115 protein-coding genes, 2 tRNA genes and 1 pseudogene (1 of these 118 only partly in view) are annotated in these 110,505 nt (G+C 64.3%); 71 read left to right on the forward strand and 47 right to left on the reverse strand.

The window, feature by feature from the left end; translation table 11 throughout:
- Positions 1–119: 119 nt before the first annotated feature.
- Positions 120–701, forward strand: a complete 582-nt coding sequence (locus tag H7F53_RS08435; RefSeq protein WP_185679064.1) for a hypothetical protein — start codon at positions 120–122, stop codon at positions 699–701.
- Positions 702–711: 10 nt separating this feature from the next.
- Here the strand turns inward: H7F53_RS08435 and H7F53_RS08440 are convergent, their stop codons facing one another.
- Complete coding sequence (locus H7F53_RS08440; RefSeq protein ID WP_185679065.1) at positions 712–1,545, reverse strand: hypothetical protein; 834 nt, start codon at positions 1,543–1,545, stop codon at positions 712–714.
- A gap of 178 nt (positions 1,546–1,723) precedes the next feature.
- Between H7F53_RS08440 and H7F53_RS08445 the strand changes: the two genes are divergently transcribed.
- Positions 1,724–3,181: a hypothetical protein gene (locus H7F53_RS08445; RefSeq protein ID WP_185679066.1), complete on the forward strand. Its 1,458-nt coding sequence runs from the start codon at positions 1,724–1,726 to the stop codon at positions 3,179–3,181.
- 229 nt (positions 3,182–3,410) lie between these two features.
- Here the strand turns inward: H7F53_RS08445 and H7F53_RS08450 are convergent.
- Positions 3,411–3,486 (reverse strand) — tRNA-Thr (locus H7F53_RS08450).
- Positions 3,487–3,574: 88 nt separating this feature from the next.
- The gene (locus tag H7F53_RS08455) at positions 3,575–5,389 is read right to left on the reverse strand and encodes a hypothetical protein (RefSeq protein ID WP_185679067.1); all 1,815 of its coding nucleotides are present in this window, start codon (positions 5,387–5,389) and stop codon (positions 3,575–3,577) included.
- A gap of 212 nt (positions 5,390–5,601) precedes the next feature.
- Between H7F53_RS08455 and H7F53_RS08460 the strand changes: the two genes are divergently transcribed.
- Both H7F53_RS08460 and H7F53_RS08465 read left to right on the forward strand, forming a co-directional pair.
- Positions 5,602–5,808 carry a DUF3606 domain-containing protein gene (locus tag H7F53_RS08460; protein ID WP_185679068.1) on the forward strand — a complete coding sequence of 69 codons (207 nt, stop codon included), beginning with the start codon at positions 5,602–5,604 and terminating at the stop codon, positions 5,806–5,808.
- A gap of 145 nt (positions 5,809–5,953) precedes the next feature.
- Positions 5,954–6,289: a DUF983 domain-containing protein gene (locus H7F53_RS08465; RefSeq protein ID WP_185679215.1), complete on the forward strand. Its 336-nt coding sequence runs from the start codon at positions 5,954–5,956 to the stop codon at positions 6,287–6,289.
- Positions 6,290–6,321: 32 nt separating this feature from the next.
- On the opposite strand, the gene H7F53_RS08470 is transcribed toward H7F53_RS08465, so the two are convergent.
- On the reverse strand, positions 6,322–6,765 hold the full coding sequence (locus H7F53_RS08470) for a MarR family winged helix-turn-helix transcriptional regulator (protein ID WP_185679069.1): 444 nt from the start codon (positions 6,763–6,765) through the stop codon (positions 6,322–6,324).
- A 116-nt stretch (positions 6,766–6,881) separates the two neighbouring features.
- Here H7F53_RS08470 and H7F53_RS08475 point away from each other — a divergent pair, with 116 nt between their 5' ends.
- Positions 6,882–7,874, forward strand: a complete 993-nt coding sequence (locus H7F53_RS08475) for an aldo/keto reductase (RefSeq protein ID WP_185679070.1) — start codon at positions 6,882–6,884, stop codon at positions 7,872–7,874.
- A gap of 13 nt (positions 7,875–7,887) precedes the next feature.
- Here the strand turns inward: H7F53_RS08475 and purU are convergent, their stop codons facing one another.
- Complete coding sequence (purU, locus tag H7F53_RS08480; protein ID WP_185679071.1) at positions 7,888–8,739, reverse strand: formyltetrahydrofolate deformylase; 852 nt, start codon at positions 8,737–8,739, stop codon at positions 7,888–7,890.
- Between the two features lie 178 nt (positions 8,740–8,917).
- Here purU and H7F53_RS08485 point away from each other — a divergent pair, with 178 nt between their 5' ends.
- Positions 8,918–11,113 (forward strand): RNA degradosome polyphosphate kinase, encoded by a 2,196-nt coding sequence (locus H7F53_RS08485; RefSeq protein ID WP_185679072.1) that lies wholly within the window; start codon positions 8,918–8,920, stop codon positions 11,111–11,113.
- A 28-nt stretch (positions 11,114–11,141) separates the two neighbouring features.
- On the forward strand, positions 11,142–12,680 hold the full coding sequence (locus H7F53_RS08490) for a Ppx/GppA phosphatase family protein (protein WP_246438780.1): 1,539 nt from the start codon (positions 11,142–11,144) through the stop codon (positions 12,678–12,680).
- Positions 12,681–12,722: 42 nt separating this feature from the next.
- On the opposite strand, the gene H7F53_RS08495 is transcribed toward H7F53_RS08490, so the two are convergent.
- The 3 genes from H7F53_RS08495 to H7F53_RS08505 form a co-directional block, all read right to left on the reverse strand.
- Positions 12,723–13,676, reverse strand: a complete 954-nt coding sequence (locus tag H7F53_RS08495; protein WP_185679073.1) for a bifunctional helix-turn-helix transcriptional regulator/GNAT family N-acetyltransferase — start codon at positions 13,674–13,676, stop codon at positions 12,723–12,725.
- A gap of 185 nt (positions 13,677–13,861) precedes the next feature.
- Entirely contained in the window at positions 13,862–14,044 is a 183-nt protein-coding gene (locus H7F53_RS08500; RefSeq protein ID WP_185679074.1) for a hypothetical protein, read from the reverse strand.
- A gap of 145 nt (positions 14,045–14,189) precedes the next feature.
- Complete coding sequence (locus H7F53_RS08505; RefSeq protein WP_185679075.1) at positions 14,190–15,482, reverse strand: NupC/NupG family nucleoside CNT transporter; 1,293 nt, start codon at positions 15,480–15,482, stop codon at positions 14,190–14,192.
- A gap of 128 nt (positions 15,483–15,610) precedes the next feature.
- Between H7F53_RS08505 and H7F53_RS08510 the strand changes: the two genes are divergently transcribed.
- The 6 genes from H7F53_RS08510 to H7F53_RS08535 all read left to right on the forward strand — a co-directional run bounded on the left by H7F53_RS08510 (position 15,611) and on the right by H7F53_RS08535 (position 20,223).
- Positions 15,611–16,282, forward strand: coding sequence for a queuosine precursor transporter (locus tag H7F53_RS08510; RefSeq protein WP_185679076.1), 672 nt, complete (start codon positions 15,611–15,613; stop codon positions 16,280–16,282).
- Positions 16,283–16,318: 36 nt separating this feature from the next.
- On the forward strand, positions 16,319–17,239 hold the full coding sequence (gene argB / locus H7F53_RS08515) for an acetylglutamate kinase (protein WP_185679077.1): 921 nt from the start codon (positions 16,319–16,321) through the stop codon (positions 17,237–17,239).
- A 352-nt stretch (positions 17,240–17,591) separates the two neighbouring features.
- Complete coding sequence (locus H7F53_RS08520) at positions 17,592–17,885, forward strand: YggT family protein (protein WP_185679078.1); 294 nt, start codon at positions 17,592–17,594, stop codon at positions 17,883–17,885.
- Positions 17,882–18,775: a bifunctional methylenetetrahydrofolate dehydrogenase/methenyltetrahydrofolate cyclohydrolase FolD gene (gene folD / locus H7F53_RS08525; RefSeq protein ID WP_185679079.1), complete on the forward strand. Its 894-nt coding sequence runs from the start codon at positions 17,882–17,884 to the stop codon at positions 18,773–18,775. Before H7F53_RS08520 ends, folD begins: the two co-directional genes overlap by 4 nt.
- 8 nt (positions 18,776–18,783) lie before the next feature.
- Positions 18,784–19,590 carry a hypothetical protein gene (locus H7F53_RS08530; RefSeq protein WP_343061990.1) on the forward strand — a complete coding sequence of 269 codons (807 nt, stop codon included), beginning with the start codon at positions 18,784–18,786 and terminating at the stop codon, positions 19,588–19,590.
- Positions 19,591–19,599: 9 nt separating this feature from the next.
- On the forward strand, positions 19,600–20,223 hold the full coding sequence (locus tag H7F53_RS08535) for a MarC family protein (RefSeq protein WP_185679080.1): 624 nt from the start codon (positions 19,600–19,602) through the stop codon (positions 20,221–20,223).
- A 67-nt stretch (positions 20,224–20,290) separates the two neighbouring features.
- On the opposite strand, the gene H7F53_RS08540 is transcribed toward H7F53_RS08535, so the two are convergent.
- A complete protein-coding gene (locus H7F53_RS08540) occupies positions 20,291–20,905 on the reverse strand; it encodes an LON peptidase substrate-binding domain-containing protein (RefSeq protein WP_185679081.1) in 615 nt (204 codons plus the stop codon).
- 17 nt (positions 20,906–20,922) lie between these two features.
- A complete protein-coding gene (locus tag H7F53_RS08545; protein WP_185679218.1) occupies positions 20,923–21,822 on the reverse strand; it encodes a tetratricopeptide repeat protein in 900 nt (299 codons plus the stop codon).
- A gap of 220 nt (positions 21,823–22,042) precedes the next feature.
- Between H7F53_RS08545 and H7F53_RS08550 the strand changes: the two genes are divergently transcribed.
- Positions 22,043–22,117: transfer RNA gene (locus tag H7F53_RS08550), tRNA-Gly, on the forward strand.
- Between the two features lie 250 nt (positions 22,118–22,367).
- Here H7F53_RS08550 and H7F53_RS08555 read toward each other — a convergent pair.
- Both H7F53_RS08555 and H7F53_RS08560 read right to left on the reverse strand, forming a co-directional pair.
- Entirely contained in the window at positions 22,368–22,760 is a 393-nt protein-coding gene (locus tag H7F53_RS08555) for a PIN-like domain-containing protein (protein ID WP_118072619.1), read from the reverse strand.
- Complete coding sequence (locus tag H7F53_RS08560; protein ID WP_185679082.1) at positions 22,757–23,440, reverse strand: hypothetical protein; 684 nt, start codon at positions 23,438–23,440, stop codon at positions 22,757–22,759. Before H7F53_RS08560 ends, H7F53_RS08555 begins: the two co-directional genes overlap by 4 nt.
- A gap of 600 nt (positions 23,441–24,040) precedes the next feature.
- On the opposite strand from H7F53_RS08560, the gene H7F53_RS08565 reads away from it, so the two are divergent.
- From H7F53_RS08565 to H7F53_RS08580, 4 genes are all read left to right on the forward strand, one after another.
- Positions 24,041–24,979, forward strand: a complete 939-nt coding sequence (locus H7F53_RS08565) for an ArdC family protein (protein ID WP_185679083.1) — start codon at positions 24,041–24,043, stop codon at positions 24,977–24,979.
- Between the two features lie 156 nt (positions 24,980–25,135).
- Positions 25,136–27,277: a ParB/RepB/Spo0J family partition protein gene (locus H7F53_RS08570; protein ID WP_185679084.1), complete on the forward strand. Its 2,142-nt coding sequence runs from the start codon at positions 25,136–25,138 to the stop codon at positions 27,275–27,277.
- Positions 27,274–27,855 (forward strand): hypothetical protein, encoded by a 582-nt coding sequence (locus H7F53_RS08575; RefSeq protein ID WP_185679085.1) that lies wholly within the window; start codon positions 27,274–27,276, stop codon positions 27,853–27,855. Before H7F53_RS08570 ends, H7F53_RS08575 begins: the two co-directional genes overlap by 4 nt.
- A complete protein-coding gene (locus tag H7F53_RS08580; protein WP_221773659.1) occupies positions 27,855–28,679 on the forward strand; it encodes a DUF7007 domain-containing protein in 825 nt (274 codons plus the stop codon). Before H7F53_RS08575 ends, H7F53_RS08580 begins: the two co-directional genes overlap by 1 nt.
- Before the next feature lie 29 nt (positions 28,680–28,708).
- On the opposite strand, the gene H7F53_RS08585 is transcribed toward H7F53_RS08580, so the two are convergent.
- From H7F53_RS08585 to H7F53_RS08605, 5 genes are all read right to left on the reverse strand, one after another.
- On the reverse strand, positions 28,709–28,945 hold the full coding sequence (locus H7F53_RS08585) for a thioredoxin family protein (protein WP_185679087.1): 237 nt from the start codon (positions 28,943–28,945) through the stop codon (positions 28,709–28,711).
- 17 nt (positions 28,946–28,962) lie between these two features.
- The gene (locus H7F53_RS08590) at positions 28,963–29,985 is read right to left on the reverse strand and encodes a permease (protein WP_221773660.1); all 1,023 of its coding nucleotides are present in this window, start codon (positions 29,983–29,985) and stop codon (positions 28,963–28,965) included.
- Positions 29,986–30,094: 109 nt separating this feature from the next.
- The gene (locus tag H7F53_RS08595) at positions 30,095–31,177 is read right to left on the reverse strand and encodes an ArsO family NAD(P)H-dependent flavin-containing monooxygenase (protein ID WP_185679088.1); all 1,083 of its coding nucleotides are present in this window, start codon (positions 31,175–31,177) and stop codon (positions 30,095–30,097) included.
- Position 31,178: 1 nt separating this feature from the next.
- Entirely contained in the window at positions 31,179–31,493 is a 315-nt protein-coding gene (locus H7F53_RS08600; protein WP_185679089.1) for an ArsR/SmtB family transcription factor, read from the reverse strand.
- A gap of 78 nt (positions 31,494–31,571) precedes the next feature.
- On the reverse strand, positions 31,572–31,829 hold the full coding sequence (locus tag H7F53_RS08605; RefSeq protein WP_185679090.1) for an alkaline phosphatase: 258 nt from the start codon (positions 31,827–31,829) through the stop codon (positions 31,572–31,574).
- Between the two features lie 17 nt (positions 31,830–31,846).
- Here H7F53_RS08605 and H7F53_RS08610 point away from each other — a divergent pair, with 17 nt between their 5' ends.
- From H7F53_RS08610 to H7F53_RS08645, 8 genes are all read left to right on the forward strand, one after another.
- Entirely contained in the window at positions 31,847–32,194 is a 348-nt protein-coding gene (locus tag H7F53_RS08610) for an ArsR/SmtB family transcription factor (RefSeq protein ID WP_185679091.1), read from the forward strand.
- Between the two features lie 23 nt (positions 32,195–32,217).
- Entirely contained in the window at positions 32,218–32,733 is a 516-nt protein-coding gene (locus H7F53_RS08615; RefSeq protein WP_185679092.1) for an arsenate reductase ArsC, read from the forward strand.
- On the forward strand, positions 32,730–33,158 hold the full coding sequence (gene arsC / locus H7F53_RS08620) for an arsenate reductase (glutaredoxin) (protein ID WP_185679093.1): 429 nt from the start codon (positions 32,730–32,732) through the stop codon (positions 33,156–33,158). Before H7F53_RS08615 ends, arsC begins: the two co-directional genes overlap by 4 nt.
- A gap of 12 nt (positions 33,159–33,170) precedes the next feature.
- On the forward strand, positions 33,171–34,244 hold the full coding sequence (gene arsB / locus H7F53_RS08625) for an ACR3 family arsenite efflux transporter (protein ID WP_185679094.1): 1,074 nt from the start codon (positions 33,171–33,173) through the stop codon (positions 34,242–34,244).
- Positions 34,241–34,999 (forward strand): arsenical resistance protein ArsH, encoded by a 759-nt coding sequence (arsH, locus tag H7F53_RS08630; protein ID WP_185679095.1) that lies wholly within the window; start codon positions 34,241–34,243, stop codon positions 34,997–34,999. The genes arsB and arsH overlap by 4 nt, the downstream gene beginning before the upstream one ends.
- A 256-nt stretch (positions 35,000–35,255) precedes the next feature.
- Positions 35,256–39,635, forward strand: coding sequence for a strawberry notch-like NTP hydrolase domain-containing protein (locus H7F53_RS08635; protein WP_185679096.1), 4,380 nt, complete (start codon positions 35,256–35,258; stop codon positions 39,633–39,635).
- Positions 39,636–39,710: 75 nt separating this feature from the next.
- Complete coding sequence (locus tag H7F53_RS08640; RefSeq protein ID WP_185679097.1) at positions 39,711–40,748, forward strand: DUF7146 domain-containing protein; 1,038 nt, start codon at positions 39,711–39,713, stop codon at positions 40,746–40,748.
- A gap of 334 nt (positions 40,749–41,082) precedes the next feature.
- Entirely contained in the window at positions 41,083–42,012 is a 930-nt protein-coding gene (locus H7F53_RS08645) for a DUF2493 domain-containing protein (protein WP_185679098.1), read from the forward strand.
- A 68-nt stretch (positions 42,013–42,080) separates the two neighbouring features.
- On the opposite strand, the gene H7F53_RS08650 is transcribed toward H7F53_RS08645, so the two are convergent.
- The 9 genes from H7F53_RS08650 to H7F53_RS08690 form a co-directional block, all read right to left on the reverse strand.
- The gene (locus H7F53_RS08650; RefSeq protein WP_162895895.1) at positions 42,081–42,356 is read right to left on the reverse strand and encodes an energy transducer TonB family protein; all 276 of its coding nucleotides are present in this window, start codon (positions 42,354–42,356) and stop codon (positions 42,081–42,083) included.
- Positions 42,357–42,802: 446 nt separating this feature from the next.
- A complete protein-coding gene (locus H7F53_RS08655; RefSeq protein ID WP_185679099.1) occupies positions 42,803–44,953 on the reverse strand; it encodes a TonB-dependent receptor plug domain-containing protein in 2,151 nt (716 codons plus the stop codon).
- Positions 44,954–44,997: 44 nt separating this feature from the next.
- The gene (locus H7F53_RS08660) at positions 44,998–45,627 is read right to left on the reverse strand and encodes an SCO family protein (RefSeq protein ID WP_185679100.1); all 630 of its coding nucleotides are present in this window, start codon (positions 45,625–45,627) and stop codon (positions 44,998–45,000) included.
- Positions 45,614–46,105 carry a copper chaperone PCu(A)C gene (locus tag H7F53_RS08665; RefSeq protein ID WP_118072630.1) on the reverse strand — a complete coding sequence of 164 codons (492 nt, stop codon included), beginning with the start codon at positions 46,103–46,105 and terminating at the stop codon, positions 45,614–45,616. The genes H7F53_RS08660 and H7F53_RS08665 overlap by 14 nt, the downstream gene beginning before the upstream one ends.
- Entirely contained in the window at positions 46,102–46,299 is a 198-nt protein-coding gene (locus tag H7F53_RS08670; RefSeq protein ID WP_185679101.1) for a hypothetical protein, read from the reverse strand. The genes H7F53_RS08665 and H7F53_RS08670 overlap by 4 nt, the downstream gene beginning before the upstream one ends.
- Before the next feature lie 3 nt (positions 46,300–46,302).
- Positions 46,303–46,833 carry a DUF2244 domain-containing protein gene (locus H7F53_RS08675; protein ID WP_168903923.1) on the reverse strand — a complete coding sequence of 177 codons (531 nt, stop codon included), beginning with the start codon at positions 46,831–46,833 and terminating at the stop codon, positions 46,303–46,305.
- A gap of 77 nt (positions 46,834–46,910) precedes the next feature.
- Positions 46,911–47,315, reverse strand: a complete 405-nt coding sequence (locus H7F53_RS08680) for a DUF2946 family protein (RefSeq protein ID WP_168903924.1) — start codon at positions 47,313–47,315, stop codon at positions 46,911–46,913.
- A gap of 26 nt (positions 47,316–47,341) precedes the next feature.
- Positions 47,342–47,515 carry a hypothetical protein gene (locus tag H7F53_RS08685; protein WP_185679102.1) on the reverse strand — a complete coding sequence of 58 codons (174 nt, stop codon included), beginning with the start codon at positions 47,513–47,515 and terminating at the stop codon, positions 47,342–47,344.
- Between the two features lie 85 nt (positions 47,516–47,600).
- Positions 47,601–48,716: a Fic family protein gene (locus tag H7F53_RS08690; protein WP_185679103.1), complete on the reverse strand. Its 1,116-nt coding sequence runs from the start codon at positions 48,714–48,716 to the stop codon at positions 47,601–47,603.
- 545 nt (positions 48,717–49,261) lie between these two features.
- Between H7F53_RS08690 and H7F53_RS08695 the strand changes: the two genes are divergently transcribed.
- The 3 genes from H7F53_RS08695 (at position 49,262) to H7F53_RS08705 (ending at position 50,893) form a co-directional block, all read left to right on the forward strand.
- A complete protein-coding gene (locus H7F53_RS08695) occupies positions 49,262–49,420 on the forward strand; it encodes a hypothetical protein (RefSeq protein WP_162895896.1) in 159 nt (52 codons plus the stop codon).
- 144 nt (positions 49,421–49,564) lie between these two features.
- Positions 49,565–49,972: a hypothetical protein gene (locus tag H7F53_RS08700; RefSeq protein ID WP_185679104.1), complete on the forward strand. Its 408-nt coding sequence runs from the start codon at positions 49,565–49,567 to the stop codon at positions 49,970–49,972.
- Positions 49,973–50,569: 597 nt separating this feature from the next.
- A complete protein-coding gene (locus tag H7F53_RS08705) occupies positions 50,570–50,893 on the forward strand; it encodes a DUF736 domain-containing protein (RefSeq protein WP_168903927.1) in 324 nt (107 codons plus the stop codon).
- Between the two features lie 42 nt (positions 50,894–50,935).
- Here the strand turns inward: H7F53_RS08705 and H7F53_RS08710 are convergent, their stop codons facing one another.
- A complete protein-coding gene (locus H7F53_RS08710; RefSeq protein ID WP_185679105.1) occupies positions 50,936–51,172 on the reverse strand; it encodes a helix-turn-helix domain-containing protein in 237 nt (78 codons plus the stop codon).
- 214 nt (positions 51,173–51,386) lie between these two features.
- On the opposite strand from H7F53_RS08710, the gene H7F53_RS08715 reads away from it, so the two are divergent.
- The 10 genes from H7F53_RS08715 to H7F53_RS08755 all read left to right on the forward strand — a co-directional run bounded on the left by H7F53_RS08715 (position 51,387) and on the right by H7F53_RS08755 (position 58,161).
- The gene (locus tag H7F53_RS08715) at positions 51,387–51,653 is read left to right on the forward strand and encodes a DNA -binding domain-containing protein (RefSeq protein ID WP_185679220.1); all 267 of its coding nucleotides are present in this window, start codon (positions 51,387–51,389) and stop codon (positions 51,651–51,653) included.
- A gap of 163 nt (positions 51,654–51,816) precedes the next feature.
- Positions 51,817–52,110 (forward strand): transcriptional regulator domain-containing protein, encoded by a 294-nt coding sequence (locus tag H7F53_RS17580; protein WP_221773663.1) that lies wholly within the window; start codon positions 51,817–51,819, stop codon positions 52,108–52,110.
- A gap of 19 nt (positions 52,111–52,129) precedes the next feature.
- The gene (locus H7F53_RS17650) at positions 52,130–52,594 is read left to right on the forward strand and encodes a DNA -binding domain-containing protein (protein ID WP_185679106.1); all 465 of its coding nucleotides are present in this window, start codon (positions 52,130–52,132) and stop codon (positions 52,592–52,594) included.
- 126 nt (positions 52,595–52,720) lie between these two features.
- Positions 52,721–52,993 (forward strand): helix-turn-helix transcriptional regulator, encoded by a 273-nt coding sequence (locus H7F53_RS08725; RefSeq protein WP_185679107.1) that lies wholly within the window; start codon positions 52,721–52,723, stop codon positions 52,991–52,993.
- A gap of 9 nt (positions 52,994–53,002) precedes the next feature.
- Entirely contained in the window at positions 53,003–53,881 is an 879-nt protein-coding gene (locus H7F53_RS08730) for a replication initiator protein A (RefSeq protein WP_185679108.1), read from the forward strand.
- A gap of 146 nt (positions 53,882–54,027) precedes the next feature.
- Entirely contained in the window at positions 54,028–54,567 is a 540-nt protein-coding gene (locus tag H7F53_RS08735; RefSeq protein WP_185679221.1) for a DUF2840 domain-containing protein, read from the forward strand.
- Positions 54,564–55,139, forward strand: a complete 576-nt coding sequence (locus tag H7F53_RS08740) for a S26 family signal peptidase (RefSeq protein WP_185679109.1) — start codon at positions 54,564–54,566, stop codon at positions 55,137–55,139. The genes H7F53_RS08735 and H7F53_RS08740 overlap by 4 nt, the downstream gene beginning before the upstream one ends.
- Entirely contained in the window at positions 55,140–55,472 is a 333-nt protein-coding gene (locus tag H7F53_RS08745) for a DUF736 domain-containing protein (RefSeq protein WP_185679110.1), read from the forward strand.
- 81 nt (positions 55,473–55,553) lie between these two features.
- Positions 55,554–56,177, forward strand: a complete 624-nt coding sequence (locus H7F53_RS08750; RefSeq protein WP_425498159.1) for a lytic transglycosylase domain-containing protein — start codon at positions 55,554–55,556, stop codon at positions 56,175–56,177.
- A 244-nt stretch (positions 56,178–56,421) separates the two neighbouring features.
- Complete coding sequence (locus H7F53_RS08755) at positions 56,422–58,161, forward strand: relaxase/mobilization nuclease domain-containing protein (protein ID WP_185679222.1); 1,740 nt, start codon at positions 56,422–56,424, stop codon at positions 58,159–58,161.
- Positions 58,162–58,365: 204 nt separating this feature from the next.
- Here the strand turns inward: H7F53_RS08755 and H7F53_RS08760 are convergent, their stop codons facing one another.
- From H7F53_RS08760 to H7F53_RS17985, 5 genes and pseudogenes are all read right to left on the reverse strand, one after another.
- Positions 58,366–59,304, reverse strand: a complete 939-nt coding sequence (locus tag H7F53_RS08760) for a hypothetical protein (RefSeq protein ID WP_185679112.1) — start codon at positions 59,302–59,304, stop codon at positions 58,366–58,368.
- 1 nt (position 59,305) lies between these two features.
- On the reverse strand, positions 59,306–61,294 hold the full coding sequence (locus H7F53_RS08765; protein ID WP_185679113.1) for an ORC-CDC6 family AAA ATPase: 1,989 nt from the start codon (positions 61,292–61,294) through the stop codon (positions 59,306–59,308).
- 8 nt (positions 61,295–61,302) lie between these two features.
- Complete coding sequence (locus H7F53_RS08770) at positions 61,303–62,310, reverse strand: phosphoribosyltransferase-like protein (protein WP_185679114.1); 1,008 nt, start codon at positions 62,308–62,310, stop codon at positions 61,303–61,305.
- A gap of 7 nt (positions 62,311–62,317) precedes the next feature.
- Positions 62,318–62,983: a hypothetical protein gene (locus tag H7F53_RS17655; protein WP_246438781.1), complete on the reverse strand. Its 666-nt coding sequence runs from the start codon at positions 62,981–62,983 to the stop codon at positions 62,318–62,320.
- Between the two features lie 357 nt (positions 62,984–63,340).
- Positions 63,341–63,520: pseudogene (locus H7F53_RS17985) on the reverse strand (hypothetical protein); the annotation flags it as partial.
- Here H7F53_RS17985 and H7F53_RS17660 point away from each other — a divergent pair.
- The gene (locus tag H7F53_RS17660; protein ID WP_246438782.1) at positions 63,485–63,628 is read left to right on the forward strand and encodes a hypothetical protein; all 144 of its coding nucleotides are present in this window, start codon (positions 63,485–63,487) and stop codon (positions 63,626–63,628) included. The pseudogene H7F53_RS17985 and the gene H7F53_RS17660 overlap by 36 nt on opposite strands.
- Positions 63,629–64,004: 376 nt before the next feature.
- Here H7F53_RS17660 and H7F53_RS08780 read toward each other — a convergent pair whose 3' ends face one another.
- The gene (locus H7F53_RS08780; protein WP_185679116.1) at positions 64,005–65,396 is read right to left on the reverse strand and encodes a DUF4365 domain-containing protein; all 1,392 of its coding nucleotides are present in this window, start codon (positions 65,394–65,396) and stop codon (positions 64,005–64,007) included.
- Between the two features lie 306 nt (positions 65,397–65,702).
- Between H7F53_RS08780 and H7F53_RS08785 the strand changes: the two genes are divergently transcribed.
- From H7F53_RS08785 to H7F53_RS08865, 17 genes are all read left to right on the forward strand, one after another.
- Positions 65,703–67,688, forward strand: a complete 1,986-nt coding sequence (locus H7F53_RS08785; protein ID WP_185679117.1) for a conjugal transfer protein TraG — start codon at positions 65,703–65,705, stop codon at positions 67,686–67,688.
- On the forward strand, positions 67,685–68,068 hold the full coding sequence (locus H7F53_RS08790) for a CopG family transcriptional regulator (RefSeq protein WP_118072663.1): 384 nt from the start codon (positions 67,685–67,687) through the stop codon (positions 68,066–68,068). The genes H7F53_RS08785 and H7F53_RS08790 overlap by 4 nt, the downstream gene beginning before the upstream one ends.
- A gap of 59 nt (positions 68,069–68,127) precedes the next feature.
- Positions 68,128–70,851 (forward strand): class I SAM-dependent DNA methyltransferase, encoded by a 2,724-nt coding sequence (locus H7F53_RS08795; RefSeq protein ID WP_185679118.1) that lies wholly within the window; start codon positions 68,128–68,130, stop codon positions 70,849–70,851.
- Between the two features lie 146 nt (positions 70,852–70,997).
- A complete protein-coding gene (locus H7F53_RS08800; RefSeq protein ID WP_185679119.1) occupies positions 70,998–72,134 on the forward strand; it encodes a Fic family protein in 1,137 nt (378 codons plus the stop codon).
- 4 nt (positions 72,135–72,138) lie between these two features.
- Positions 72,139–74,199: a DEAD/DEAH box helicase gene (locus H7F53_RS08805; RefSeq protein WP_185679120.1), complete on the forward strand. Its 2,061-nt coding sequence runs from the start codon at positions 72,139–72,141 to the stop codon at positions 74,197–74,199.
- Positions 74,192–75,382 (forward strand): GIY-YIG nuclease family protein, encoded by a 1,191-nt coding sequence (locus H7F53_RS08810; RefSeq protein WP_185679121.1) that lies wholly within the window; start codon positions 74,192–74,194, stop codon positions 75,380–75,382. The genes H7F53_RS08805 and H7F53_RS08810 overlap by 8 nt, the downstream gene beginning before the upstream one ends.
- 137 nt (positions 75,383–75,519) lie before the next feature.
- Positions 75,520–76,503 carry a P-type conjugative transfer ATPase TrbB gene (trbB, locus tag H7F53_RS08815; protein ID WP_185679122.1) on the forward strand — a complete coding sequence of 328 codons (984 nt, stop codon included), beginning with the start codon at positions 75,520–75,522 and terminating at the stop codon, positions 76,501–76,503.
- Positions 76,500–76,832, forward strand: a complete 333-nt coding sequence (locus H7F53_RS08820) for a TrbC/VirB2 family type IV secretion system protein (RefSeq protein ID WP_185679123.1) — start codon at positions 76,500–76,502, stop codon at positions 76,830–76,832. Before trbB ends, H7F53_RS08820 begins: the two co-directional genes overlap by 4 nt.
- Complete coding sequence (locus H7F53_RS08825; protein ID WP_168903945.1) at positions 76,832–77,107, forward strand: VirB3 family type IV secretion system protein; 276 nt, start codon at positions 76,832–76,834, stop codon at positions 77,105–77,107. Before H7F53_RS08820 ends, H7F53_RS08825 begins: the two co-directional genes overlap by 1 nt.
- Positions 77,108–77,113: 6 nt before the next feature.
- A complete protein-coding gene (gene trbE, locus H7F53_RS08830) occupies positions 77,114–79,579 on the forward strand; it encodes a conjugal transfer protein TrbE (RefSeq protein WP_185679124.1) in 2,466 nt (821 codons plus the stop codon).
- Positions 79,580–79,584: 5 nt separating this feature from the next.
- A complete protein-coding gene (gene trbJ / locus H7F53_RS08835) occupies positions 79,585–80,361 on the forward strand; it encodes a P-type conjugative transfer protein TrbJ (protein WP_185679125.1) in 777 nt (258 codons plus the stop codon).
- Between the two features lie 5 nt (positions 80,362–80,366).
- Positions 80,367–80,687, forward strand: coding sequence for a putative entry exclusion protein TrbK-alt (gene trbK-alt, locus H7F53_RS08840; RefSeq protein WP_168903948.1), 321 nt, complete (start codon positions 80,367–80,369; stop codon positions 80,685–80,687).
- Between the two features lies 1 nt (position 80,688).
- Positions 80,689–82,005 carry a P-type conjugative transfer protein TrbL gene (trbL, locus tag H7F53_RS08845; protein ID WP_168903949.1) on the forward strand — a complete coding sequence of 439 codons (1,317 nt, stop codon included), beginning with the start codon at positions 80,689–80,691 and terminating at the stop codon, positions 82,003–82,005.
- 3 nt (positions 82,006–82,008) lie between these two features.
- Positions 82,009–82,692: a conjugal transfer protein TrbF gene (gene trbF / locus H7F53_RS08850; RefSeq protein WP_118072670.1), complete on the forward strand. Its 684-nt coding sequence runs from the start codon at positions 82,009–82,011 to the stop codon at positions 82,690–82,692.
- Positions 82,689–83,720, forward strand: coding sequence for a P-type conjugative transfer protein TrbG (trbG, locus tag H7F53_RS08855; protein WP_168903950.1), 1,032 nt, complete (start codon positions 82,689–82,691; stop codon positions 83,718–83,720). Before trbF ends, trbG begins: the two co-directional genes overlap by 4 nt.
- Positions 83,717–84,913: a TraB/TrbI/VirB10 family type IV secretion system protein gene (locus H7F53_RS08860; RefSeq protein WP_168903951.1), complete on the forward strand. Its 1,197-nt coding sequence runs from the start codon at positions 83,717–83,719 to the stop codon at positions 84,911–84,913. Before trbG ends, H7F53_RS08860 begins: the two co-directional genes overlap by 4 nt.
- Positions 84,910–85,134, forward strand: coding sequence for a DUF2274 domain-containing protein (locus H7F53_RS08865; RefSeq protein ID WP_168903952.1), 225 nt, complete (start codon positions 84,910–84,912; stop codon positions 85,132–85,134). Before H7F53_RS08860 ends, H7F53_RS08865 begins: the two co-directional genes overlap by 4 nt.
- Here H7F53_RS08865 and H7F53_RS08870 read toward each other — a convergent pair.
- From H7F53_RS08870 to H7F53_RS08905, 8 genes are all read right to left on the reverse strand, one after another.
- Positions 85,122–86,018 carry a LysR substrate-binding domain-containing protein gene (locus H7F53_RS08870; RefSeq protein ID WP_185679126.1) on the reverse strand — a complete coding sequence of 299 codons (897 nt, stop codon included), beginning with the start codon at positions 86,016–86,018 and terminating at the stop codon, positions 85,122–85,124. The two genes, H7F53_RS08865 and H7F53_RS08870, sit on opposite strands and share 13 nt — an antisense overlap.
- 131 nt (positions 86,019–86,149) lie before the next feature.
- Positions 86,150–86,929, reverse strand: coding sequence for a sulfite exporter TauE/SafE family protein (locus H7F53_RS08875; RefSeq protein ID WP_185679127.1), 780 nt, complete (start codon positions 86,927–86,929; stop codon positions 86,150–86,152).
- Positions 86,930–86,933: 4 nt separating this feature from the next.
- Positions 86,934–87,851, reverse strand: a complete 918-nt coding sequence (locus H7F53_RS08880) for an MBL fold metallo-hydrolase (RefSeq protein WP_185679128.1) — start codon at positions 87,849–87,851, stop codon at positions 86,934–86,936.
- A 62-nt stretch (positions 87,852–87,913) separates the two neighbouring features.
- The gene (locus tag H7F53_RS08885; protein ID WP_118072676.1) at positions 87,914–88,561 is read right to left on the reverse strand and encodes a peroxiredoxin; all 648 of its coding nucleotides are present in this window, start codon (positions 88,559–88,561) and stop codon (positions 87,914–87,916) included.
- A 171-nt stretch (positions 88,562–88,732) separates the two neighbouring features.
- Positions 88,733–89,458 carry an ATP-binding cassette domain-containing protein gene (locus H7F53_RS08890; RefSeq protein WP_185679129.1) on the reverse strand — a complete coding sequence of 242 codons (726 nt, stop codon included), beginning with the start codon at positions 89,456–89,458 and terminating at the stop codon, positions 88,733–88,735.
- A complete protein-coding gene (locus H7F53_RS08895; protein ID WP_185679130.1) occupies positions 89,451–90,653 on the reverse strand; it encodes an ABC transporter permease in 1,203 nt (400 codons plus the stop codon). Before H7F53_RS08895 ends, H7F53_RS08890 begins: the two co-directional genes overlap by 8 nt.
- The gene (locus H7F53_RS08900) at positions 90,650–91,831 is read right to left on the reverse strand and encodes an efflux RND transporter periplasmic adaptor subunit (protein WP_185679131.1); all 1,182 of its coding nucleotides are present in this window, start codon (positions 91,829–91,831) and stop codon (positions 90,650–90,652) included. The genes H7F53_RS08895 and H7F53_RS08900 overlap by 4 nt, the downstream gene beginning before the upstream one ends.
- Entirely contained in the window at positions 91,822–92,427 is a 606-nt protein-coding gene (locus H7F53_RS08905) for a TetR/AcrR family transcriptional regulator (RefSeq protein ID WP_185679132.1), read from the reverse strand. The genes H7F53_RS08900 and H7F53_RS08905 overlap by 10 nt, the downstream gene beginning before the upstream one ends.
- 89 nt (positions 92,428–92,516) lie before the next feature.
- Here H7F53_RS08905 and H7F53_RS08910 point away from each other — a divergent pair, with 89 nt between their 5' ends.
- From H7F53_RS08910 to H7F53_RS08925, 4 genes are read left to right on the forward strand one after another with little or no spacing between them, the layout of a single operon-like run.
- Positions 92,517–93,383 (forward strand): class I SAM-dependent methyltransferase, encoded by an 867-nt coding sequence (locus tag H7F53_RS08910; RefSeq protein ID WP_185679133.1) that lies wholly within the window; start codon positions 92,517–92,519, stop codon positions 93,381–93,383.
- The gene (locus H7F53_RS08915) at positions 93,376–94,137 is read left to right on the forward strand and encodes a hypothetical protein (RefSeq protein WP_185679134.1); all 762 of its coding nucleotides are present in this window, start codon (positions 93,376–93,378) and stop codon (positions 94,135–94,137) included. Before H7F53_RS08910 ends, H7F53_RS08915 begins: the two co-directional genes overlap by 8 nt.
- A gap of 30 nt (positions 94,138–94,167) precedes the next feature.
- Positions 94,168–94,638: a potassium channel family protein gene (locus H7F53_RS08920; protein ID WP_118072680.1), complete on the forward strand. Its 471-nt coding sequence runs from the start codon at positions 94,168–94,170 to the stop codon at positions 94,636–94,638.
- 36 nt (positions 94,639–94,674) lie between these two features.
- The gene (locus tag H7F53_RS08925; protein WP_246438784.1) at positions 94,675–95,169 is read left to right on the forward strand and encodes a ferritin-like domain-containing protein; all 495 of its coding nucleotides are present in this window, start codon (positions 94,675–94,677) and stop codon (positions 95,167–95,169) included.
- Positions 95,170–95,297: 128 nt separating this feature from the next.
- Here the strand turns inward: H7F53_RS08925 and H7F53_RS08930 are convergent, their stop codons facing one another.
- Positions 95,298–96,125, reverse strand: coding sequence for a TlpA disulfide reductase family protein (locus H7F53_RS08930; protein ID WP_185679135.1), 828 nt, complete (start codon positions 96,123–96,125; stop codon positions 95,298–95,300).
- A gap of 148 nt (positions 96,126–96,273) precedes the next feature.
- Between H7F53_RS08930 and H7F53_RS08935 the strand changes: the two genes are divergently transcribed.
- Both H7F53_RS08935 and H7F53_RS08940 read left to right on the forward strand, forming a co-directional pair.
- On the forward strand, positions 96,274–96,954 hold the full coding sequence (locus H7F53_RS08935) for a peroxiredoxin (RefSeq protein ID WP_185679136.1): 681 nt from the start codon (positions 96,274–96,276) through the stop codon (positions 96,952–96,954).
- The gene (locus H7F53_RS08940) at positions 96,951–97,343 is read left to right on the forward strand and encodes an ArsR/SmtB family transcription factor (protein ID WP_185679137.1); all 393 of its coding nucleotides are present in this window, start codon (positions 96,951–96,953) and stop codon (positions 97,341–97,343) included. Before H7F53_RS08935 ends, H7F53_RS08940 begins: the two co-directional genes overlap by 4 nt.
- Here the strand turns inward: H7F53_RS08940 and H7F53_RS08945 are convergent.
- Positions 97,324–98,931: an ATP-binding cassette domain-containing protein gene (locus tag H7F53_RS08945; RefSeq protein WP_185679138.1), complete on the reverse strand. Its 1,608-nt coding sequence runs from the start codon at positions 98,929–98,931 to the stop codon at positions 97,324–97,326. The two genes, H7F53_RS08940 and H7F53_RS08945, sit on opposite strands and share 20 nt — an antisense overlap.
- Positions 98,928–100,553: an ABC transporter ATP-binding protein/permease gene (locus H7F53_RS08950; RefSeq protein WP_118072684.1), complete on the reverse strand. Its 1,626-nt coding sequence runs from the start codon at positions 100,551–100,553 to the stop codon at positions 98,928–98,930. The genes H7F53_RS08945 and H7F53_RS08950 overlap by 4 nt, the downstream gene beginning before the upstream one ends.
- Before the next feature lie 122 nt (positions 100,554–100,675).
- Between H7F53_RS08950 and H7F53_RS08955 the strand changes: the two genes are divergently transcribed.
- From H7F53_RS08955 to H7F53_RS08980, 6 genes are all read left to right on the forward strand, one after another.
- Positions 100,676–102,244 (forward strand): cytochrome ubiquinol oxidase subunit I, encoded by a 1,569-nt coding sequence (locus tag H7F53_RS08955; RefSeq protein WP_185679139.1) that lies wholly within the window; start codon positions 100,676–100,678, stop codon positions 102,242–102,244.
- 14 nt (positions 102,245–102,258) lie between these two features.
- Entirely contained in the window at positions 102,259–103,407 is a 1,149-nt protein-coding gene (gene cydB / locus H7F53_RS08960) for a cytochrome d ubiquinol oxidase subunit II (RefSeq protein ID WP_185679140.1), read from the forward strand.
- Between the two features lie 12 nt (positions 103,408–103,419).
- On the forward strand, positions 103,420–103,530 hold the full coding sequence (gene cydX / locus H7F53_RS08965) for a cytochrome bd-I oxidase subunit CydX (protein ID WP_101797211.1): 111 nt from the start codon (positions 103,420–103,422) through the stop codon (positions 103,528–103,530).
- Entirely contained in the window at positions 103,530–104,108 is a 579-nt protein-coding gene (locus H7F53_RS08970) for a Tll0287-like domain-containing protein (RefSeq protein ID WP_118072687.1), read from the forward strand. Before cydX ends, H7F53_RS08970 begins: the two co-directional genes overlap by 1 nt.
- A gap of 1 nt (position 104,109) precedes the next feature.
- Positions 104,110–104,592, forward strand: coding sequence for a cytochrome c (locus tag H7F53_RS08975; protein ID WP_162895906.1), 483 nt, complete (start codon positions 104,110–104,112; stop codon positions 104,590–104,592).
- A 193-nt stretch (positions 104,593–104,785) separates the two neighbouring features.
- Positions 104,786–105,181, forward strand: a complete 396-nt coding sequence (locus H7F53_RS08980) for a cupin domain-containing protein (protein WP_118072689.1) — start codon at positions 104,786–104,788, stop codon at positions 105,179–105,181.
- A 91-nt stretch (positions 105,182–105,272) separates the two neighbouring features.
- Here the strand turns inward: H7F53_RS08980 and H7F53_RS08985 are convergent, their stop codons facing one another.
- Together H7F53_RS08985 and H7F53_RS08990 are read right to left on the reverse strand one after the other, a co-directional pair.
- Positions 105,273–106,283, reverse strand: a complete 1,011-nt coding sequence (locus tag H7F53_RS08985) for a hypothetical protein (protein WP_185679141.1) — start codon at positions 106,281–106,283, stop codon at positions 105,273–105,275.
- The gene (locus H7F53_RS08990; protein WP_185679142.1) at positions 106,280–107,842 is read right to left on the reverse strand and encodes a SecDF P1 head subdomain-containing protein; all 1,563 of its coding nucleotides are present in this window, start codon (positions 107,840–107,842) and stop codon (positions 106,280–106,282) included. The genes H7F53_RS08985 and H7F53_RS08990 overlap by 4 nt, the downstream gene beginning before the upstream one ends.
- Between H7F53_RS08990 and H7F53_RS08995 the strand changes: the two genes are divergently transcribed.
- Entirely contained in the window at positions 107,810–108,895 is a 1,086-nt protein-coding gene (locus H7F53_RS08995; RefSeq protein WP_185679143.1) for a hypothetical protein, read from the forward strand. The two genes, H7F53_RS08990 and H7F53_RS08995, sit on opposite strands and share 33 nt — an antisense overlap.
- Complete coding sequence (locus H7F53_RS09000) at positions 108,892–110,364, forward strand: hypothetical protein (protein WP_185679227.1); 1,473 nt, start codon at positions 108,892–108,894, stop codon at positions 110,362–110,364. The genes H7F53_RS08995 and H7F53_RS09000 overlap by 4 nt, the downstream gene beginning before the upstream one ends.
- On the opposite strand, the gene H7F53_RS09005 is transcribed toward H7F53_RS09000, so the two are convergent.
- On the reverse strand, positions 110,349–110,505 hold the 3' end of the coding sequence (locus H7F53_RS09005; protein WP_185679144.1) for a WG repeat-containing protein. Its footprint extends 1,043 nt past the window's final position; the window shows 157 of its 1,200 coding nt (coding positions 1,044–1,200); its start codon lies beyond the right edge, outside the window — the gene reads right to left on this strand; its stop codon occupies positions 110,349–110,351. The two genes, H7F53_RS09000 and H7F53_RS09005, sit on opposite strands and share 16 nt — an antisense overlap.

The following is a 110,505-nucleotide window of genomic DNA, read 5'->3' on the forward strand; positions in this document are numbered from 1 at the left end:
CCGACGCCGCTCTGGCCCCGAAAATACCGTCACCTGGCCCAACGACCGCTCCTAAGCACACTCTTAAGAGCACGCTTAAGAGCGCTCGCTGCCTACCCAGGCAAGGCGGCCCCCGCCGGATGGATACGTCTCGCCGGGATACCCTGCGAGATTTGCGTCACAGATTGGAAGGCAGCCCAGCCCAAAGCAGGCGGCTCGACTTCATCTTTCCGACTTTGCGCACCGCCAGGCAGCGGCGTGGTGAGGCACCGCGCGGTGTGGACGCAGGAGCGTGGGCAACAACTGCGTATAATGACGAACTTGAAGATCGTTACGGCACCATAACCAGCGCATTGCATCCCGAGGTGGTCTTGGAAGCTGTGTTCGAGCGCGGAGAGCTTCGGGTTCTGGCCGACGGCGCAACCATCATAAACGGCATCTTTGTTGGCCCGGTGGAAGGCCCATTCATCGCGGCCCAATGGAATGCCCGCCTCGATAGCTTCAACCCGCCAACCAACAATCCGGGGCGAGCGCTGGTCAATCTCCTTCGGAAACTGATCGTGACCGAAAATCAGGCTCTACGGGATCAGGTCATCGCGCTCGAACTCCAACAGCGCACGATGAAGGTAACTATCGCGCAACGGGAAGCGGCGCTGAATAATCAACTCTACGGCCTCTATGGGCTTACGGATGCCGAACGCCGGATGATCGAACAAGGGTAGGGCAACGGAACTAACATGAAGCAGCTCTCAAAACTGGCCTTATCTTGAGAAGTTTTGCTACTTCAACAACATGTCGTTTTGAAAACATCCAAGCTTTTGTCTTGTCTCGGCATGAAATCCATTTTCCACCAAGTTCCTTCAATTCTTCCTTAACGTCCTTGCTGTCGCCCCGAATTATAAAAGCTTTCTCGGTGTAATCTTCTAGCCAAACGTCGTCATCAGTAGTTGACGATGAAATTTTGGGAGTTTTGACTTTAATCTGTTTCTCTGAATCACCGGACTCTCTAGTCGATGCACGGACAGCTTCGACCGTCCTTTTGTCGATCATTGGTCCTGTATTCATTTCTCGCATGATTATTACTAGTTGCCTCGAAAGTTTTTGACTCAACTCATTAACTGAATAATAATCCTCTTGAATTCCTTTATCACGAATTGACGATTTGAACTCTTTCAGCTTCTTAAACTGTTCAATGTCAACGTTATCAAGATCAACTTGTGCTTTTGAGAAATAAAGCATAACTGGCTTCTTGTTGTTAAGAAACCACTTTATTTCTTCGACAGTTCCACTGTCCTCAACGCCAGTAGGGGAGCCGAGACGCGTCCAGAAGGCTCCGATAAGCATATCGCACCCGCGGACAACTTGATCGTTGATGATCCCTTGCGGGCGATCCCCCATAGAGGGAGCGCTGTGCGTCTCCCACATGACCGGCTGGAGCATTATGCCTTGCGTCTGTGCGTGCAGTGAATTCCACTCATGGAGACTTTGAGCAATGGCCTGCCGCTCATGGGGTACGTCGGACGGCGATGCAATCAACACGTTGTAAACGGTTGCAGAAAAAGGCATTTTCCCTCTCGACTTCCTCGGTGGCGTCCAAAAGATCATTACACAAGCCCACGATAGCGTGTTCGGCCAGCAATCCAACCTTGCACGTTAACAGGTTCCGGACATTGTATTCAGGGCTGACTGCTCTTTCATAGTTTGGCTGACGAGTGTATCTATATATCATTCTGGAGGACAGAAAATGGGCAGTCGTCGTCGAAATCAGCGGGTTTCTAAAGTATTCAATCTTCGTCGATCACAGGCGACGTTAGATTTTGTGGACGTCGACATAGAGCGAGACACCCGCGTATTTATTAGCCCGCGTGCGCTGACTTTGATGCAAACGGATTGGGGGGATGGATGTGTATCGCTCATCCAAAATTTCTTCGAGAGGGTTATTCAACTCATCAAAGATGGCAAGGACAGAGCTGCGGAAGCGTTGCTGCAAGAGCTGCGTGAACCCAACGAAACTCACTTAGGCATGTCGCGCGAGAAGTCACGTGGACGTGCTCTCGGAAATGAGTCGGCTCACGATGTCTGGACCGCACTCAGCCAGAGTGCAGCAGCGAAGTCCGGCCTAATCCGAGATCTTGAAGACACAGTTTTGCTTATCCCAGGAATTTCAGTCGACATTGTGTCTGATATTACGACGAACATTATTCGTGGCCCGTTGATTGAATATACGCAAGAGCAAGCGAATCAAATCGGCATCCCTCTTGAGCAGGGTATTCCTTCGGGTCCGATGTGGCATCCCAGTCGTGGAGAATGGATCACGCAGTTCGTTGATCTTCCAATGACGAAAACCGGAAAGCTTCTGCTTGTTCCTAAAGCGATTGTAAGGCGCACTTCGCTGTATGATACGCAATACTTTTATCGCCATTACATGCTTGAAGAAATGCAGCGTGAGGAATTGAAAGCTGGTTCAGCACTGGTGACGATGCTGAAAAAAGGGCCGAAGGTCCATAAGAAAGACCTCATCGAAAAATACGGCAGCAATAAAAAGGCTGTCATTGAACAGACGCTCAAACGACCCGACGTGTTGGATGAGTACCGCAATGAAGTGGGAAAACGACCTTTCCTGCCGCTTAGTCACGAAGACCTTGATCATGTCGAAGGCGACAAGCCGACTGATTGGGACGCGCTTTTGACAGCTGTGACGTCGCTCCGCACCGGGGCGGAACATGCGAGCGCATATGAGAAGACCATCGAGGCCTTGCTCACGGCATTGTTTTATCCCGACCTCGTGCATCCGGTTTACCAGCATGAAATTCATCAAGGTAGGAAAAGGATAGATATCAAATACACCAACATGGCAGGCGTAGGCTTCTTTGAGTGGCTCGCGAAGCACTACATGGCCCCCCAAATCTTCGTCGAATGCAAAAACTACCGCAGTGAGGTGGCCAATCCTGAACTCGACCAGCTTTCAGGGCGCTTCGGCAGGAGTCGGGGTAATGTTGGCATCCTTGTGGCCCGTCGGTTCGACGATAAGGCTAGGTTCGAGCAACGCTGCCGCGACACAGCGCTGGACGGTCGTGGGTACATCATTGCGCTAGATGACGATGACCTAACCGCTTTGGTAGCAGCCCGGAGAATAGAAAAGGAACCGCAATACCGGGAGTATCCCATCCTGCGGCAGCGTTTTGACGCTATTATCTCTTAGGGCTTGGCTGCGCTCAAAAGGGATTCCAAACTTCTAGATTCTTATATCGCGCGAGAAGCGGGCTTAGAGACGTCTGGCTCACGTGCCATCCCAAGCCCCCCCCCCGGGGGGGGGGCCCTCTCTGTCGCAAATCAGCGCTTTGGCTTGGCATTTTTGACAATGTGAGTGGGGATGCAGTGAGGGAACTTTTCAACTACGTCGACGACATCGCCTAACTCATTGAAAAATATGGTGCCGCTTACGTGACTCGAACACGTGACCCCATCATTACGAATGATGTGCTCTACCAACTGAGCTAAAGCGGCGCTGCCTGGGCGGGTGCCGGCGGGCAGGGGCGGCCTCTACAAGGTCGGGGCGGATCGTGCAATCCGTTTTGCGGCGGCTGTGCGTGGCTCAGCGGATGGGGGCCACGCTCACTGTGCAGCCGGCCCGGCGGGCCGCGCGCTTCTGGGCTTCCTGGAGCGACGAGGCCCGGACGGGAACCGGCTCCTGGTAGTAGCGGTAGGTTTCGGCAAAGGCCGGGGCATCGGCGAAGGCGATCGTGCGGCCGGGGCAGAGCCGGGCCAGGTCCGCGGGAAAGACCAGGCTGCCAAGCAGCAGGCGCGGGCGGTTGCTCAGATCGGGGCGGTTGAGGACGAAGTTGGTCCCGAACGGCAGGCTGGTGGAATCGACCACCACATAGTCGGCATCCAGCCGGGCGAAGGCCTGGGCGGCGCGGGCATAGGGGGCGATCATCGTCCGGACCATCGCCGCGTGCACCGGCAGCAGCACGGCGAAGGACAGCAGGCTCGACACCAGCAGCGCCCGCCGCGGCGTGCCGCCGTTGGCGCGCAGCCAGCGCCAGCCGAAGCCCCCCAGCAGGCAGAGGTTGCCGATCAGCCCGTGGAGATAGCGATAGCCCCAGCCGTGCCCCTGCGGCGGCAGCAGGATCAGCATGGCGACGAAGGTGACCGGCAGACCCCAGGCCAGCGCCCGGGCCAGATCGTCGCGCCCGGCGCAGCGCCAGGTTCCGACCAGCGCCAGCGGCACCAGCAGCACGTGCTGCCAGGTGATGAATCGCAGCAGGTTGCCGGCCATGACGCAGAGCGCGGTGACGTTGGGCGGGGTCAGCAGCGCGGCGATGCGCGGCAGGAAGCCGAACTGCTCGGCCGGCCCCGCGGGCAGGACCGTGGTGGCCTGGGCGGCCAGCCAGTGCGGCCAGGCCAGCCAGACCAGGCCGATCACCAGATAGCCGCCGCAATAGAGCGCCAGCGTGCGCCAGCGGCCCTGGCGCCGCAGCAGGTCGAGGAAGGGCAGCACGAACAGGGGATGGAACAGCGGCTGGTGGATGCCCGTGGCGAGCAGGCCGGTCAGCAGGGCCCCGGCGTGCCCGGCGCGGGTGCCGCGCAGGAACAGCGCGAGCCAGATCAGGTTGAAGGCCAGGTGCGTGGTCATCGCGAAGGCGGCCGTGCCGATCAGCACCACCTGCGACGAACCGGCATAGCCAAGCAGTACCACGCCCTGGGTGGCCCGGTCCCCTGGCCAGAGCCGCTCGGCGATCCGCCACAGGGCCAGCCCGCCCAGCCCGACCAGCACCGGGGAGACCAGTGACAGCGGGATGATCTGGCCCAGCAGCGCACGGATTGCGGCATTCACCGGCAGATAGCCCGAGACCAGTCCTTCGCGGTCGCCGATCGGGAACAGGAACAGGTCGTTGAGCCCGCTGAAGAACGGGATCATGGCGGGCGGAAACGGCCAGAACAGCCGGCCCGCGGCGAAGATCCGGGCGTCGAACACCGCCATGTGCTCGTCCCGGGTGAAATCGTGGTCGAACAGCACCTGGGTGCGGATCAGCCAGATGCCGCCCGCCAGCACCGCCAGCCCCGCCAGCACGGCCCAGCCCATGCCGTGGGCGGACGGACTGGCGGTCCGGCCTGCCTCCGCTGCCGCCGGCGTGGCCGCGGCGCGCGCGGCCAGGACCGGCCGCAGCCCTGCCAGCGCCAGCCAGGCGCCGATCCCTGCCGCCACCGGCAGATCCTGCCGCTCGGCACAGAACAGCGTGAGGAAAACCAGGCTGTCGGGGTACCAGGCATTGGGGGTGATCAGCAGCGCGAGTCCGCCGGACAGCGCCAGGATGGCCAGGGTGGCCAGCACCGCGCCGCGCAGCGCGCTGGCGGCACCGGTCGTCGGCGCCTGGTCGGTTGCTGGCGTGTCCGGCCTGAGCGCCATTGTTCATGTCCCTCGCTTCCCGCCCCAAAGCAGAGTTCCGCCACAGCGGCAAGGGGACGCTGGGGACAGGGCCGGAGCCGTCCGCCGGGAACCTGCTGCCAGGCAGCGGCGTTGAGGCAGCGATGGCCGGGATCACGCCGCGAGCACGGCCGGATCGAGGCTACACATCTGCCCCGGCGCGGCGCGGGGCGCGAGACTTGCCGGGGACCGCGATGAGCGAAGACACCACCAGACGCGGAACCATCGCCCAGGCCCAGGCGGCCGATGGGACAGGCTATGAACTGCGCTACTTCGCCCGCAAGCACGGCCTCACCACGGCCCAGGCCATGGCGCTGATCCGCCGGATCGGCAATGATCGGGCCAAGTTGAACGAGGCCGCGGTGCAGCTGCGGCGCAGCCTCTCCGGCCGCCCGGCCTGACCGCTGAGCGCGGCCGCGCTTGCCGGGCAGCGGCCGGAGGGTCTAGGTGGAGGCGGTGAGCGCCGCCGATTCTCCCCCGCCTGGCCCGGGGCCCGCCCAGCCGGGCCTGCCGCGCTCGGGCTGGGCGGCGCTGGGCCGCGGCCTGATGGGGCGCTGTCCGCGCTGCGCCGCCGGGCCGCTGTTCGGACGCTGGCTCAAGCCGCTCGCGGCCTGTCCGGCCTGCGCGGTCGACTGGACGCCGCAGCAGGCGGACGATTTCCCGGCCTATCTCTCGATCCTCGTCACCGGCCATCTGCTGGCCCCGGTCCTGATCGCCCTCGTGCGCGACTTCGAACTGGGTCCGGGCGCCCTCGCGGCGATCATCCTGCCGCTGGCGGCCGGGCTGATGATGGGCCTGCTGCAGCCGGCCAAGGGCGCGGTGATCGCGCTGCAGTGGTGGCACGGCCTGCACGGGTTCATCCGCGAACGCCGCGAGGTCTGACCCGCACTGCGGCCACGGCCCGGCAGCGCGGCTCAGCGTTCGCCGTCAAGGTTCTGCCGCAGGCGGGCCAGCAGTGTGCGCAGCTGGTCCTGCTCGATCGGCCCGAACCCGGCGAGGACGCCCCCGGTCACGTCGCTGACCGTGCCGCGCAGCTGCTCGAGCAGGCGCCCGCCAGCTGCCGTGAGGTGGAGCCGCCAGGTCCGCCGGTCCGCCGGGTCGGCCCGGCGCTCGACCAGCCCGGCCTTTTCCAGCCGGTCGATCATGCGTCCAGCGGTGATCGCCTCGACCTCAAGCTCGGCCGCGAGCACGGCCTGGCTCTCGCCCGGACGCGCGTTCAGCATGCCCAGCACGCGCCACTGCGAACCCGTCACCCCGAAGCTGCGCGCGGCGTTGTCGAACCGCTTGCGGAACATCCGGCTGATGTCGCTCGCCAAGAACACGATTTCCAGTTCGGGACTGTCGGTCGGGCGGGCCATCGCCCCGGCCTAGCACGAACCGTCCGCAAGTAAACGCTGCCCCGGAGCGGCCCGTTGCAGCCGGCGCGGAATGGTGTAACCGGCGGACGTTCGACGAGGATCATGGTGGAACTCCAATGAAGACCAAGCGCTTACTCTGCGGCAAGCCGATCACGCCGGTGGCGATGGGCTGCATGAACGTGTTCAACGTCTATGGCCCCTCGCTGCCGTGGGACGAGGCTGCGCGGGTGTTCGAGCAGGCCCTCGACCTGGGCTACGACCACTTCGACACCGCGCGGCTCTATGGCGCCGGTCGCAGCGAGGAGCTGATCGGCGAACGCCTGAGCCACCGCCGCGGCGAGTTCACCCTCGCGTCGAAGATGGGCATATTCGCGGCCGAGGGCCGGCGCTGGATCGACTGCCGTCCCGAGACGATCCGCACCGAATGCGAGATCAGCCTGCGCGCGCTGAAGACTGACCACATCGACCTCTACTACATGCATCGCCGGGACCGTTCGGTGCCGATCGAGGATTCGGTCGGGGAGATGGCCGAGCTGGTGGCCGAGGGGAAGATCGGCGGGATCGGCCTGTCCGAGATGAGCGCCGAGACCCTGCGCCGGGCTCATGCGACCCATCCGATCGCAGCGATGCAGACCGAGTATTCCCCGTTCTCGCGCAACGTCGAGATCGCCCTGCTCGAGGCCACTCGCGAACTCGGCGTGGCGCTGGTCGCCTTCTCGCCGATTGGACGCGGGGCGCTGGGCGGGGCGCTGCGCGATCCGGCGGGGCTGCCCCAGGGCGACCTGCGCGGAACCCTGCCACGATTCCAGGGCGAAAACTGGGAACACAACCTGGGCCTGATCGAGACCTTCGTGGGCCTGGCGGCCGGGGCCGGGGTCACCCCGGCGCAACTCGCGCTGGGCTGGGTCCTGGCGCGCGGCGATCACGTCATAGCCCTGCCGGGCACCCGGTCGCTCCCGCACCTGGCCGAGAACATCGCCCGTGCCGACTGGCGGCCCGACCCCGCCCTCGTCGCGCGGATCGACCAGTTGTTCGCGCCCGGGGCGGTAGCGGGCGGACGCTATACCCCGGCGTTGCAGGCGACGATCGAGACCGAGGAGTTCGCCTGAGCCGCTGGCCGGCTCAATGGCGGAACACGACGGTCTTGTGTCCGTCGAGGAACACGCGGTCCTCGAGATGCAGCTGCACGGCTTCGGCGAGCACGCGCCGCTCGATATCGCGGCCCTTGCGCACCAGGTCCTCGGGCGAATCCGCATGGCTGATCGCCTCGACGTCCTGATGGATGATCGGGCCCTCGTCGAGATCGGCGGTGACGTAGTGCGCGGTGGCGCCGATCATCTTGACCCCGCGGGCATGGGCCTGGTGGTAGGGCTTGGCGCCCTTGAAGCCGGGCAGGAACGAATGGTGGATGTTGATGCAGCGCCCGGCCAGGAAAGCGGCCATGTCGTCCGACAGGATCTGCATGTAGCGCGCCAGCACGATCAGTTCCGCTCCGGTCCCCTCGACCAGGGCCTTGATCGCCGCCTCCTGCTGCGGCTTGGTGTCCTTGGTGATCGGGAGGTGATGGAACGGCAGGCCGCCGATCGCGGGCACGTCAAGGGCTGTCCGCGGATGGTTGCTGGCGATCGCGACGACCTCCATCGGCAGTTCGCCGATCGCCTGCCGGTAGAGCAGGTCGCTCAGGCAATGGTCGAACTTGCTGACCAGCAGCAGGACCCGGCGCCGTTCGCCCGCGGCGCGCACCTGCCAGTCCATCCCCAGCCGGTTGGCGACCTCGGCCAGGCCGGCGCGCACCTGTTCGGGCGCCAGGTCGGCGCAGGCGAACTTGATCCGCATGAAAAAGAGGCCGGTATCGATCGCGTTGTACTGCTGCGCCTCGCGGATGTTACCGCCGAGCTGGAACAGCCGGCCGGTGACGGCGGCGACCAGACCGGGGCGGTCCAGGCAGGACAGGGTCAGGACGTATTCTTGCATCGGCGCGTTCTCTTGCCGTGGCCGGATCGCCGCGGCCCATGCGCCAGACGGCGGCGTGGGGCAAGTGGGGCCGCGCAACCGGAGCAGCCCCCAGCCCCTTCCCTTGCCGTCACGGGACTGTAACATCGCGGTCCCAAGCGGCAGGAAAGGCAGTCGTGTGAAGGGCAGGTTACAGGCGATGGACAAGCGCGAACAGGCCTTGCTGGCCGGCGAGGCCGCAGCGCCGGACAAGCCCTTCGCCGACGCCCGGCCGGCGTCGCTCTACTTCAACCGCGAGCTGAGCTGGCTGGAGTTCAACCGGCGCGTCCTGGCCGAGGCGCAGAACCCGCACTACCCGCTGCTCGAGCGGCTGCGCTTCCTGTCGATCTCGGGGAGCAATCTTGACGAGTTCATGATGGTGCGCGTCGCCGGGCTGCATGGCCAGGCGCAGCGCGGCATCGAGGAGACCTCGATCGACGGCCGCACCCCGGCGCTGCAGCTCTCGGCGATCCGCGATGCCGTGACCGGGCTGGTCGTCGCCCAGCAGGCCAGCCTCGAGGAGCTTGGCGTCCTGCTCGCCGCCGAGGGCATCCGCGTGGTCGCCGAGGACGAGGATCTCGGTCGTGCCGAGGCGCAGTGGATCGCCAACTACTTTGCCGAGCATATCCTGCCGATCATCACCCCGCAGGCGATCGATCCGGCGCACCCGTTCCCGTTCATCGCCAACCAGGGCATGGGCATCATGTTCTCGCTCACCCGGATCGCCGACAGCGCGCCGATGACCGAGATGGTGCTGATCCCGCCGGCCCTGCCGCGCTTCGTTCGGCTCCCGGCAGAAATCGCCGGCGAGGGGTCGGTCTGGGTCTCGATCGTCGAGCTGATCCGCCGTCACGCCGCGATCCTGTTCCCCGGCTTCCGGGTCCATGGCAACGGCGCCTTCCGGGTGCTGCGCGACAGCGACATCGAGATCGAGGAGGATGCCGAGGACCTCGTCCGCTACTTCCGCACCGCGATCCAGCGCCGCCGCCGCGGGCGGGTGATCCTGCTGCAGGTCGAGGACAGCTTCGATCCCGATGCCGAGGCCCTGCTGCGCCGCCAGCTGGGGCTGGAGACCGCGCTGGTCCTGCGGATGAGCGGGACGATCGATTTCGCCGGGCTCGCCGCGATCATCGAGGAGCCCAGACCGGAGCTCAAGTTCGAGCCCTATTCGCCGCGCTATCCCGAACGCATTCTCGAACATGACGGCGATTGCTTCGCCGCCATCCGCGAGAAGGACATCGTGATCCACCACCCCTACGAAAGCTTCGAGGTGGTGGTCGATTTCCTCCGGCAGGCCGCAGCCGATCCCGAGGTGGTGGCGATCAAGCAGACGCTGTACCGCGCCGGCAAGCAGTCCGCGGTGATCGCCGCGCTGATCGCCGCGGCCGAGGCGGGCAAGTCGGTCACCGCGGTGGTCGAGCTGAAGGCCCGCTTCGACGAGGAGCAGAACCTGCTCTGGGCCAGCCAGCTCGAACGCGCCGGAGTCCAGGTGATCTACGGCTTCGTCGACTGGAAGACCCATGCCAAGGTGTCGATGGTGGTCCGCCGCGAGGGGGAGGGCTATCGCACCTATTGCCACTTCGGCACCGGCAACTATCACCCGGTCACCGCACGGATCTACACCGACCTCAGCTTCTTCACCGCCGATCCCAAGGCCGGGCGCGACGTGGGGCAGCTGTTCAACTTCATCACCGGCTATGTCGAGCCCAAGGCGACCGAGCTGCTGGCGATCTCGCCGCTGACGCTGCGCACCAGGCTGTACGAGCTGATCGATGCGGAGATCGCCTTCGCCCGGGCGGGCAAGCCGGCCACGATCTGGGCCAAGCTCAACTCGCTGACCGACGAGGCGCTGATCGACCGGCTCTATGCCGCCAGCCAGGCGGGCGTGGACATCAGCCTGGTGGTGCGCGGGATCTGCTGCCTGCGCCCGGGCCTGCCCGGCCTGTCCGAGCGGATCACGGTCAAGTCGATCCTTGGCCGTTTTCTCGAGCACAGCCGGATCTGGGCCTTCGGCAACGGCGCGCCGCTGCCCAATGCCAAGGGCAAGGTCTATATCTCGTCGGCGGACGGGATGAGCCGCAATCTTGACCGCCGGGTCGAGCTGCTGGTGCCGATCCGCAACAAGACCGTGCACGATCAGGTGCTCGACCAGGTCATGCTGGCGAACCTGCTCGATACCGAGCAGAGCTGGGTGCTGGCTCCCGACGGCAGCTACCGCCGGCTCGACCCTGGCCCAAAGCCGTTCAACCTCCACAGGTATTTCATGACCAACCCCTCGCTTTCCGGGCGCGGGGCTGCTTTGGCGAGCGGACGCAAGGTGCCCAAGCTGGCGCTGCGGCGCGGCGGCGGGCGCTAGGACCGCCGGAGCGGGTGGACAGACGGGGATGGCAATGCAGGACCGTGGCGCGACCTCCGTGCTGGCTGCCGACGCGCTGGCCTCTGATGTGCTGGCCCCTGATGTGCTGGCTCCGGCCCGGGCCATCATCGACATCGGATCGAACACGGTTCGCCTGGTGATCTACGGCGGCCCGCCCCGCGCGCCGGTCGTGCTCCACAACGAAAAGGTCACCGCCCGCCTCGGCAAGGCCGTGGCCGAACGCGGCGTGCTGTCGGACAAGGCCCAGCAGGCGGCGCTGGCCGCGCTGGCGCGCTATCGCCTGCTGCTCGACCTGCGCGGGGTGCCGCAGGTTGACGTGGTGGCCACGGCCGCGGTGCGCGATGCGACGAACGGCGGCGATTTCCTGACGGCCGTGACCGCGCTGGGCTTTGCCCCGCGCCTGCTGTCCGGCGAGGAGGAGGCCGAAACCAGCGCGATGGGCGTGATCGGCGCCTTCCCCGGGGCGCGGGGCGTGGTGGCCGATCTGGGGGGCGGCAGCCTCGAGCTGGTCGACGTGGCGGATCAGGCCGCCAGCCACGGGGTGAGCATGCCGCTTGGCACCCTGCGCCTGCCGGCCCTGCGCAGCGAAGGGCTGCAGGCCTTCCGCCGCCACATCGCCGCCAGTCTCGACCAGGCCGGCTGGACCGCCACGCCCGGCCAGACGCTGTATCTGGTTGGCGGATCGTTCCGGGCCTTTGCCCGCTATGTCCTGGCCCAGGACAAGGCCGCGCTCGATGATCCGCATGGCTATGCCCTGGCACCCGATGCGGCGATGGAGGCGGCGCGGGCGCTGGCCCGGCGCAAGGCCGGCTCGCTCGACGAGGTCCCCGGCATTTCCGGCGCCCGCCTCGCCAGCCTGCCCGATGCGGCGGCGCTGCTGCTGGCTCTGATCGAGGCGCTGCAGCCGGCCCGGCTGGTCTTCTCAGCCTGGGGGCTGCGCGAGGGGCTGCTTTACGCCAGCCTGCCGCCGGGGTTGCGCCGGCAGGACCCGCTGCTGGCCGGGATCACCGCCTTCACGCGCCAGCGCGGGGTCTTGCCGGCCACCGCCGCCCTGGTGGCCGACTGGACCGCGGCAGGGTGCCTTCCCGCCGGGGCTGCGGCCGAGGGCGAGCGGCTGCGACTGGCCGCGACCATGCTGATCCTCGCCGCGGCGCTGGTCGAGCCCAACCTGCGCACCGAACTCGCGGAGATCTGGGCCATGCGCAAGCGCTGGATCGGGGTGACCAACCGCGAACGCGCGATGCTGGCCGCCGCGCTGCTGGCGGGCAGTGCCCAGCTCGTGCTCCCGCCCGAATGGCGGGACCTGAACGCCCCGGCCGATCTGCGCGCGGCCCAGGCCTGGGGACTGGGAGCCCGGCTGTGCCGGCGGTTCTCCGGCCATTCCCCGCGCGCGCTGAGCGGCAGCGCGTTGCAGCAGGAGGGCAACCGCCTGGTCCTGGTGGTCCAGCCGGCCTTCGCCGTGCTGGTCAACGAGGGCGTCGAGCGCGATCTCAAGGCGCTTGGCGGCCTGCTCGGCCTCGACACCGGCTGGCGTACCGAGGGCTAGTCGGCTTGAGCGGGCTCGCTGGGTGTCCCGCCCAACTCCCGCTTAGGGCTGGCCCCGATAGAGCATGGCCACGTTGCACCGCGCATAGCGGGTGCCGTAACGCGCCATGATCCCTGCATCGTGGACGAAGCCCAATTTGGCGTAGAGGTGGATGGCGGCGGCGCATTTCGCATTGGTCAACAGGTAGAGCGGATCAGCGCCGAGGGTCCGAGCCCTGTCGATCATCGCGGCCAGCAGGAACTCGCCTGCCTTCAGCCCGCGCGCGCTCTCACGCACTCCCATCTTGGTCAGCTCGAAGCTGGTCGGGCCGGTCTTCTGCAGGGCGCAGGTGCCCACCACGCCCAGTCCTGGGGCCTCGACGAACAGGATCGTCCCGCCCGGAGCGATGATCCGGGACTGCGGGTTCTCGAGTACCTCGCGATCGGTCGGCTCGAGCGCGAACATCGCGCCGATCCACTGCGCGTTGATGTCGTGGAAATCAGCCGCCAGGGCGGGTTCGAACTCGCGCAGACGAAGACCTCCGGGCCGCGCGCGGGCGGCGCGTTCAGCGATCGAGGCCGCATCGAGGGCGCGCTCGATCGCCGCGATCTGAGGCAGGAAGGGGGCGGACAGATCGGCCAGCAGCTCTTCGGCGGCCACCCCGATCCGCGGCCAGAGGTCAGTAGCCGCCTGCTGCGCCGCCGCCTCACCCGCAGCGGTGAGCGCGAGCCGCCGGGTTCTCTGGTCGGCACAGGTGGCACGGTCGAGGATGCCGAGCGCGACCAGTTGGCCGACGCTGCGCGTCACGGCGGGCTGGCTGATCCCGATCACCTCGGATAGCTGGCCGATCGTCATCGCCCCGCCGCGCAGTGCGGCGAGGATTGCCATATGCCCGGGCTGGAGTGGCAAGCCGGCCTCGGCGATCGTCGCCATGGCCCCGGCCTGTAGCCGCTCGGCCAAGCGCTTGAGCCGGCTGCCGAGGAACGATGGGCCCATGTCCGCGATAACATCATACATACAGCAATCTCCATAGCGCGTTATATAACACGCTATGGAGATTGCGACTCAAGTCAAGAGCATGGTCCGCCTTGGTACGTCACAGCCGGCATCGACCCGATGGCTTCAAGGCACCCAGACGATGGGGCCGCGCATGCGTACCTCTCCCCGGTCGCGAAGTGGCTTAGGCAGCCAGAGTCAGCGGCCTACTTGCACTTGATGAACTTGCCCTTGGCATCGCGGCACGGGCCCTTCTTGGCCGGCGCGGCAGCGGCCGGCGGGCACTTGATGAACTTGCCCTTGGCGTCCTTGCAGGGCGCGGCGCTGACCGCGACCGGGGCGGCAAGCACGGCGAGGGCGGCGGCCACCGCGATGGCAAACTGGCGCATGGTGTCTCTCTCCTCGGGAAGGAAGCTCCCGAAGCCGGAAGCTGCCATTCCGGCACGGATCACGCACAGGACTTAACCGCGATTTTTCAATTGTTTACAGTTACGGCCAGCCAACCTTGGCGGTATTTCATGCGATTTCAGGCGGTTACTGCAGCCCGAGGAACAGCCCGGCCAGCGCCGCGCTCATCAGGTTCGACAGGCTGCCGGCGACCAGCGCCTTGATCCCCAGCCGCGCGATCACCGGGCGCTGGTTGGGGGCCAGCCCGCCGGTCACCGCCATCTGGATCGCGATCGAGCTGAAGTTGGCGAAGCCGCACAGCGCGAAGGTGACGATCGCCACGGTCCGCTCCGACAGGCTGGTGGCGGCGCCCAGGTTGATGAACGAGACGAATTCATTGAGCACCACCTTGGTCCCGAAGAACCCGCCGGCGGCGGTGGCCTCGGCCCAGGTCGGCGCCCCGAGCAGGTAGAACACCGGCGCGAAGAGCGTGCCCAGCACGCCCTGGAACGAGAGGTCAGGGCGGCCGAACCAGCCGCCAATCCCGGCGAGGATGCCGTTGGCCAGCGCCACCAGCGCGACGAAGGCCAGCACCATGGCGCCCACCGCCACAGCCAGCTTCAGCCCGGTCTGCGCGCCCTGGGCGGCGGCCATGATCAGGTTGGCGGGGCGTTCCTCGTCGTGGTCGTCGGGGATCACCTCGATCACCGGCACGCCGGGCGGTCCGGCGATGATCTCGCGGTGGAGATCGCTCTCGTCGACCGCCTGGTCCGGCGGGCTGGGGCGCGGATCGGGCATGATGATCTTGGCCATCAGGATCCCCCCCGGCGCCGACATGAAGGCCGCGGCGACCAGATAGTCGATGCGGATGCCCATGCTGGCATAGGCCGCGAGGATCGTCCCGGCGACCCCGGCCATGCCGACGGTCATCACGCAGAACAGCTGCGACGGGGCAAGGCCGGCGAGATAGGGCCGGATCACCAGCGGCGCCTCCGACTGGCCGACGAAGATGTTCGAGGCCGCGCAGAGGCTTTCGACCTTGCTGATCCCGGTCACCTTTTCCAGCCCGCCGCCGATCCAGCGGATCATCAGCTGCATCACGCCGACGTGGTAGAGCACCGAAATCAGCGCGGCGAAGAAGATGATCACCGGCAGCGCCGAGATGGCGAAGCTGGTCCCGCCGATCTCGGGCTTGGCCAGCGGGCCGAACAGGAACTCGACCCCGGCATGGGCATAGCCCAGCAGTTCGCCCACGGCATGCGAGGCGCCGTTGAGCGCGGCGCGCCCCGCCGGGACGTAGAGCACCAGCCCGGCCAGCCCGGCCTGCAGCGCGAAGGCGGCGCCAACCACGCGCGGACGGATTGCGCGGCGTTCGGCCGAGAGCAGGACCGCGACCAGGAGGATGAGCGCCATGCCGAGCAGGCTGAGGAGAATGTGCATGGGGGCCCATGCTAGTTGCCGGCGCGGGCCGTGGGAAGCCCCGGCGCCGGCTTGCCCCCGTGCTTTCCCGGGGATGGCGCGCCGGCTCGGGGCTTTTCCCGGGCGACGCCCCCCGCTAGGCTGCGGCCATGGCCCCCGCTTCGTCCCCGCCGTCCAGCCCCGTGCTGATCCCGCGCTCGCTGTTCGTCTATGCCCTGCTCTATGGCGGGCTCTGCGTGCTGGCCGGGGTGCTGGGCACCAAGATCGCCTCGCTCGGCACCTGGCCGCTGCTCGGTCCGCTGGCGGTGGAGAGCGGGATCTTCGCCTTCCTGATGCTGGTGGTGATCTCCAGCGCCGTGGCCGAACTGTTCGGGCGCGACATGGCCAACCGGCTGGTGCGCTTCGGCTTCGTGCCGCTGATCGTCTCGATGATCCTGCTGGTGGTGGTGATCCGGCTGGTCCCGCCCGCCCCGTTCTGGACCGACCAGGACGCCTTCGCCCGGCTGCTGGGGCAGGGCGCGCGGATGCAGTTCGCCGGGCTGATCTCCTATGGCACCTCGCAGACGCTCAACGTCGCGGTGTTCTCGCGCCTGGCCGGGGGCGATGGCCGGCTGCTGTGGTTGCGCGCCTGGGTCGCCTCGCTGCTCAGCCAGGTGGTCGACACGCTGATCTTCATCACCATCAGCTTCGCCGGCACCGGCCTGCCGATCGTCGAGATCATGACCGGGCAGATCGTTTCCAAGCTGATCCTGTCGACCATCATGGTGCCCCCGCTGATCTATGTCTTCGTGGCGCTGGCGCGGCGGCTGGACGCGAAATAAGCTTCTATTTGGCGCTGGCGGGACTAAAGGCGCGGCATGACGACTCCGCATGATCCCGCGCACGATCCCGCGCTGCTGGCCAAGGCCGAAACGCTGATCGAGGCTCTTCCCTACCTGCGCCGCTACGAGGGCCGCACCTTCGTGGTCAAGTATGGCGGCCACGCGATGGGCGATCCCGAGCTGGCGCGCGATTTCGCCGAGGACATCGTGCTGCTCAAGGCGGTGGGGATCAATCCGGTGGTGGTCCACGGCGGCGGGCCGCAGATCGGCCGGATGCTCAAGGCGCTCGGCATCGAATCGCGCTTCGTCGATGGCCTGCGCGTCACCGACCGGCAGACCGCCGAGGTGGCCGAAATGGTCCTGGCCGGGGCGATCAACAAGGAGCTGGTCGGCTGGATCGCCCGCGCCGGCGGCAAGGCGATCGGCATCTCGGGCAAGGACGGCGGCATGGTGATCGCCCGCAAGGTCCAGGCCAAGAAGGCGCCCAAGGCGATCGAGAGCGACGGCGAGCCGTTGGTGGTCGATCTCGGCTTCGTCGGTGAGCCCGACCGCATCGACACCTCGATCATCGACACGATCTGCGGCGCCGGGATGATCCCGATCATCGCCCCGATCGGGGTGGGCGACGATGGCGAGACCTACAACATCAACGCCGACACCATGGCCGGCTCGATCGCCGCTGCGCTCGGCGCGGCGCGGCTGTTCCTGCTGACCGACGTGCCCGGCGTGCTCGACAAGGACAAGCAGCTGCTGACCAACCTCAACCCCGGCGACATCGCCCGACTGGCTGCCGAAGGGACGATCAGTGGCGGGATGATCCCCAAGCTGGAAACCTGCGTCCACGCGGTCGAGGCCGGGTGCGAGGCCGCCGTGGTGCTCGACGGGCGGGTCCCGCACGCGATGCTGCTCGAATTCTTCACCTCGAAGGGCGCCGGCACGCTGATCCGCGCCGACTAGGCGGCCTGGCGGCATCCCGGGCCTTGCTGCTCCCTCGTCATGCCAGCACAGGCCGGCACCTCTGGCCTCGAGCGATCCAGCCGGAGATCCCGACCTTCGCCGGGATCACGCGCTGACAGCCTGCGCTCGGGCGCAACCCGCCGCCTGAACAGGTCCCCGGGCCCGCGCTGTCCTACACCGCGCAACCGTGCCACACTCCGTGCGGCTCTTTCCCATTGTTGGCCCATCGCGCGGCGCGATCTTCACTTTGCCAGTCGCCCATGTGCGAACTTGCAGAAGTTCCGGCCCCCGTGACTTGGCCGGGGAGACCGGCTATCAGCGCCCCACCGCGACTGCCCGGGACCCCTGTGCGATGATCAATGAAGTCTTGATTCCGATCCTGGCCCTGCTGGCCAACCTCATCACCTATGTCGTGATCATCCAGTTCATCCTCAGCCTGCTGGTCTCGTTCAACGTCGTGAACTACCACAACCAGTTCGTGTCGGCGCTGATGACCGGTCTCAACGCGATCCTCGATCCGCTGCTCGCCCCGATCCGGCGGCGGCTGCCGCCCACCGGCGGGCTCGATTTCTCGCCGATCGTGCTGCTGCTGCTGATCCAGATCGCGATGATCGTGCTGAGCTACATCGGACGCCACTACGGATGAGCGCCGCACTGATCGACGGGAAGGCCTTCGCCGCCGGATTGCGCGACCGGGTCGGCACGCTGGCGGCCCGGTTCGAGGCGCAGGTCGGGCGCAAGGCCGGGCTGGCCGTGGTGCTGGTCGGCGAGGACCCGGCCAGCCAGGTCTACGTGCGCTCGAAGGGCAAGCAGACGGTCGAGGCCGGCATGGCGAGCTTCGAATACAAGCTCCCGGCGGACACGTCCGAGGCCGACCTGCTCGCCCGGGTCGAGGCGCTCAACGCCGATCCAGTGATCGACGGCATCCTCGTCCAGCTGCCGCTGCCGGACCATATCGACGAGCAGAAGGTGATCGCCACGATCGCCCCGGACAAGGACGTCGACGGCTTCCACGTGGTCAATGCCGGGCGTCTCGCCGTGGGCCAGCCCGGCTTCGTGCCATGCACGCCGCTGGGCTGCCTGATGCTGCTCAAGGACCGGCTCGGCACGTTGGCCGGGCGTGAGGCCGTGGTGATCGGCCGCTCGAACATCGTCGGCAAGCCGATGGCGCAGCTGCTGCTGGCCGAAAGCTGCACGGTCACCGTCGCGCACAGCCGCACGGCCGATCTGCCCGCGGTGGTGCGCCGCGCCGACATCGTCGTTGCGGCGGTGGGCCGGCCCGAGATGGTCAAGGCCGACTGGCTCAAGCCGGGCGCCACGGTGATCGATGTCGGGATCAACCGGGTCGCTGCGGCCGAGCCGGGCAAGACCCGGCTGGTCGGCGATGTCGATTTCACCGGGGCCAGCACCGTGGCCGGGGCGATCACCCCGGTGCCCGGCGGCGTGGGACCGATGACCATCGCCGTGCTGCTGCGCAACACCCTCGTGGCGGCCTGGCGCAATGCCGGGCAGCCGCTCGCGCCCGACGCGATCTGAGCCGGGCGGTGGCCAGCCGGCTGCTCCTCGTCGTGCTGCCCCTGGTCTGCCTGGCAGACGGGGCGGCGGCGCAGGAGCGGCGCGGTCCGCCGCCGGGTGAGCAGCCGGGTGGGCCGCCGGGCGGGCGCACCTCCTATGCCAACCCCAGCGCGGTGATCGCGGCCGAGCTGGCCTTCGCCCGCGACGCCCAGGCGCGCGGGCAGTGGACCGCCTTCGCCGCCGCCGCCGCGCCCGAGGCGGTGATGTTCGTGCCGCGGATGGTCTGGGCCCAGCAGTGGCTGCTCGGCCGGCCCAATCCCCCCGCGGCGGTGCGCTGGCAGCCCCATGCGGTGTGGTCGAGCTGCGACGGCTCGCTGATGCTCAGCCGGGGGGCCTGGCAGGCCGGCGCGGGCGGGGCGAGCGGGTGGTTCACCACCCTCTGGCAACGCCAGCCCGACGGGGCCTACCGCTGGGTGCTCGACCACGGCGACAGCGCCGCCGCGCCGCTGCCCGAACCCGAGATGATCTCCGCGCAGATCGCCGATTGCCCGCCCCGCGCGGTGCGCCCGGTGGCGGGCGTGGCGGGGGGGGCGCCGCCGCGTGGCGGCCCGGCCCGGTCGGCCAAGCCGCCCAAGCCGCCCAAGCCGCCCAAGCCGCGCGATCTGCCGCCGCTCGATCCGGCCCAGCGCAGCGGCGCGGCGGGCGATGGCTCGCTGCGCTGGCAGGTGGCGGTCGACCCGGACGGAGCCCGCACCCTCACGGTCACCTGGACCAAGGACGGGCGCGAGCAGGTCCTCCAGGTCGACCGGGTGGCCGCGCCGGCGGCGGCGGGCTAAGGGGGGCGCATGCTCGAACTGTTCGTCTCGGCCTTCACCACGCTGTTCCTGGTGATCGACCCGCCCGGCTGCGCGCCGATCTATGCCGGGCTGACCGCCAATGCCAGCGCCCGGCAGGGCCGGGCCATGGCCCTGCGCGCCTCGGTGATCGCCACGCTCATCCTGGTGGGCTTCGCGCTGTTCGGCGAGCAGCTGCTCGGCTCGCTCCACATCGCGCTCGATTCGTTCCGCATCGCCGGCGGGATCATGCTGTTCCTGATCGCGCTCGACATGGTCTTCGAGAAGCGCACCCAGCGCCGCGAGGAGCGTGCCGAGAAGATCCGCGCCACTCCCGAGGTCGAGGACGTCTCGGTCTTCCCGATGGCCATGCCGATGATCGCGGGGCCGGGGTCGATCGCCTCGGTCATGCTGCTGATGGCCCGCGCCCAGGGAACCGAACAGACGCTGGTCATCCTGGCCGCGCTGCTTGCGGTGATGCTGCTCACCTTCCTCGCGCTGATCGGCGCCAGGCCGCTGATCCGCCTGCTGGGCGACCGGGTCGAGGCGGTGATCACCCGGCTGCTCGGCGTGCTGCTGGCCGCACTGGCGGTGCAGTTCGTGATCGACGGGCTGCGCAGTGCGCTGACAGGTTAGGGTCGGCCCAGGCCCCGCCGCGCTGGTCGTTCCGCTGCGGCCGGTCACCCGATCCGCGGTGCGCCGCCTATTGCAGGGTCGCCCCTGGCGCATCGCCCTCGCGCCGCTCGAAGAACTGCATCAGCTGGACCAGCAGCTCGCAGCGGGTCGACAGGTCAGGCGCCTCGAGCAGGGCCTGCTTGGCCGCCGCATCGAACGGCGCGATCTGGGCGACGCCGTTGATCAGGGTCTCGTCGTCGAGCCGCGACACGCTGGTCCAGTCGACCGCATAGCCCTGGATCGCGGCGAAGCGCCGTGCCGCCTGTTCGAACCCGGCGCGCTCGACTGCGGCCAGGGCCTGGTCGGCCGGTTCCTCGAACAGCTCGCCCTCGACCTGACGGAAGGGGGTGGTCACGTCGAGCTCGCGCAGCACGCGGAAGCGCGCCTCGCCTTCGAGCACCACGTTGAAGCGGCCGTCCTCGAGCGCCTCGATCTCGCCGATCCGGCCGAGGCAGCCGACCGTGAACAGCGGGGCGCCGTCGCCGGCATGCTGCGGCTGGATCATCCCGATCCGCCGGTCGCGCGCCAGCGCGTCGGACATCATCGCGCGGTAGCGCGGCTCGAAGATGTGCAGCGGCAGCTGCAACCCAGGATAGAGCATCGCGCCCGAGAGCGGGAAGATCGAGATGCGTCGGCCGGCCATGCTGGGTGCCGCCCCGCTCAACCGAACAGGATCGTGGCGAGCTTGCGGCGGGTCGCCGCCACCCACGGATCTTCCAGCCCGACCGCCTCGAAGATCTGCAGCAGCTTGGCCCGGGCGGCGCCCTCGTTCCAGGCGCGATCGGCGGCGATCATGCGCAGCAGCGTCTCGGCCGCCGGCTCGCGCTCGCCCGCGGCGAAGGCGGCGTTGGCGAAGGCCAGCTGGGCCTCCATGTCGGCCGGGTCCGCCGCCGCGGCGGCCCGCAGCGCGGCCAGTTCGTTGTCGGCGGGCCGGTCCTTGGCCAGGGCCAGCGCGGCGCGGGCCTGGGCGATCAGCGGATCGGCCGCCAGCTTGGGATCGAGCGGGTCGAGCACCGCGCCCGCCTCTTCCACCTGTCCGGCCGCCAGCAGCGCGCGCGCCAGCCCCGCGACCGCGGCGGCGCTGTCCGGGTCCATCTCGAGGATCTGGGCGAAGATCGACTGCGCGCGCTCGGCCTCGCCGGCGGCCAGCACCTCCTCGCCCATCGCCAGCAGCGGCGCGAGGTCGGGAACCGGTGCGCTGCCGGGCTGGACCGGAAGCTTGGCGAGCAGCTGGTCGAGCACCGCGCGCAGCTGGCTTTCGCTGCGGGCATTGGTCAGGTCGGCGACTGGCTGGCCCTGGAACACGGCATAGACGGTGGGGATCGAGCGCACCTGGAACTGCGCGGCGATGAATGGCTCCTGGTCGACGTCGAGCTTGGCCAGGACCACGCCCTTGTCGGCATAGTCGGCGCAGACCTTCTCGAGCACCGGGGCGAGCGCCTTGCACGGCCCGCACCACTCGGCCCAGAAGTCGAGCACGACCAGCTGGGTCATCGATGGCTCGGCCACGGCCTGACGGAAGCGGTCGACCGCCTTCTGTTCCTCGATGCTCAGACCCAGACTTGCCACGCGACTCCTCCCTGGTGGCCGGCGCCGCGGGTGCGGGCGCCGGCATAGGGTGCCAATGTGGGGACTAAGCACCGTTTGTGAAGCGAAAAAGGCGCAACCGGCACGATTGCCATCCCGCCGCAAATTACCCCTTGCGGCCCGCAGGGGGCATTGCTAATGGCGCGCCTCCACCCCGGCCGGTGCGCTTCGGCAGCCCGGCCGCGATGCCAGAGCGGGCGTAGCTCAGGGGTAGAGCACAACCTTGCCAAGGTTGGGGTCGAGGGTTCGAATCCCTTCGCCCGCTCCAGTTTTCTCCCAGAAAACCAACGTTTTGAAGCCAAGGCCAACCGGTCTTGGCCTGGAGACAAAGGTCTCCCGCGGAGCCTCTGTCTCCACATTGTCTCCAATTTTCCGGAAGGCCGCGCGTAAGTTCGGCTGTTGCAGCGTAGGCGGATGAATTTCCGGCTCGCTGATCGATCTCGTTTATGTGCAGCGGCAGATGAGTCGGAGGGAATTCCCGGCCTGACCGAATTCAATGCGACATCTCTGTCGGCGATTCACATCGCGCGCAGGCGGTCACCGGTCGCGCTGATCTCATAAAAGCCGCTGGCAACTGTCTCGGAGATGCTGACCAGCTTGGGCCACAGGGTCAGTACCCGGGCGCATTGTCGTTCCATTGGCCATTTGGCCACGGCAGGTGCCGGAAAGAAGCCAATCAGGCCTGCATGCGAGAATATATGTCGGGACGGTCGTTTTCTGGCGATGTTGCGATCCGCAGTCAGCACGCACCAGCGTCCTTCCCGGCCAAGGAGTTCGATCCACTCCTCGTCCTTGAGGCTGCCCGTCCCGAACTTGTCCTTGATATGGACGACCGTATGCATGCCGTCGAAAAACGCCCCAAGGCCCCTGCCGAGCCTTGGTGGCAGATTGTTGTCGACGAGCAGCTTCATGCCGCCTTTCGGTTGCCGATGCTCGCCTCGTAGGCGATTGCATCACGAATGAGGCGCGGCTTGATTTCATAGACCCGCGCTGCTTGCTCTACTGAGCCTTCGGCAGCGACAGCCTCGACCATCCGGGCCGTCGATATGCCGCATTCGGCCAATATCGGCTGGCCGAAGGAGCGGGTGGGATCGGCAACGACGGTTTTCTTGCCGTGAAGCAGCCACCAGCGTTCAGCCCCGCCCGGGCCAAAATCAAGATCCTGGAGGCTCGGCTCCACGACCCGCTTGAAGACGCCCTGGCTTTTCCTGAGATCGATGAACTCCGGTTCATCGAGATCCCGGGTTATCTCGAGAAAGATTGTCTTCCCATCGGTCCTGAAGGCCTTGGTCGAGAAGGGTCGCTCGTCGCCGACAATCTCCCGGGCCCGTTCAATGCACTTTCTGATCGTTGGAAGGCCAATACGCTGTTTGCGTAGTGCATAGACGATCCGCGCCTCGACCAGATCGCGGAAACCCAGGAGGACGCCGTCTTCGTCAGGCTCATACTGGGGATGCCAGAGCGCGGGTTCCGGCTTGCTGTCATGCTCATAGCCCAGCAACCAGCGACGAAGCGTGGATTGGCTCATCCCGACCATCCGGGCGGCCTCGAGTGCCGTATAGGCCCCAATTCCATAATCCACGCTATCCATGTCGCTCTATAATCATAACCGGTGAGCAAGGGGCAAAGGAATTCGTCGATGAGTGGAAGCCGCGACATTGCTGCCGCGGCGAGTATTTCGGCCATGGCATCAACATCCATCGTTTGCAGTGCATCCGTTGACGCTGTGGCAGAAGACGACATGGGGATTGCAATACCGGAAGGGGGAAAGCCTTCCCCTCGGTCGGAGACGCTGCGCTGTCCCGACCTACCCCATCTGCGGGGGCACCCCGCAACGCCCCTGGAAACGGAGCGGGGCTGATGACGCGCTCTGTCCCGCAGGTCCTGACGGACCTGCTCCTGAGGGCGCGGCAACTTCAACCATCGGGCCCCGCGCGCACGCTGACCCGGCGGTAATGGTCACAAGGGCAGCCTGCGAAAGACGACAGGCCCCGCCTTTCGGCCTGCCAGGCACCTGGCAAGCCATTTGCCGCCTCTGTCAGGGCGCGTCTTATCTATCAGGGTCATCTCGCTGGCCGCTCGCGCGACGGTCAGCAACGGTGTTGGAGAGTGAGAGCCTGACGGCTTCGGCCGTGACGGTGCCGAAGCCAGAGGGAGTGGCCCTAGGCCGGTCCGTCCGAGGAGACAGGCCATGGCATCTTTCCGCGCACGCAGCGCTTCCGCAATCGAGCGGACCGACCTCTATCAGGACATCACTGACCGTATCATCATTCAGCTCGAACAGGGGCGCGTGCCCTGGGTCCAGCCGTGGGATTCGGCAGCCGCCGCCCTCGACCTGCCGGTCAACGCGAGCACTCGCGCGCGCTACAGCGGGATCAATATCCTGATCCTGTGGAGCGCGATGATCGAGCGCGGCTTCACCACCAATCGCTTCCTCACCTTCCGCCAGGCGCTGGAACTGGGCGGCAATGTCCGCATGGGCGAGCGGGGCATGACCGTGGTCTATGCCCATCGCTACACCCCGCAGCAGGAGCGCGAACGGGCCCGCGAGGAAGACCGGACGCCCGACACGATCCCGTTCCTGAAGCGCTACACGGTCTTTTCGACCGACCAGTGCGAGGGCCTGCCCGAGGACTTGAGCGCACCGATCGCGCCGGTCGACCGCTCGCTGATCCTGCCGGAGGCCGAGGCCCTGATCCGCGCCACCGGAGCCGATATCCGCATCGTTGGCGGCGAAGCCTTCTACGTGCCTTCGCGCGACTATATCCAGATTCCGCGCCCCGAGGCGTTCCCCGACCCGATCAATTGGCACCGCACGGCCTTCCATGAGCTGGGCCACTGGACCGGTCATCCGAGCCGGCTCTCCCGCGATCAGTCCGGCCGCTTCGGCTCGCCTGAATATGGCCGGGAGGAACTGTGCGCCGAGATGACCAGCGCCTTCGTCTGCGCGGCGCTAGGGATCGAGCCCAGCGTGCGCCATGCCGACTATCTTGGGTCGTGGCTGGCGATCCTGCGCGAGGACAACCGCGCTATCGTGCGGGCCGCAAGTGCCGCCTCAAAGGCTGCGGACTTCCTCCTCGCTTTCGCACGGGCGGAAGAGGCGGCGCCTGACCTCGCCCGGGCGGCCTGAGGTCTCCGCGCGGGCCATGGGCGGGATCGGGGCAAGGGCGTCGCTGCCTCCGGTCAGGCGGCGCCCGCCCCATAGAGGGAAAGGGAAGCCGGGAGCTTCGTGACGGGCCAGGGGCTGGGAGAGAGGCTCCCGGCGGTCCGCCACCGGAGACCTGACATGGCAAGTGCTGCTTCCAAGATCATCCTGTCGCAGTCGCGCGACATTCCCTTCAACCAGCTGGTCCTGAGCCAGGCCAATGTCCGGCGGGTCAAGACCGGCGTCTCGATCGAGGCGCTGGCCGAGGACATCGCCCGGCGCACCCTGCTCCAGAGCCTCAATGTCCGCCCCCAGCTTGACGATGACGGCAAGGAAACCGGCCTGTTCGAAGTGCCTGCGGGCGGCCGCCGCTTCCGCGCCCTCGAGCTGCTGGTGAAGCAGAAGCGCATGGCGAAAACCCAGCCCGTCCCTTGCGTGGTGCGCGAGGGCAGCGACATTTCTGCGGAAGAAGACTCGCTGGCGGAAAACACCCACCGCGAACAGCTGCACCCCCTCGACCAGTTTCGCGCCATGCAGGTGCTGAGCGATCAGGGCCTGGGGCTCGAGGACATCGCCGCCCATTTCATGGTGACGTCGGCTGTCGTGCGCCAGCGGCTCAAGCTCGCCTCGGTCTCGCCCCGGCTGCACGCGATCTATGCCGATGACGGGATGACCCTCGATCAGCTGATGGCCTTCTCGGTCTGCGAGGATCACGAACGGCAGGAGCAGGTCTGGGAGATGCTGGCGCACAGCTTCAACCGCTCGCCCGCCTATATCCGCTCGCGTCTGACCGAAGATACCGTGCGCGCTTCCGACAAGCGGGTCCGCTTCGTCACGCTCGAGGCCTATGTGGCTGCGGGCGGCAGCGTCATGCGCGACCTGTTCGAGGATGACCATGGGGGCTGGCTGCAGGATGTGCACCTGCTCGACACGCTGGTCGCCGAGCGTTTGCAGGCAGAAGCCGCACGGCTCGAGGCCGAAGGCTGGAAATGGGCGGCGACGGCAGTCGACTTTCCCTGGGGCTATCGCGACGACATGCGCGTGCTCACCGGCACGGCCGCTGAACTCACCGATGAGGAGCTGGCCCGGGCCGAAACCTTGCAGGCCGAAGCTGCGGCTCTTGAGAACGACTACGAGCGTGCCTCCGACATTCCGGACGAAGTCGAACAGCGGCTGACCGCGATCGACGAGGAGCTGGCCCTGCTGCTGGAACGCCCGCCGGTATTCGCGCCCGAGGACATGGCGATGGCCGGGGTCTTCATCAGCGTCGATGTCGACGGATCGCTTCATGTCGAACGCGGCTTCGTGCGCGCCGAGGATGAGCCCAAGCCGGAATCGGACATGGCGGATGATGGCAGGTATGCTGGCGGCGAAGATGGGCACGATGCCGCAAGCGTCGATGCCGATCGGCCCTGCGGCGGCGAACCGTCGCAGGGCAGCGAACCTTCCCGCGAGCCCGAAGAAGACGAGAGCAGCATCAAACCGCTGCCCGACAAGCTCGTTTGCGAACTGACCGCCGAGCGCACGCTGGCGTTGCAGGATGCGGTTGCGAACCGCCCTGACGTGGCCTTTGCCGTCGTCCTCCATGCCATAGTCCTCCAGACGTTCTACCATGGAGCGCGGGAAAGCTGTCTCGGTGTGGCGGTGCATCGCACCGGGTTCCCGCACCAGGCGCCGGGCATCGCGGATTCGGTCAGCGCCCGCGCGATCATCGCGCGGCACGACCAGTGGAAGGCGAGGTTGCCCGAGCACGACATCGATCTTTGGGCAGCTCTTCTGTCCATGACCGGCGCCGACCAGGCAGCCCTGTTCGCCCATTGCGCCGCTTTCGGCATCAATGCGCAGTGGGAACCGGCCAGCCGCTACGATGGCAGGGTTTCCGCCCACACGGTGGCACGGCGCATCGAGCATGCCCATGTCCTCGCCCGCGCAGTCGATCTCGACATGGTGGCCGCAGGCTGGAAGCCCGGGGTCGAGAACTACCTCGGCCGGGTGACCAAGCCGCACATCCTTGCTGCGGTGGCCGAAGCCCGGGGCGAGGAGACCGCAGCGCTGATCGATCACCTCAAGAAAGGCGACATGGCCCGCGAGGCAGCCCGCCTACTCGAGGACAGCGCATGGCTGCCCGAACCGCTGCGCACGCCGGGCATCGCCGATCTTGTCGATCTGGGCGCGGTCAGCACCGCAGCGAGTGACGACCTGCCAGCCTTCCTCACCGGCGACGGGGAGCTCGAGGACGGTGAGGACGGCAGCTTCGACGCGTGGGCCATCGCGGCCGAGTGACCCCCGAGGGCCGGGATGCGCCCGTTCGCGTCCCGGCCACTTCCCATCCCATTTCCGGCGCGCGCGCGATCACGCCGCAGCGCCCCGATCACAGGACCAGACCGATGAATGCCCATGACCTTTTCAACACCGCGCCGCTTGGCAGCCTGGTCAGCTTTGCCAATGACCAGCCACGGCCGCCCGAGCGCTTCCGACGCAAGCTGGCTGCCTGGCGCACCTGGAACGGCACTGGCCGGCTTGTCGCCATCTACCCGCGCCGCCTGTTTGGCAGCAGCTTCCAGTCCGCCGGCTTCGTGCTGAAGATCGGCGAATACGGTTCCGAAGGCGTGACGATCCTCACCGTCAGCCGGCATTTCGAGCTCACCTGTCCGCTCGACTTTGGCATTCTCGAGCGCCCGCGCCCCGGCATGGTTCGGGTCCTGACCGAATGGAACGGCAAGGTCGAGCTTCAGCATCTGGCCGAAGACCTGCCTTCAGCCCACGAATGGCTGGCGCGCCACCGCTATTCGAACCCTTTCCTCAGCATTGCCGCAGCGGACGAGACGGGCGGACTTGGCGCCCTGCGGAGGGCCGCGTGATGACGACTATGACCAATCCCGCACCGGTGTTCGGCAGGACTGCCGGAGGCCTGCTCGCTGCAAGACTGGAGGATCATTCCTGGATCGCGGTTCCTGCGAGGACCGGCCTGCGCATCGCCAATGCCTGGCGGCTCAAGAAGGCGATGGCCGACTGGACCGAGGAGGACTTCTGGGGTTCGTGCGGCATCGTTGCCGACGAGGCCGCATTCCGGGATCACGTTGCCGAGATTGCCGAGCACCACCGCGAATTGCGGGGTCTTCCCCGTCCGACCATGGTCCCACGCCGGTCGACGCCGTGGGGTCCGGCCCAGCAATCCTGCCGCTATGGTGAGGGGATCAGCTGCCACTCCACCGCCGGGCATGGCGGCTTCCATCTCGACGATCTGCGCAATGCAGCGGTTCATCCGCTACTGCGGCACGCGAATGGCTGGTACGAGGAGGACTGCGACTGGGCCAAGGTGGCTTTCACGTTCCCGGGCCTGTTCACCACGCGGGAGCGACGGCTCGCGGCGGAAAGCCTGATCGCCTATTATCCTGACGCCTGGGAGGTGATCCACGGCATAGAGCTTGCCCCAGACCAGTCTCGGGTCAAGGACGAGCGCCGCTTCCGCGAGGTCCATGCAGCCGACTGGATCGTCGTCTCGGCAGTGCGGTCGGACAGCCATCCGGGAATGGTCGACTGTGTCGCGACGATGAGCGGTGCGCGCGGGGCAGTGCCTGTCCGGCACTACCGGGTCCCGGTCGGCGAATACTCTACCGGCGCATTCGGCTTCGTCATCGATCCTGACCGCCACGAACAGGTGGAGCCGGTTGCCGCTGGATAATGAGGTGGGGAGACCTGCCGGTCTCCCCATCAGATGGCTGCGAGCTGCTCAGCCACTTCCGATACGCTGAGGACCTTGCCCGCCGAAACGACCTTCTCATCGATCACAAGCGCAGGCGTGGACATCACGCCGTAAGCTGCAATCTGGGCGAAATCGGTAACTTTAACTATCTCGGCCGAGATTCCGGCAGCATCGGCGGCAGCCTTCGCGTTTTCACCGAGGGCGATGCACTTCTTGCAGCCCGAACCAAGAATCTTGATGATCATTTGCGGTAACTCCCGTTTCAGAGGAACATGGCCCCAAAGGCGTTGAAGAAATAGCCGATCATGATGATACCTGCCGCAACGATGCTGACGAAGAGAACCAGCAGCGGCAATTTCACCACGCGCTTGAGCATGATCATCGAGGGCAGCGACAAAGCCGTCACGGCCATCATGAAGGCGAGAGCGGTGCCGATGCCCACACCCTTGCCGACCAGTGCCTCGGCGATCGGAAGCGTTCCAAAAATGTCTGCATACATCGGAATCCCGACGATGGTGGCGACAAGAACGGACCACCATTTGTCCTGCCCCAACAGGGCGGAAATGAAGGCTTCCGGCACCCAGTTGTGAATCGCCGCGCCAATTCCGACACCGATCAACACGTAAAGCCAGACCTTGCCGAATATTTCGGCGACCTGATCTCGTGCGAACTCGAAGCGCTGTCGCCGGGTCAGGTGACCGTCCTCGCTTGCAAGGACCGGGCTGTTGAACACGAACGCTTCCACATGACCTTCCATCTTCATCCGGCTGATCAGGGATCCGCCAAGCACGGCCAGCACCAGGCCGACGAATACGTAGGCCAGCGCGATCGACCAGTTGAACACGCTGGCGAGGAGAATGACTGAGGCAAGATCGACAAGCGGCGATGAAATCAGGAAAGAAAAAGTTACGCCGATAGGCAGGCCCGCGCTGGTGAAGCCGATGAACAGGGGAATCGACGAGCACGAACAGAATGGCGTGATCGTCCCGAGCAAAGCGGCCATGATGTTGGCGCCGAGCCCCTTGCGCTGTCCAAGGATCCGTCGTGTCCGCTCCGGCGGGAAATAGCTCTGAACCCACGAAACCGTGAAGATCAGAACGCCAAGCAGGATGAAGATCTTGATCACGTCATAGATGAAGAAGTGAACGCTCCCGCCAAGCCGTCCGGCGGGATCGAGACCGAAGCCGTCCCGCACCAGCCAGGCCACAAGATCGGACAGCCACTGCATGCGCAGCAGCTGGTCATTCAGCCATTTGAAGACTTCGGAAATGGTCTTGCCTCCCACATGCAACGAAGGGTGCAGCTCAGGCTACAGCACCATCGCAAAAAACTATTACGCCGTCGCTGTGTCGCCACCACACGGCCTGGAGATTACCGGCAGTCCGGCTTTTCGCTCACGATATTGAGCCATAATTCTGCTCCCTTGGTGCCAGCGCCACCACCAGGCGCGCAGCCAGAGCGCGCGCAGTGCGTGCGGCGCCCATCAGCGTGGCAGACCCCGGTCCGGTCCAGTCGCCATATCCGGCCAGCCACAATCGCGGCTCCTTGATCGACCGCTGTTCCTCGACCAGCACGCGCCCGTCGGCCTCAACAGCGCCGAGGGCGCGCAGATGCTCGAGTGCGGGACGAAAACCGGTACACCAGATTACCGCATCGACCGCCATTTCCGATCCGTCGGGCCAGACTACACCGGTGGCCGTCATACGCTCGAACGACCGGACGGTTACCAGATCACCTCGCGCCCGCGCTTCCTTGATCGGCGGCACCATCACGATGTCACCGATCCCGCCGACCGGCGTTTCGCTGGGGCCTGCCTTCATTCTGGCAACCGCGCGTTCGAACAATACGCGCCCGTCGACATCGTCAGGGAGGAACAGTGGATCGTGGGTCGTGACCCATAAAGCCCGTGCGACCGGCGCCACTTCTGCCATGATTTGCGCGCCGCTGTTGCCCCCGCCCACCACCAGCACGGTCTGACCGGCGTAATCTTCGGGGCGCACATATTGGGCCGAGTGAACCTGAATGCCCTTGAACAGGTCACGCCCGGGTATGTCGGGAAGATAGGGATGCGACCAGGTGCCCGTTGCGCTGACCAGATGACGGGCGACGATGGGTCCGGAACTCGTGACAAGTTCGAGATGGCCGCGAGCCTGCTTCACGGCTTCGACCCGCACGGGACGCCTTATCGGCAGTTCATAGCGCTGCTCGTAGCGGCTAAGGTAATCGAGGACATCGGCGCGGGTTGGATAACCTTCATGGCTGACAGGCGGCATGAGCCATCCTGGCAGTGAGCTGTAGCCTGCCGGCGAAAACAGCCTCAGCGATTCCCAGCCGTGACGCCATGCGCCACCAGGCCCGTCCTCTGCATCAAGGATCAGGAAATCAACCCCCGCGCGGCGCAGGTAATAGCCCAGCGACAGACCCATCTGGCCGCCGCCGATAATGACGATATCGTGCAGTTCCGCGTTCTCGCGCATTTCAAGCCGCCCTTTTCTGACAGGCCGTTCCTGGCAGTGGGGGCATAGCCCGAATGATGTCACCGATAATCGTCACCCAGTCTTCCGGCAAATCGGCACGCTTGCGATAACGCACCCACTGAGCCTCGCGACGGTCGGTCACAATGCCCGCTTGCTTCAGCCGCTGCATATGCCGCGACATGCGCGATTGGGTCACGCCGAGCCGGTCCATCAACTCGCACACGCAGTGCTCGTCGCCGTCCCAGATGATTTGCAGTGCACGCAGGCGCGTCGGTTCGGCGAGCGCGCTCAGCAGATCATCGATTCGCGGTTCCATGTCTGATTAATATGCGCTCATCCGCATATGCGCTTTGACGCAGATCAATCTCCGCCTGCGCGGAACACAACCGCAAAGTCAGCTGGGCACGTCGCCGAACAACGCTTCCCGCATGACATAGAAAATCGTGTGCTGCTCGATCGTGCGGCGCAGCCAGTGCGCACCCGGGCCCGAAGCCCGCACGACCACGTCATCGCCGCAATGCGTTTCTGAGGACAGCGGCACCAGCGTCTGTTGGCGGTAATCGACAGCAACCATCGGCTGCCTCGCAGTCAACGTTTCTATATTTTTCGAATTACCGATTGACTCGTCAGGCTGGAAACGTATTTCGACCATTCTCGAAGGGTGAGATGATGAACGAACTTGATCCACAGCATTGGGCCGTTGATGCACTGGGTGCGCTTGCCCATGAAACCCGCCTGTCGGTGTTCCGCATGCTGGTGAAGGCTGGCGCGGACGGCATGATCGCCGGTGCGATCGCCGAACATCAAGGCGTACCGCCTTCCACCATGTCGCATCACCTGGCGACACTGGAACGGGCCGGCCTCGTTCAGTCCGAACGCGAGAGCCGCCTGATCCACTATCGTGCCGACTATGCAGGGATGCGCCGTTTGCTCGCCTTCCTGATGCAGGATTGCTGCCAGGGAGCGCCCGAGATGTGCGCAGACCTGGTGGGCGAGTTGTCCTGCAGCGCCGCTTAACTTCCGACCGCGTGAGGCTTCACATGTCCGACAAGATCTACAACGTCCTCTTTCTGTGTACTGGCAACAGCGCCCGCTCGATCCTGGGCGAAGCGGTGATGAACAAGCTCGGCGCAGGCCGGTTCAAGGCCTGGAGTGCCGGAAGCCAGCCCAAGGGTGAGGTTCATCCCATGGCGCTCTCGGTGCTGGAAGGCATGGGCTACGACACCACCGGCATGTATTCGAAGAGCTGGAGCGAGTTTTCCAAGCCCGGTTCGCCCGAGTTCGACTTCATCTTCACCGTTTGTGACAGCGCCGCTGGAGAGACCTGTCCCGTGTGGATCGGACATCCGATGACGGCGCATTGGGGCATCGAGGACCCCGCCGCCGTCGAGGGAGAAGGACAGCGCGACGCGTTCCTGCAGGCGCTGCGCTACCTCACCAACCGCATTTCGCTGTTCCTGACGCTGCCGCATTCCAGCATCGACGAGATGGCGATGAAACAGAAGCTCAAGGAAATCGGCAAGGCCGAAGGCGCCAGCACGGGAGCAAGCGCATGACCGACATCGTGATCTACCATAACCCGGAATGCGGCACCTCGCGCAACGCGCTGGCCATGATCCGCAACGCCGGGATCGAACCACATGTGGTGGAATATCTCAAGACCCCGCCATCGCGCGCCTTGCTTGAAAGCCTGATTGAACGCGCCGGGATCAGCCCCCGCGCCTTGCTGCGCGAGAAGGGTACGCCCTTTGCCGAGCTGGGCCTCGACAATCCCGCGCTCACCGACTCGCAGCTGATCGATGCAGTGATGGAGCATCCCATCCTCATCAACCGTCCGCTGGTCGTCTCGCCGCTCGGCGTGAAGCTGTGTCGTCCCTCGGAAGAGGTGCTTGATCTGATCCCGGCCGACCAGCGCGGCGCCTTCGCCAAGGAAGACGGCGAACAGGTCATCGACGCCGCCGGCAACCGCGTCACGGGTTGAAGGGGAAACACCATGACCGGACAGCCCAGGCGCGAACGCCTGTCGTTCCTTGACCGCTATCTTACCTTGTGGATCTTCCTCGCCATGGCGCTGGGGGTTGGTCTCGGTTCGACCTTCGACTGGCTACCGGGGGCGATTTACAGCCTGTCCTGGGGCACGACGAACATTCCTATTGCCATCGGCCTGATCCTGATGATGTACCCGCCGCTCGCGCGGGTCCGCTACGAGGAACTGCCGCGCGTGTTCGAGGACAAGCGGGTGCTGGCGATCTCGCTGATCCAGAACTGGATCATCGGGCCGGTGCTGATGTTCGCGCTCGCCGTGATCTTCCTCTCGGACAAGCCGGAATACATGACGGGCCTCATCCTGATCGGCCTTGCCCGCTGCATCGCGATGGTCATCGTCTGGAACCAGCTGGCCAAGGGCGATAACCAGTATGTCGCCGCACTGGTCGCGTTCAACTCGATCTTCCAGATCCTGTTCTTCAGCGTCTACGCGTGGTTCTTCCTCGCCTTCCTCCCGCCCCTGTTCGGGCTGGAGGGCAGCGTCATCCATGTCAGCTTCTGGACGATTGCCGAGGCCGTGCTGATCTATCTTGGCATCCCGTTCCTCGCCGGGTTCCTGACCCGCAAATGGCTGGCAAAAGCCAAGGGCAATGACTGGTACGAAACACGCTTCCTGCCCAGGATCGGCCCGATCACACTGGTCGCGCTGCTGTTCACCATCGTTGCCATGTTCAGTCTCAAGGGCAACGAGATCGTCACGCTGCCGGGCGACACCATCCGTATCGCGATCCCCCTGACGATCTATTTCGTCGTCCAATTCACGATCAGCTTCTACATGGGCAAGCTGATTGCCAGCGACTATCCGCGCACCACGGCAGTGGCTTTCACGGCTGCGGGCAACAATTTCGAGCTCGCAATTGCCGTGGCCATCGCCGCCTTCGGCCTGGCTTCGCCGGTCGCCTTTGCGGCCGTGATCGGTCCGCTGGTCGAAGTCCCGGTGCTGATCCTGCTGGTCAACGTTGCATTCTGGTTCGGGCGCCGCTGGTTTCCTGAATCCGTTCCAGCGGAGGCAAGCGCATGACCCAGTCCGCATATTCGCGTCTTCGTCCGCTTGCCGATCCCGAATATCTTCCTGCACTCAAGCCGGAATATGTTCATCGGCGTCCTGCGCTGGGCCTGGGCGAACTGTCTCCGCCACCGCGCGTCCTACTGCTCTACGGCTCCCTGCGTGAGCGGTCCTATTCGCGTCTGGTGGTCGAGGAAGCCGCACGCCTTCTGCAGTTCTTCGGCTGCGAAACACGCATCTTTGATCCGTCCGATCTGCCTTTGCCCGATCAGGTCAAGGACGATGATCACCCGGCGGTTCACGAGCTGCGCGAACATTCGCTTTGGTCAGAAGCGCAAGTCTGGTGCAGTCCGGAAAGGCATGGTCAGATTACTGGCATCATGAAGACCCAGATCGATCACCTGCCGCTCGCCTACAAGGGCCTGCGACCGACGCAGGGGCGTACCTTGGCGGTCATGCAGGTCAGCGCCGGGTCGCAATCGTTCAACAGCGTCAACACGCTCAGGATCCTTGGCCGCTGGATGCGGATGGTCACCATTCCCAATCAGTCCTCGGTGGCCAAGGCCTACGAGGAATTCGACGAAGCGGGGCGGATGAAACCCTCCAGTTATTACGACCGCATCGTCGACGTGATGGAGGAGCTGGTTAGATTTACAGTCCTGCTGCGCCCTCACGCTGCACAACTGGTTGACCGTTATTCCGAGCGCAAAGATCGTTGTGAGCCTGTGGACACGCACGTCGAGGCCGCGGGATTGGCAAAAGCCACCTGACAAGACGCCAGTCTGCGGGACATCCCGCCGTCTCATCCTACGCGTCAGCGGGTGCAACGCTGGCGTGAGGTGAGCCCACCTGAAATGCCCTGAGCGATTGGCCTGTTCCCGTGCGTACCGCCCGGGAGCAGGCCTTTTCGCATGTCCGCCTGCACGGCGGACCAGAGAGGACGAGGCTGGCCGGGACGCGAGCAAGCCCGGTCAGGATCGAGGGAGATCGTGCCGGGCCGCAACCTTCAGTCCGGAGTTCCCTGTCATGTCTCTTCTGCCCGTTTCCGCCTCGGCCTTGCCGCGCGCCGCGCATGCAAGGCCCCCCGCCGCCGCAGACAGCGAGCCCAGTCGCCTGATCACGGCAGCTACCGCGCTCCTTCCCCTGCTGGTGCGGGGCGAGCGCATTGCCACCGCGCGGTTGCGCCGGGTCATGGAGGAAGCCTTCGGCGGCAGCGATGCCGAGGGGCGCTGGAGCTGGAAGCTTGCCTATGAAGCCTGCGAAGCGGCCCAGGTCCTGTTCCTGCGCCGCTATGGCGCAGCCCTGCTGAGGCGGCCGGGCGGAGCACAGGCATTGCTCGCCGCCATCCAACGCTTGGCCGACCTGCTTCCGACCCAGACCCGGCGATCGGAAGACGGACAGGCCTTTCAGCAGTTCTCCACGCCCCTGCCGCTGGGGCTAGTTGCCGCCGTCGCAGCCCGGATCACGCCCAGTGACCTGGTTCTCGAACCATCGGCAGGAACCGGCATGCTGGCGATCCTCGCCGAGATCATGGGCGCCCGTTTGCACCTTAACGAGCTGGCCGATGGCCGGGCTGACCTGTTGTCCGGACTGTTTGCGACCCTGCCGGTCACGCGCCACGACGCTGCCCAGATCGACGATTTTCTGGAGCTCGACCTGTCACCGAGCCTCGTGCTGATGAACCCGCCGTTCTCGGCAGCGGTCCACGTCAAGGGCCGGGTCCGCGATGCAGCCTTGCGCCACATGCGCTCGGCGTTTGCGCGGCTTGCCCCCGGCGGGCGGCTTGTCGCCATCACCGGCGCGAACTGCTCGCCCCATGATCCTGCCTGGCAGGACGCCTTTGCTGAACTCCAGCAGGCAGGCACTCTCGTCTTTACCGCCGCGATTGCCGGCAAGGTGTTCGCGCCCCACGGCACCGCGATTGCCACGCGCCTGACCGTGATCGACAAGCTGCCTGCTGCCGATCCGCTTGCTTTCCCTGAGCCGCGCGGGATGGCCCCGGACGTTGCCAGCCTGCTCGACTGGATCCTCGCCGACCTGTCGCCCCGGCCGGACTGCACGCCGTCTGTTCCCGTCCACATCGTCGGGCCCCAGGATGGACGCGCCACCGGGATGCAGCATGGCCGTCCTGCCGTGGTCGCGGTCCCGCTGAAGGGCAATGTCCCGTCGCTCGAAGGGATCGAGCTCGAGTATGAGACGCTCGAAAGCGCCCCAGCAGACACCGTCCAGCTGGGCGAGGCAATCTACGAGCCTTACACGCTCCAGTCGCTCCGCATCCCGGGCGCAGTTCCCCATCCGACGCCGCTGGTCCAGTCGGCGGCCATGGCCTCGGTAGCACCGCCGCCACCCAACTATCGTCCGCATGTCCCGGCGAGACTGGTCGCCGATGGCATGCTGTCTGACACACAGCTCGAATCAGTGATCTATGCCGGGGAAGCCCATGCCGGATTTCTGTCCGGAGCCTGGGCAGTGGATGCGACGTTCGATGTCCTGTCGGCCGCGAGCGAGGAGCAGGAGGGCGCCGTCCGATTCCGGCGGGGCTGGTTCCTTGGTGATGGCACCGGTGCCGGAAAAGGCCGCCAGGTCGCCGGGATCATCCTCGACAACTGGCTCAAGGGGCGCCGCCGCGCGTTATGGATTTCGGTGTCGGACCGGTTGCTGGAAGACGCGCAGCGCGACTGGTCGGCGCTGGGCCAGGAGCGCCTGCAGGTCACGCCGCTGTCGCGTTTCCGGCAGGGTAGCCAGATCCGCTTTGCCGAAGGCATCCTGTTTACGACCTATGCGACCCTCCGTTCGCAGGAACGCGAAGGCAAGGCCTCGCGCCTGGCGCAGATTGTCGAATGGCTCGGCTGCGATTTTGACGGGGTCATCGTGTTTGACGAAGCCCATGCCATGGCCAATGCCGCCGGCGGCAAGGGCAGTCGGGGCGAACAGACGCCCTCCCAGCAGGGCCGGGCGGGTCTGCGCCTCCAGCATGCCTTGCCCTCGGCACGAGTTGTCTATGTCTCGGCGACCGGGGCGACCACGGTCCAGAACCTGGCCTATGCCCAGCGGCTCGGACTGTGGAGCGGTGAAGACTTCCCGTTCGCGACGCGCGGCGAATTCGTGGCGGCGATCGAGAACGGCGGGGTCGCGGCAATGGAAGTGCTGGCCCGCGATCTCAAGGCGCTTGGGCTGTATGCCTCGCGTTCGCTGTCGTTCGACGGGGTCGAATATGACATGCTTGAACACGCGCTGACGGGCGAGCAGGTGCGGATCTACGATGCCTATGCCGCCGCCTTCCAGGTCATTCACAATCACCTCGATGCAGCCCTTGCTGCAGCCAACGTCACTTCGGTGACCGGTACGCTCAACGCCCAGGCCAGGTCCGCCGCCCGCTCGGCGTTCGAAAGCGCCAAGCAACGCTTCTTCAACCACCTGATCACCGCGATGCAGTGTCCGAGCGTCATTGCCGCGATCGAGCAGGACCTGGAGGCGGGACATGCCGCCGTCGTGCAGATCGTCTCGACCGGGGAAGCCCTGATGGAGCGGCGTCTGGCGGACATTCCGCCCGAGGAGTGGAACGACGTCCGCGTTGACATCACGCCTCGCGAATATGTTCTGTCGTACCTCGAGCACAGCTTCCCGGTGCAGTTGTTCGAGCCCTACAGCGATGAGGAGGGGAACCTGTCATCGCGCCCGGTCTGGAAGGATGGGCAGCCGGTTCTCTGCCGCGAGGCGGTCGCACGCCGCCAGCAGATGATCGAGCATCTGGCCGCCTTGCCGCCGGTGCCTGCCGCGCTCGACCAGATCCTCCATCATTTTGGCACGGATGTGGTCGCCGAAGTGACCGGCCGCGCCCGGCGCATTGTCGCGCACTGCGATGGCAGCGGGCAGGTCCGCTTTGCCGTCGAGACCCGTCCCGCGTCCGCCAACCTCGCTGAGACCCAAGCCTTCATGGACGATGCCAAGCGGATCCTCATCTTCTCCGACGCCGGAGGAACGGGGCGATCCTATCACGCCGACCTCGGAGCCCGGAACCGCCGGCTGCGGGTCCACTACCTGCTCGAGGCCGGGTGGAAGGCCGATAACGCCATCCAGGGCTTCGGGCGGACCAACCGCACCAACCAGGCGCAGCCGCCCCGGTTTCGTCCAGTGACGACCGATGTGAAGGCGCAGAAGCGCTTTATCTCGACCATCGCCCGGCGGCTCGACAGCCTTGGCGCCATCACCCGCGGCCAGCGCCAGACGGGCGGGCAGAACATGTTCCGGCCCGAGGATAATCTCGAGTCGCACTATGCGCGCGACGCCCTGCGCCAGCTCTATGCCCTGATCGCCGCCGGCAAGGTTGAAGGCTGCAGTCTCCAGCAGTTCGAGCAGGCGACCGGGCTATCGATCATTGAAGCCGAAGGCGGCGGGCTGCGCGACGAGCTTCCGCCGATCACGACCTTCCTCAACCGCATGCTGGCCCTGATGATTGCGCTGCAGGACATTCTCTTCACCGCGTTCGAAGACCTGCTCTTCCGCCGAATCGAAGGCGCGATTGCCAGCGGCACTTATGAAATCGGCCTAGAGACCTTGCGCGCCGAGAGCTTCGCGCTGACCTCACGCCGGACCATCTATACCCATCCCGGCACCGGCGCCGTGACCGACCTGCTGACCATCGCCCGCAACGATCGCACCCGGACAGTCACGCTGGATGAAGCACTTGAGCTTGCCGGACGCAACCAGGGACGGCTGCTCTTCAACCAGCGCTCGGGCCGCGCGGCGGTCGAGATGCCCGCGCGCAGCATGATGCGCGATGACGGTTCGGTCGAAGCCCGCATTAGACTGGTGCGCCCGGGAGAGGCCAGCACGGTGCCGATCGAGGCCATGGCGGCAAGCCACTGGGAACCTGCCGATGAAGCTCGGTTCAAAGCAGTCTGGACTGCCGAGCTCGGGGCGATACCCGAGTTTGAAACCAGCACCCTGCACATGGTCAGCGGTCTGTTGCTGCCGATCTGGAAGCAGCTGCCCGACGAAAGCACCCGGGTATACCGGCTCCAGACCGATGACGGGCAGCGCTTTGTCGGGCGCAAGGTCTCGCCAGCCTGGGTCGCCGCGATCATCGAGGAAGAGGCACCGGCACTCGCGTCCGATACCGCTTTCGCCATGCTGATGTCCGGAGAAGCGGCGTTGCAGCTGCGCGAAGGGCAGACCCTCCAGCAGGTCCGCGCCATGGGCACGCCGCGCATCGAGCTTGCGGGTTTCAGCGATCTGGCGCTCGACCGGCTGAAGGCGATCGGGCTGATATCCGAAATCGTTTCGTGGAAACTGCGCCTGTTCGTGCCGACCGGCAGCGAAGGCCCCGCCATCCTCGCCCGGCTGCTCGATCGCTATCCTCTCGAGCGTATCCTGCCCCGCCGCGAGAGCGCCAGGGTAGCCTGACCCCGCCGATTTGCCGGTTCCGGACCGCGCATCGCATCCTTACCCCTCTTCTTTGTTCGGCAGGAGCTTTGTCTCATGAATGCCACCGAATTATCCCGCCGCCTTGGCCAGCAGGCCGAGGCGGTATGCCGCCGGTATCTGTCCAACGGGTGCAAGGAGGGGCGTTACTGGCTGGTCGGCAATGTCGACAACGCACCGGGGCGCAGTCTTTATGTCCGCCTGGTCGACGGCGAGAAAGGCCCAGCCGGTAAATGGACCGACGCTGCCACCGGCGACCATGGCGACCTACTCGACATTATCGCCCATTCGGTTGGAACCACCGGCATGCGGGAGACCCTTAGCGAAGCCCGCCGCTTTCTCTCCCTGCCGGAAACTCCAGTCTCTGTGCCGCGATCGCGTCCGTCCGGGCTCAGTTGCACCAGTTCAGGCCATCGGGACGCCGCCCTGCGGCTTTGGTCGGGCAGCCGTCTGATCACTGGTACGCTCGCGCAAGCCTACCTCCAGTCCCGAGGCATAGTGGCGGTTGCCGACCTCGCGGCGCTGCAGTTCCTGGCCGGCTGTCATTACCGACCGTCCCGTGACGACCCACCGGGCACGCCGACGCGCTGGCCCGCCCTGATTGCTGCGGTCACCGACAATGCGGGCGGTATCACCGGTGTGCATCGCACCTGGCTCGACCCGTCCGGAAAGGACAAGGCACCCGTCGCTCATCCCAGAAAGACCATGGGGGCCATTCTCGGCCATGCCGTCCGCTTCGGCGTGCCTACGGATCGCATGATTATCGGCGAAGGCATCGAGACCATGCTTTCCCTGCGCGCATGTCTGCCGGCCATGCCTCTCGCGGCCTGTACGTCGTCCGCGCACCTGGCAGCCTTCCTGTTCCCGGCAGGCGTGAACCGCCTCTATGTCGCCCGTGATCGCGACAAGGCCGGTGAGGCAGCTTTTGCCGCCATCGCCGAGCGCTGCGCCACGTCGGGCATCGAGGTGATCCCGCTCATGCCGATCCTAGGCGATTTCAACGATGACCTGCGGCAATGCTCCCGCGAAGCCATGGAGGCCAACCTTGCCCGGCAGCTCGGTAACGGGGACGAGGCCTTGCTCCGCAAGGCGTAAGGCCAGGAAGAGGAAGTGCCGGTCCGGGTGATCAGGCTGTCCTGTTCGCGCTTCTGCCTGTCATCTGCCGCCGGATCGTTCGGCCTTCCTTCCTGTGATGCGCGTCTGTGCCGGCCTGTCCGGCGGAGCAACGGCGCCGCCCCGGCTATTTTCCGTCGGCGGGCTCATGGCCCGCCTTTACATCGCGAAGCAAAATAGCTCGGGCTTTGCCGTCCTGCGCTGATCGCTGCGGCCGTCCGCTTCGCTCCCGGTGCGCCGCCGGTCTGGCCGTCACCAGAGGACGCGCGAAGGAAGGCCGGGAGAACGCCCGGCTCCGCTATCAGGAGCGCACCCCATGCAAGACTATGACGATCACGAACCCGAACACGCATCTTCCCCCACGGCGCACTTGCTCGAAGAACTCAGCCTCTATGGCTACCGCCCCTTCTCGGACGAGGCCGACCCCAGGCCGCTGCCCGAAGAGCGGATCGCGTCCGGTGCGATCGCCGACATGTTCGACGCCCTGATCGCCACCATGCTCGACACCCGTCTCGAGCCTGACCTTGAGGAACTGTGCTGGTCGACCGTCAACATCTTCCATCGCGCCACCGGCCGCGTGCAGCGCGAGCTTGATGACAACGAGGATGCCCAGCGCCGCAGCCAGGGGGAACAGGATGGCTCGGAGGTCCGCTCGGTCGAACTCGAACGCCTCCTGCGCGAAGGCCTGTCGCTGATCGAACGCCGCAATGCCCTGGAATTCATGCGCGAGGCTGCCGGTGACCAGTACGAACGCCACTTCCGCAAGCCCTGGACGCCGCGCACCGGATCACTCGTCCACCACAAGACCCTGACGGCCGCGATGATCGACAGCCGCGACTTCCTCGCCGCCAAGCGCAAGGCCGAGATCGAACCGCTGCTGCCAACCGGGACCCGCGTCGCTTTCACCGCCGGCCCCGACTACACCGACCACAAGCGGATCTGGGACGTGCTCGACCGGGTTCACGCCAAATATCCCGACATGGTCCTCTTCCACGGCGGCAACCCGACCGGCGGCGAACACATTGCGATGCTCTGGGCGCGCAACCGCAAGGTCCAGCATGTTGCCTTCCGGCCCGAGTGGGAACGCTACCGCAAAGCCGCCCCGTTCCGCCGCAACGATGCCATGCTCGAGGCCATGCCGAAGGCGGTGATTGCCTGCCCTGGCAACGGGATCAACGCCAACCTCGTCGACAAGGCGCGCAAGCTGGGGCTCAAGATCTGGAAGGTGGGCGCTGGCGGCAGCTGACCGCCCATTTCGATAACGATCGCCAAGCCTGAAGTTCCTCGCCGCAATGTCCCTGCGGTCCAGGCCGCCTAACGAAAATTGATAGGTATCTCGAATGTAAGCTGCGTATCCGCGATGCCGGCCGGAGCCTGTGGGAAAGGCGCCGCCTGGCGCACGGATCGAAGCGCGATCTTGTCGAGCTGGATCAGGCCGCTGGTTCGCGACACGGTAGCTTCGATCAATGCGCCGTCGGGTGAAAGCCGGAACCGGATCATGGCAGTTCCGCGCATGGTGACACCACGGGGCCGATGCGCATCGATCTGTCGCCAAAGCGCCGCTCGGTAGAGCTCGAGAGCCGACGACATTTCGGCTGCACTCGGGTGCTCTGTTGTTGAGGCAAGAGCTAGGGCAGTTTTGGCAGGTTTCACGGATTCGGACGCCGAGGGGAGAGGGGCAGACGAGCCTGGTGCCGATGACGTTTCGGCACCTAGCGCTCTGGTCGGCGGACGTTTTGCTGGTTGTGGGAGGTGCGATGATGAAGCTGGTACAGTGGCGGGCGGCGGCTCTGCCTTTTCTTTTCGCACCCTCACAGGCGGTTTCGTTGCCAGTGTCACGACGGTTAGGGCCGCCCCCCGATCCTTGGTGCTATCGGGCCTAGAATCGAGGATGCTGGCAAGAGTTGCGGCCACAAGCAGATGCACGATTGTCGTCGCGCACAGGGCAAACAGGCGGGCACCCGTCAGGCAGTCAGGCAGGGCCATCGGCTGATGACCCTGCGATGCCCCATCTGGTTGCCCGCCTGTGTTCATGCTCAGAAGCTGGCGCTGAGGCCGAAGTTTACCGAACGCCCACGACCGGGCACCGGCCGCAGCACGCCGGTCGCCTTGTAATCGCCCAGCGATACGCCGCCGAGCGGCAGGTTGTAGCCCTTGTCGAACAGGTTTTCCGCCTCGACGCTAAGCTTTACCGGCCCCAGGTTGTAAGCAAGGCGCAGGTTGACCAGGGCATAGGCGCTGGTGACCGGTTCGTTGCGGGTCGCGTCCACACGGGTTTTTTCTGCCACCCATTCCAGGTCGATGCCCGCTTCGATTGGCCCCTGGTGATGGTCGAGCGCGACCTTAACGTTCAAGGGCATCTGGTGGTAGAGCGGCGCATGATCCGAGAGGTTCTGGCCGCGCACCCAGGACAGGGACCCGCTTAGGCGCGTCCCGGCATCCTTGCCGCCATCCCAAAGCTCCACCTGACCAGACACGTCCACCCCGACAAATTCAGCCTTCTGGTTTGCGAACTGCAGTTGGACAAAAGGCATCGGCAGGCCCGACATCGGGTGCGTCAGATTCTTCACGAACGCAGCGTCGATGTAGTCATTGACGTGGGTGTAATAAGGCGACAACCGAAGTGACCAGGCATTGTCAGTTCCCTTGAACTCGATTGCGGCACTGACCGTATCGGCGCGTTCCGGCTTCAGGTTCAGATTGCCAACATAGCCGTTGCCATCGCCATACCAGCCGATCATCCGGCTCGCCATGGTCCCGCGCCCCCAGGTGTAGCGTTCGTAGATGTTGGGTGAGCGCGCCTTGTGCGCATAGCCAAGCTCGATCGCGACCCCTGAAGTGGGAGCATAGCTCAGCAGCGCGGATGCGCTCCAGTTGTTGTCGGTGCGCTTGTGTCCCACCGCGTTGAAAGCGTTCGCCGCCGTGGCATCCGCCATGTTCATCATCGATGTGGAATAGGGCTGGACCTGCCCGGTATTCATGCGGACATGGTCAAGCCGCGCGCCGATCACGCTGGACAGCGTGTCGCTCCAGTGGGCCTCCCATTCGGCAAACCCGCCGATGCGGTCGCGCGTGCCGCCATTGATGTTCACGAAGGTGTTTGGCCCCATCATCATGTTGCCGGCTACCGGTGGCCAGTAGTCGTTCAGCCACTGGTGGTGGTATTCACCTCCGATGCGCAGCTTGTCACGCGCGGATACCGGCAGTTCGAGCTTGAGCGCGGTGCTGAAGGTATGGACCTCGGTGATCATCGGCATGGCGCCGGGGAGCTTGTCCTCCAGGAAGTTCATCTCGTGGTCGGTATCGCGGTAATCAGCCGTGAACTTCACCGAGCCCCAGTCGAATTCTCCGTCATAACCGGCGTTGAGGAACCACGACTTGTTGGAGACCATGTCCATCGCCTGGTTGGCGAAGCCTTCATAGGGCGAAAAGTGGTAGCCACCCTTCAGCTTGAACAGCCCGGCATCGTTCTGAAACGCGAGGGCGAGGGCATGGTCGGTCTTGGCGTATTCGGTCGAGCGGACCCGCCCGAGATCGCCACCGGCCTTGTATTGCTGTGCCTGGGTATAGGAGCCGGTGTAGGTTGCACTGAGGTTGGCATTGGCCACCGTCAGCAGCGCCGAGCCGCCAAAACCATCGCCGTTGGAACGATAGAACGCGGAAACCTCACCAGTCACCAGCGTGGTGCCGTCGCTAGCGAAGCGGGGAGCTACGCTCTCGACCGAGATGATCCCGCCGATGTTGTCGCCGCCCATGCTGACCGGCGCCACGCCCGGCACGACCCGGATCGATTCGATCGTCTGCGGAACCGTATAGGACAGCGGCGAATTCATGTCGTTGGGGCAGGACAGATCGATCGGCGCGCCATCAACCGTAATGCGCAGTCGCTGCTCGGACAGACCGCGCAGAGCCGGCATCGAGGAGAACCCGCCGCCCGAATTGGCGCTGACACCGGGCAACTGGCGCAGCAGATCGCCGGTATCGCTTGTCGCGTTGTGGCGGCGCTTGATGTCCTCGCGTGTCAATTCTCGTCCTGTCACCGGAGCAGTGCCCACGCTATCGGCCGCATTTGCGGCATCTGCATCGACCGGGGGCAGTTGCGTGATTTCCTGTGCGTGCGCGGCAAGCGGCAGCAGGGTGGATGAGGCGGCGAGCAGAACGCGCAGCGAGACAATTTTCGAATTCATGGAATGCCTTTCCTGGAGTGATGCTTGAAAGTTCGAAGGTCGGTTCAGCCGATCAGGCGCTTGAGCTTGGCAAGCGCCGTCGCGTCGGGCTCGTGGGCGTCGATCGTGCCCGAGAACTCGCCTCTGGCGGTCATCAGGTAGATCGCGGCAGTATGATCGATGGTATAGTCGCCGCCCGGCTGCGGGACTTTGGCGGAGTAGACCCCATACCCCTTCTTGATCTGGGCCAGCTGGGCTTCGGTGCCGGTCAGCCCGATCATCGGGGTGCCGAACAGCGCCACATAGTTTCCAATATCAGCCGGCTTGTCGTGGCCGGGGTCGACCGAGACGAAGACGATATTGAACTTTGCGCCATCCGGGCCGAGTTGTTTCCGGAGCCGTGCCATGCGGGCAAGACTGGTCGGGCATACATCGGGGCAACGGGTGAAGCCGAAGAAGATGGCATAGGGTTTACCCGCTAACGTCTTGTCGGTGACGCTCGATCCATCCGGGGCGGTCAGAACAAACGGACCGCCGAACGCACTGGCATATTGGCTGGCTGGATCGCCGGGAGGATGGCCGCGATCATAGATCACGGCCAGTGCGATCAATACGCTCACACCTGCAGCCACCCACAGGCCTGCGCGCAGCCGCGCCAGGCCCTTGCGCCCGGCTTTCTGCTCAGTGCCCTGCATGGCCACTGTCCATCGAGCCCGAGGAGGTCACGGGCAGAACCGAGACTTGCACTGTCACGCTGCCTGCGCGCTGGAAACGCAGCGTTACGGGAAAGCGCTCGCCTTGGCGCAGCTGGCGCGTCAGCCCCATGAACATGATGTGATAGCTGCCGGGCTTAAGTTCGAGCGTGCCTCTGGCTGGCACGGCGATGCCACCCTCGACTCGGCGCATGCGCATGATGCCGCCATCCATGGTCATGGTGTGGAGTTGCACTTCGGCGGCCACAGGGCTGGTGCCGGACAGGAGGCGGTCCGCTGCGGCTCCGCGGTTGGAGATGGTCATGAACCCGCCGCCCACGGACTGCCCGGCTGCCGTCTCGCGCGACCAGGCATGATGAACAGCAAGGCCCTCGGACTGGTTGGCTTGCGCCAGGGCGGAGGTGCCCAGGGCAGCCAATGCAGCCATCGGAACGAGAATTCTGGACTGAAGGAACATCATGGATTGCACTCCTGTGCGACAGAGCCGGCAGGTATTTCCTGTGCGGCGAGAGAGTGGGTGGGTTCGATGAAACCAAAGCCGAGCGCGGTGTCGGCAAGGCGCAACGCGGCGCAAAGAACGATTGCCTTCCACACCTTGAGGCGGAATCGCTTCAGGCTCTGGTGGCGTTGGTCGGAAACGGCGAGGATGTTCATGGCTCAGCACCCCCGTGTCTGCGCGAGGGCCGCAGCTACCAGCGGGGCAACGGCGCGGCGTTCATCAAGGCTGAGGCAGCGCCCGAATTCGATCGAGCCATCCCGGCCCCGCAGGAACAGGCGCAATTCGGATGGACTGCGGCCCTCTGCGGCAAGCCGCATCCAGAATGAGGGCAGTTCGACCTGCTGCCCGGCGCTATCACGATGCCGCACCCTGCCTTCGGCAAGTTCGAGCGTTTCGCTGGCAGGCCGGGACTTGCCATGCCTTTCGAGCGCGAACGTCAGACCCGCAAGGGCAAGGATCGAGAAGACAGGGACGAGCCAGTGGCCTTTTAGCGCGGGCGCGATGCTGGTGACCAAAAACAGCAGGGCAATGACGCTGAAACAGACCCGCGCTTCCTGCGTCAGGTGCGAGCGGTTCTCCTGCATGTGCAGGATGAGGGGCCTGGAAGTGCCCCGTTCGGGCACTGCAACCAGCTTTTCAGGCTGGGGCGCCCAGGGCCGCTGCGATGAACGGCACAACAGTTCGTACATGGAAATGTGCTCCGGCTAGGCCGGGCACGCGCAAAATGGGCGCAGGACCGGCCGGTCCGACAAATCGGTTCAGATTGTCAGGCGAGAGCCGGCGGTCCGCGCAGCGGCGGACGGAGATGGAATACGCGCTCGGGGTGGGCGGTGCGGGTCGACACAAAGCCCAGAGCCAGGATGAATGCCAGCGCCAGCGCCAGCAGTGCGGGATCGGCACCCGACATCGACGCCATCGACAGCGAGCTGAAGGGACATTCGCTCTTGCCCTGCTTGCCGCTTGAGTCGCTGGAGCCATCCTTCATCGGAATGGCGATCTGCTTGACCGCGTGATTACCAAAGGCGTCATCGCAGATCTGGACTGTCAGAACCTTGGAGTTCTGGCCGATCATGAAGCCTGTCGGGACGATTGCCTTCATGCACAGCGTCGCCAGCACCAGCACGATAGCCAGAGCGCGATGTCGCAGGAAAAAGGCGCGAACAAGATTCATGTCGCGCCGCCCTATGCGATCATCGGTTATTTGTCATCCCCGGACCGCTTCGCCAAAAAGCGGGCAGTATCCGCCGGGCCGGTATTGTCCGGGTCAAGGAAGTTGAGCGCGACGATGGCCGGATCGAAGGGGAAGGCTATGACGCGAAGGGACGCGAAATCGAACTCGTCATGGATGCTGCCGGCAAGCGATGCTCGCAACCCGGGTCGATCATCGCTGGGATGACTGACGGCAACGAGCCCATTCGCACGCAGAAGGCCTGGCGAATGGGCATTGCGCCTGTGGTCAAAACGCCTCCCGGCCCTCCGCAATGTTCAGCAATTCCGAAAATACGAATGTTGCGGGTGCCCGCCCGGAGGCGGGCACCAGTTCACGCAGCAAGCCGTTGTCGCGCAGGTCGCGAATAATCTTGCGGGCGGTCGCTGGCGGAATCTGGGCCGAGGCGATGAAGTCCGGTGTCTGAAAGATCGGGCGCAGGAAGATCCAGTCGAGGGCTCGCACGGCATATTGCGAGTGGGTGATCTCGACGACCCAATCGCGCTTGTCCTGATGCAGCGCCAAAATCGCCTGGGCCTTCTGGGTGTTGGCTTCTGCCTGGACGATGATGCCGCGCAGGAAGAAGGCCACCCATCCGCTCCAGTCGTCGTCGCGGGAAACGGCCAGCATCCGGTCGTAATACTCGTCCCGATTGGCTTCGAGGTATTCCGACAGGTAGAAATTGGGGCGCGACAACAGCCCATGGGCATAAAGGAACAGCGGGATGATCAGTCGCCCGATGCGCCCGTTGCCATCGAGGAAGGGGTGGATCGATTCAAACTCGGCATGAACGATAGCCAGTTGCACCAACCTATCCGGCGCATCGGCATGAATATAGGCTTCCCAGTCCGCCATTGCGTCCTCGATACGATCGGCACCTGGCGGTACGAAGCGTGCCTGTTCGATGGTGCAACCGTCCGGACCGATCCAGTTGGGGATGCGGCGGTATTCGCCCGGATCCTTGTGACGGCCGCGCACTCCATCCATCAAAACTCGATGCGTGGCCTTGATCAGGCGCTGGGACAGCGGAAGCTCCGCCATCAGGCTGTCCGCCTCGCGCAGGGCGGCGCGATAGTTCAAGACTTCGCGTGCGTCGGCTTTCTTGGGCGTGCTCTCGTCGAACAGATGCCCTTGCGCCTCGAATTCCAGAACCTCGCCAAGCGTTACCTGCGTCCCCTCAATTTTGCTGGAGAGCACGGCTTCGCGAGCCGTCAACGGCGAAAGCAGAATGTCGGGATTGGGAATGCCTGAGAGGACCCCCTCATACCGCGCAATGGCGGTATTGGCCGGCCCGACAAGCGGAAACAGCGCGCCCAGATCAAGCGTTGCGGGCGGGAAACGTCCTTCGTGATAGACAACAGGCAATGGCGTCTCCGTCAGGCGGGCGTAGGCTAGTGCGCACGAATCACAACGTGCTTTGATGATCGTCTATCAACAGCTATACCATTTGATGATCGCAAAGTAGGGTTTTGCCTACATCAAACACCTTTGATGTTCACAGACGATCACCAAAGGCTTCACACGTATCGGATCAGGCCGGTTCCATCGCAAGATGGCGGTGCGTTCGATGCGGCGATCAGGCTCCCGCAAAGTTCGTTTCGTCAGGGACTCTCTGCCGTCCGGATCTTCGGCATCAGCTCCATGGTTTGCCCGGCAGAAGTGGTCACACTCGCGGCGAGGTGAAGGCAGAAATTGCTCATTGTCGAACGGCCCCGGACCTTCCCGCCCTTTGAGGCTCAATCCTTGGTCGCTCAGCCCCCCTGACGCCATCAACCCGTGAAGGGTCCGCTACGCCTCTGGCGTGCGGCCTTGCGGCATGACTGCCGCCGCGGTGATTGCAGGGTTCGGAGCGACACGTCGGTCGCCTGTCGAGCGGGGATGGTCCCCGCCGCAAGACAGGAGATCGCCAGATGCCGCTTCCCCTTGCCCAGCGCCACGCATGGAACCTCGCCCGGACGCTGATGGTCTGCGTCACTCTCTTCCGCGCCGGAGCGGCCTACGGCGTCATGCCATCCGCCGAATACGACGGCGATGCCAGCCAGATCCTCCATGAATACGATCCGTTCTGACGGCGGCTCACGCAGCGCCGCGTCGGGGCCGGAAGCGCAACTTCGCCTTCCGGCCTTGCGCCCTGCCTGCTATTGTTGGCCCGCACGCGCTTGTGGAGGTGGTGGAAAGCGCATCCTGTTGAACCCGCTTATCGGGAGGATGCGATGATCCTTGCCTTTTTTGTTTCCATCACTGCGATCGTGCTGCTCGCCCGCCTGTTCGCCGGCATGATCGTCTTTGCGCTGCCGCTTTACTGCGCAGGCCTTTCCGCCATGTACGCCTGGCAGCATGGGCTCGGGATCCCTGCGGCAGTCCTGGCGGCGGCGGCGGCTTCTGCCTTTGCCTTGCTCGTCGGGGCCAAATTGCTGGTCGGCAGCCCATCCATCCCGGCCCGCGTCTTCGTCAGCCTTGCCTTTGCCCTTCCGGCGGGCCTGGCCGGATATCACGCCGTGCAGGGCATCTGGGGCGCTTTCGCTCCCGTCGGCATGGCCTCCATCATCGTCGGAGCGGGCGCCGCATTGTACTTCGGCCTTGCTGCCCAGAAGCAGCTTCTCTCTGCGCCGCAAGGCTGAAGCCCCGTCCGGCACTGCTGGACTTGGTGGGCGCCGTCAGTCGTATCGATGTTGGCCCGTGTCCAGGTGCTGGTCGACCACCCCGTCCCGAGGGCGGTCGATTGGAAACGGTAGCAAAACGGATCGCCGCTCTGCTTTGGGTATCCGGCAGCGTTGCCGAGCAGGTCGAGCAGGTCGAGCAGGGCATTCCCCTTGTGCCGCTACAGACAGGCGGAGGCGTTAAATGGCGGACCCAACCGCCACTCAATCCGGAAAGGTCTGCTCCACGAGGCGCCTTGCCCTAGTAATCCGCCACCTTGCGTGACCGTCTAACCGCCAGTCTCCGTTCCGGCGCGACCCTTGCGCCCAATGCGGTCTTCTCCATGGCCCTGGCTGGCAGGAATGGCGTTGCCTCATCCGGCCTTGCCGCAATGGCTGCTTGCCAACTTTCTTCCCCTGCCGCTGCGCGGCATTCCTCGCGCAGACAAGAAAGATTGGCGCACTGCCATCCTCCGCTGGCGCTGCGGCCCTGACGGGTGCGGCGGCCCGATGTCCTGCCTTCACCCAGCCATCGAGACCGCGACGGGCGCGGGATCGAAGCACTGAAGGAGAATGAACATGGCGAACATCGGCACTTTCAAGAAGGTCGGCAATGACTACCAGGGCGAAATCGTCACCATGAGCGTGCAGACCAAGAACGTCCGGATCGTGGCCGAAGAGGGCACCGCCAACGAGAACGCCCCCAGCCACCGGGTCTTCGTCGGCCGCGCGGAAATCGGCGCAGCCTGGACCAAGCGCTCGGGCGAAGGCCGCGACTACCTCTCGCTGAAGCTCGACGATCCGAGCTTTACCGCCCCCATCTTCGCCAACCTCTTCGATGACGAGGACGGCAAGACCTACAACCTGATCTGGTCGCGGGCCCGCAAGTCGAACAACGACTGATGGCAACCACCAGGCCCCGCCCGGCACTGCCGGGCGGGGCTTTCAGCATTCGCTGGGTGGCGCCGAGAAGTCCGGTTCCTCGAGCAGCGCAACGGGCCGGACCTCGAGCGCTTGCGCGATCTCCCAGATCGAAAGAAGGGTCGCATTCTGCAGGCCGCGCTCGATGGCGCTGATATAAGCACGGTCAACGCCCATGCGCGCGGCGATCTCGGCCTGGCTCAAGCCGGCCGCCTCGCGATACCGCTTCACGTTGGTCCCGAAGAGCTTGCGGATATCCATCCGCAGCTTAGAAACCAGTCGCGTATTATAGTGCGACGTATTATAATACGCGACTAGATGGGATGAACCGGCGCACTTTGCCTGCTCCGATGACTTGGCCTCTCAAAGGGATAGCGATGTCCCCGATTTCGGAGAATTGAAGGCAATTCCGCCAAATTGGAGAGACTGCTATGAACGCGCGCGCAGGCACCGAGTCTGCTATCTGGCTTGTCGGATAACAATGCAGCCATTCGCAGCAGAACCCCCTCGGAGCGATACGCTCACGCAATATGACGAGCAGCACCTCGTCACCTATCTGCGCCTGCTCGACGCAGCCGCAGAGGGGGCGGATTGGCGGGAGGCCGTGCGGATCATCTTTGCGATCGATCCTGACCAAGACCCGGACTTTGCCCGCAAACTTCATGACAGCCATCTCGCCCGGGCCAGATGGATGACGCAGGCTGGCTATCGTGAATTGCTTGCCCGTTCAGCCGGAACGTAGACGAGTGCAAGATGGCATAAAGTGCCGCCGATAAGGGCGATTGCGGAGGGCCAGTTATCTACCCGTCCGCACAAGCTTGATCCATCATGGTTACTTGTCCGTTAACCATAATTCTCGACCATGTCGGGCTTGGCCAGTTTGCGCGAGCAAAACGGAGAGCCTGATGTCGGGAGAGTCGTCGTGGCGGTCCCCAACCGCCGCCAGGCACTATGCGGGACACGATCTTGCGGATTTTGCGCAGGAATTCCTGCGCCGTAATCCCGACTACCAACATGACTTCGACGCAACCGAAATGCGCATCGCAGCCCAGCCTGCCCGCGCCGATCAGGAAAGGGAGGGTCTGGCCGGACGATGGGGCCTGAGCTTTCCCCTGCGATCCAGGCCAGCTTCCATCATGCAGCCCGGCTATCTGGGACCCCGGCCTGAGTGCAGGCACGGTCATTCTCGAAGGCCCTGACGAAACGCCAGACACCCTGGTGCCAGCCGGTGCCGTCATCCGCAACGACCGGAAGCTGCCAGCCGGGCTCCATCTCGTCCTTGATGTGGCCGGCATCCGCCACCGTCTGCTTTTCCGTCATAATCCCGCTTGCCCGCAAACAAGCTTCTCGGTGCCGGCCGCGCCCGGTACGGCACTTCGCCTTGTATCCACCAGGATTTATGCGGGGCTGATTGGATTTGCCCCACCCATCAAAGAGCGCGCGCCGTACCATCTGACGAGCTATCGTCAGCACAGGCTCATCCAGCTTCTGACGCTGCTCGACGCCCATGCCGCAGGCCTCGCCCTGCGGCAGATCGCCTTCGCACTCGTGTTTCCACGCAATCAGCCGCTTACGGGCGCTGCATGGAAAGGATCCGGCGAGCGGCGCCATACCCATCGCCTGCTGGGCGAGGCGCAGCGGATGTGTCGCGAAGGCTACCGGACCCTGCTCGAAAAGGGGTGATTGGCCGGGGTGACAAAGCGCATGCCCTGCTCTGCGTCACTCCTTTCCGCCCTCTGCCTTTCTCCATGGCTTGCGTCTGTCGGCGGCGCTGTCCGCCGCTAACCCCAGACGCGAGAGAGCCAAACCATGGATGCCATTCCTACGCCGGTCGTGCCGCGATTTCTGCGTACCCCTGACGCTGCCCTGCACCTCGGCCTGTCCGCCCGCACGCTTGAAAAGCATCGCTGCTTCGGCACTGGCCCCATCTACCGCAAGCTCGGCGGGCGGATCGTTTACGCGATCAGCGACCTCGACGCCTGGGCCGAACGGGGACTGCGGCACTCGACCAGCGATCCCGGCCGCGGCGTGGTCCATCCGGCGAAGCGCGTCGATGGCTATACGCCGCCAGTGCGGCGCTGAGGGCCAGCCATGCGCCGAGTTTCAGCCTTTTCCGGGAGCGAAGGCCAGCTTGATCTGTTCGTCAGTAGCGGCGGCGAGATAGCCGCCCGCGATGCTCAGGACCTGATGACCTGGCCCTTCTTCAGCCTCGCCAAGTCCAAGCGGGTGCGCCCGATCGATTTCCGGATGGGAGAGGTCTCGATTCTGGTCGAAGCCACAGCCGAACATGGCATGGCGACCATCTGGGATGCCGATGTGCTGATCTGGGTCGCCAGCCAGATTGTCGAAGCGCGCGATCGCGGTCGCCCGACCTCGCGGCTGATCGCTGCCACGCCCCACGAAATCCTGAGCTTCACCCGGCGCGGGACCGGAAAGGCCAGCTATGAGCGCCTGAAAGCGGGGCTCGACCGGCTGCAGTCGACCACCGTCGCGACGTCCATCCGTCAGGCCCACCACCGCCGCCGCCATCGTTTCTCCTGGATCAACGAATGGCGCGAACGCCTCGACAGTTCGGGCCGGGCCCTGGGCATCGAGATGATCGTCCCGGACTGGTTCTACGAAGGTGTGCTCGATGCCGCGCTCGTGCTGACGATCGACCGGACCTATTTTGGCCTGACAGGCGGCCTGGAGCGCTGGCTTTACCGGATCGTGCGAAAGCATGGCGGTAAGCAGAAGGGTGGCTGGAGTTTCGATGTCGCCCACCTTCATCTGAAATCAGGCGCGCTGTCGCCGCTCAAGCGCTTTACCTTCGAGCTACGCGACATTGTCCGTCGCCAACCCCTGCCGGGCTACCGTCTCGCGCTCGAGCATGCACTCGGCCGGGAACGGCTCAGCTTCGTCTGCATCCCCGAAGATCCCCTCGATGCCGCGATGCGGCGGCTCGGCTACAGCGGAGTGGATAAGTCATGACTGCACTCGGACTATCAGGAACCCCCGGCCTCGGACGATCAGGAACCGCAAACTCGGACTATCGGGAACCGGAATCGTCCGCAAAGCCGCAGAACTCCAAGGCTTTAAGGTCCCTTAACTGTGCTAACAAAGAATCCTTCGGATTCTTGCTAACGTCCAGGGCCTGTGGACAACTGCGCCAGCCGCCGCTCGGCAGGAGCGGCGATGCCGCAGGCACCCGGCGCGGGGCTTTCACGGAGGTTGAGCTCTTCTGGCAGGAGGGCGTGCGCGAGCACTGGCTGCGCTTTGGCAAGCCGGTTGCAAGCCGCATCTGTGACCGTCGGCGCCGAGTCGAATGCTATGCGCCAGGACAGACCTTCGGGTTCGTGCGCTGGGCTTTCAACGATTACGGCACAATCCTTTCGCGTTGCGACATCCTGCTGGCCGTTGCCGAAGGAGCGCCGGTGACACGCGTCCCGCACGTCACCCCTGGCGCCGAAGTGCTGCTGTCCGTGACGGGGTGGCGCAAGGTCAGGCGTGTCTTCGCGCTGATCGATGCCATCGAGCAGCTCGGTATCGATCCCTGCGAGGTCGCCCCCGATTACTGGCGTCACATTCACAACCGGCTGATCGCTGCCGAAACGCCCCGCAGCTATTCACCCGAGCGGCATCGGGCCTGGCTCGCGCGCAAGGCGTTGCAGGGATGAAGCGGCGAACCACCATTTTGGCCGTCGCTGCCGCAGGTTTGGCGATCGCCTCGCTGGCTCTGCCCGCGCGCCGTCCGCTCGTCTGGAATGTGACCCATTCCGTGCCGACCGGGCTCTACTGGATTAGCGATCCGGCTGCGCTCGCGGTCGATGACCGTGTCGCGATTGAACCGCCTCCTGCCATCCAGCGACTACTCGCCGAACGGGGCTATCTGCCCGCTGGTGTCCCGCTCTTGAAGCGCGTCGCCGCCGTTTCCGGCCAGCGCGTTTGCCGCTTCCGTCACGGCGTCACCATCGACGGGCAACTTGCCGCCCTCGCGCTCGCAAACGACCGAATGGGGCGTCCGCTGCCAGTCTGGAGCGGCTGTCATGTGCTCGGTCCCGGCGAAATTTTCACCCTCAATCCGGATCAGCCAGCAAGCTTTGACGGGCGCTACTTCGGCCCGCTGCCTGCCAATGCCGTCACCGGCCGCGCCGTTCCGGTCTGGACCGACGAGCGCGGCAATGGCCGCCGCGTGTGGTTCGCGCAGGCCCAGACTTCCTCTGTTTTCACCCCCAAGCAAGGAGAATGAATGATGCGTATCGGAACCTTTGTTTCCGCCGACGGCGGTTTTGCCGGACACCTTCACACGCTCACGCTCGACATCGACCTGGTGCTCGTCCCGGCCGATCCGTCCGACAGCGAGAATGCGCCGGACTACCGGGTGATTGTCGGCGAGGACGACGAGGCACGCGAAATCGGCGCAGCCTGGAAGCATGTCGGGGAGAAGGCCGGTGCCTATGTGGCGATCCAGATTGATGATCCGGTTTTCGTTCAGCCGCTGCGCGCCAATCTCTTCCAGGGCGACGGCAACGAGCATGTGCTGGTCTGGTCGCGTCCGTCCCGGCGCGAAAAGGCGGACTGAACCATGTCATGGCGCCGTCCGATTCGCATCCTTTGCTCCGCGCTGGTTCTCCTGTCTGCCGCACCAGCCTTGCCGAGGCCTGTGCCTGAGCCGGCGGCGGCGCAACGGGTCGATATTGCCGCCCATGTGACCGAAGCATCGCAGCGGTTCGGCATTCCCGAACACTGGATCTATGCGGTCATGCGGGTGGAGAGTGCCGGGCGGATCGGTGCCGTATCGTCGGCCGGGGCCATGGGGCTGATGCAACTCATGCCCGGAACCTGGGCGCGCCAGCGCGCCCGGTTCGGCCTCGGCTCAGACCCGTTCGATCCGCGCGACAACATCATGGCCGGCACTTCATACCTGCGTGAAATGTACGACGGTTACGGTGCCGACGGCTTTCTGGCCGCCTACAATGCGGGGCCCGGTCGCTATGCCGACTACCGTGACAAGGGCCGCCCGCTGCCCGCTGAAACGCGCGCCTATGTCGGCCGGATTGCACCTATGCTGCAGAATGGCAGCTCGCCGCCCCTGGCGGCTGGTGCTTCGCCTTTGCCAGTCGTTCGCACGTCGTGGACCCAGGCGGCGCTGTTTGCTTTGCGCTCCGACACGCCGGAAACTTCAGCTGCATTCGCCGCCGAGCGAGACCCTGCGGACCCGCCGCTTGCATCAGCGCGTGCACCCAGCGGGCTCTTCGCCCCTGTCTCGGGACGTCGGTTACCGTGATCACGCCCTGGTCTCTCGAGTGCATCATGGCGTGGACTGGCGAAGAATTGTGCGGAGGGGAGAGGTCGGAAGGGAAAGGAGCGGAAGGATGGCGAGATAAAAGGAGCGACGTCGCCTGGGGTGGAGGTGATTGGATTGCTTCAGGAATTTGCGACGCCGCTCTACCCCCTCTGCTGTCGCATCGCTGCCGAAACCGCCGTTTTACGCCGTATCAGGCGACGTCGCCGACTTTGGCCCTGTCATGATGGACGATGACTTCGAGATCCGTCCCGGCCGATCGCGGGACCAGGGCATGCCGGCCAGCCGCAAGGCGACCTCGCTCGTCGGCCAAGTGCTCAAGGCGTCGCGCCGCTCCGGGGCAACGCCGCTCGCTCGCCGAAGCGGGAAGCCTGCCGGGACGGGAAGATATGGCCGGGGCCGCGCAGCTGCACTGCGCGCGCGGCGTTCGCCTTATCAGCGCCGTGTGGTGATCAAGGCGCGCGCCGTGCGCCACAAAGGCGCGCGGTTCCGGGCCGCGCCGCTTGCGCTTCACGTCTCCTACCTCGAGCGCGATGGCGTGACGCGCGACCAGGCGCGCGGTCAGCTCTTCGATGCCGGCGGGGACAATGCCGATGGCGAAGCATTCGCGCAGCGCTGCGCGGATGATCGACACCATTTCCGGTTCATCGTGTCACCCGAAGATGCGACCGAACTTACCGACCTGCGCACGTTCACCCGCGAGCTGATGGACGACATGGCCCGCGATCTCGGCACCCGGCTCGACTGGGTCGCGGTGGATCACTGGAACACCGACAACCCTCATGTTCATGTCCTCGTCCGGGGGCGAGCAGCCGACGGTGCTGACCTGGTCATCGACCGTGACTATATCCGTGAGGGCATGCGCTCACGGGCCGAAGAGCGCGTCACCATCGAGCTCGGGCCGCGGAGCGAACGCGACATCCAGCACGCAATGGCCCGTGAGGTCTCTGCGGAGCGGTGGACGGGCCTCGACCGGCAACTTCGCACGATGCAGGATCGCGACCAGGTAATCGATCTGCGCCCAGCGGCGGATCAGGACCGCCGGCGCCATGCGCTGCTTGTAGGCAGGGTCAACACGCTGGCACGCATGGGGCTCGCGAGAGAAACGCAGCCAGGGCGCTGGACGATGCGCGCCGATGCCGAGAAGACCCTGCGCGATCTCGAAATCCGCGATGATGTCATCAAAACGATCCACCGCTCGATGGCGGAGAACGGATGGCGCTCAGACCTGTCCCGGCTTGCAATTCACGACCAGCAGCCATCGGATCCGATCATCGGCCGACTGGCCAGCAGGGGGCTTCATGACGAGCTGTCAGGCAAGGCCTACGCCGTGGTCGACGGCATGGATGGTAGGACACATCACCTGCGCTTCAACGATCTCGAAGCCACCAGCGATGCCCGGCCCGGCGCGATCGTGGAACTGCGGCAGTGGACCGATCGCAAGGGACAGGGCCATGCCGCGCTGACGGTCCGTTCGGATCTGGGATTGGCGGAACAGGTCACGGCCAAAGGAGCGACGTGGCTTGATCAGCAACTGGTGGCGCGGGAGCCAGCAACACATGGGGCTGGCTTTGGGCGGGAGGTCGAGGAAGCCCTGAAACAACGCTCTGAGCATCTGGTCGAGGAAGGGCTGGCAACCCGGCAAGGGCGGCGGTTTCTGTTTGCCCGCGGCCTTCTCGAAACCCTGCGTCAGGGAGAGATGGCCGAGGCGGCGAACAGGCTCTCCTGGCAGACCGGGCTTCAGCTGCATGCGAGTGGGCCCGGGGAGCATGTCGCAGGCATTTACCGGCAGCGCGTCGACCTTGCGTCTGGGCGCTTCGCCATGATCGACAATGGTCTGGGGTTCCAGCTAGTGCCTTGGCAGCCCGCCTTGGAGCGCAAGCTTGGCCAGGCCGTGACCGGGGCGGTGAACCAGCGCGGAGGGGTCGACTGGAGTTTTGCGCGGTCGAGGTCGATTTCGATTTGAGGTTCGGACTTCTGAATGTCTGCATGGTCGGACAATCCCAACAGGCAGGTTCTGGCGGCGTAATAAGCAACCCAGCCTTTCATTCAGTTGCACGAGATCGCAGCAGTTCTCGCTCCTAGGCCTAGACTCAAAAAGCGCTGATGGATGAGCATAGAGCTGTCGCCCATTTATTTCCCAAAGGGAGGTAGTTTCTCACTCGTACCATTACAGGTGAATGGGGTATATCCACGAGCGGCCGACGCCAGTTGTGGTCTCGCGTGAGTAGCTGGGTGACGACGGGTAGATGATAGACGCCGGACAGTCGCGTAGATGACGTAGATAGTGAAGGCCGAAGCCTACTGCTTGAGGTTTCGTGGCAAGCGGCGACAAGTAGAGATTGGTGATCCGGTAGTGCCTACCGGCCGAGTGGACAGCCGCAGCAAGGGAAGCTGCCGTCACGAACGGATCGTTTGCACTACAATAGTATATCTCATCGCCGCTACGAGGCTGCTCAGACTGCACTTTGTCAAAGCGCAGTATGCTCTCGTGATACATGTCCGCGCTCAGAGACGGGAAACTATGGAGCTGCAAGACCCGTGCACCCTCCTTGGCTTGAAGGACGTGAGAGATCAAATGGTGATCGTAGCCGATGCCGACTACCACAACATCCCCCGAGGTCTCAGTTTCGTGTGCCCCGACGTAGCCGTTGACCGTGACGACACGTACGTCCTCGCCGATCGAAAACACGGTGTCAGCCTTACGCGCATATTGCTCAGGTTCGGTATAAAGCAAATCAAAAGCGGTCACACCAATGTCCGCGAGGTGCGCCATCAAGTAAAGAATGTGGGGCCGCATCATTCCGGTAATGTCGAATAGCAGCCTGCGGTGACGCGATTGGTCGAATCCTGCCGCCGCCAGTCCGGCATTGATGATAGAGGCCTCATCTCCCTCGGCTAGGAAGGAGCTTGATGGTATTTCGGGCAGTTCGCTTGGCCTATAGCGGTACTCTGGCATTACCCACCAATGCCGTTCGAGGGCTGGCACGCGCTCAAATACCGAACGCACCCGCTCGCTGTCGTTGTACGCTGAGATGAATAGGTCCCAAGCAGGCGCAGCCTCGGACAACTCGACCTTGGCGTCGAGCAGTGTTGCGATGTCGAGCATGTCAGATCAGGCGGTCAGTGGTTTCGGGGGTGGGGGTGAAGAGTCGGGACACGCGCTTCTTCATCAGGGCCGCTAGGCCCGATCGCCGTGCGGGATCGAACATTGCATTCGCGAGCTCGGTCGAGAGTTCCATCGAACCGCGTCTGTGCTCAGAAACCTCCCATCGAGGTGCAAGCATTGGACCAAGTTGATAAAGAGCATCGACCTGATCGTTGTTCTTGTTGCGTCTACCTTCCTTTATTCTGATCAGGTAGGACCAGTTCTCTGCGACTTGGAGGGTACGGCGACTGTCGTCGGTCAAGGTGTCTAGTTGCACGCTGAAGGCGCAAAGATCGCATTCGGACGGGGAGTCGCTGTAACGCACCGTTCGGAACAAAATCGCCACGCTTTCGATCGAGTCGCGAACCTTGAGTGCTCCACTCGGCGGCTGTGCGTCCTCCCAGAACCAAGAGGCACCATCACGAACACCGTCCGACTGAGACTGGATGGAGATGACACCACCTGCGAACGGCTCCTCGCCGGCAAAGCGACTGCGTCGGAAGATGTGCTTCAGATCGACGAGTAGGTTGCGGGTAATCCCCTGTGAGAGCCCAATGATCGTCTTGAAGCCCGCGTATGGTACCCGCTGCTGGTGATCTCGGTGCAGCTGAGCGAGAATATCGGAATCGAAGTAGGAGATGATCTTCGCGAGGTCAGCTCCACCTTCCCGGTTGCCTTCCGCGAGAGCGCGCGCCTGCGTTCCAGCTCGCGTAGCGAGCTCAAGTGCCTCGACAGCCGTCGCGGGCCAGTTCTTCCGGAAAAAAAATGCCGCCGCCTTTTCTAAATATCGCCGCTCCGGCAAAGCTAGACGGCGCACGACCTCTGTGGTCGTCACGTCGTCAGCGCCCACTGAGGCCTTAAGATCAGAGGCGATGCTCTTCAGGTAAGCTGGTTCGCGCCCCTTCAACTGCGGCAGGCGTGCGTCAATTGATCGCCAGTATTCGCTCGGATCGAGCTGCTCAAAGTGTTCGTCGAGTGCGTCCGGTGCGACGCTGCCATAACCTGCGGATGCAATCCGCTTGACCACGAGTTGCCTCACCAATTGCTCATATTGATCGGGGTGGTCCCTAAGAATCTCATCTAAGACGACGCGCTCGTACTCGGCGTCGCGTCGGATTGGTTCGCCAGAACCGAGCGTGTCGAAAGTCTTAATTCCATAGAGCCTCGCACCGACCTTAATTGTTGCGTTGCCGCGAACATAGCGAATGAGCGAGTTTAGGAATCTCTGCTGCTCGGTCGTGAAATTCTCCACCTCATCTATCAAGTACACGAATAGGGTATCGCGCAGCCCTGCCGCGTATTTGGAGATCAGTGGCGGAATTCCAAACACTAGGGCGCCGGTCGAGAACGTTATTACAACGTCCGGATATTTCCCACGAAGTCGGCTGTTGTTGACCTCGAAGTCGATTTCCTTACGCGTGCTCGTAATCGTGACGAGCAGTTGCTCCAATCCATCAGGCCGTAGCTCAGGCTCTCTGTCGAACAGTCCGCAAACCTCCGCCGCGAATGCTTTCTCGTCAAAGGCATCGTCGCAGGCTGACAGATAGTCGCGCAGCACTGTCAGCAGAGCCGTCGCGAGCCAGAGTTCGAAATAGTGTGCAAAAATGAGGTTCCATCTTTCCTCAGCGCCGTCGTCCCTTGCAAATTTGTCCGTGTTGAGGGCGTCCGCATGGACATAAATACCCAGATAACCATCGACTTGGGCCGCGCGAGCCATGTTAGCGGAGTGCCGTGCAGCCTGCACGGGAGCCGAGCAGTAGCGCATCAAGTGCGTCTTGCCGCTGCCCTTCCCGCCAAGCAGCAACATCGGCGTATGTGACGTGGGCTTCAGGATTTCGACGAGGCCACCTTGCACATTTGCTAGGTCGACCCAAAGCGCCTCGATCTGATCATCCGAGAATGCAGTCGCCTTGTTTGTGTCGAACGGATTGTCGCGGTGGCTACTACGCATCGTCTTTCCTAGATCAGCTTTGGATATCGCTTAAACGCGGGGGTCCAAGGCATCCCTAAAGAGCCTTCGCCCCATATGATAGGCAGCGTGTTGTCGGGAGTGTTGTGCTGAAAGCCAATGAGAAGCTGGTTGTCATCGAACCCGCCAGGGTGTGCGGGGCAAATCAGTGCGCCGTATGTCAGTGCAACTTTAGCTAGGGTGGCCGGATCGATGTGCGCAGGTTTCGCGTGCAGGATGCGAGACCTTTCGGATAAACATTGATAGGTCTCATCGAGCTCGAACACAGCTGCGCTATTCTCTCCGAATCTGGTGTAGCGACGAACGCGCTCCATCCCGGCCTTCGTCGCGAACATCGAAAGGTAGTGCAGCTTCACGTCCGGCAACAGCGAGGCAAGCTCAGTCAGTACGTTTCTGGAGTATTTTATGGCCGTATCCCCAGACCCACATACGTCATCGACGAAAACGTATCTATTGATGTTGGCGTCGGCGATTTGCCTAGACGTTACGCCGTCCGGGGTGACCGTTGTAGTAAACATGGCTGCTGGATCTAAGAATAAGTCCTTAGGTAGAGCATTTTCCTGTCTAAAGTAGTAGAGCAAATGCACACCGCTTTCCGATGGATTGCCGACGCCAAGGAAGCGAGTACGCGCCAGTGCCGCATGGACGCCCTGCGCCACTGCTTGACAGTCACGTGACCCGCCGAGGTCTCGCCTTACTTCCTGGATCAGGGGGACCATAAACAGGTCTCGGAAAACTGCTTGCAGCAGCACCCGCGTCTCTGCGCCGCCAATGAACAGGAACTGCGATAGTAGGAAGAGTGCGTGAAGTTGCTCGACCTCGGGATCGAAGCCCGACCGGCCATTGAAGTTTCGTAGCCAAGCGAGGACGCTTGGCCAAGTGTTGCGGTTTTCCCACGCACGCTCGCTGAGAATTGTGATGCGCTCACGTAGTGCTGCCCACGTGTCTTCCGGCGTTGTCGTCGCGTCTCCCGGCAGAAGATCGTCTAGATCACTCACAGATCATTCAGTCCTTGCGAAATACGATTACGGATTCGGTCGCGATGATGCCGGCGGTACTCGCGCGCCGGGTCATTAGCTGCCGAGTCAGGATCGTGTCGACAAGCGAGAGGACTACTGTCATCCCCAATTGCTCCAGCATCTCGCGCAGATATTCCGAGGATGCGAAGCGCCTTCCGCAGACGGTGTTATCCCCGATGACAAGCACGAGGTGGCCCCCAGGCCGCAAAACCCGAACGGCCTCTGTGAGCGCACTTCGCATCTCTGAGAGATATACAGCGACTATTGTTGCGCGTGACGGGTTCTCCTTTGCAATCTCGGCGATCAGGGCGTCCGCACACGCGATGCCTGACGGATGCTGCTTACCCCACGACGCTTTCGCGAAGTGCTCGCGACCTATCGTACGTTCTTCTAGCCCCCGCAGTTGGCTAGCTGGCGTGAGTCCAAGCCATCCCAGGCTCAGGCTTGATGCGCGCACATACTTCTGGGCTCCAGCGTAGGGGGGGGAGGAGATAATCATCCCAACCGACCCGTCGGCCAAGCGTGACCCGTCAGCGGCCTTTAGCGAACGCGCATCATTGCCGGCACCGATCGCTTCGCCCAGGCCGTCAATTAGCCCGAGTGTCGCAAGCCGGGCGCAGTTTGCGGAAAGGTGCGATACGAAAAGCTCCATCGGGGCTGGCCTAGCTGGCGCATCGCCAGGCCGATACCGAACGGGTACAGAGAAACGCGGGTCCGCGTTGCTGGACTTTCGCGCAACTGCTGAAAATGTTGCAAGCATGAGGTCGCGCTGATGGCCTGCGTCAAGAGCGTCTATTGCCGCCCGGAGGCGTACAAGTTGAGCAATCACTGCGGGAGAATACCATTTTTGGATATTCACAACCTCAGGAGGCTTCCGAGCTCGTGACTTCGCAAATGAGCCGCGCACTTGCTCAAGAGCGACTGCGACACCCGCCGTGTCAATCGGGTGAGTCTTGACTGCGGTAAGCAGGCGACCGAGGGGGTTCGCCTCCGCGTATAACGCCGTACGGCCAGATAGAACCGTCTCGAGGGCGACCGTGCCAGACCCAGAAAAGGGGTCAAGCACGGTGTCGTCTGGGCGCGCGTAGGTGCCATTAGCCAAGAAAAAATGTGCGATGTGCGGCAGCAACTTCCCTGGATAAGGATGTAGGTAATGGCTCGAGCGCTCGCCGGACCTGATCCAGTGCACGAGCTTTCGGAACGTGACCTCAACCGGCTTTCCGCTGTCGGCGAACTGCCGCGTCAAAGCGGCGAGCGCCATGGTGGTGTCGACCGGGAAGGGAACGAAATCTCCTGATGCTCGCCTACCACTCCTCGCTTCGCTGTGCCGCATCGGTATTAAGCGCACCGCTTCAGTTGTCGCCAATAGTCGCTCCCCCTGCATTTCGTCGACCACTTCGAAGCTGACTGCTTGCGCCCAGCGCCCTTTAAACACAATATGGTGCCGCGCGTTTGTCACGCATGCCATCGCCCTACACCGATGGGACTGCTTTACCTCAACGATACCTGTTCGCGAAAGTCTATTCGGTGCCGCTTGTGGTTCGCATGATGCTCCGCCGGAGCGAGGCTATGGATTGGTCCAGCCCCTTTCGCTTGCCCGTCGCGTAATCAGCGAGAGCTCTTCGACAAATCTTGAAGGCCGCGCTCGGCGGTCGGGCAAATCTTACGGCAGCCTAGGCTGGAGTTCTGACCAGCGTTTCCCCGCTGGCGAGAACAGCCTTAGGGAAAGCCATTTCCGGCGGCTCCGTAACCTCAGCCGCCCCAGGCAAGATCGCCATCATCTCGTCATGAAAACCCGCCCAGTCGGTCACCGACTTTCCGCGAAGCTCCTGGGTTGGCATCCCGCTCGGGTTAGGATTCCAGCTTTCCAGCCAGCAGACCAGTGGGCTGAGCGGTATGTCGAAATAGCGGAACAGGAGCTTGTCTTTATCGACCTCATCGAACCGGTTAGCGATGTACTCGCGCAGCTCATGATAATGGACAGTCTGATCCACGATCTCCACCGGGGGCTCTCCCGGCGATTTGCGACACACGTGCGTCAGTTCGTAATAGTCGAGATAGGGGTTGAAGCGGATGGCAAGGACATCAGTGAAAGGACCGAAATTTGCGCGACCGCCCAATAGTTCAAAGCTAGAATAGACCTCGATCTGTACATGCGGACGAGCGGTGAGGCTAAGAAACTGGTTGTCATGAACATTTTCGCGTCCAGAAGAACGCAGATATTCGACGAACCGTCGCCCATTGGTCGTGAGGACGGCGATGAAGGCCGGATATTCGAGCTTGGCGTATAGAGAATTGTTGATGTCTGCACTGTCGATAAGTGCAAGATGATGTTTGGTCAGGAGGTTAAAATAGCGCGTAAAGAAGGGGTATAAAACTGCACGGTCGAAAGTGTAGGTGATCGGTACCGTCCCCTCCCGATCCCTCACCGTCTTGCGGATTATGTCGGAGAGCAGGCTCGAATGGAACTGCAGCTTACTGCAGAGACCCCATAGACCCTCAACAAAGAGGTCAAGAGCGCTGACACTAACCGTTCCGCTGCCGCTGCCGTCTGTGTGAACCAGTTTCTCAAGTTCATGGCGCAACTCTGCATACTGGCCGTCGTTATACACAACCAAGTCGAATCGCCCGTGAAGATAGGTTTCGAACGCGGCGTCGAGCTGATTATTCTTCGAGAATTCTATATAGCTTGTACCCAGCGGATCGTCTCCGCGGGACTCAATATGATGAGTGACGTCGACCCAATAAACGCGGTCTTCGCCTGGGTGATGAACGAACAGGAAGAGCGGTATCGACAGCTCGCGCCAGTAGGCGAGGTCATCTTTGCCGGGATAGAACCTGAAGGAGGTCGCTGTCTCCGACCGAACGTAGCTCATGCCAGACTTTATCTGGGCCCCAACGAGCTTCCCTGTGGGGAATTCGCCAAGCGCGACCTCGATCGTGCCGTCGACCCCGACGTCCTCCTCTAGAAGATTACGCCAGATGAGGTCGAGCCGGTTACATGCCTGCTCGACGGCAATGACGCCGGCCCGACCCTGCCGCGCATTTCGTACCCGCTTCTTCACTTCACCCGCTCGTGTCGTTAGCATTGCACAGGCTACTGTAAGGCCTTGTAGATCGCCTGTGCCGCGCGATCGCACACCTGTCGATGCTGAACGTCCTGCGCTACTAGTGAACCGTGGCAGGAGGTGCAGGCTTCGGGAAGTATTTCCGAACTGTCAAGAGTCGGCTAGGTCGGCGGAACCGGACAGTGACAAAGTCACGGCTGAGTTCGCCGAGCCCTTCTTCTACTACGCCACTCTGCGCTCGCTCAACAGACTGTATTGAATGCCCGCTTCTGGCTCACCAGCGTTCCCTGAAGGAGCGCAGTCATGTCAGGAACCCGCATTCTCTGGGGGCAGATCACAGCCGTTCTGCTCATCGTGGTGGTTGGTGTCTGGGGAGCTACCCAATGGACGGCAGCGGCTCTGGGATATCAGCCCGAGCTGGGAGCATCGATGGGCATTGCCTTCGGTCACCCGATCTATCCGCCGCCGGCAATTTTCTGGTGGTGGTTCAGCTTCGAAGCTTATGCCCCGGAGGTCTTTGAGACGGGCGGCATGATTGCTGCTGCCAGTGGGCTTGCCGCCGTCGTTGTCGCTATAGTCATGTCGGTCTGGCGGGCGCGCGAATTGAAACGGACGGCGACGTTCGGCTCCGCACGATGGGCTGATGGGGCCGAGATTGCTGGCGCGGGACTGCTGGGCGATCATGGTGCCGTGCTGGGCCAGAATGAACAATGCTATCTTCGTCACGACGGTCCGGAGCACGTCCTCTGCTTCGCGCCGACCCGCAGCGGCAAGGGCGTGGGGCTTGTCATCCCGACCCTTCTGACCTGGCCTGCCTCGGCCATCATCCACGACATCAAGGGCGAGAACTGGAACCTCACTGCCGGTTTCCGCTCGACGTTCAGCCGGGTGCTGCTGTTCGATCCCACAAACGCCAATTCGGCAGCCTACAATCCTTTGCTGGAAGTGCGGCGCGGCGTGACCGAAGTCCGCGATGTCCAGAACATTGCCGACGTTCTGGTCGATCCCGAGGGCTCGCTTGAACGCCGCAATCACTGGGAAAAGACCAGCCACTCGCTGCTAGTCGGCGCGATCCTTCATGTGCTCTATGCCGAACCGGAGAAGACCCTGGCCGGAGTGGCGGCATTCCTCTCCGATCCCCGCCGCACCATCGAAGCGACGCTGACTGCCATGATGGCGACACCCCACCTTGGCGAAGCCGGGGTTCATCCCGTGGTCGCCAGTGCCGCGCGCGAATTGCTGAATAAATCCGAGAACGAGCGGTCCGGCGTCCTGTCGACAGCCATGTCCTTCCTTGGCCTCTATCGCGACCCGGTTATCGCCGAGGTCACCCGGCAATGCGATTGGCGGATCATGGACCTGGTGACCGGCAAGCAGCCAGCGACCCTCTACCTCGTGGTGCCGCCTTCCGACATCAGCCGGACCAAGCCGCTTATCCGCCTGATCCTCAATCAGGTTGGACGGCGTCTGACGGAAGAACTTGAGGCTGACAGCAAGCGGCACCGCGTCCTGCTGATGCTGGACGAGTTCCCCGCGCTGGGACGGCTCGATTTCTTCGAGAGCGCGCTGGCCTTCATGGCAGGCTATGGCCTCAAGGCCTTTCTGATCGCCCAGTCGCTCAACCAGATCGAGAAGGCCTATGGCCAGAACAACGCCATCCTCGACAATTGCCATGTGCGGGTCTGCTTCGCCACGAATGACGAGCGCACCGCCAAGCGCGTGTCGGATTCGCTGGGCACGGCCACGGAAATGCGCGCCATGAAAAACTATGCCGGACACCGGCTTTCGCCCTGGCTTGGCCACCTGATGGTGTCGCGCTCCGAAACGGCCCGGGCCTTGTTGACGCCGGGCGAGATCATGCAGCTCCCGCCGGATGACGAGATCGTGATGCTGGCCGGGCTGCATCCTATCCGTGCCAAGAAGGCGCGGTATTTCAAGGATCGACGACTGATCGCACGTATCCTGCCGCCACCAGAGTGCCGGAGGGCCGCACCAAACACCGCGAATGCGGGTGCCTGGGCGGATATGATCGTCCAGTCGCCAACAGCGCAAAAGCACCCGGCTCCGGCGGACGACGAAGATTGTGACGCGGACAATGGCGGCATCAGGCGGGAGCCGGAACTGCCGGAGCATGAGGAGATCGTCCTACCCCCGCGCGTGGTCAACGAATTCGAGTTCGAGGAACCCATGATCGAGGAAGACCTGGCGCAAAGCCGGCGGCAAGCAGACCGGATGCGGACCGTTGCCCGGCAGGCGGCGCTTGACCCTGGCGACGGGATCGAGCTGTGAAACGCACTCGCCACACCTTCCGCCTGCCGCCCGAGCTTGCCGACCAGTTGGCTGACTACGCTTCGCGCAAGCGGGTTTCGCAGGCTGCCGTGGTCGAGGCAGCGCTGGCATCGTTCCTGTCGCCAGACAGTTCCGAACGGATGGAAGCCGCCTTCAGCCGCCGTCTGGACCGGATTTCACGGCAGCTGGACAAGCTGGATTACCATGTCGAGGTCGGCAATGAGGCCATCGCCCTGTTCGTGCGGACCTGGCTCATCTCCAACCCGGCCTTGCCGGACAGCCAGCTTCCGGCCGCGCAAGCCCAAGCGCAGGAGCGGTTCACGGCTTTCGTCTCAGCTCTCGCGCGGCGGATGGAGAGTGAGCAACGCCTTGCGCGGTAATCAGCTTCTCTGCCTCTCCCGCCTTGTGATCGGCCCCGAACCCGGCGTAATGCTGTGCCATGAATGCAGTAGAGATCGAACAGGCCATTTCTGAACTGGCCGAACAGCCTTTTGACCGCACGGAATTCCCGTTCGCGTTTCTGGAGGCCTTCGGCAACAAGGCCACTACGATCAAGAAGCTGCGGACTGGCGCCTCCAATGCATCGGACGTTCCGGGCGGTGTGCTTCAGCGCAGCAATATTCATATTGCCACGTGTGCCGCGGGCACTGTCGACGAAACCCTCAAGGCCTTGCGCGAAAGCCCCAAGACGGCAGCGGCGAAGGCGAAATTCATTCTGGCAACCGACGGCGATCAGTTCCAGGCCGAAGACCTTGCCAGTGGCGAGACAGTGGCTTGCCCCTATGCCGAATTCCCCGATCACTTCGGCGTGTTCCTGCCATTGGCTGGTATCACCACCGTCAAGCAGATCCGCGAGAGTACCTTCGACATCCGGGCGACAAGCCGGCTCAATAAGCTTTACGTCGAACTGCTGAAGGACAACCCGGACTGGGCGACTGCCGAACGCCGCCCGGACATGAACCATTTCATGGCCCGCCTAATCTTCTGCTTCTTTGCCGAAGATACTGACATCTTCCACGGGGAAGGCCTGTTTACCCGCACGGTCGAGCAGATCAGCGCACGCGATTCGTCGGACACGGCGCATGTGATCAGCGAAATCTTTCGCGCGATGGATACCAAGCTCGCTGATCGTGCCGGGGCGAGCATACCCCGCTATGCCAACGGCTTCCCGTACGTGAACGGACAGCTGTTTTCCGGTAGCGTGGAAGTGCCGCGCTTCAGCCGGATCGCCCGTTCCTATCTGGTGCACATCGGCAACCTGAACTGGAAGAAGATCAATCCGGACATCTTCGGCTCGATGATCCAGGCGGTGGCCGACGACGAGGAGCGCGGTGCGCTCGGCATGCATTACACCAGCGTGCCGAACATCCTGAAGGTGCTGAATCCGCTGTTTCTGGAGGACTTGCGCAATCAGCTGGAAGAAGCTGACGACAATGGCCGCAAGCTGCTCAACCTGCGCAACCGGATGGCGCGGATCCGCGTCTTCGATCCTGCCTGCGGATCCGGCAATTTCCTCGTCATCGCCTATAAGCAGATGCGGGAAATCGAGGCCGAGATAAATCGGCGCCGCGGCGAGCCGGACCGGCGCAGCGACATCCCGCTCACCAATTTTCGTGGCATTGAACTACGTGATTTTCCGGCTGAGATCGCGCGGCTGGCCCTGATCATTGCGGAGTACCAATGCGACGTGCTCTATCGCGGACAGAAGGAGGCGTTGGCCGAGTTTCTGCCGCTCGATAGCCAGAACTGGATCTTTCGTGGCAATGCCCTGAAGCTCGACTGGCTGAGCATCTGCCCGCCGGCTGGCACGGGTGTGAAAGCGCGAGCCGACGATCTGTTTGAAACTCCGCTCGATCAGACCGAGATCGACTTCGCCAACGAGGGGGGCGAAACCTACATCTGCGGAAATCCCCCGTATATCGGCGACAAGTTCCAGACCAAGGAGCAGAAGGAGGACCTGAAGGCCTTCAAGACCGGACGCCAGGATGTGCGTGCTGTCGACTATATTGCCGGGTGGTTCTGGAAGGCCTCGGATTACATCCGACACGGCGGCCGTTTCGCGTTCGTTTCCACCAATTCCATATGCCAGGGCGTTCAGGTGCCGCTGATCTGGCCTAGGATTTTCAACAACGGCCAGTCCATCTACTTCGCGCACGAGAATTTCATGTGGGGTAACAATGCCTCGCGCAACGCGCAGGTCACCTGCGTGATTGTCGGTGTCGCGGACAAGCAGGAGCGGCGGAAGTTCATCTTTTCCGACACGACCCGAAAAGAGGTCGCTAATATCAACCCTTATCTCTCCGCTGGTGAAACCGTGATCGTGGAACGATCGTCCGAGCCTGTCTCAAACGTGTCGGTCATGTTTGGCGGAAACATCCCGCGCGACAAGGGCAACCTCCTTTTGTCGTCGGATGAAATGCGGCAACTGATCGCGACCTATACCGAGGCTGCCAAGTTGATCCGACCGATTGTCGGCTCAAACGAGTTCATCAACGGTTTGCAGCGCTACTGTCTGTGGATCGCCGATGAAGACGCCGACCTGGCATATTCGATTCCGCCCATTGCGGCCCGGTTGGAAGCCATTCGTGATTATCGCCTAAACGGCAGCGAGCGTGGAAAGGCGGGGCTGGAGACGCCCTACAAATTTGAACGGACCATCATCGGGCGCGAACGCACCATCATTGTCCCGAGCGTTTCGTCAGAACGCAGGGAATACCTGCCTTGTGGCCTTCTTGATCCTGATGTGCGCGTATCCAATCTAGCGCTGGCGATATACGATGGCCCGGTCTGGAACCTTGCGCTTGTTGCCTCACGCCTTCATCTGGTGTGGGTCGCTGCGGTCTGCGGGAAGCTTGAAACTCGCTATCGCTATTCGAACACCATGGGGTGGAACACCTTCCCGGTTCCCAAGCTGACCGAGCAGAATAAGGCGGATCTCACGCGCTGCGCCGAGAATATCCTGCTGGCGCGCGAGGCCCATTTCCCGGCAACCATTGCCGAACTGTATGATCCCGAGAAGATGCCGGAAAACCTGCGCCATGCCCATGAGCGCAACGATGAGGTGCTGGAGCGGATCTATATCGGCCGCCGTTTCCGCAACGATACCGAGCGGCTTGAAAAGCTGTTCGATCTCTACACCCGGATGACCGCGAAGGCGGCGTGACCCGTGCGTGCCGGTGCGGATGGGATTTTGACATAGCGGAATTCGTAAATCAGAAAATGGGGTAGAATCTGAAATAAGGCCTTTGTGTCAGCGCAAATCTGACATATGAAAATCGCAATGGCAGATTGAGGGGCCTTTTCTGAATTATGGAACTTTCAGCCTATCAGGCAGGGCGCCACGAAGCCCAGCTGGAATATCGCAGCTTCCTGCCCGATTCGATCAACCATGGCTGGACCATATCCGACCCTCAGGTGCTGCAGCTGCTGGGCCAGGCCGACCGCGCGCTGGGCGAGCTCAACGCGTTTGCTCAGCTGATCCCCGACATCGAATTCTTCATCCGCATGTATGTGGCCAAGGAAGCGACGCAATCGAGCCGGATCGAAGGCACCCAGACCAACATCGAAGACGCCTTCAAGGACGCTGAAGACCTCCTCCCCGAAGTGCGTGACGACTGGAGCGAGGTCCAGAATTACATCCACGCCATCACTTTCGCCATCGAAAGCCTGGAGCGACTGCCGCTTTCCAACCGCTTGCTGCGCGACACCCACGCCATCCTGCTCGATGGCGTACGCGGGGAAACCAAGCGGCCCGGCGAATTCCGGATCAGCCAGAACTGGATCGGGGTAAGCCTGAAGAACGCGGCCTTTGTGCCGCCGCATCATGATCACGTTCCCGAACTGATGAGCGATCTCGAAAAGTTCCTGCACAACGCCGAGATCATGGTCCCGCCCCTGATCAAGATCGCCATCGCCCACTACCAGTTCGAGACGATCCACCCCTTCCTCGACGGCAACGGGCGACTGGGCCGCTTGATGATCTCGCTTTACCTGGCTTCGGAGAAGCTGCTGGTGAAGCCGGCCCTGTATCTCTCCGACTATTTCGAACGGAACAAGACCGCCTACGTCGACCACATGATGGCCGTGCGTCAGGGCAACCACATGCGCGAGTGGTTGATCTTCTTTCTCCATGGCGTGGAGGAAACCGCCCGGGCTTCGGCCAATGTGTTCAGGGCGATTCTGGCTCTCAAGGAACGCATCGAACGGGAGGTGCTGCCGCGCTTCAGCCATCGCCGCCAGGAAAATGCCCAGCAACTGATGCGCTACCTCTATGGACGGCCGGTCATTGATGTGAAGGCGGTCACCGGACTGCTATCGACGACGACCAATACTGCCGCATCACTCATCAATGATCTGGTAGAGCATGGCGTGCTTCTGGAAGTGACCGGCCAGAGGCGCAACCGGCTCTTCCTGTTCCACGATTATCTCGAACTCTTCCGAAAGTAGCCGCATGGCCGACGACAAGATCATTCCCACCGTTTCCTTCAAGACCGCGCACACCGGCGTGTCGGCCAAGTCGGACGAGCTGGGCATGCGCCCGATGCAGGCGCTCGTGTACGAGAAACGGGGCGAACAATACCTGCTGATCAAGTCGCCCCCGGCATCGGGCAAATCGCGCGCCCTGATGTTCGTGGCGCTGGACAAGCTCAGCAATCAGGGCGTGCGCCAGGCCATCATCTGTGTGCCCGAACGCTCGATCGGCGCCAGCTTTGGTAGCGAACCGCTCAGCAAGTATGGCTTCCACGAGGACTGGGTGGTCGCGCCGCAGTGGAACCTGTGCAATGCCCCCGGAGCCGATGACCCCAAGGTTGCCAGATCCAAGGTCAAGGCAGTCGGCGAATTCCTCGCCAGCGACGAGCGGGTTCTGGTCTGCACCCATGCAACCTTCCGCTTTGCCTTCGATGAGCTGGGTCCCGAAGCCTTCGACAACCGCCTGATCGCGATCGATGAATTTCATCATGTTTCTGCCGATGCAGGCAACCGCCTGGGCGCTCAGTTGGCGCAGCTGATCGCGCGCGACAAGGCCCACATCGTCGCCATGACCGGCAGCTATTTCCGCGGCGATGCCATTCCGGTGCTGGCGCCCGAGGACGAAACGAAGTTCGAGACCGTCACCTATACCTACTATCAGCAGCTCAACGGCTACGAGTATCTCAAGACCCTCGACATCGGATACAGCTTCTACACCGGACCCTATACCGAGAAGATCTCTGCGCTGCTCGACCCGACAGTAAAGACGATCGTCCACATTCCCTCGGTCAATTCTCGCGAGAGCCTGAAGGACAAGCACCGCGAGGCCGAGGACATCATGAACCACCTTGGCGACTGGCAAGGCGTCGACCCCGAGACTGGTTTTCACCTGATCCGCACCTCGGCCGGGGCAGTGATCAAAGTCGCCGACCTGGTCGATGACGATCCGGCAAAGCGGGACCGCGTCGTCGCCGCGCTCAAATCTCCGAAGGCCCGCGAGGACCGCGATTTTGTTGATATCATCATCGCGCTCGGCATGGCCAAGGAGGGGTTCGACTGGATCTGGTGCGAGCATGCTCTGACCGTCGGCTATCGTTCAAGCCTCACTGAAATCATCCAGATCATCGGCCGCGCCACCCGCGACGCACCGGGCAAGCTGCGCGCGCGTTTCACGAACCTGATCGCGGAACCGGCGGCGGACGATCCGCTCGTGGTCGATGCGATCAACGATTACCTCAAGGCCATCGCCGCAAGTCTCTTGATGGAACAGGTTCTGGCGCCGCGCTTCGATTTCACGCCCAAGGACGCGGGCCCCAAGCCCGGTTTCGATTATGGCGAGAATGGCTACAAGGAAGGCGAGCTCAACATCGGCGTCAATGCCCAGGGGCAGATGCACTTCGAGATCAAGGGGCTCAAACTCCCCACCAGCATCGAGGCGACCCGCATCTGCCGGGAGGACCTCAACGAGGTCATCGCCGCCTTTGTACAGGAGAAGTCCATCGTCGAACGCGGCATGTTCGATCCCGATGTGGTGCCGGAGGAGCTGACCCAGCTGAAGATGGGCAAGATCATCCGCGAAAAGTTTCCCGAACTCAGCGAAGATGACCAGGAAGCGGTGCGTCAGCATGCTGTCGCCGCCATGACGCTCACACAGCAAGCCAAGGCAGCGGTGCTCGATGACGGCAGTGGCGAACTCAAGGCAAGCACGGCATTTGTAGACGGCGTTCGCAAGTTCGCCCTGAGCGTGACCGACCTCGATATCGACCTCATCGACCGGGTGAATCCCTTCAGCGCGACATACGCGGTGCTGTCGAAGGCCATGGACGCCCAGACGCTTGTCCAGGTCCAGGCGGTGATCAATTCCAAGAAGGACAAGCTGACCTACGAGGATGCCCGTGCGCTTGCAGAACGGGCGTTGGAATTCAAACGGGAACGAGGCCGACTGCCTTCGCTCACCTCGCAGGATGCATGGGAGCGCAAGATGGCTGAAGGCATCGCCTTTCTCCAGCGACACGCCACGAAGGCCGCCGGCAATGGCTGAACTGAGCGATCTTGAACTTCTGGCGGAACTCGGTGTCGACCTGGCACAGGAGACGACGCGGTCGCTGACGCCGCTGCAGGAGCGCATCATCGCCGGTTTCGAGGATATCCAGCGGTTCGTGAGCGAACATGGCCGGCTACCGCAGCATGGCGAAGACCGGGATATCTTCGAACGTCTCTATGCTGTTCGTCTCGACCAGCTGCGCGCAATGCCCGAAGCACGGGAACTGCTGGCGCCGCTCGACCGCGACGGCATCCTCGACGCCGCAGCCGTGCCGGCAGCCTCGCCGGAAGGGCTTGATGATGCCGCCTTGCTTTCGGAACTAGGAATTGCTGCGGATCCGGGCAGTGACATCACCCAGCTGCGCCATGTTGCCCCGCGTGCGGAGAAACGGTCGGCCGAGGAGATCGCCAACCGGGAACGCTGCGCCGATTTTACCGAATTCAGGCCCCTCTTCGATGCGGTCCAGGCGGACCTCGCGGCGGGCGCGCGTCAGGCCAAGGTCCTTGGCCAGTCCGAAGTCACCCTCGCGGAAATCCAGCCCGGAAATTTCTTCATCGTGGGGGGACAGCTGGCCTACATTGCCGCTTCCACAGAGGAATTCGTTACCCAGTACGAACGGACTGACCGGCGGGTGCGGGTGATCTACGACAATGGCACCGAAGCGAGCGTGCTGTCGCGGTCGTTCCAGAAGGCGCTGTACCGCGACGAATCGGCGCGGCGGATCACCGAACAACTGGCAGGACCGCTCTTCGGCAGCATTGCCGAGCCGGACGACCTCGAAAGCGGTACGATCTATGTCCTGCGCAGCAAATCGTCGCACCCGTTCGTCGATGAGCATCGCCAGTTGATCCACAAGATCGGCGTCACCGGACAACCGGTAGCCAGCAGGATTGCCAACGCCCGCAATGATCCGACATTCCTGCTCGCAGACGTCGAGGTTGTGGCAGAGTACCGGCTTTACAATATCAACCGCTCCAAGCTCGAAGGGCTGATCCACCGCGCGCTGGCCCCCGCACGACTTGACCTTTCGGCCGGAGACCGGTTCGGCAAGACAGTTCAGCCGCGCGAGTGGTTCCTCGTACCCTTGAGCGCCATCGACGAACTGGTCACGCGGATCAGTGACGGCTCGGTTACGAGCTTCCGCTATGATCGGGATCAGGCGCGCTTCGTTTCTGAATAGCCTGTACGCCGTTTGCTTCTGTCCTTGCGCTAGCCTGCGACGGAGGCAAATTGCTGTTGCTCCCAAGTGATTTGATGCCCTTTTGATCCGCCTCGTCACGCGGGCCGGTTGTCGGTGCGCGCAATTGCGAGGCAGCGATGAGCGTCATTCCGATCCGGTCCGAGGCAGCAACGCGCGGTGCGCGCATGCTCCGCACGGCGCTCGGCCCTGAAATCGGTGCCTGGCTGGAAGAGCCGGCGGTCATCGAAGTCATGCTCAATCCCGACGGACGACTCTGGGTCGATCGGCTCGGGCTTGGGATTGCCGATACGGGCGCGGTGCTGTCCGCCGCCGATGGCGAGCGGATCATCCGCCTTGTCGCGCATCATGTGGGCGCCGAGGTGCACTCAGGCGCACCACGGGTCTCGGCGGAATTGCCCGGGACGGGGGAGCGGTTCGAGGGGCTGTTGCCGCCGGTGGTGGCAGCGCCCAGCTTCGCGATCCGCAAGCCGGCAGGCGCGGTGTTCACTCTGGCGGACTATGTCGCGGCCGGGATCATGCCGACGGCATTCGCCGATGCTCTTGCTGCCGCGGTCGCGGCGCGGGCCAATATCCTCGTCGCGGGCGGGACGTCGACCGGCAAAACGACGCTGACCAATGCGCTCCTCGCCGAGGTTGCCCGGACCGGCGACCGGGTGGTGCTGATCGAGGATACGCGCGAGCTGCAATGCGCCGCGCCCAATCTGGTGGCGCTGCGCACCAAGGATGGCGTGGCCTCGCTTTCGGATCTGGTCCGTTCGGCCCTGCGGCTGCGCCCCGACCGGATCCCCATCGGCGAGGTGCGCGGCGCCGAGGCGCTCGATCTCCTCAAGGCCTGGGGCACCGGCCATCCCGGCGGGGTCGGAACGATCCATGCCGGCTCTGCGCTCGGCACGCTGCGGCGGCTCGAGCAGTTGATCCAGGAAAGCGTGGTCACGGTGCCGCGCGCCCTCATTGCCGAGACCATCAATGTCATCGCCGTGCTCGTCCGCGACGGCACCGGTCGCCGCCTCGCGGAACTGGTCCGCGTCGAAGGCCTCGATGCCGCAGGCGACTACCACCTCATCCCCCTTGTTCCCCCAACCGAAGGAGAATGCCCATGACCCACACCCTTGCCCGCGCCCGCAATGGCGCGTCCGCGATCATGCTCACTGCTGCCGCCGCCCTGGTCACGGTCATGCCGGCCCATGCCGCCGGCTCGTCCATGCCGTGGGAAGCCCCGCTCCAGTCGATCCTCGAATCGATCCAGGGGCCCGTCGCCAAGATCGTCGCGGTGATCATCATCATCGCCACCGGCCTCGCGCTTGCCTTCGGCGACACCTCCGGCGGTTTTCGGCGGCTGATTCAGATCGTCTTCGGCCTGTCGATCGCCTTTGCGGCCTCGTCCTTCTTCCTCTCGTTCTTCTCGTTCGGCGGCGGAGCGCTGGTCTGATGGAGACTCCGCCGCCTGGACTGCCGCTGGGTTACGTCGTGCCCGTCCACCGGGCGCTGACCGAGCACATCCTGCTCGGCGGCGCGCCGCGCGGCCTCGCGATCGCCAATGCGACGCTGGCCGGTGCGATCGGGCTTGGTCTGCGCCTGTGGATCGCCGGTCTCGTCCTCTTTGCGCTCGGCCACATGGTCGCAGTCTGGGCGGCCCGGCGCGATCCGCAATTCGTCGATGTCGCCCGGCGGCACCTGCGCTTCCCCAATTTCCTGAGGGTGTGACGCTCCATGTTCTCGCTTCGCGAATACCGGAACAAGGCTGACCGCCTCGCCGACTTCCTGCCCTGGGCGGCGCTGGTCGCGCCCGGCGTGGTGCTCAACAAGGACGGCAGCTTTCAGCGCTCTGCCCGCTTCCGGGGGCCCGATCTCGACAGCGCGACCCCTGCCGAGCTCATTGCGACCACTGCGCGTCTCAATAGCGCGCTGCGCCGCCTCGGTTCGGGCTGGGCAATCTTCGTCGAAGCGGTGCGCCGCCCAGCGCAGGACTACCCGGAAAGCGACTTCCCCGATCCGGCCTCGGCCCTGGTCGAGCGTGAGCGCGCCGCCCAGTTTGCCGAGGAAGGCGCCCATTTCGAGAGCCGCTATTATCTGACGCTGCTGTGGATGCCGCCCGCCGAGGATGCCGCGCGGGCCGAGAGCTGGCTCTACGAAGGCAAGGCCCACAAGGGCGTACAGGCGCGTGAACTGCTGGAGCTGTTCAGCGATCGCACCGACCGGCTGCTGCGCCTCATCGAAGGTTTCGTGCCCGAAGCCGCCTGGCTGGGTGACAGTGAGACACTGACATACCTCCACAGCTGCATCTCGACCCGCAATCATCGGGTGCGCGTCCCCGAGACGCCGATGCATCTCGATGCGCTGCTGGCCGACGAACCGTTGACCGGGGGTCTCGAACCCAGGCTCGGCCAAGCCCATCTGCGCACCCTGACCGTGGTCGGCTTTCCGAGTGCGACGTTCCCGGGCATCCTCGACGAGCTCAATTCGCAAGGCTTCGCTTACCGATGGTCGACCCGGGCGATCATGCTCGACAAGACCGATGCGACGAAGCTGCTGGGCAAGATCCGCCGCCAGTGGTTCGCCAAGCGCAAGTCGGTTGCCGCGATCCTCAAGGAGGTCATGACCAACGAGGCCTCGGCGCTGCTCGACAGCGACGCCTCGAACAAGGCCGCCGATGCCGATGCGGCGCTGCAGGAACTGGGCTCGGACCTTCAGGGCATGGCCTATGTCACGGCCACGGTCACCGTCTGGGACGAAGATGCCGCCATGGCGGCGGAAAAGCTCCGCCTCGTCGAAAAGGTCATCCAGGGCCGCGATTTTACCGTGATCGTCGAGGGCATGAACGCGCTCGAAGCCTGGCTCGGCTCGCTGCCGGGCCATGTCTACGCCAATGTCCGCCAGCCCCCGATCTCGACCCTGAACCTCGCCCACATGATCCCGCTCTCCGCAGTTTGGGCCGGGCCGGAATGGGACGCCCATTTCAGGGCGCCGCCGCTATTCTATGCCCGCACGGAAGGCTCGACCCCGTTCCGCTTTGCGCTCCATGTCGGCGATGTCGGCCATGCGCTGATCGTCGGACCGACCGGAGCGGGCAAATCGGTCCTGCTCGCGCTGATGGCGCTGCAGTTCCGGCGGTATGACCGCGCGCAGATCTTCGCCTTCGATTTCGGGGGCTCGATCCGGGCGGCAGCGCTCGCCTGCGGCGGCGACTGGCAGGATCTCGGAACCAGTCTGGCAGGCGATGGCGCCGGCGCTGTCATGCTCCAGCCCCTTGCGCGGATCGACGAGCCTGCCGAGCGCAACTGGGCGGCGGAATGGCTCCAGGCGATCCTGACCGGCGAGGGCGTAACCGTCGATCCGGCGACCAAGGAGCATCTCTGGTCGGCCCTGACTTCGCTCTCGACCGCGCCGGTTGCCGAGCGCACGCTCACCGGTCTTGCCGTGCTGCTCCAGTCGCAGGCCCTGAAGCAGGCGCTCGCGCCCTATTGCATCGGCGGGCCCTTCGGGCGGCTCCTCGATGCCGAGGCCGAGCAGCTGGGCGAAGGCAAATTCCAGGCTTTCGAAACCGAAGGGCTGACCGGTTCGGCTGCCGCCCCTGCCGTGCTCTCCTACCTTTTCCACCGCATCGAAGGCCGCCTTGATGGCTCGCCGACCCTCATCATCATCGACGAGGGCTGGCTGGTCCTCGATAGCCCGGCGTTCGCCGCCCAGCTGCGCGAGTGGCTCAAGACCCTGCGCAAGAAGAACGCGAGCGTCGTCTTTGCGACCCAGAGCCTTGCCGACATCGAAACCTCGGCGATCGCCCCCGCTATCATCGAGAGCTGCCCGACCCGCATCTTCCTGCCCAACGAGCGAGCGATCGAGCCGCAGATCCTCTCGGTCTACCGCCGGTTCGGCCTCAATGACCGGCAGATCGAGATCATCGCCCGCGCGGCCCCCAAGCGCGACTATTACTGCCAGTCAGCCCGCGGCAACCGCCTGTTCGAACTGGGCCTCGGCGAGGTTGCACTCGCCTTTGCCGCCGCCTCCTCGAAGACCGACCAGCTGGTGATCAGCGAGCTGACCGAGACCCATGGCACCGCAGGTTTTGCCCGGGCCTGGCTCAGGCATCGCGGTCTCGCCTGGGCCGCCGACATGCTTCCCGCAGATCCTGTTTCCCCCGCCCGCAGCGATCAAGCTGTGGGCCAACCCAAGGAGTAGTGCCCATGAAATCGCCCCGTAAACCCCCGGGCCTCCGGCCGATCCTCGCGGCAGGCGCGGCTGTGCTGTCACTCGGTGCGGCCGCGATCATGCCCGCCCCGGCCCATGCCCAGTTCGGGTTCGGCGGGATCGTCTATGATCCCTCCAACTATGCCCAGAACGTGCTGACCGCAGCCCGCACTCTCGAGCAGATCAACAACCAGATCCGCATGCTGCAGAATCAGGCAACGCAGCTCATCAACGAGGCACGCAACCTGCAGGCCCTGCCGCTGACCGTGCTCGAGCCGCTCCAGCAGCAGATCCGGCAGACCCAGCAGCTGCTGAGTAAAGCCCAGGGCATCGCCCATAATGTCGAGGCGATCGAGCGCGAGTTCGCCCGCAACTATTCGCCCGCCAGCCTGACCGGATCGCAGCGCGACATGGTCCGCAACGCTCAAGAGCGCTGGCGCACCAGCGTCGGGGCCTTCGAGGATGCGCTCAAAGTACAGGCCGGAGCCGTGCAGAACATCGAAGGTGCCCGCACCGCCGTGCAGAGCCTGGTCACTGCCAGCCAGTCGGCCACTGGCGCGCTTCAGGCAGCACAAGCCGGAAACCAGCTGCTCGCGCTGCAGTCGCAACAGCTCGCCGATCTCATCGCGACGATGGCGGCAATGAACCGGGCCCAGGCGCTCGATGCCGCCAATGAAGCTGCCGCCAAGGCCCAGGCCCGCGAGCAGCTGCGCCGCTTCGTGGCGCCGGGCCGCGGCTACGTGCCGGTGAGCACGAAGCTCTATCGGGACTGAACGCCATGGAGACCAAGCTCTTCGCGCGGATCACAGCCGGAGCCTTTGTCGCTGTCGCGCTGACCATGACCGTGCTGACCATGCGCGAAGAGCGAGAGGTCCCTCTGCCCGAGATGGTCACCGTCTGGGAGCCGGACGGCGATCCGCTGCCCGCACAGCTGAAGGCCTGCGCCGCCATGGGCGAGCTTGCGCTGTCGTCACCCGATTGCCGCGCGGCCTGGGCCGAGAAGCGGCGGCGCTTCCTCGGGATCGAAGGCGGAGAGCCGTCACCGGCCCCACAAGCCGAGCCGCCGCACCTTCACCAACCGTCAGTACAGGACCAGTGACATGGGTGGCACCGGCGTCGTCGACCGCTTCCTCGACATATTCTCACGCTACATCGATTCCGGTTTCGGCCTGCTGTCGGGCGAGGTCGCTTTCATCGCGACCACGCTGATCGTCATCGACGTGACGCTCGCCGCGCTGTTCTGGACCTGGGGCGAGCAGGACGACGTCATCGCCCGTCTGGTCAAGAAGACCCTGTTTGTGGGGATCTTCGCCTACATCATCGGCAACTGGAACAACCTCGCCCGGATTGTCTTCGAGAGCTTCGCCGGCCTCGGCCTCAAGGCCAGCGGCACCGGCTTTTCGGCAGGCGAACTGCTCCAGCCCGGCCGTGTCGCCCAGGTCGGGCTCGATGCCGCGCGGCCCCTGATCGAGGCGATCTCGGATCTGATGGGCTTCGTCAGCTTCTTCGAGAATTTCCTGCAGATCATCATCCTGCTGGTCGCCTGGGCGCTGGTCGTCATCGCCTTCTTCCTCCTCGCGATCCAGCTGTTCGTCACGCTGATCGAGTTCAAGCTGACCACGCTCGCCGGTTTCGTGCTCATCCCCTTCGGCCTGTTCGGCAAGACCGCTTTCATGGCCGAGCGCGTGCTCGGCAATGTCATCTCGAGCGGGATCAAGGTTCTCGTACTGGCGGTCATCGTCGGCATCGGCTCGACCATCTTTTCGGAATTCACCAGCGCCATTCCGGCCGAGCCGACGATCGAGGATGCGCTCTCGATCGTGCTGGCGAGCCTGACCCTGCTTGGTCTGGGCATTTTCGGTCCCGGCATTGCCAACGGCATTGTCGCTGGCGGACCGCAGCTTGGCGCAGGCGCCGCTGCCGGAACCGCGCTCATGGCGGGCGGTGCTGCTGCCGGAGCTGTCGCCGGTGCGAAACTGGCAGGTGGCGCGGTTGCCAGTGCGGCTTCCAGTGTTGCCCATGGCACATCGCGCGCCGCCGGCGGCGCCACCACCGCCTATGCCATGGGCTCGGCGGGCAAGAGGGGCGCAGCTGCCGTCGGATCCGGCATGGCAGCGGTCGGTGACGCTGCGCTCGGCGCAGCAACTTCGCCGCTGCGCAAGGCCGGTGAAGGCATGAAGCAGTCATTCCGCGATGGCGGCCGTGCCGCGATCACCAATACGGGCGGCACGATTACCCCCGGTCCCAACACTCCGCCGCCGCCGCCAACCGATGGCGAAGCCGGCCCGCCCGCCTGGGCCAGGGCCATGAAGGACCGGCAGACCATCACTCACGGCGCGACCATCGCTGCCCACACACTCAAGGCCGGCGACAGCAGCGGTGCCGGCGCTTCCATCGATACCTCGGAAAAGGACTGACGCATGTTCCGACGACCCTCGATCCGCTACGGCAGGACTCCCGAACCCGAAACGCCCTACCAGCGCGCCGCCCAGGTCTGGGATGACCGGATCGGATCGGCCCGCGTTCAGGCCCGCAACTGGCGGATCGCCTTTTTCGGCGCGCTGGGCCTGTCGACCTGCCTGACCGCCGGGATCATCTGGCAGGGCGCACGCGGCAGCATTGTGCCTTGGGTGGTCGAGGTCGACAAATTGGGCGAAGCCCAGGCCGTGGCCCCTGCCGACGCCGGTTTTGCACCGTCCGATCCTCAGGTCGCTTTCCACCTCGCGCGCTTCATCGAGCAGGTCCGCAGCATCCCCGACGATCCGATCGTCGTGCGCCAGAACTGGCTCAGGGCCTATGATTTCGCGACCGACAAGGGCGCGCTCGCCCTCAACGACTATGCCCGGACCAACGATCCCTTTGCCCTCATCGGGCGGGAGCAGGTTGGCGTCGATGTCACCAGCGTGATCCGCGCATCGCCGACCAGCTTCCGGGTCGCCTGGGTCGAGCGCCGCTACCGCGACGGTAGTCTCGCCGAGACAAGCCGCTGGACCGCGATCCTCACCACCGTGGTCCAGCCCCCGCGCACTCCCGATGCCCTGCGTAAGAACCCGCTCGGCATCTTCGTCAATGCCATCAACTGGTCAAAGGAACTCGGATCATGATCAGTCAGACCCGGCGCGCGGCGCGCGCCCTGACCTTCGCTGCCCTCAGCTCGAGCCTCGCGCTCGTCTATCCCCTGCAGGCCCGGGAACACCCGGCGTCCCCGCCTGCCGCGCCTGCGACGGTCAGCGAGACATCGCAGGCGCCTGCTTCGGGCGCCCGGGTGGTGGCGATCCCCGTACCGCTGCCGCTTCCCGGTCAGCTCAAACCCTTGCCGCAGGCGGAGCCCCCCGCTGCGGGCCGCTCCCGCCTGACCCGGAGTCACCCCGCTCCGCGCGATCAGGTGGGAGCGGCAAACGATGCCGCGCGGGTGCAGCCTGACCGCACCGGCTTCGTCAACGCGATCCAGCTCTATCCCTTCACCAGGGGCGCGCTCTATCAGGTCTATGCCAAGCCTGGGCAGGTCACCGACATTGCGCTTCAGCCCGGCGAACGCCTGGTCGGATTTGGTCCGGTTGCTGCTGGCGATACCGTGCGCTGGATGATCGGCGATACCGTCAGCGGCAGCGGAGCGAGCGAACAGGTCCACATTCTGGTCAAGCCGATCCGGCCCGACATCGCCACCAATCTCGTTATCAACACCGACCGGCGCACCTATCATCTCGAACTGCGCGCCAACCCTTCCGTCTACATGGCCTCGGTTTCCTGGGCCTACCCGGAGGACGAACTGATTGCCCTGCGGCGGGATCGTGCCGAGGCTGAGCGCGCCGCGCCCGTTGCCGCAGGCATGGACCTTGCCAATCTCAACTTCGGCTACCGGATCGCAGGCGACAAGCCGACCTGGCGACCGCTGCGTGCCTTCGATGACGGCACGCGAGTCTTCATCGAGTTTCCGGAAAGCATTGCGCAAGGCGAATTGCCGCCGCTGTTCGTGCTGGGCGCGCGCGGCGAGGCCGAACTGGTCAATTACCGCGTCTCGGGACGCTACATGATTGTCGACCGGCTCTTTGCCGCTGCCGAGCTCCGGCTCGGCGGGCGCAAGGGCCAGGACAAGGTGCGGATCGTCACCGCGCGCCGGGGCCGGTCATGACCGGGGCGGCCGACAACGAAAACCGGGAGCAGCCGCTGGTCGATCCCGAAAGCGCGGTGAAGCTGCGCGGCGATCCCCCGCGCGTCATGCGCCTGTCGCGCAAGGCCATCGGACTTGCCTCGGCTGCTGCCTGTGCGCTGGTCTGCGGTGCCCTGATCTACGCCCTCCAGCCCGAGGGACGAAAAGGTGCCGAGGAACTCTACAATACCGATGGTGTCGCCGTGGCCGACAATCTCGCCGGCGCGCCCAAGGACTATGGCCAGGTGCCCAAGCTCGGTCCTCCGCTCCCCGGTGACCTTGGCAAGCCGATCCTCGATGCCCAGAAGCGCGGCGATGTGGCGGCCCTGCCGCCGGCAGGTTCCGGGCCTGCGCCAAATCCCGCTGCCGATGCAGCCGCAGCTGCCAGACAGCGCGCCGAGCAGGAACGCGAAGCGGCTCGCGGCAGCCGTCTGTTCTTCGCAGGTGGCACAACCGGCTCGGTTGGCGGGAGCTTGGCCAGCCCGCCTGCAGGAGGCGACCCGCCAAGCTCTGCGCCCGCTACGGCCCCTTCTTCCGATGCCGCGCGCCGGCAGGCCTTTCTCGACCGAGCCAGTGACCGGCGAACCGTTTCTTCCGAGCGGCTCGTTGGCCTCGCAGCCCCTGCGATCCTCCAGGCCGGTTCGGTCATCCCGGCGGCGCTGATCACGGGCATCCGTTCGGACCTGCCCGGGCTGGTGACGGCCCAGGTGACCCAGAACGTCTATGACAGTCCGACGGGACGGATCCTCCTGATCCCGCAAGGCGCGCGGCTGATCGGCGACTACGACGCTGATGTCGCCTTCGGCCAGAACCGGGTTCTGCTCGCCTGGAACCGGCTGATCCTGCCTGATGGCCGCTCGGTGGTGCTCGAGCGGCAGCCCGCCGCCGACACGCAAGGTTTTGCCGGGCTGCAGGACGGCACCGATTACCACTGGGGCGGGGTACTCAAGGCCGCGCTGGTCTCGACCCTGCTGGGCGCTGGTGCGGAACTCGGCTCAGGCGATGATGGCAACCTGGCCCGCGCGTTCCGGCGCGGCACACAAGACAGCATCAATCGCGCCGGCGAGCAGATCGTCAGCCGGGAGCTCAACGTGCGGCCGACATTGACCATCCGGCCCGGCTTTCCGGTGCGGGTGCTGGTGACGCGCGACCTTATTCTGGGAGCGGGCCAATGACCCGCCTTAAGCTTTCGGACATTGCCGACGAAAAACCGGTCCGGCTGACAATCGAGCTGCCCGCGCGGCTGCACCGCGAGCTGTTGGCCTATGCGGCAGCAGTGAATGGTGGGGCCGCGGCGGGCGCGCCGACGGTCGAACGCCTGATTGTGCCGATGCTGGAACGATTCGTCGCCAGCGACCGCGCCTTTGCCAAAGCGAGACGTGCTCAGGCCGGATAACGCTCGTTGATCATCGTGAAAAAGCGCTGCAGCGCGGGGTTCTCGTTATCCTCGCGCCAGTAGAGCGCAAAGTCGATCCGGGCGGTGCCGCCATTGTCATAGATGTCCCGGAACTGCAGTTCTGGCCATGCAACCCCCATCGAGGCTTCGGTGGCTATGGTGATGAAGCGTCCAACCGGCACCATGCTGAGCACGCTCTCGAGGCTGGTTTCCTGGGTGATGATGTTGGGGCGGTAGCCTTGCCCGGTGACGCGGGCAGTGATCAGATTGCGGATCATCTCACCGATTCCCTGGCGCGGGACGACAAAGACCTCGCGGCGAAGATCGCCCCAGTAGATCCGGCTTTCCTCAAGCAAAGGATGCCCGGGGTAGAGCGCGGCGACAAGCCGCTCGGACCAGACCGGGCGCGAGGCAATCCCCTGTTCCTCGCTGCCGTGCGGGGCGATCGCGACGTCGATCGTCCCGGCTCTGAGATCGCTGCAAAGCTTGTCCGGATCGCCTTCGACCCCGTCGAACTGGACATCGGGAAACCGGGTCAGATAGTCCGAGAAGGCAGCCTTGACATGGCCGGCCATCAGCGAGGAGCAATAACCGACAGCAAGGCGGCCCTGCTCGCCGTAACCGACCGCCCGCGCCGTGGTCTGAAGATTATCAAGATCAGTGATGATCCGGCGTGCGGTCTCGAGGAAGACCTTGCCGGCTTCGGTCGGCTCAGCGCCCCGGGTAGTACGCCCGAACAGTTTGACGCCAAGCTTGTCTTCAAGTTGCAGAACGCTTCGGCTGAGCGTGGCCTGCTTTACATTGAGTCTGGCCGCCGCTCTCGAGAAGCTGCGAAGGTCTGCGGACATGACCGCGAAACGAAGCTGACGAATTTCGACGGTCACGCTAGATCAGCTCTCCTGTTCACGGCGAACAGTGTTGAGAAGTGTTCGCCGATTTCGCAACAAAAATGTATTCATAATAGATATTTATTATGGGGCGGAGACATCGACGCCGCAGGCAACTGCATCCGTAATTACCGAATTGCACTTTGCCACAGCATGTAGATTGCCACGACGAAGATCAGACCTGCGAACAGAGTGTTGAGCAGCCCCTTCATTGCGGACAATCGCTGCGACAGCAGTGTTCCTGCGATGCCTCCCGCGACGCCGCCCAGGATGAAGACACCCGCGAGGGCCCAGTCCACGAGTCCCGACAAGGCGTAGTTTACGGCTGCCGTCAGCCCGAAAGCGGTGACTGCCACGAGCGATGAGCCGACCGCGTTGCGCATCGGCATGGCAGTCGATGCCATCAGCGCCGGAACGATCAGAAAGCCGCCGCCAATGCCGAAAAAGCCGGAGAAGAGGCCGGTGCCGAGCCCGTAGCCCATAACTTTGGGCGCATTCTCGCGGCGGCACTGGACATCGGGATTGCCGGGATCTTTGCGGTTGCGGATCATCAGTGCGCCCACCACCAGCATGAGCAAGGCGAACAGGAACAGCAGACGTTGTCCGTCCATGGCCTTGCCTAGGGTCGAGCCGGCATAAGCCCCCGCGACACCCGCGGCGGCGAACATGCCGGCGCACCGCCACTTGATCGTGCCAGCCCGCGCGTGCGGCACGAGGTTGGCGCCGGCATTGACCGCCACTGCCAGTGCGCTGGTGCCGATCGCGATATGCGGCTGGGGCACGCCCACCAGATAGACCATGAGCGGGACGGCGAGGATCGAACCGCCCCCTCCGACCAGACCGAGCGTGAACCCGACAAGGCCGCCGGACCCCGCACCGAGCAGATACTGAATGGTGTCGAGCGCCATCGCGTCAGAGCCGGTTGAGCGGCAGCTTGAGGTAGCTCACCCCGTTTTCTTCGGGTTCCGGGAAATGTCCGCCGCGCATGTTGACCTGGATGGACGGCAGAATCAGGCGCGGCATGTCGAGCGTGGCGTCACGCGCTTCGCGCATGGCGGCGAACTCATCCTCGCTGACGCCATCATGGATATGGACATTGGCGCGGCGCTGCTGCGCCACCGTGGTCTCCCAGGCGTAAGTGTCACGGCCCGGCGCCTTGTAGTCATGGCACAGGAACAGGCGACTGGCTTCGGGCAAGGACAGAAGGCGGCGCACCGACCGGTAGAGCACGCGGGCATCCCCGCCGGGAAAGTCAGCACGGGCAGTACCATAGTCCGGCATGAACAGGGTATCGCCGACGAAGACGGCATCGCCGATCACATAGGCCATGTCGGCCGGAGTGTGCCCGGGAACATGCAGCGCGATGGCTGGAATGGAGCCGACCGAGAAACGGTCGCCCTCGTCGAACAGGTGGTCGAACTGCGAACCATCTCGGGCAAAGCGGGTGCCCTCGTTGAAAATCTTGCCGAACACATTCTGCACGGTGAGAATGTGGCGTCCGATCGCCAATTTGCCGCCAAGCTGTTCCTGCAGATAGGGCGCGGCCGAAAGATGGTCGGCATGAGCATGCGTTTCGAGCAGCCATTCGACCTCCAGCCCCTGCTCGCGAACATAAGCGATGACGGCATCGGACGAAGTGGTGGAAGTGCGCCCCGATGCCGGATCGAAATCGAGCACGCTATCGATGATTGCGGCCTTGCCGGTCGCAGGATCGGACAGCACATGGGTTACAGTGAAGGTCGCTTCATCGAAGAAGCTGCTAATATGGACCGCCGCCGGATCGGCCTGCTGCACGATCTCTGCTGCGGCGGCAATGACGGGGTCTGACATGCTCATTCCTTTCGTGGATGGTTGTCGGCGGCACCGAGGTGCCGCCGATTGCCTGACCTGGTTCAGAGGGTCTTGGTGCTGAAATACCAGTCGACATAGTCGTAGCCTTCGCCGGCGCGAGCTTCGGCTGCCGGCGCGGTCTGCGGCGGGGGCACGATCACCTTGTCACCGGGCTGCCAGCCTTCGGGCGTCGCCACCTTGTTGGCGTCGGCCGTCTGCAGGGCCTGCATGAGACGGACAAACTCGGCAATCGAGCGACCATTCGACATGGGGTAGTAGACCATGGCGCGCAGCGTGCCTTCGGGGTCAATGAAGAAGGTGGCGCGAACGGCCTGGGTGTCGGACGCTCCCGGGTGGACCATGCCATAAGCGGTTGCCACCTTCATCGAAATGTCCTCGATGATCGGGAAGGGGATCTCGACGCCGAACTTCTCCTTGATCGAACGGACCCAGGCAATGTGGGCGTAGTTGGAGTCGATCGACAGCCCGAGCAGTTCGGTGTTCATCGCCTTGAATTCATCGGCGTGGCGGGCAAAGCCCATGAACTCGGTGGTGCAGACCGGGGTGAAGTCGGCCGGGTGGGAGAAAAGGACGAGCCACTTGCCCCGATAGTCCGCCAGCGAACGCTGGCCGTGGGTGGTCTTGGCACTGAAATCGGGGGCCGGCTCGTTGATGCGCGGCATGGCGGGGGTGGTGATCGTGTCAGTCATGATGGCCTCCTTGATTGGCTGAGGGCATCAATATCGCAATTTAATAAATTAGTTAAATGGCATATTTGATACAGAGTAATCGACGGAGCCGATTTGACGGTGGCCGGGCGCAGTAGATGGCGCAAATGCGTTGTCCTCCGGATGAGGGCGATCTGCGAGTCGGCGATCATTTTATGATTTTCCCGCACCATCGGACCCAAGGCTGCCTGCCGGACCTTCCTCGACCGTGACGCCATCGCGGATGTTGTAGAGGCGGCGGAAGGTCGGGATGATCTTTTCATCATGGGTGACCACGATGATCGCGGTTTCGAACTGCCGGGCCATGGTGTTGAGCAGATCGACCACGGCCAGCGCGCGAACGCTGTCGAGCGGTGCGGTCGGCTCATCCGCAAGGATCACTGGCGGCCGGTTGACCAGCGCGCGGGCAATGGCGACGCGTTGCTGCTCGCCGCCCGACAACTGGGATGGCATGGCCGCCGCGCGGTGGGCCACATCGAGCGCCTCCAGCAGATCGCGCGCCTCCTTGCGCGCCTCGGCGTTAGGCTTTCCCGCCAGCATCGGCAGCAGGGCGACATTGTCCGTCACGTCCAGGAACGGGATCAGGTAGGGCGCCTGAAAGATGAAGCCGATCAGGTCGCGGCGCAGCGCGCGCAGATCGCCCACTTTCCAGCCATCGTCGTAGATCACCCTGTCGCCGATGGTCATGCGCCCCGAAGTCGGCTCGATCACTGCGCCCAGACACTTGAGCAGCGTGCTCTTGCCGGAACCGGAAGGGCCGATCAGACCGACCACTTCGCCCTTGGCGACCGACATATTGACGCCGCGCAGGGCATGGACGGCGGTATCGCCCTGGCCATAGGTCTTGACCAGGTTCTCGATGCGGATGCCTTCAGCCACCGATTGCCTCCGCCGGATCGACTTTCAGCGCGGCATGGATCGCCAGCAGGCTCGCCAGCGCGCAGATCGCCATGACTGCAAAGAATCCGCGAACGGAATCGGCCGGCAATAGCAGCACGTATTTGGGGAAGAACGGCGCCCAGAAAGTGGCGGCGATCTTGCCGACGGCAAAGCCGATCAGGCCCAGGCCCAGCGCCTGTTGCAGGATCATGCCGGCAATCGTGCGGTTGCGCGTACCGATCAGCTTCAGCACGGCGATTTCGCGGATCTTGCCGATGGTCATGGTGTAGATGATGAAGGCGACGATCGCGGCGCTGACGATGGCCAGGATCACCAGGAACATGCCGATCTGCCGCGCCGAGTTGGCGATCATCTTGTCGACCAGGATTTCTTCCATCTGCGCGCGGGTATAGACGGTCACGCGCTGCCAGCGCCGGATGGCGGCGGCAACGGCGTCGGCATCGGCGCTGGGTGCAACGGTCACCAGCACGGCATTGACGTTGGTGCTGCTGGCCTGCGCGGCGTTGACCGCTTCGGCCACCGCCGGATTGCCCGGCGGGTTCAGCGCCGGGCTGGATGCCGTGCGCGCCCGCTGGCGGACGATGGCATCGGCATCCTTTTCGAACTGGGCTTCCTGCGCGTCCTTGAGCGACAGGAACAGCATCGGATCACCCCCGGACGAGACCATCCGGCTGGTCAGGCCAACAATGCGATAGGTATTCCGGCGCACTTTCACCTGATCGCCGATGGCAAAGCCGGTCTTCACATCGGCCACGGCCTCGTAATGACCCTGAACGATCCGGCGCCCGGCCATCAGGTACGGGGGCTGGCCAGGCTCGCCCGGCTGGGTGACTTCTGCCCCCACCACCATGACCCGCACGTCCTTGCCCCGGTGCGCGATCTGCATGGTCAGATAGGTAACGCCCGCTGCCCGGTCCACCCCCGCCATGGCGCGGATGGGGCGTTCGGTATCCTCGTTCAGGCTGGAGGGTTCGGCATAGGGGCCGAGCGTGTCCTTCTGCACCACCCACAGATCGGCCCCGCTGTTGTCGAGCAGGGCCTGGGCATCATCGATCATGCCGCGATAGACCCCGGCCATCGACAGGGTGACGCCGATCAGCAGGCCCAGCCCCACGCCGGTCAGCACGAACTTGCCCCAGCCATGCAGGATGTCGCGGCCGGCAAGGCTGATCATGGCAGCTTGTCGACCACGGTGATGCGGCTGGAGGCCGTGAGCGGCCGGGCGCTATGCAGGATGACCTGATCGCCCCTCGCGAGGCCGTCCAGCACCTGGACCCAGCCGTCGGAATCTTCCGCGCCGAGCTTCAAGGACACGAATTCCAGATCGCCGTCACGCATGGCCCAGACGCCCACCGCGCTGCCGATGCGGTGAATGGCGGCATTGGGCAGGGCCAGCGTGCGCTCCCGTGCGGGCAGGCCCACCGTCACTTCGGCGAGTTCCCCGATGGGCGGAAGCGCAGCACCCGCATCGAAACTGACCTTGGCCAGCACTTCCTCCGTCACGGCATCAGCCACCGGCTCCACCCGCAGGATGGCGCCGCGCAACGGGGTGTCGCTCCGCGAGCGCAAGACGATGCGTGCCGGAAGGCCTGCCGCGATGCCACCCGCGCGGGTCTGGTCGAACCGCGCGTTGATCCAGAGCTCAGCCGGATCGACGATTTCCACGACGGCTTGCCCGGCCACCACGGTTGTACCCGGTTCGGCCAGGCGGCGGACAACCAGTCCGGCCCTTGGGGCAATCAGGCGCAAGTTGGCCTTCTGCTCTTGCAGGGCTGCACGTTCCGCCCCGGTACGGCCTCGGTCCTGTACAGCTGCCGAACGGTTGGCCTGCGCGGCGGCAAGTGCCGCCTCGGCGGCTGCCAGGGCCTGGCGTCGCTGGTCCAGTGCTGCGCGGGTCAGCCAGCCGCCCCGGAAGAGTTCTTCGCCGCGCGCTGCTTCGCTGCGGGCCAGGGCAAGGCGCGCACTGGCATCGGCCACTTGCGAGGCAGCCGCCGCCTCCAGTGCGGCAGAGCGACCGGCGCTGCCCGATGCGGCGGCGATGCGCTGGTCGAGATCGATCGGGTCGATCACGGCCAGAACCTGCCCGGCTTCCACCCGCTCGCCCACATCAACCGCCAGGCTGGCGACGCGTCCCGGCGCGGTCGGGCCGATCCGGTGGGTAAAGCGCGCTTCCACCGTGCCGATCCCGAACAGGGCTGGCGTGATTGCGCGCTCCTCCACCTGAACGACTGTAACCTTGACCGGAGCCAGCGGGCCGGAGCGGAGGGCGACGAATCCAAGCAGGAGCACCAGGGCGGCAAGCACGATCACCAGCAACAGGGCGCGGCGGCTTTGTGGCAAGGCTATGCGCATGGCGAGGCTCCCAGGCTCTGTCGGAACAAGCCGAACAAGCGCCGGGCAAGGACCGGCATGGCCGTAAAATCATCGACCGCGAGACCCTGCATGACCATGCCTTGCACCATGGCGAGGAACAGCACGGTCGCGGCTTCGACGTCAGTGGTGTCCGCGATAGCGCCCGCCTCCCGGGCAGCGTGAAGCTCGCGGGCTACCCTGGCCCGGTATCCAGCCATCAGGTTGCGGACTATCGCCTTGGTCGGGGTTTCGCCGGCGCGTTGCAGCTCACCAAACAGAATACGCGGCACGCCGGGGCTGGCGATGACGAAATCGACATGGGTGGCCAGCATCGCTTCCAGCCGGGCGAGCGGGGAGAGATCGGCTGAAAGGTTGTCAAACCGATGGTTCAATTCGGCGCAGGTCCATTCGAGCACGGCGGTCCAGATCGCCAGCTTGTCCGGAAAGTGCCGGAACAGCGCGCCCTGCGAAACACCCATGGCGGCGGCAATCTGCCCGGTGGTCATCACGGCCGGATCATGGGTTGCCGCCAACTCAATCACGGTTGCCACGGTCTCGGTTCGGCGCAAGTCGGCAGAGAGATAGGGACGGTTCATGGCCATACCCTGCCACAAAGAAAGCGACTGGTCACTTTTCTTTTTGAACGACGCGGTTATGGTGCGCCGATCACCACAGGAGACCCGCGATGACCGACGCCTCCCACCATCATGCCGATGCCCTCAAGTATGAAGACTGGGCCGGCGAAATGGGCGCGCGCTGGCTCGCCAACCTCACGGGCTTTGAAAGCACGATTGCGCCGGCGGGCGAGGCGCTGCTGGCCCATGCCGCCTACCAGCCCGGCGACCGCGTGGTGGACATCGGGTTCGGTGGCGGGGCGACCAGCCTTGCCATTGCTCAGGCCGTCGCCCCGAAAGGTGAAGTCGTCGGCATCGATATTTCACCTGACCTAGCCGCTGCGACGACGCGCCGTGCGGCGGCTGCCGGAATTGCTAATGCGCGCTTCATTTGCGCCGATGCGGCGACCGTTGCCGTGCCGGAGATGCCGTTCGACCGGCTGTGTTCGCGCTTTGGCTCGATGTTCTTTTCCGAGCCGGTCCCAGCCTTCGCAAACCTGCGAGGCCTGCTGAAGGCCGGGGGACGGCTCGATCTTGCCGTCTGGGGGCCGCCGCAGCAGAATCCCTGGATGCTTGAAGGCATGGCCGTCGCCCGCCGTCATATCGAAATGCCTGCGCCCGTGCCGCGCGCGCCGGGACCGTTTGCCTTTGAAGATCGGGACTACATGGAAGAAACGCTGGTCGCCGCAGGCTTCAGCAATGTGAATATCGTTGCGACCAAGGGAGAGCTGCCCGTCGGCGGTCCTGGCGCCACGCCGCAGCAGGCACAGGCCTTCGTGCGCCACGCACTCGCCTTTGGACAGGCGCTGCTCGATTACCCGCCGCAGGTCCAGGAAGCAGCTGCCGCGGAGCTGACATCGCTTTACACCAAATACTATCGCCCGGGCGAAGGGGTGATGATGGGGTATGCCATCTGGCTGGTCAGCGCCAATGCCTGACAATCGCCGCTTTACCATACGCTTTGGCTGCGCGTTCCTGCCGGCTGTCCTGCTGTTTGCCGCGCCTGCCATTGCCGAACCCACCCCGGTTACGGTGCGCGTCATCAGTCAGGACGCCAAGTTTGTTGGCGACAGTACTGGCGGGGCGCAGGTGATCCTGCGCGATGCGGAGAGCGGGCACATTCTCGCCGAGGGCATAACCGCAGGCGGCACCGGCAATACGGATCGGATCATGCAGTCGACTGGCCGCAGCCCGCTGCGCGCGACGGACGATGCAGCCGCCTTTCACGCAACGCTGGATCTCGTCGGGCCAACCTTGGTCGAACTGGAGGTCAAGGGCGCGCTTGGCCGCCCAGGTTCCGCCGTCAAGGTTACTGCGCAGCGCTGGATGATGCCTGGAGTGCCGATGACAACCGGCGACGGCTGGAGCATCGAATTGCCCGGCCTTGCCGTGACGCCCATGGCCAGCCTTGAGCCGGAGGGCCTGCGGATTACGGCGAAGGTCGAGCCGATGTGCGGTTGTCCGCTGATCCCTGGCGGCCTTTGGGACTCAGCCGATTACGAGGTGGAGGCAAGCCTCTGGCAGGATGGTCATCAGCTTCGCAAGGCGAGACTGGCATTTGCGACTGCACCCGGCGGTTTCGCCGGGGTGCTGCCGCTGCCGGCGAGCGGGCGCTACACGCTCGTCCTGTTCGGGCACAACACGGTTACCGGAAGTTCGGGGTTGGGACGGATCGAAGTCCAGGTGCCCTGATCTCCACCGTAAGGAAAGGCCTTTGCTGCCATGATCCTGTTCTGGGCCCTGCTGATTGCCTTTGCGACCGTGGGATTGTGCGTCATCGTCCACTATGAGGCGCTGCGCCTCACCTCGCTCCTCATTCCCCGGCTGACCATCCCGCCGCGACCCAAGGTCCTGGTGGTGATCGCGGCAGTTTTTCTCGCTCACCTGGCCGAGATCGTGATCTTTGCGGTTACGTACCGGTTGATGCAGCCTTTTCCTCAACTGGGCGAGATCGCCGGCCACTTTTCCCGAAGCGCGGTCGATTATTTCTACTTCTCGGTCACGAGCTTCACGACGCTCGGCATTGGCGACCTGTTCCCCCACGGCGCCTATCGCATCGTGGTTGGTTTTGAATCCCTGACGGGCTTTGGACTGATTGGCTGGTCGGTGTCTTTCACCTATCTTGTCATGCAGGAATTCTGGACCCAGCATGGACCCAGGCCAAAGCGCAAAATTGGCCGTGATGAGCGATGAACGCGCGGCTCACTCAGATCTCCAAGGAGTGACAGCATGCCTAACATCAATCTGGAAGCTGTCTTGCTGGAAGCGCTGGACGACGAGCGCAAGGCTGAGGCGACTTATGGTGCCGTCATCGAGAAATCTGGCAAGGTCAGGCCCTTCATCAACATTATCGAGGCCGAACGACGCCATTCCGCAGCGATTGAGCGGCAGATGATACGCCTCGGCTTCGCGATCCCGGCCAATCAATGGCAAGGCAAGGGCATGGCCCCGGCTACGCTGGCCGAGGCTTGCAGTATGGCCATCAAGGCTGAGGTCGAGAACATCGCCCTTTACGATCGGCTGCTGCCCGCCATCGCTGACGACTCCGTCCGGCATGTCCTCCAGAACCTGCAGGATGCATCGCGAGATAATCACTTACCGGCGTTTCGACGCTGCCTTGAACGTGAGAACGGCGGGGACGGAAGTGGCGGCGCCAGAGATGGACAGGGAAGTCAGGGGCGACATGGTCGGGGTCGGGGCCCTCGCGGCGGATGCTCGATCTGATCATGGGGCAGCATCGCCTCCCGAGCTGGAGCAAGATGCGGCCTCTGCAGTAGGCCGATCGGGCAGGTTTTGGCGCGGTGCTGGTCGCCAGGCTGCAATGTCCCGGCTCTTGCGTAAAGAGGCTACGGTTACGGCCGTTCCAGCGCCCGGATCGCAATGTCGAGCTGAACGCGGTTAATCTCGCCCGTGTGGACCTGGCGGACCGTGCCATCGCTGGCAATGAACAGGGTCGTCGGCAGCGCTCCGGCGCCGGTCATCTCGTTCAGCAGCCCTGACGGATCGCTGGCGACATGGGCGGGATCTAGCCCTTGAGCGCGCAGGAAAGCCGTGATCTGGGCGGACGCTTCGCCCTGGTTCACCAGCAGGATTTCGGCCCGGCGCTCCGTTGCAGCCGCCTGCGTCAGCATCGGCATTTCGCGGCGGCATGGCGGGCACCAGGTGGCCCAGAGGTTGAGCACGATGGGCCGCCCCCGCAGGTCCCCGATCCGCCAGGGCGGCAAAGGGGCGGTTTCCGCAGCGACCCGTTCCAGCGTCAGGGTCTGTGGCAGGCGGAGCGACGACTTGCTCTCTCCAGCAGCCAGGAAGCCGGCCCAGGCCAGCGTCAGGCCGGCCAGTACACCCAGCCCGGCCAGTACCGGTTTACGGCGGCGCAAGGTCACGATCAGCACCAGTCCGGCGGCCGCCACGCCTGCATGCCAGTTCCATCCGCCCAGCCATGCCTGCAGGGCCGCGACCGGCTCAAGCGCATAGCTTTCGCGGTATTGCCAGACATGGCCAGCCCGTGCGGCGACGAGGCCCGCCAGCAAGGCCAGGCCTGCCGGCTGCCAGGCCGCCACGCGATAGCGGCGCACGATCCAGTCCAGTGCCGTCAGGAAAGCTAGCATCAGGCCGACTGCTACGAGGCGGTCGAGCGCCAGTGCCAGCGGGCCAATCTGGATGATGTTGTCCGGGTTCAAGGTGCCTTGCCGATCATGACCAATATCAATGACGTTGATGCCGCCCAGTCTAGCAGGAAAACGTCCCCGATCTCATCGTGAGCCTGATCATTGCCATGATTGCAACATTTATCTAAAATGATCAAACCGGGTTGGCAAGGAAGTGTAGATGGACGAGATTGACGGCAATGCGTGTTACGCGCCTGTGCGCATCGGCGAAGCCGCGCCGGATTTCATCGCCCGTTCGACCGAAGGGATGGTTCGCCTGTCCGACTATCGCGGCCGCTGGCTGGTGTTCTTCTCTCACCCCGGCGACTTCACCCCGGTCTGCACCAGTGAATTCGTGGCGTTTGCCCGCGCTTTTGAACGCTTCGAGGCTTTGGGGTGCAGCCTGCTCGGCCATTCGGTCGACAGCCTGTTTTCGCATCTGGCCTGGATCCGTGCCCTGCATGATGACTTGGGTGTTACCGTGCCCTTTCCCATCGTCGAGGATCCCAACCTTGAGATCGCGCGCGCCTTTGGCATGGTTTCGGCCGAAGCACACAATGCGGCATCAGTGCGCGCGGCCTATTTTATCGATCCGGCTGGCATTGTCCGCGCGATGAACTGGTATCCGCTCGCCGTCGGCCGCTCGGTCGACGAGATGTTGCGGATTGTTACCGCGCTCCAGCGTACGGAAGACGGACAATGCCTTGCGCCCGAAGGCTGGCAGCCGGGGGATCCGCTGCTGGCTCCGCCTGGTTTCAGCAAGCAGGAGGCTCTGGCAGCGGGCAAGGCCACGGAATGGTTTTATCGTCCGGTCAAGGATGAGCCAATCAAGAACAAGCCGACCAAGGACAAGCAGGCATGATGGTGCCGGCATCTGTTCAAACTGCGCCCAGCACCGAGGAGCAGGCCGAACTGCTGCGCGTACTCGGTCATCCGATGCGCCTTGCCATCCTCAAGGAGTTGACCGGAGGCGAGCGAGCGGTGGGGGATATTGCCGAGCGCACCGGCCTTGGCCTGTCCGTGCTCAGCCAGCAGCTTGCCATCCTGCGCAAGGCTGCGCTGGTCTCCTCGCGGCGGGAGGCCAAGCAAGTCTTCTATGCGATTGATGCCGATCAGATGAAGGCGGCCCAGTCCATTCTGGAAGCGTTGGTCCCGGCGGGCGAAGCCAGTGGCGCAAGGCAGGATGCCCGCGCTGCGGATTCCCGGCTGGGCGCGGCCATGTTTGCGCAGGTCAGCCGCGTCCCCCGCTGACAGGGAGCAGCCTGACCACCTGACGAGCGAGCGCGTGGAGGCCGCTGCGATGGCTGACCAGCACCAACCCGGTTCCCGTCTGATCCAGCCAGGCCGAGAGGCGCTGGCACAGCGCGCGTTCCGTGTCCGGATCCAGGCCCTCACTGGGTTCATCGAGCACTAGCCAGGGTTTGTCTGCCAGCAGCGCACGGGCCAGCGCCAACCGCTTGCGCTGGCCGCCCGACAAGCGCGCGCCATTGTCGCCGAGCCACTGGGCTAGCCCTTCGGGAAGGTCGCGGACCGTTTCAGCGAGGCAAGCGGTTTCCAGCGCGGTCCACATTTCAGGCTCGGTAATGCCCGGACGGGCCAGGCGCAGATTGTCCGCGACGGTGCCGGCAATCAGTCCGGCATCCTGCGGAGCATAGGCAAACAGAGGGCGCAAGCCTGCAAGCCCCAGAGCACGAACGTCCTGTCCGTCCACGGCCAGGCCCTCCGGCGCATCGCCGCGCAGGCCGATGAGCGTGTCCAGCAGGCGCGACTTGCCTGAGCCTGAAGGCCCGGCGATCAACAGGCGTCCGCCCGGGGGCACGGCATGGAACTGACCATCGATGGTGACAGCAATGCCCCCGCCGACGAAGGGCAAAGCCGCATCGGTCTGGCGGGCGGGCAACATGGCGATGCTTTCCAGACGGGTGATGGCATCGCGCACCCGCAGGCGTTCCATGTCCGTCCGGGCCAGCGTCGACCAGTTTTCCGTCGTGGCCGCTGCGGCAAGGGCCGCCAGGGCCACCAGCGCCGCGCCGCCATCGGCCAGCGCCAGCACGCCCGCCACGGTCAAGGCTGCCAGCACCAATTGCACCCCCTGGAGCATCACTTCGCCCCGGGCCAGCGCGCCGCGCGCCGTGTCGAGCGCACGAGTGTGCGGTTCGAGTGCGACGATGACCTGCGTGCCCAGCCCATAGACCGCGATCTCGCCGGAACAGGCAGCATAGCTCGCATAGTCAGCCTTGAGACGATTGAGCGCTGCGGCATGCTCCTGTCGGGGCTGGGCCAGCAGGCGCGCTGTCAGCATCCGCGAGGATAGCCGCATGGTCGCAAGCCCCGCCAGCAGCGTCAGCGCCGCTGGCCAGCCCGCCAGACTCGCCGCGATCAGGCCTGCTACTGCCCCAGCCAAGGCGCCCGGAACCGTGACCTTGCGAACCACGCTGTCCTCCAGCGCATCGACATCGGAGCCAAGCCGGGCCGCCATGTCGCCGCTTGACCGGGCCAGAGAAAGTGACGGATCGCTTGCCGCCAGCCGGGCAAACAGGGCAGGGCGCAAATCCGCCAGGGCAAACAGCGCGGCCCGGTGGCCGAACAGGCGCTCGCCATAGCGGCTGAGCGTGCGGGCGATCGCAAGCCCCCGGATCCCAGCGCTTGGCAGCAGGTAGTTGAAGGCGCGCACACTGGCCACGCCGCCCGCGCCGGCAAGGGCGGCGCCGGTCAGGAACCAGCCAGACAGCGCCAGCAACGCCACGCCCGCCAGGGCCGCGACCATGGCCAGGCCGATGGCGATGGCCGTGCTGCGGCGTTGCCGCCGGGTTGCATCGCGCAGGAGGCGCTCGATCATGGCATCACCATGCGGCTTTTTGCGCAGGCGATCAGCGCCGGATCGTGCGTGGCAGCGATCACCAGACGGGTGCGGGCGGTGTCTTGCAGCAAGGCAATCACCTTGGCTGCGGTTTCGGGATCGAGATCGGCGGTCGGCTCGTCAAGCAGCAGCAGTGGCCGCCCGCTGGCAATTGCGCGCACCAGCCCGATCCGCCGCCGTTCGCCGCCGGACAGGCCGGACCCCCGCGGATCGATCGTCAGGTCTTCGCCCCGCGCGGCAATCAGGGCAGTCAGGCCGCTCGCATCGGTTAGCCGGGCGAGTTCCTGCGGTCCAAGGTAGTTGCCGCCAAGCCGAAGGTTGTCCGCCAATGTGCCGGGCAGCAGCAGGGGGCGCTGCCCGGCCCAGCCTGTCAGGGCCGGCAACGCGCTCGCGGCGACTGGCGTGTCATCAAGGATGATCCGGCCCGCCGATACCGGCGCCAGGGCGATCAGGGCATGGAGCAGCGAGGATTTTCCGGCGCCGGTCGGTCCGGCCACCACGTGCAGGCCGGGGCCCTGCCAGCACGCGCTTACCGGACCAATACAGTTGTCATCAGCATAGCGGATCGTCAGACCTTCGGCGCGGAGCTGGCAGACGCGATTGCGCGGGACGGCTCTGGCTTGCACCGCCAGTAAGCGGGCCTGGTCCAGCGCGTTGGCCACGCTGCGTTCGGCAGCCTGGCCTTGCTGCTTGTCGTGGTAGGCCGCCGCGAGCCGCCGCATGCCGAGATAGAATTCCGGAGCCAACGCGAGGGCGAAGAAGGCCTCGCCAAGGCTCAGGTCTTCCGGAGCCGGGAACGGCAGCAGCCCCAGCAGCGAGAAGCCGCAATAGACCGCCACCAGTGCGACGGAGAGGGCGGCGAAGAATTCCAGCATGGCGCTGGATACGAACGCGATCCGCAAGACCTGCATCGTGCGCCCCGCCACTTCGCGGGCTGCCCCGCCGATCTGGCGTGTCACGCGATCCTCCGCCCCGAAGGCCAGGATCACCGGAAGCGCGGCCACGCGATCGACGAACAGGCCAGACAAACGCGAGAGGGCCAGAAACTGCCGATCCGCCTCGGCCTTGCCGGCCAGTCCCGCCAACGCCATGCCCGCTCCGAAAGGGATCAGCGTTGCCAGCAGGATCAGGGCGGAAAACCAGCTGGCGATAGCGACGGCCGCGGCGATGATCAGTGGTGACAGCATCGCGGCGCGACGAAGCGGCTGAAAGCGGGCGATCAGCCCCTCATGCGCTTCCACGTCGTCGATCGCCACGCGCAGATCCTCGCCGATCAGGCGGCCGCGCATCTGCCCGCTGGGCAGCAGCGCGGTCATCACGCGGACCCGCAAGGCAGACTTTGCATGGGTGGCAGCCTTTTGGCCCGCCAGCCCCGCCAGCGCCTGCGCGCCAGCGCGAAGCATACCGCTGATCCCGATCCCGGCCAGCAGGCACCAGCCTTGAGTCGGAAGTCCCCCGGCTGTCCACGATGCGATGAACGCGGCTAGGCACCCGGCAAACAGCACGGCGCCCACGGTGTCGCCCAGCCACCACAGTACTGCGACCTGGCTGGCCGGACGAGGCGTTCTTCTCGCGGCGAATTGGGACTGTTGCGGCGGCATGGGAGCTTTCAGGTCGCGATTGACGACAGTTTCATATTAGCATATTCGCAAATTCAATAATTGAGTGGATGCGCTGAGTCGAGTCCCATCCGGCTAATCTGGGCCGGTAAAGGAGCGTGCATATGGATATGGCTGTTGTCGAGCTAAGTCGGCTCCAGTTTGCGCTGACCGCGATGTATCACTTTCTGTTTGTTCCCCTGACGCTTGGCCTGTCGTTCCTGCTGGTCATCATGGAGAGCATTTATGTGATGACCGGCCGGGAGATCTGGCGGGTCATCACGCGCTTCTGGGGCAAGCTGTTCGGCATCAACTTCGTGCTCGGCGTTGCGACCGGGATCACCATGGAGTTCGAGTTCGGCACCAACTGGGCCTATTACTCGCACTACGTCGGCGACATCTTTGGCGCGCCGCTGGCGATTGAAGGGCTGATGGCCTTCTTCCTCGAAGCGACGTTCGTCGGCCTGATGTTCTTCGGCTGGGACAAGCTTTCAAAGGTCGCACACCTCGCCGTGACCTTCCTCGTGGCGCTCGGCTCCAACCTCTCGGCGCTGTGGATCCTGATTGCCAACGGCTGGATGCAGAACCCGGTTGGCGCGCGCTTCAATCCTGAAACCATGCGCATGGAAGTGACCGATTTCTATTCGGTCCTGTTCAACCCGGTCGCGCAGGCCAAGTTCGTCCACACCGTCAGCGCTGGCTATGTTGCGGCGTCGGTCTTCGTCATGGGCGTGTCGGCCTACTATCTGCTCAAGGGCAAGTGGACCAACGTGGCCCGCCGCTCGATGATGGTCGCCTCTGCCTTTGGCCTGGCCTCCTCGCTCTCGGTCGTCGTGCTGGGTGACGAATCCGGCTACGCGCTGACCGACAACCAGCGCATGAAGCTCGCCGCGATCGAGGCCATGTGGCACACCGAAGAGGCCCCCGCTGGCCTCTCCATCTTCGGCATCCCCGACATGGCGGCGCAGGAGACGCGCTTTGAAGTGAAGGTCCCCTATGTCCTGGGCCTGATTTCCACCCGCAGCCTGACCGGCGAGGTCATGGGCATCAACGAGCTGGTGCTGAAGGCGGACGAACGCATTCGCAGCGGCATCGTCGCCTACGACGCGGTTGAGAAGCTGAAGGTCCACCGCACGGACATGGCCGCGCGCGAGCAGTTCGAACGGCACAAGGCCGATCTTGGCTATGCCATGCTGCTGAAGCGTCACGTGGCCGATCCGCGCAGCGCCAGTGATCAGCAGATCCTGCTGGCGGCGAAGGATACCATCCCCAACGTGCCGGTGATGTTCTGGTTGTTCCGGATCATGGCGGGGCTGGGCTTCTTCTTCATCGGCTTCTTCGCACTCGCTTTCTACTGTGCTTCGGCGTGCAAGTTCAGCAAGCCATGGTTCCTGAAGATCGCGGTCGCCATCATCCCGCTGCCGTGGATCGCGATCGAGTTCGGCTGGATGCTGGCCGAAATCGGGCGGCAGCCCTGGGCGGTGGAAGGCGTGCTGCCAACGTTCCTTGCCGCATCGTCGCTGACGGTTGGCCAGATCTGGACCACGATCATCGGTTTTACCCTGCTGTACGGCACGCTCGCCGTGATCGAGGTGCGGCTGATGATCGCCACGATCCGCAAGGGACCGGTGGAGCACCATGAACCCGAAATGTCGCGCGGGTCGGCGGGCTATGCCCCGCTGCCGGCAGAATAAGGGAGGAACACGAAATGGAAATCCCTCTCGACTACGAAACGCTCCGGGTCATCTGGTGGGGCCTGATGGGCACGCTGCTGATCGGTTTTGCCTTGACCGATGGCTATGACCTGGGCGTCGCCGCGCTGATGCCGTTCATCGGCAAGACGGATGAGGAACGCCGCATGGCGATCAACGCCATCGCGCCGCACTGGGAAGGCCACCAAGTGTGGTTCATCTTGGGCGGCGGGGCAATCTTCGCGGCCTGGCCGTTCGTCTATGCGGTCAGCTTCTCCGGCTTCTACCTCGCCATGTTCCTGGTGCTGAGCGCGCTGATCCTGCGCCCGGTGGCGTTCAAGTACCGCTCCAAGCATTCCGATGCCGGCTGGCGCAATCGCTGGGACTGGGCGCTGTTCATCGGCGGCTTCGTGCCCGCGCTGGTATTCGGCGTGGCTGTGGGCAACGTGCTGCAAGGCGCGCCGTTCCGGTTGGATAGCGACCTGCGCAGCTTCTACGAAGGCTCGCTGCTCGGCCTGTTTTCGCCATTTGCGCTGATGACCGGGCTGCTCTCCGTCGCGATGGTGGTGATGCACGGGGCGGGTTTCCTCTCGGTCAAGATCGAGCAAGGCCCGGTTCTGGACCGCGCGCGCCGGATCGGCAGCGTGGCGGCCATCGCCAGCGTCATCCTGTTTGCGGCCGGCGGCCTGTGGGTTGCCAATGGCGCCATGGGCTTCCGGCTGGAAGGCGCAGTCGATCCGAATGGTCCCTCCAACCCGCTGTTCATCAAGACGGTCGCCGCGCCCGGTGCCTGGCTGGACAACTATGGCCGCTATCCCTGGATGGTGATTGCGCCGGTGCTGGGGCTGGTCGGACCGCTGGTCGCACTGCTGGGGATCCGCCGCCGTAGCCATGTGCTGAACCTGGCAGGGTCGTCGCTGGCGACCGTGGGCATCATCGCCACGGTCGGCCTGTCGATGTTCCCGTTCATCCTGCCAAGTTCCATCAATCCGCAATCGAGCCTGACGGCATGGAATGCCTCGTCCAGCCACTTGACGCTGTGGATAATGCTGATCGTCACGGTGATCTTTCTGCCGCTGGTGCTGACCTATACCGCCTGGGTGATGAAGGTCCTGTTCGGCCGGATCAGCTTGCGCGACGTGCGCACCAACCCCGACTTCTACTAAGGAGCGAAAACGATGTGGTATTTCGCATGGATCCTGGGGCTTGGCCTGGCGCTCGCCTTCGGCATCATCAACGGGATGTGGCACGAATTCCAGTCGCCGCTGGATGAGGACCCCAACCTGTGATGCGCCGCATCCTGACGGGCGTTGTCCTGGGGCTGGCCGGATGCGCGGCCCCGGCGCCGCAGCCGGTGGATGTTTCGGCCAAGTCGGCTGCGCTGGCCGACCGCTTCCAGGCTGACCTTCAGGGGCAATTGCAGGCGGCGATAAAGGCCGGCGGTCCGGTGGGTGCCATCGGCGTCTGCCAGCAGGCAGCGCCGGCCATTGCCGCCAGTCTGTCCCAGGAAAGCGGGGCAGAGGTGCGCCGGATCGCGCTCAAGGAGCGTAATCCGGGCGCGGCTCCGGATGGCGAATTGCGTGAGCGGCTGGAGCAACTGGCCGCCGCGCCTTTGTCCGCCGATGGCAAGCCGGCGGTCACGCAATGGAGCAGCGGTTCCGGTTCTGACGCCAGGACCCATTACATGCGCGCGATTCCGATGAAGGAGCAGCCATGCGCTGCCTGCCACGGTACGGCGATCGCCCCTGATGTGCAGGCCAAGCTGGCCGAACTCTATCCGGCCGACAAGGCCACCGGGTTCAAGCCTGGCGACATGCGCGGGGCCATTCTCGTGTCATGGCCGGTCGGTCAGGCACGGGGGAACTAGCATGACCCGGACGGCTGGCCGCCTGACTGTTGCCCTGCTGCTGGCGGTCTTCATTCTGCTGGCCCTGCTGCTGCGGACGCAAGGCAGTGCCAGTGCTTCCGCCCCGGCGCAGCTCGCGCCGCCCGACCAGCGCGAGGCCGTTTCGCTCAATCCGGCCCAGGCCGATCACGTCCTGACCGAGATGCGCGGCCTCCTGGCTTCGATCCGCGACATTCACTCCGCGATGGCGGTCGACGACTGGGGGGCGGTCAGCGCCGCAGCGCAGGCGCAAGGGACCGGACGCGGGAAACGACCGCCCGAGGGCTTGCGTGAGCGGCAGCCGCCCGGCTTTCGCCAGATGAGCAGCAGCATGCGCCAGCAATTCGATGCATTGAACCTTGCCGCAGCCAAAGGGGATCGCAGCGCTGCGAATGCTGCGCTTGGTCAGGCGCTCAATACCTGCGTTGCCTGCCACGACAGTTACCGGATCGAGATTGCCGATTGATCCCGCTTCTGCCGGCACCCCCATGCTGGCGGACAGGGGCCGCACCGGAAGCCCCCCTTCCGTGTGTGGCCCCAACAGTTCGGGTGAGGACGGCCCGTCGCTCGGTGTTACGGATGGTCAGCCCAAATCGGGTGACAACCATTTGCGCATCACGATAGTATAAACGGTGGGTGCCACGACAGGAGCAGGCTGAATGAAGGGTTTCGTCGACAACATCGAAAAGCTGACGGAAGAAAACGACGATTTCCGCCGCGTGCTTTATACCGGACACAACCTCCAGCTCGTTCTTATGGCGATCCAGCCTGGCGAGGAAATCGGAGAGGAAGTCCACGACGACCGGGACCAGTTCTTCCGCATCGAGGGGGGTGAAGGCGAGATCTGGATTGATGGCGTCTGCAACAAGGTCAAGGCAGACGACGGAATCATTGTGCCCCAGGGCGCGCGCCATAATGTGATCAGCACCGGCAAGGAGCCGCTGCGACTCTATACCATCTATGGCCCGCCGGAACATCTGGACGGGACTATCCACAAGACCTGCGCCGATGCGGCCGTGGACCATGAGCATTTTGATGGCCGGACGACAGAGTGATCAGGCGGCGATCAGGACCAGCAGGATCGCGGGCAGGTTCCGTCGGTTTATCGCCTTTCGATTCCCCGCATGAATGTTGTCACGTAATTATTCACGGGATTTCGTTCGGCCAGCACACATCATAGCTGTTAGCTCCCGCGTTCCAGAACAGGGCAATGTCGATGCCCGCCTCGGTCGCCATCCGCAGGAAGTCGTGGCGCAAGTCCGGGCAATCCTTGCGGAATTCCCGCGCCAGCTTGGTGTTCGCGCGCTCTACTGCAACCGGGTGACCGGCGCCCACTCTGGCGGAAATTTCCACATAGGGGCTGTGGAGGAGATGGCGGGTGCCGGTCCGGGAGTTTTCGACAACCAGCGCCATCGTCTGATTATCGTCGGTCAGTCCCTGCGCCGCGGCGTCGCTGTCCCAGGGGTTGGCGACGATGATGTCGGGGGCCAGCTCGCGCCCCGCGCTGGCGGGCAGGATATGAACGACCGAGATTGCGTCTGGCTTGCCATCGCCATCAAGGTCCGCCTGCGTGACGGGCGAGCGAAACCGCGGGTGCGGGGCAATGCGTGAGCGCGCCCCGTTGGCCGGTTGCAGACCGTCCCGATCATCCGTCTTCTCGTCGCTGACGGGCAGGTCCGGCCCCAGATCGCCCAGTGCGGCGCAGTCCGGATCTTCCGCCGCAAAGGTGGCGAGGCGCAGATATTCCTCGTGAAGCTCGGGGTTTATCGCATCGGGATCGATCCCTTCGGCCTGAAACAGGCGCAGGGCCGATTGGTAATAGCTGGCTGCCGTGCGGCAATCATCGGTGCCGCCGCCAGTGACTGACCAGATCACCCGCCATCCGCCGTCTTGCTTCAGCAGGTACTCGCCGCCGTCGTATTCCTGCTTAGACGGCTCGATCACCACATAGGCATAAGTCGCCGTCTTGCCTTTGATCACCTTCAGCTGGTGGACGATGAACCGGATTTTGGAACCCGGTGACGGCCGGAGCGCATCAAGGATTTGCGTGCGCTCACTCGTGCCAGGCGGTGGGGTGCGAACCTGCTGCGCGGCGGCTGGCGTCAGACCGAGCACAGCCACCAGCATGAAGAGAAAAGGGATGCGCGGGAGGGTCATGGAATTGCGCCTTGTGCTTCGGGTGCTGCGGGCGACTCGCAGACTGGTCTGTCGGAGAGAGCGAAGGAGTCATATTGCTCAGCGCCCAGATGCATGGTGCAGATGATCTGGCGGGCCATGTCTTGCACTTCGGTCAGACTGAACCTGCCGCTGATCCGGATGCGTCCCTCTGTGATTGGCTCGACAAGCCGGGCGGAACTGATGGACTTGTCGCCCACCGTGATGGCGACATCGGTATTCAGCAGGCGGATTGATTCGGCTTCGAGGTGTTGTGCCACCTCGGGCCGCAAGGCGATATCGAGAACCGGAAAATTGCGGTCGTCGAAGGCCAGGGCGACGCCCGCGATGTTGTCGCGGGTGAATTCACGCTGTCCAAAGTGCAAGGTGGAGGTCGGCACTGCAGAACGGTGAGGCACTGTGTCATCGCCCTTGTGCCAGGTCAGGTGCTGCCAGGGGATGACCGACCAGTCCGGCTCGTCGCACGGCCGCTGCGCTCGAGCGAAATAGGCGCCGAGATAGAGGCCTTGTCCGGTCAGGTACCAGCTGGGGAAATCCCACACGGACGTATCCGCATAGTCGCATTGATCCTCTGCCGCCTCACCATCGGCAGGCTGCATCTCGTTCGGGTAAAGCTGGCCCAGCAAGGAGACGATGCGCGGCGCGAAGATGTCACCGCGATAGTCGAAGAACGCCGGGGTATCGGGTTGGGGTGCTGGCGGGTTACCGAAATAGAGCAGGTCTTCCAGCTGGAGTTCGCGGCCGGTCCGCGCGTCGAAGGTCACGCCTTGCGTGCCGAAATCGGGATGGGCCGTGCCGGCGCAGCTCCAGCTGGCAAACCAGGCATAGCTGACGAAATCGTCGCTGAGGTACGGCGCTCTTGCCTCGGAAACGTCCATGCCCGATTGGCCGCCAAACCCTTCGCAGCCGAACCATTGCGACACGCGCTCCCACTGCTGGCGTTCCAGTGCGGCGTTGATACGGGCCAGAACCGGCGCGGGATAGCCGCTTTCGATGCGGAACAGCGTGATCCCGCTGACGGGCTCGCGCCAGTCGCGCAGCGCGCGCGGTCCATCTTGACGGATGCTGCCCGGAACCAGCGACAGGCCTGCCAGCTGGTGGCGCTCATAGGGGGAAAGATCCGCCATGTCCGCAGACAGACCCGCCGCCAACGGGGCTGGCGCGGCCACTGGCGACAGCCGCACCGGCAGCGTGCGCCCGGCCTTGGTCGTCAGCGATCCGGCCAGTTCGGCCCCGGCGCGGTGCAGGTTCAGTTGATCACCGCTGCTGCGGGCCTCGAGCAAGAGCCTGTCGCCCGTCCAGCGGCCGCTAAGGCCGATATCGAGCCGATACTTGCGATAGAAATAGCGTCCCGTCACATTGTCGCCGCTGCCTTCCAGTTCCACGACGACCTGGGCGGCTCCGACCGTTCCGGCATAGACCTGGCGGTCATCGCTGGCGGCGCGCAGCGGGGCGGTTAGCAGAACGAGGCTGGCAACCAGCGCGAGGGGCTGATAGCGCACAAAAAAATGCAGGACTTTTCGGAACGTATGACCATCCATACTGCTGCTCTAAGTAAAGCCGCTTCGTCCTGCAATCGATGCCTGCGCGTCTTGATCAGGCTCTGCGCGATCGGCCTGCTGCTGCCAGCTGCGGTCCGGGCGCAAGAGGCAGACGCAGCCCCGCTGGACATCTTCATCGGCATGGTCATTGCCGATGGCGAGAACCTGATGCTGGAGCGCTGCAATATCGTGCGCACGCGCTATCGGCTGCTGCCGGCCGCAGGCGCAGGTGATCCGCTGGCCGAGCTGCGCGGCAAGACCGGCAAGGTGCAAGCCCATGTCATTGCCAGCTATCGGGCTGACGGGGAGGCGCACATTCTCGACGTGGCGGCGATTGACAATGTGCGGCTGGGCAAGACCTGCCATCTGCTCGACGCCATCGACGAGAGCTTTGAGAAGGCCGATGCCTGGGCAGAAGCGGGGCCGGAGGCTGCGGTTGCTGCGGCTGAAGCCAGCGAAGCGAGCACCCCGGATGCCGACCGCTGGGACGCTCTCGCCGCCGGCGCTGCCGCCCCGGCCGGAGGTGAAGTGATCGGCAGCGGTGCATATGCCTATCGCTTCGTCCTGCTGCAACCGCGCACGGGGAAGCCCGCCGCCCATACCGACTATGCCCTGTCAGCCAGCCGGGCGACGGACTATGAACTGCCCTTCGTGACCGACCAGAAGAAGGTGTTTCAGGGCCGGACGGACGAAGAAGGCCGCACGCCCGTATTCCGACTGCCGGTGCGCCTGCCCGATGCCGCCTTCGACTTGCGCGAACGCTTTGGCAGCGGTCCGTTCGGCGAAACGTTTCACCTGACCGACCATAACGACAACGACCTGTTCAACGCTCCCTATGCGCTGATCACCTGCACCAGCCCGCCGCGCTTCTTCCGGGGCTATACTTACCCGAACGGGGATACCGCCTATACGGCCAGCGATGGTCCCATCAATGTTCAGCTGCGCGTGCTTGACAACATCGACGAAGCGCTCCCCGCAAGCTGCGAGGATGGGCGGAGTGCGGACGGGGATCATGTCGTGCTCCCTACCACGCGCGAGAAAGACCCAGAATGACCATGCCGCGCCGCCTCACCTTGATCCTCGCTGGTTCAGTACTGCTGGCCGGTGTCCAGCTTCCCGCGCAGGCGCCGCAACAGCAAGCGCAAACCGCCATGGAACTGCTGGAAAAAGCGACAGAAGCCAAAGCGGTCGGCGATCATGCCGGTGCGCTCGAATTTTATAACCAAGCTGCGGCCCTGCTGGCCGAGGACCCTGCCGGGCAGGACGGGTTGGGCCTTGTGGTCCGGGCGGATCTGCAGCGCGACATTGCCCGTGCGTCCCATGCTGCTGGTACACGTGATCCATGTGCCGCGCTGGCAAAGGGCAGGGCTTATCTCGATCAGGCCCGGCGGGTACCGTCAGCAGACGGTGACATGAACGTCGGTCCGATTGCTGATGACATGGAGCAGCAGCTGGAGAGCGAAGGGCGCCGCATGCGCTGCGTGCAGCCGGGACCGCCGGCCGATATGGGCAAGCCTGACGCAGCGCTGGCGGGTCATTATTATCTTTCAGGCGTGATGGAGACCGGCTCGGAACTGCTGCTCAAGGCGGATGGCCGGTTCGAGTGGTATATCAGCTACGGCGCGGTCGATCAGGTGGCCAAGGGGCGCTGGGGTCGCACCGGCCAGACGGTGACCCTTGCAGCCGATCTGCCCGCCGGGGATGCGCCGCTGCTGCGCGTCGATGAGGCTTTCCCCTGGGACGAGATGGCCGAGCGCCGTCTGCGGGATGCGGAGCGCGTGCGGGCAGCCGAAGCGATTGCCGAACGCTGCCCCTGGACCATTGGCGTGGCCGCCTCTCCGTCGTTAATCCTGGCCGAAGATCGCCCCGCCCCGGGCCCTGCCGAGCGGGCGCGGGCGGAACAGACCAGACGTGCTGCGGAAACGGCCCGGGACGAGGCCAGCCGGGCGGCCTTGAAAGGAGCGGCTGCGAGCGCAAGCGAGGCTGACCGCACGGCCGCCGAAGTCGCCATGGTGACCTGGTACGAAGCGCATTACGAAATGGAGCAGGCCTACCGCGCCGCCACCATGCCCGTGCCGGATATTGGCGCCCCGGTGGTGCCGGCAGAATGTCAGGCCGCGCCCGTCGATGCCGCCGCCGATGCGCCGATCCCGCCGTCGCAATGGCGACGCGGCGTGGGGGTGGTGGTTGGCGATCCTTCACGCGAAATGCGCCTGTCGCGTGTCGGCGTGACCTTTGTGTTCAGCGATGGCCATCGCGAGACAGCGGAAACCAGCCGGAGTGGCTGGGCCTTCGCTTCCCGCAGGAACGGCGCGGCGGTCGAGCAACTTGTCCTTACCTGGCCGGACGGTTCCGGACGCTCTGCATCGCTGCCGATCAAGCCGCTCGCCGAGGGCGTACAGACTGTGGCCGTCGATACGCAGCAACTGGTCGCACCGCCGTTCGAGGTCATGCGCCTTCAAGTGCAAGGGCGCGATCTCATCCCGGAAAACATGGGGCGCGGGCGCTACTCGCGCAATTGAGGGGGCACCCAGCCCGCAGTCCCACACTCCGCCTCCGGTCGATTGTGGCCGCGCGGGTCGAGGCAGACGGTCTGCCCGCCGCGATACCAGCTGTGTTCGCCGTCGGAGACCGGCGTACAGCCAATGCAGGCCCATGCCCGC

This window comes from Novosphingobium piscinae (assembly GCF_014230355.1).
In the GTDB taxonomy this organism is placed as follows: domain Bacteria; phylum Pseudomonadota; class Alphaproteobacteria; order Sphingomonadales; family Sphingomonadaceae; genus Novosphingobium; species Novosphingobium piscinae.

What these genes read in the sequence shown, in the direction of transcription:
- H7F53_RS08435 (WP_185679064.1), top strand. Translation starts at nt 120, where the DNA reads ATGGATACGTCTCGCCGGGATACCCTGCGAGATTTGCGTCACAGATTG.
- H7F53_RS08440 (WP_185679065.1), bottom strand. Translation starts at nt 1,545, where the DNA reads ATGCCTTTTTCTGCAACCGTTTACAACGTGTTGATTGCATCGCCGTCC.
- H7F53_RS08445 (WP_185679066.1), top strand. Translation starts at nt 1,724, where the DNA reads ATGGGCAGTCGTCGTCGAAATCAGCGGGTTTCTAAAGTATTCAATCTT.
- H7F53_RS08455 (WP_185679067.1), bottom strand. Translation starts at nt 5,389, where the DNA reads ATGGCGCTCAGGCCGGACACGCCAGCAACCGACCAGGCGCCGACGACC.
- H7F53_RS08460 (WP_185679068.1), top strand. Translation starts at nt 5,602, where the DNA reads ATGAGCGAAGACACCACCAGACGCGGAACCATCGCCCAGGCCCAGGCG.
- H7F53_RS08465 (WP_185679215.1), top strand. Translation starts at nt 5,954, where the DNA reads ATGGGGCGCTGTCCGCGCTGCGCCGCCGGGCCGCTGTTCGGACGCTGG.
- H7F53_RS08470 (WP_185679069.1), bottom strand. Translation starts at nt 6,765, where the DNA reads ATGGCCCGCCCGACCGACAGTCCCGAACTGGAAATCGTGTTCTTGGCG.
- H7F53_RS08475 (WP_185679070.1), top strand. Translation starts at nt 6,882, where the DNA reads ATGAAGACCAAGCGCTTACTCTGCGGCAAGCCGATCACGCCGGTGGCG.
- purU (WP_185679071.1), bottom strand. Translation starts at nt 8,739, where the DNA reads ATGCAAGAATACGTCCTGACCCTGTCCTGCCTGGACCGCCCCGGTCTG.
- H7F53_RS08485 (WP_185679072.1), top strand. Translation starts at nt 8,918, where the DNA reads ATGGACAAGCGCGAACAGGCCTTGCTGGCCGGCGAGGCCGCAGCGCCG.
- H7F53_RS08490 (WP_246438780.1), top strand. Translation starts at nt 11,142, where the DNA reads ATGGCAATGCAGGACCGTGGCGCGACCTCCGTGCTGGCTGCCGACGCG.
- H7F53_RS08495 (WP_185679073.1), bottom strand. Translation starts at nt 13,676, where the DNA reads ATGTATGATGTTATCGCGGACATGGGCCCATCGTTCCTCGGCAGCCGG.
- H7F53_RS08500 (WP_185679074.1), bottom strand. Translation starts at nt 14,044, where the DNA reads ATGCGCCAGTTTGCCATCGCGGTGGCCGCCGCCCTCGCCGTGCTTGCC.
- H7F53_RS08505 (WP_185679075.1), bottom strand. Translation starts at nt 15,482, where the DNA reads ATGCACATTCTCCTCAGCCTGCTCGGCATGGCGCTCATCCTCCTGGTC.
- H7F53_RS08510 (WP_185679076.1), top strand. Translation starts at nt 15,611, where the DNA reads ATGGCCCCCGCTTCGTCCCCGCCGTCCAGCCCCGTGCTGATCCCGCGC.
- argB (WP_185679077.1), top strand. Translation starts at nt 16,319, where the DNA reads ATGACGACTCCGCATGATCCCGCGCACGATCCCGCGCTGCTGGCCAAG.
- H7F53_RS08520 (WP_185679078.1), top strand. Translation starts at nt 17,592, where the DNA reads ATGATCAATGAAGTCTTGATTCCGATCCTGGCCCTGCTGGCCAACCTC.
- folD (WP_185679079.1), top strand. Translation starts at nt 17,882, where the DNA reads ATGAGCGCCGCACTGATCGACGGGAAGGCCTTCGCCGCCGGATTGCGC.
- H7F53_RS08535 (WP_185679080.1), top strand. Translation starts at nt 19,600, where the DNA reads ATGCTCGAACTGTTCGTCTCGGCCTTCACCACGCTGTTCCTGGTGATC.
- H7F53_RS08540 (WP_185679081.1), bottom strand. Translation starts at nt 20,905, where the DNA reads ATGGCCGGCCGACGCATCTCGATCTTCCCGCTCTCGGGCGCGATGCTC.
- H7F53_RS08555 (WP_118072619.1), bottom strand. Translation starts at nt 22,760, where the DNA reads ATGAAGCTGCTCGTCGACAACAATCTGCCACCAAGGCTCGGCAGGGGC.
- H7F53_RS08560 (WP_185679082.1), bottom strand. Translation starts at nt 23,440, where the DNA reads ATGGATAGCGTGGATTATGGAATTGGGGCCTATACGGCACTCGAGGCC.
- H7F53_RS08565 (WP_185679083.1), top strand. Translation starts at nt 24,041, where the DNA reads ATGGCATCTTTCCGCGCACGCAGCGCTTCCGCAATCGAGCGGACCGAC.
- H7F53_RS08570 (WP_185679084.1), top strand. Translation starts at nt 25,136, where the DNA reads ATGGCAAGTGCTGCTTCCAAGATCATCCTGTCGCAGTCGCGCGACATT.
- H7F53_RS08580 (WP_221773659.1), top strand. Translation starts at nt 27,855, where the DNA reads ATGACGACTATGACCAATCCCGCACCGGTGTTCGGCAGGACTGCCGGA.
- H7F53_RS08585 (WP_185679087.1), bottom strand. Translation starts at nt 28,945, where the DNA reads ATGATCATCAAGATTCTTGGTTCGGGCTGCAAGAAGTGCATCGCCCTC.
- H7F53_RS08595 (WP_185679088.1), bottom strand. Translation starts at nt 31,177, where the DNA reads ATGCGCGAGAACGCGGAACTGCACGATATCGTCATTATCGGCGGCGGC.
- H7F53_RS08600 (WP_185679089.1), bottom strand. Translation starts at nt 31,493, where the DNA reads ATGGAACCGCGAATCGATGATCTGCTGAGCGCGCTCGCCGAACCGACG.
- H7F53_RS08605 (WP_185679090.1), bottom strand. Translation starts at nt 31,829, where the DNA reads ATGGTCGAAATACGTTTCCAGCCTGACGAGTCAATCGGTAATTCGAAA.
- H7F53_RS08610 (WP_185679091.1), top strand. Translation starts at nt 31,847, where the DNA reads ATGAACGAACTTGATCCACAGCATTGGGCCGTTGATGCACTGGGTGCG.
- H7F53_RS08615 (WP_185679092.1), top strand. Translation starts at nt 32,218, where the DNA reads ATGTCCGACAAGATCTACAACGTCCTCTTTCTGTGTACTGGCAACAGC.
- arsC (WP_185679093.1), top strand. Translation starts at nt 32,730, where the DNA reads ATGACCGACATCGTGATCTACCATAACCCGGAATGCGGCACCTCGCGC.
- arsB (WP_185679094.1), top strand. Translation starts at nt 33,171, where the DNA reads ATGACCGGACAGCCCAGGCGCGAACGCCTGTCGTTCCTTGACCGCTAT.
- arsH (WP_185679095.1), top strand. Translation starts at nt 34,241, where the DNA reads ATGACCCAGTCCGCATATTCGCGTCTTCGTCCGCTTGCCGATCCCGAA.
- H7F53_RS08635 (WP_185679096.1), top strand. Translation starts at nt 35,256, where the DNA reads ATGTCTCTTCTGCCCGTTTCCGCCTCGGCCTTGCCGCGCGCCGCGCAT.
- H7F53_RS08640 (WP_185679097.1), top strand. Translation starts at nt 39,711, where the DNA reads ATGAATGCCACCGAATTATCCCGCCGCCTTGGCCAGCAGGCCGAGGCG.
- H7F53_RS08645 (WP_185679098.1), top strand. Translation starts at nt 41,083, where the DNA reads ATGCAAGACTATGACGATCACGAACCCGAACACGCATCTTCCCCCACG.
- H7F53_RS08650 (WP_162895895.1), bottom strand. Translation starts at nt 42,356, where the DNA reads ATGTCGTCGGCTCTCGAGCTCTACCGAGCGGCGCTTTGGCGACAGATC.
- H7F53_RS08655 (WP_185679099.1), bottom strand. Translation starts at nt 44,953, where the DNA reads ATGAATTCGAAAATTGTCTCGCTGCGCGTTCTGCTCGCCGCCTCATCC.
- H7F53_RS08660 (WP_185679100.1), bottom strand. Translation starts at nt 45,627, where the DNA reads ATGCAGGGCACTGAGCAGAAAGCCGGGCGCAAGGGCCTGGCGCGGCTG.
- H7F53_RS08665 (WP_118072630.1), bottom strand. Translation starts at nt 46,105, where the DNA reads ATGATGTTCCTTCAGTCCAGAATTCTCGTTCCGATGGCTGCATTGGCT.
- H7F53_RS08670 (WP_185679101.1), bottom strand. Translation starts at nt 46,299, where the DNA reads ATGAACATCCTCGCCGTTTCCGACCAACGCCACCAGAGCCTGAAGCGA.
- H7F53_RS08675 (WP_168903923.1), bottom strand. Translation starts at nt 46,833, where the DNA reads ATGTACGAACTGTTGTGCCGTTCATCGCAGCGGCCCTGGGCGCCCCAG.
- H7F53_RS08680 (WP_168903924.1), bottom strand. Translation starts at nt 47,315, where the DNA reads ATGAATCTTGTTCGCGCCTTTTTCCTGCGACATCGCGCTCTGGCTATC.
- H7F53_RS08695 (WP_162895896.1), top strand. Translation starts at nt 49,262, where the DNA reads ATGCCGCTTCCCCTTGCCCAGCGCCACGCATGGAACCTCGCCCGGACG.
- H7F53_RS08700 (WP_185679104.1), top strand. Translation starts at nt 49,565, where the DNA reads ATGATCCTTGCCTTTTTTGTTTCCATCACTGCGATCGTGCTGCTCGCC.
- H7F53_RS08705 (WP_168903927.1), top strand. Translation starts at nt 50,570, where the DNA reads ATGGCGAACATCGGCACTTTCAAGAAGGTCGGCAATGACTACCAGGGC.
- H7F53_RS08710 (WP_185679105.1), bottom strand. Translation starts at nt 51,172, where the DNA reads ATGGATATCCGCAAGCTCTTCGGGACCAACGTGAAGCGGTATCGCGAG.
- H7F53_RS17580 (WP_221773663.1), top strand. Translation starts at nt 51,817, where the DNA reads ATGTCGGGAGAGTCGTCGTGGCGGTCCCCAACCGCCGCCAGGCACTAT.
- H7F53_RS08725 (WP_185679107.1), top strand. Translation starts at nt 52,721, where the DNA reads ATGGATGCCATTCCTACGCCGGTCGTGCCGCGATTTCTGCGTACCCCT.
- H7F53_RS08730 (WP_185679108.1), top strand. Translation starts at nt 53,003, where the DNA reads ATGCGCCGAGTTTCAGCCTTTTCCGGGAGCGAAGGCCAGCTTGATCTG.
- H7F53_RS08740 (WP_185679109.1), top strand. Translation starts at nt 54,564, where the DNA reads ATGAAGCGGCGAACCACCATTTTGGCCGTCGCTGCCGCAGGTTTGGCG.
- H7F53_RS08745 (WP_185679110.1), top strand. Translation starts at nt 55,140, where the DNA reads ATGATGCGTATCGGAACCTTTGTTTCCGCCGACGGCGGTTTTGCCGGA.
- H7F53_RS08755 (WP_185679222.1), top strand. Translation starts at nt 56,422, where the DNA reads ATGGACGATGACTTCGAGATCCGTCCCGGCCGATCGCGGGACCAGGGC.
- H7F53_RS08760 (WP_185679112.1), bottom strand. Translation starts at nt 59,304, where the DNA reads ATGCTCGACATCGCAACACTGCTCGACGCCAAGGTCGAGTTGTCCGAG.
- H7F53_RS08765 (WP_185679113.1), bottom strand. Translation starts at nt 61,294, where the DNA reads ATGCGTAGTAGCCACCGCGACAATCCGTTCGACACAAACAAGGCGACT.
- H7F53_RS17655 (WP_246438781.1), bottom strand. Translation starts at nt 62,983, where the DNA reads ATGGAGCTTTTCGTATCGCACCTTTCCGCAAACTGCGCCCGGCTTGCG.
- H7F53_RS17660 (WP_246438782.1), top strand. Translation starts at nt 63,485, where the DNA reads ATGGCTCGAGCGCTCGCCGGACCTGATCCAGTGCACGAGCTTTCGGAA.
- H7F53_RS08785 (WP_185679117.1), top strand. Translation starts at nt 65,703, where the DNA reads ATGTCAGGAACCCGCATTCTCTGGGGGCAGATCACAGCCGTTCTGCTC.
- H7F53_RS08795 (WP_185679118.1), top strand. Translation starts at nt 68,128, where the DNA reads ATGAATGCAGTAGAGATCGAACAGGCCATTTCTGAACTGGCCGAACAG.
- H7F53_RS08800 (WP_185679119.1), top strand. Translation starts at nt 70,998, where the DNA reads ATGGAACTTTCAGCCTATCAGGCAGGGCGCCACGAAGCCCAGCTGGAA.
- H7F53_RS08805 (WP_185679120.1), top strand. Translation starts at nt 72,139, where the DNA reads ATGGCCGACGACAAGATCATTCCCACCGTTTCCTTCAAGACCGCGCAC.
- H7F53_RS08810 (WP_185679121.1), top strand. Translation starts at nt 74,192, where the DNA reads ATGGCTGAACTGAGCGATCTTGAACTTCTGGCGGAACTCGGTGTCGAC.
- trbB (WP_185679122.1), top strand. Translation starts at nt 75,520, where the DNA reads ATGAGCGTCATTCCGATCCGGTCCGAGGCAGCAACGCGCGGTGCGCGC.
- H7F53_RS08820 (WP_185679123.1), top strand. Translation starts at nt 76,500, where the DNA reads ATGACCCACACCCTTGCCCGCGCCCGCAATGGCGCGTCCGCGATCATG.
- H7F53_RS08825 (WP_168903945.1), top strand. Translation starts at nt 76,832, where the DNA reads ATGGAGACTCCGCCGCCTGGACTGCCGCTGGGTTACGTCGTGCCCGTC.
- trbE (WP_185679124.1), top strand. Translation starts at nt 77,114, where the DNA reads ATGTTCTCGCTTCGCGAATACCGGAACAAGGCTGACCGCCTCGCCGAC.
- trbJ (WP_185679125.1), top strand. Translation starts at nt 79,585, where the DNA reads ATGAAATCGCCCCGTAAACCCCCGGGCCTCCGGCCGATCCTCGCGGCA.
- trbK-alt (WP_168903948.1), top strand. Translation starts at nt 80,367, where the DNA reads ATGGAGACCAAGCTCTTCGCGCGGATCACAGCCGGAGCCTTTGTCGCT.
- trbL (WP_168903949.1), top strand. Translation starts at nt 80,689, where the DNA reads ATGGGTGGCACCGGCGTCGTCGACCGCTTCCTCGACATATTCTCACGC.
- trbF (WP_118072670.1), top strand. Translation starts at nt 82,009, where the DNA reads ATGTTCCGACGACCCTCGATCCGCTACGGCAGGACTCCCGAACCCGAA.
- trbG (WP_168903950.1), top strand. Translation starts at nt 82,689, where the DNA reads ATGATCAGTCAGACCCGGCGCGCGGCGCGCGCCCTGACCTTCGCTGCC.
- H7F53_RS08860 (WP_168903951.1), top strand. Translation starts at nt 83,717, where the DNA reads ATGACCGGGGCGGCCGACAACGAAAACCGGGAGCAGCCGCTGGTCGAT.
- H7F53_RS08865 (WP_168903952.1), top strand. Translation starts at nt 84,910, where the DNA reads ATGACCCGCCTTAAGCTTTCGGACATTGCCGACGAAAAACCGGTCCGG.
- H7F53_RS08875 (WP_185679127.1), bottom strand. Translation starts at nt 86,929, where the DNA reads ATGGCGCTCGACACCATTCAGTATCTGCTCGGTGCGGGGTCCGGCGGC.
- H7F53_RS08880 (WP_185679128.1), bottom strand. Translation starts at nt 87,851, where the DNA reads ATGTCAGACCCCGTCATTGCCGCCGCAGCAGAGATCGTGCAGCAGGCC.
- H7F53_RS08885 (WP_118072676.1), bottom strand. Translation starts at nt 88,561, where the DNA reads ATGACTGACACGATCACCACCCCCGCCATGCCGCGCATCAACGAGCCG.
- H7F53_RS08895 (WP_185679130.1), bottom strand. Translation starts at nt 90,653, where the DNA reads ATGATCAGCCTTGCCGGCCGCGACATCCTGCATGGCTGGGGCAAGTTC.
- H7F53_RS08900 (WP_185679131.1), bottom strand. Translation starts at nt 91,831, where the DNA reads ATGCGCATAGCCTTGCCACAAAGCCGCCGCGCCCTGTTGCTGGTGATC.
- H7F53_RS08905 (WP_185679132.1), bottom strand. Translation starts at nt 92,427, where the DNA reads ATGAACCGTCCCTATCTCTCTGCCGACTTGCGCCGAACCGAGACCGTG.
- H7F53_RS08910 (WP_185679133.1), top strand. Translation starts at nt 92,517, where the DNA reads ATGACCGACGCCTCCCACCATCATGCCGATGCCCTCAAGTATGAAGAC.
- H7F53_RS08915 (WP_185679134.1), top strand. Translation starts at nt 93,376, where the DNA reads ATGCCTGACAATCGCCGCTTTACCATACGCTTTGGCTGCGCGTTCCTG.
- H7F53_RS08920 (WP_118072680.1), top strand. Translation starts at nt 94,168, where the DNA reads ATGATCCTGTTCTGGGCCCTGCTGATTGCCTTTGCGACCGTGGGATTG.
- H7F53_RS08925 (WP_246438784.1), top strand. Translation starts at nt 94,675, where the DNA reads ATGCCTAACATCAATCTGGAAGCTGTCTTGCTGGAAGCGCTGGACGAC.
- H7F53_RS08935 (WP_185679136.1), top strand. Translation starts at nt 96,274, where the DNA reads ATGGACGAGATTGACGGCAATGCGTGTTACGCGCCTGTGCGCATCGGC.
- H7F53_RS08940 (WP_185679137.1), top strand. Translation starts at nt 96,951, where the DNA reads ATGATGGTGCCGGCATCTGTTCAAACTGCGCCCAGCACCGAGGAGCAG.
- H7F53_RS08945 (WP_185679138.1), bottom strand. Translation starts at nt 98,931, where the DNA reads ATGATCGAGCGCCTCCTGCGCGATGCAACCCGGCGGCAACGCCGCAGC.
- H7F53_RS08950 (WP_118072684.1), bottom strand. Translation starts at nt 100,553, where the DNA reads ATGCCGCCGCAACAGTCCCAATTCGCCGCGAGAAGAACGCCTCGTCCG.
- H7F53_RS08955 (WP_185679139.1), top strand. Translation starts at nt 100,676, where the DNA reads ATGGATATGGCTGTTGTCGAGCTAAGTCGGCTCCAGTTTGCGCTGACC.
- cydB (WP_185679140.1), top strand. Translation starts at nt 102,259, where the DNA reads ATGGAAATCCCTCTCGACTACGAAACGCTCCGGGTCATCTGGTGGGGC.
- cydX (WP_101797211.1), top strand. Translation starts at nt 103,420, where the DNA reads ATGTGGTATTTCGCATGGATCCTGGGGCTTGGCCTGGCGCTCGCCTTC.
- H7F53_RS08970 (WP_118072687.1), top strand. Translation starts at nt 103,530, where the DNA reads ATGCGCCGCATCCTGACGGGCGTTGTCCTGGGGCTGGCCGGATGCGCG.
- H7F53_RS08975 (WP_162895906.1), top strand. Translation starts at nt 104,110, where the DNA reads ATGACCCGGACGGCTGGCCGCCTGACTGTTGCCCTGCTGCTGGCGGTC.
- H7F53_RS08980 (WP_118072689.1), top strand. Translation starts at nt 104,786, where the DNA reads ATGAAGGGTTTCGTCGACAACATCGAAAAGCTGACGGAAGAAAACGAC.
- H7F53_RS08985 (WP_185679141.1), bottom strand. Translation starts at nt 106,283, where the DNA reads ATGACCCTCCCGCGCATCCCTTTTCTCTTCATGCTGGTGGCTGTGCTC.
- H7F53_RS08995 (WP_185679143.1), top strand. Translation starts at nt 107,810, where the DNA reads ATGCAGGACTTTTCGGAACGTATGACCATCCATACTGCTGCTCTAAGT.
- H7F53_RS08990 (WP_185679142.1), bottom strand. Translation starts at nt 107,842, where the DNA reads ATGGATGGTCATACGTTCCGAAAAGTCCTGCATTTTTTTGTGCGCTAT.
- H7F53_RS09000 (WP_185679227.1), top strand. Translation starts at nt 108,892, where the DNA reads ATGACCATGCCGCGCCGCCTCACCTTGATCCTCGCTGGTTCAGTACTG.